At 67.0% G+C, this 114,776-nt stretch carries 94 protein-coding genes, 1 tRNA gene, 6 rRNA genes and 2 riboswitches (2 of these 103 running past the window's edge); of the genes, 42 read left to right on the plus strand and 59 right to left on the minus strand.

All coding sequences use genetic code 11. The features are described 5' to 3' along the window. A protein-coding gene (locus tag AC1MBE_RS08375; protein WP_479782353.1) for an aminodeoxychorismate lyase crosses the window boundary here: on the plus strand, window positions 1-808 show its 3' portion. Its footprint begins 155 nt before the window's first position; the window shows 808 of its 963 coding nt (coding positions 156-963); the start codon falls outside the window, past its left edge; it ends in the stop codon at window positions 806-808. A 21-nt stretch (window positions 809-829) separates the two neighbouring features. On the opposite strand, the gene AC1MBE_RS08380 is transcribed toward AC1MBE_RS08375, so the two are convergent. Both AC1MBE_RS08380 and AC1MBE_RS08385 read right to left on the minus strand, forming a co-directional pair. After that, window positions 830-1,564, minus strand: coding sequence for a glycosyltransferase family 2 protein (locus AC1MBE_RS08380; protein ID WP_479782355.1), 735 nt, complete (start codon window positions 1,562-1,564; stop codon window positions 830-832). Beyond that, window positions 1,551-2,495: an ATP-grasp domain-containing protein gene (locus tag AC1MBE_RS08385; protein WP_479782357.1), complete on the minus strand. Its 945-nt coding sequence runs from the start codon at window positions 2,493-2,495 to the stop codon at window positions 1,551-1,553. Before AC1MBE_RS08385 ends, AC1MBE_RS08380 begins: the two co-directional genes overlap by 14 nt. A gap of 401 nt (window positions 2,496-2,896) precedes the next feature. Next, a riboswitch (SAM riboswitch) is annotated at window positions 2,897-3,011 on the plus strand. Between the two features lie 38 nt (window positions 3,012-3,049). On the opposite strand from AC1MBE_RS08385, the gene AC1MBE_RS08390 reads away from it, so the two are divergent. Genes AC1MBE_RS08390 through AC1MBE_RS08400 form a run of 3 tightly spaced genes read left to right on the plus strand, consistent with a single transcriptional unit; the run spans window position 3,050 to window position 4,968 of the window. Continuing rightward, window positions 3,050-3,346, plus strand: coding sequence for a DUF1737 domain-containing protein (locus AC1MBE_RS08390; RefSeq protein WP_479782539.1), 297 nt, complete (start codon window positions 3,050-3,052; stop codon window positions 3,344-3,346). Then, on the plus strand, window positions 3,343-3,759 hold the full coding sequence (locus AC1MBE_RS08395; protein ID WP_479782359.1) for a rhodanese-like domain-containing protein: 417 nt from the start codon (window positions 3,343-3,345) through the stop codon (window positions 3,757-3,759). Before AC1MBE_RS08390 ends, AC1MBE_RS08395 begins: the two co-directional genes overlap by 4 nt. After that, window positions 3,760-4,968, plus strand: coding sequence for an O-succinylhomoserine sulfhydrylase (locus tag AC1MBE_RS08400; RefSeq protein ID WP_479782361.1), 1,209 nt, complete (start codon window positions 3,760-3,762; stop codon window positions 4,966-4,968). It abuts the gene before it with no gap. Between the two features lie 11 nt (window positions 4,969-4,979). On the opposite strand, the gene AC1MBE_RS08405 is transcribed toward AC1MBE_RS08400, so the two are convergent. The 5 genes from AC1MBE_RS08405 to AC1MBE_RS08425 all read right to left on the minus strand — a co-directional run bounded on the left by AC1MBE_RS08405 (window position 4,980) and on the right by AC1MBE_RS08425 (window position 10,970). After that, on the minus strand, window positions 4,980-6,173 hold the full coding sequence (locus AC1MBE_RS08405) for a glutamate--cysteine ligase 2 (RefSeq protein ID WP_479782363.1): 1,194 nt from the start codon (window positions 6,171-6,173) through the stop codon (window positions 4,980-4,982). A gap of 60 nt (window positions 6,174-6,233) precedes the next feature. Continuing rightward, the gene (locus AC1MBE_RS08410) at window positions 6,234-7,757 is read right to left on the minus strand and encodes a UDP-N-acetylglucosamine 1-carboxyvinyltransferase (RefSeq protein WP_479782365.1); all 1,524 of its coding nucleotides are present in this window, start codon (window positions 7,755-7,757) and stop codon (window positions 6,234-6,236) included. Window positions 7,758-7,880: 123 nt separating this feature from the next. Next, window positions 7,881-8,684, minus strand: coding sequence for an energy-coupling factor transporter transmembrane component T family protein (locus AC1MBE_RS08415; protein ID WP_479782367.1), 804 nt, complete (start codon window positions 8,682-8,684; stop codon window positions 7,881-7,883). Then, entirely contained in the window at window positions 8,681-10,324 is a 1,644-nt protein-coding gene (locus tag AC1MBE_RS08420; RefSeq protein ID WP_479782369.1) for an ABC transporter ATP-binding protein, read from the minus strand. Before AC1MBE_RS08420 ends, AC1MBE_RS08415 begins: the two co-directional genes overlap by 4 nt. Window positions 10,325-10,337: 13 nt before the next feature. Continuing rightward, window positions 10,338-10,970: an ECF transporter S component gene (locus tag AC1MBE_RS08425; protein WP_479782371.1), complete on the minus strand. Its 633-nt coding sequence runs from the start codon at window positions 10,968-10,970 to the stop codon at window positions 10,338-10,340. Between the two features lie 69 nt (window positions 10,971-11,039). Beyond that, window positions 11,040-11,182: riboswitch (TPP riboswitch) on the minus strand. Between the two features lie 136 nt (window positions 11,183-11,318). Between AC1MBE_RS08425 and AC1MBE_RS08430 the strand changes: the two genes are divergently transcribed. Continuing rightward, window positions 11,319-11,867, plus strand: a complete 549-nt coding sequence (locus AC1MBE_RS08430) for a heme-degrading domain-containing protein (RefSeq protein ID WP_479782373.1) — start codon at window positions 11,319-11,321, stop codon at window positions 11,865-11,867. A 41-nt stretch (window positions 11,868-11,908) separates the two neighbouring features. Then, entirely contained in the window at window positions 11,909-12,172 is a 264-nt protein-coding gene (locus AC1MBE_RS08435; protein ID WP_175322316.1) for a DUF4235 domain-containing protein, read from the plus strand. Window positions 12,173-12,221: 49 nt separating this feature from the next. Here the strand turns inward: AC1MBE_RS08435 and AC1MBE_RS08440 are convergent, their stop codons facing one another. From AC1MBE_RS08440 to AC1MBE_RS08470, 7 genes are all read right to left on the minus strand, one after another. Further along, window positions 12,222-12,968, minus strand: coding sequence for a nucleotidyltransferase domain-containing protein (locus tag AC1MBE_RS08440; RefSeq protein ID WP_479782375.1), 747 nt, complete (start codon window positions 12,966-12,968; stop codon window positions 12,222-12,224). 81 nt (window positions 12,969-13,049) lie between these two features. Continuing rightward, window positions 13,050-13,445, minus strand: a complete 396-nt coding sequence (mnhG, locus tag AC1MBE_RS08445; RefSeq protein WP_479782377.1) for a monovalent cation/H(+) antiporter subunit G — start codon at window positions 13,443-13,445, stop codon at window positions 13,050-13,052. Next, a complete protein-coding gene (locus AC1MBE_RS08450; RefSeq protein WP_479782541.1) occupies window positions 13,435-13,710 on the minus strand; it encodes an MrpF/PhaF family protein in 276 nt (91 codons plus the stop codon). Before AC1MBE_RS08450 ends, mnhG begins: the two co-directional genes overlap by 11 nt. Beyond that, complete coding sequence (locus tag AC1MBE_RS08455; RefSeq protein ID WP_479782379.1) at window positions 13,710-14,255, minus strand: Na+/H+ antiporter subunit E; 546 nt, start codon at window positions 14,253-14,255, stop codon at window positions 13,710-13,712. The genes AC1MBE_RS08450 and AC1MBE_RS08455 overlap by 1 nt, the downstream gene beginning before the upstream one ends. After that, window positions 14,252-15,865 carry a Na+/H+ antiporter subunit D gene (locus tag AC1MBE_RS08460; protein ID WP_479782381.1) on the minus strand — a complete coding sequence of 538 codons (1,614 nt, stop codon included), beginning with the start codon at window positions 15,863-15,865 and terminating at the stop codon, window positions 14,252-14,254. Before AC1MBE_RS08460 ends, AC1MBE_RS08455 begins: the two co-directional genes overlap by 4 nt. Further along, entirely contained in the window at window positions 15,862-16,428 is a 567-nt protein-coding gene (locus tag AC1MBE_RS08465) for a Na(+)/H(+) antiporter subunit C (protein ID WP_479782382.1), read from the minus strand. Before AC1MBE_RS08465 ends, AC1MBE_RS08460 begins: the two co-directional genes overlap by 4 nt. After that, a complete protein-coding gene (locus tag AC1MBE_RS08470) occupies window positions 16,425-19,460 on the minus strand; it encodes a Na+/H+ antiporter subunit A (protein ID WP_479782384.1) in 3,036 nt (1,011 codons plus the stop codon). Before AC1MBE_RS08470 ends, AC1MBE_RS08465 begins: the two co-directional genes overlap by 4 nt. A 157-nt stretch (window positions 19,461-19,617) precedes the next feature. Between AC1MBE_RS08470 and AC1MBE_RS08475 the strand changes: the two genes are divergently transcribed. Genes AC1MBE_RS08475 through AC1MBE_RS08485 form a run of 3 tightly spaced genes read left to right on the plus strand, consistent with a single transcriptional unit; the run spans window position 19,618 to window position 22,743 of the window. Beyond that, entirely contained in the window at window positions 19,618-21,018 is a 1,401-nt protein-coding gene (locus AC1MBE_RS08475; RefSeq protein ID WP_479782386.1) for an MFS transporter, read from the plus strand. 40 nt (window positions 21,019-21,058) lie between these two features. Further along, window positions 21,059-21,541 (plus strand): cation:proton antiporter regulatory subunit, encoded by a 483-nt coding sequence (locus AC1MBE_RS08480; protein WP_175322308.1) that lies wholly within the window; start codon window positions 21,059-21,061, stop codon window positions 21,539-21,541. Window positions 21,542-21,546: 5 nt separating this feature from the next. After that, window positions 21,547-22,743, plus strand: a complete 1,197-nt coding sequence (locus tag AC1MBE_RS08485; RefSeq protein ID WP_479782388.1) for a cation:proton antiporter — start codon at window positions 21,547-21,549, stop codon at window positions 22,741-22,743. A gap of 19 nt (window positions 22,744-22,762) precedes the next feature. Here the strand turns inward: AC1MBE_RS08485 and dcd are convergent, their stop codons facing one another. The 3 genes from dcd to AC1MBE_RS08500 form a co-directional block, all read right to left on the minus strand. After that, entirely contained in the window at window positions 22,763-23,338 is a 576-nt protein-coding gene (gene dcd / locus AC1MBE_RS08490; RefSeq protein ID WP_479782390.1) for a dCTP deaminase, read from the minus strand. Between the two features lie 66 nt (window positions 23,339-23,404). Next, window positions 23,405-23,851 (minus strand): SRPBCC family protein, encoded by a 447-nt coding sequence (locus AC1MBE_RS08495; protein ID WP_479782392.1) that lies wholly within the window; start codon window positions 23,849-23,851, stop codon window positions 23,405-23,407. Between the two features lie 235 nt (window positions 23,852-24,086). Next, window positions 24,087-25,664: a sugar transferase gene (locus AC1MBE_RS08500; RefSeq protein WP_479782394.1), complete on the minus strand. Its 1,578-nt coding sequence runs from the start codon at window positions 25,662-25,664 to the stop codon at window positions 24,087-24,089. 453 nt (window positions 25,665-26,117) lie between these two features. Here AC1MBE_RS08500 and AC1MBE_RS08505 point away from each other — a divergent pair. The 3 genes from AC1MBE_RS08505 to AC1MBE_RS08515 all read left to right on the plus strand — a co-directional run bounded on the left by AC1MBE_RS08505 (window position 26,118) and on the right by AC1MBE_RS08515 (window position 27,606). Next, window positions 26,118-26,191 (plus strand) — tRNA-Gly (locus AC1MBE_RS08505). A gap of 108 nt (window positions 26,192-26,299) precedes the next feature. After that, window positions 26,300-26,449, plus strand: a complete 150-nt coding sequence (locus AC1MBE_RS08510; protein WP_186372181.1) for a hypothetical protein — start codon at window positions 26,300-26,302, stop codon at window positions 26,447-26,449. Then, complete coding sequence (locus tag AC1MBE_RS08515) at window positions 26,446-27,606, plus strand: N(5)-(carboxyethyl)ornithine synthase (RefSeq protein WP_479782396.1); 1,161 nt, start codon at window positions 26,446-26,448, stop codon at window positions 27,604-27,606. The genes AC1MBE_RS08510 and AC1MBE_RS08515 overlap by 4 nt, the downstream gene beginning before the upstream one ends. A gap of 108 nt (window positions 27,607-27,714) precedes the next feature. Here AC1MBE_RS08515 and AC1MBE_RS08520 read toward each other — a convergent pair whose 3' ends face one another. Further along, window positions 27,715-29,079 (minus strand): MFS transporter, encoded by a 1,365-nt coding sequence (locus AC1MBE_RS08520; protein WP_479782398.1) that lies wholly within the window; start codon window positions 29,077-29,079, stop codon window positions 27,715-27,717. A gap of 155 nt (window positions 29,080-29,234) precedes the next feature. On the opposite strand from AC1MBE_RS08520, the gene AC1MBE_RS08525 reads away from it, so the two are divergent. Together AC1MBE_RS08525 and AC1MBE_RS08530 are read left to right on the plus strand one after the other, a co-directional pair. After that, window positions 29,235-30,089: a LysR substrate-binding domain-containing protein gene (locus tag AC1MBE_RS08525; protein WP_479782400.1), complete on the plus strand. Its 855-nt coding sequence runs from the start codon at window positions 29,235-29,237 to the stop codon at window positions 30,087-30,089. A 218-nt stretch (window positions 30,090-30,307) separates the two neighbouring features. After that, window positions 30,308-30,664, plus strand: a complete 357-nt coding sequence (locus AC1MBE_RS08530; protein ID WP_479782402.1) for a hypothetical protein — start codon at window positions 30,308-30,310, stop codon at window positions 30,662-30,664. Between the two features lie 116 nt (window positions 30,665-30,780). On the opposite strand, the gene AC1MBE_RS08535 is transcribed toward AC1MBE_RS08530, so the two are convergent. After that, the gene (locus tag AC1MBE_RS08535; RefSeq protein WP_479782404.1) at window positions 30,781-34,338 is read right to left on the minus strand and encodes a bifunctional proline dehydrogenase/L-glutamate gamma-semialdehyde dehydrogenase; all 3,558 of its coding nucleotides are present in this window, start codon (window positions 34,336-34,338) and stop codon (window positions 30,781-30,783) included. A gap of 281 nt (window positions 34,339-34,619) precedes the next feature. Then, on the minus strand, window positions 34,620-36,083 hold the full coding sequence (locus AC1MBE_RS08540) for an amino acid permease (RefSeq protein ID WP_479782406.1): 1,464 nt from the start codon (window positions 36,081-36,083) through the stop codon (window positions 34,620-34,622). A 142-nt stretch (window positions 36,084-36,225) separates the two neighbouring features. Here AC1MBE_RS08540 and AC1MBE_RS08545 point away from each other — a divergent pair, with 142 nt between their 5' ends. The 3 genes from AC1MBE_RS08545 to AC1MBE_RS08555 all read left to right on the plus strand — a co-directional run bounded on the left by AC1MBE_RS08545 (window position 36,226) and on the right by AC1MBE_RS08555 (window position 38,758). Continuing rightward, a complete protein-coding gene (locus tag AC1MBE_RS08545; RefSeq protein WP_479782408.1) occupies window positions 36,226-37,134 on the plus strand; it encodes a LysR substrate-binding domain-containing protein in 909 nt (302 codons plus the stop codon). Window positions 37,135-37,260: 126 nt separating this feature from the next. Beyond that, complete coding sequence (gene panD, locus AC1MBE_RS08550; RefSeq protein ID WP_479782410.1) at window positions 37,261-37,689, plus strand: aspartate 1-decarboxylase; 429 nt, start codon at window positions 37,261-37,263, stop codon at window positions 37,687-37,689. 142 nt (window positions 37,690-37,831) lie between these two features. Next, a complete protein-coding gene (locus AC1MBE_RS08555) occupies window positions 37,832-38,758 on the plus strand; it encodes an AEC family transporter (protein WP_479782412.1) in 927 nt (308 codons plus the stop codon). 56 nt (window positions 38,759-38,814) lie between these two features. On the opposite strand, the gene AC1MBE_RS08560 is transcribed toward AC1MBE_RS08555, so the two are convergent. Then, window positions 38,815-41,028 (minus strand): discoidin domain-containing protein, encoded by a 2,214-nt coding sequence (locus tag AC1MBE_RS08560; RefSeq protein ID WP_479782414.1) that lies wholly within the window; start codon window positions 41,026-41,028, stop codon window positions 38,815-38,817. Window positions 41,029-41,348: 320 nt separating this feature from the next. Here AC1MBE_RS08560 and AC1MBE_RS08565 point away from each other — a divergent pair, with 320 nt between their 5' ends. Further along, a complete protein-coding gene (locus tag AC1MBE_RS08565; protein WP_479782416.1) occupies window positions 41,349-42,389 on the plus strand; it encodes a GmrSD restriction endonuclease domain-containing protein in 1,041 nt (346 codons plus the stop codon). Between the two features lie 95 nt (window positions 42,390-42,484). Here the strand turns inward: AC1MBE_RS08565 and AC1MBE_RS08570 are convergent, their stop codons facing one another. Next, window positions 42,485-43,474 (minus strand): LLM class flavin-dependent oxidoreductase, encoded by a 990-nt coding sequence (locus AC1MBE_RS08570; protein WP_479782418.1) that lies wholly within the window; start codon window positions 43,472-43,474, stop codon window positions 42,485-42,487. Window positions 43,475-43,655: 181 nt separating this feature from the next. On the opposite strand from AC1MBE_RS08570, the gene AC1MBE_RS08575 reads away from it, so the two are divergent. From AC1MBE_RS08575 to AC1MBE_RS08590, 4 genes are all read left to right on the plus strand, one after another. Beyond that, window positions 43,656-44,525: an aldo/keto reductase gene (locus tag AC1MBE_RS08575; RefSeq protein WP_479782420.1), complete on the plus strand. Its 870-nt coding sequence runs from the start codon at window positions 43,656-43,658 to the stop codon at window positions 44,523-44,525. A gap of 59 nt (window positions 44,526-44,584) precedes the next feature. Then, entirely contained in the window at window positions 44,585-45,286 is a 702-nt protein-coding gene (locus AC1MBE_RS08580) for a type 1 glutamine amidotransferase domain-containing protein (protein ID WP_479782422.1), read from the plus strand. An 86-nt stretch (window positions 45,287-45,372) separates the two neighbouring features. Then, complete coding sequence (locus AC1MBE_RS08585; protein WP_479782424.1) at window positions 45,373-47,067, plus strand: helicase HerA-like domain-containing protein; 1,695 nt, start codon at window positions 45,373-45,375, stop codon at window positions 47,065-47,067. Between the two features lie 114 nt (window positions 47,068-47,181). Next, window positions 47,182-48,174, plus strand: a complete 993-nt coding sequence (locus tag AC1MBE_RS08590; protein WP_479782426.1) for a hypothetical protein — start codon at window positions 47,182-47,184, stop codon at window positions 48,172-48,174. Between the two features lie 177 nt (window positions 48,175-48,351). Here AC1MBE_RS08590 and AC1MBE_RS08595 read toward each other — a convergent pair whose 3' ends face one another. The 6 genes from AC1MBE_RS08595 to AC1MBE_RS08620 form a co-directional block, all read right to left on the minus strand. Next, on the minus strand, window positions 48,352-50,334 hold the full coding sequence (locus tag AC1MBE_RS08595) for an NHL domain-containing thioredoxin family protein (RefSeq protein ID WP_479782427.1): 1,983 nt from the start codon (window positions 50,332-50,334) through the stop codon (window positions 48,352-48,354). Next, window positions 50,334-52,487 carry a bifunctional copper resistance protein CopD/cytochrome c oxidase assembly protein gene (locus AC1MBE_RS08600; protein ID WP_479782429.1) on the minus strand — a complete coding sequence of 718 codons (2,154 nt, stop codon included), beginning with the start codon at window positions 52,485-52,487 and terminating at the stop codon, window positions 50,334-50,336. Before AC1MBE_RS08600 ends, AC1MBE_RS08595 begins: the two co-directional genes overlap by 1 nt. 110 nt (window positions 52,488-52,597) lie before the next feature. After that, complete coding sequence (locus tag AC1MBE_RS08605; RefSeq protein WP_011776355.1) at window positions 52,598-52,885, minus strand: HU family DNA-binding protein; 288 nt, start codon at window positions 52,883-52,885, stop codon at window positions 52,598-52,600. 307 nt (window positions 52,886-53,192) lie between these two features. Beyond that, window positions 53,193-53,309 (minus strand): 5S ribosomal RNA (gene rrf / locus AC1MBE_RS08610). A gap of 236 nt (window positions 53,310-53,545) precedes the next feature. Further along, window positions 53,546-56,679: ribosomal RNA gene (locus tag AC1MBE_RS08615) — 23S ribosomal RNA — on the minus strand. Between the two features lie 565 nt (window positions 56,680-57,244). Beyond that, window positions 57,245-58,769, minus strand: a 16S ribosomal RNA gene (locus tag AC1MBE_RS08620). The 16S, 23S and 5S rRNA genes sit together here, the layout of an rRNA operon. 686 nt (window positions 58,770-59,455) lie before the next feature. Between AC1MBE_RS08620 and AC1MBE_RS08625 the strand changes: the two genes are divergently transcribed. Then, complete coding sequence (locus AC1MBE_RS08625) at window positions 59,456-61,900, plus strand: HAD-IC family P-type ATPase (protein WP_479777337.1); 2,445 nt, start codon at window positions 59,456-59,458, stop codon at window positions 61,898-61,900. A gap of 522 nt (window positions 61,901-62,422) precedes the next feature. On the opposite strand, the gene rrf (AC1MBE_RS08630) is transcribed toward AC1MBE_RS08625, so the two are convergent. The 6 genes from rrf (AC1MBE_RS08630) to rpmB form a co-directional block, all read right to left on the minus strand. Then, window positions 62,423-62,539: ribosomal RNA gene (gene rrf, locus AC1MBE_RS08630) — 5S ribosomal RNA — on the minus strand. Between the two features lie 217 nt (window positions 62,540-62,756). Beyond that, window positions 62,757-65,890: ribosomal RNA gene (locus AC1MBE_RS08635) — 23S ribosomal RNA — on the minus strand. A 565-nt stretch (window positions 65,891-66,455) separates the two neighbouring features. Continuing rightward, window positions 66,456-67,980: ribosomal RNA gene (locus AC1MBE_RS08640) — 16S ribosomal RNA — on the minus strand. A gap of 702 nt (window positions 67,981-68,682) precedes the next feature. Beyond that, on the minus strand, window positions 68,683-68,988 hold the full coding sequence (gene rpsN, locus AC1MBE_RS08645) for a 30S ribosomal protein S14 (RefSeq protein WP_043485315.1): 306 nt from the start codon (window positions 68,986-68,988) through the stop codon (window positions 68,683-68,685). Between the two features lie 4 nt (window positions 68,989-68,992). After that, window positions 68,993-69,160: a 50S ribosomal protein L33 gene (gene rpmG, locus AC1MBE_RS08650; RefSeq protein ID WP_056737121.1), complete on the minus strand. Its 168-nt coding sequence runs from the start codon at window positions 69,158-69,160 to the stop codon at window positions 68,993-68,995. After that, window positions 69,160-69,396 carry a 50S ribosomal protein L28 gene (gene rpmB, locus AC1MBE_RS08655; protein WP_011693744.1) on the minus strand — a complete coding sequence of 79 codons (237 nt, stop codon included), beginning with the start codon at window positions 69,394-69,396 and terminating at the stop codon, window positions 69,160-69,162. The genes rpmG and rpmB overlap by 1 nt, the downstream gene beginning before the upstream one ends. Window positions 69,397-69,872: 476 nt before the next feature. Here rpmB and AC1MBE_RS08660 point away from each other — a divergent pair, with 476 nt between their 5' ends. From AC1MBE_RS08660 to AC1MBE_RS08670, 3 genes are read left to right on the plus strand one after another with little or no spacing between them, the layout of a single operon-like run. Further along, window positions 69,873-71,315, plus strand: coding sequence for a ferredoxin reductase family protein (locus AC1MBE_RS08660; protein ID WP_479777341.1), 1,443 nt, complete (start codon window positions 69,873-69,875; stop codon window positions 71,313-71,315). Further along, complete coding sequence (locus AC1MBE_RS08665) at window positions 71,312-71,833, plus strand: FMN-binding protein (RefSeq protein ID WP_479777343.1); 522 nt, start codon at window positions 71,312-71,314, stop codon at window positions 71,831-71,833. The genes AC1MBE_RS08660 and AC1MBE_RS08665 overlap by 4 nt, the downstream gene beginning before the upstream one ends. Next, window positions 71,817-72,623, plus strand: a complete 807-nt coding sequence (locus AC1MBE_RS08670; protein WP_479777345.1) for an FAD:protein FMN transferase — start codon at window positions 71,817-71,819, stop codon at window positions 72,621-72,623. The genes AC1MBE_RS08665 and AC1MBE_RS08670 overlap by 17 nt, the downstream gene beginning before the upstream one ends. A 65-nt stretch (window positions 72,624-72,688) precedes the next feature. Here AC1MBE_RS08670 and AC1MBE_RS08675 read toward each other — a convergent pair whose 3' ends face one another. From AC1MBE_RS08675 to AC1MBE_RS08685, 3 genes are read right to left on the minus strand one after another with little or no spacing between them, the layout of a single operon-like run. Continuing rightward, entirely contained in the window at window positions 72,689-74,116 is a 1,428-nt protein-coding gene (locus tag AC1MBE_RS08675) for a GH1 family beta-glucosidase (RefSeq protein WP_479777347.1), read from the minus strand. Window positions 74,117-74,155: 39 nt separating this feature from the next. Next, complete coding sequence (locus tag AC1MBE_RS08680; RefSeq protein ID WP_479777349.1) at window positions 74,156-74,917, minus strand: SGNH/GDSL hydrolase family protein; 762 nt, start codon at window positions 74,915-74,917, stop codon at window positions 74,156-74,158. A 52-nt stretch (window positions 74,918-74,969) separates the two neighbouring features. Next, a complete protein-coding gene (locus tag AC1MBE_RS08685) occupies window positions 74,970-75,449 on the minus strand; it encodes a MarR family winged helix-turn-helix transcriptional regulator (protein ID WP_479777351.1) in 480 nt (159 codons plus the stop codon). 92 nt (window positions 75,450-75,541) lie between these two features. On the opposite strand from AC1MBE_RS08685, the gene AC1MBE_RS08690 reads away from it, so the two are divergent. Continuing rightward, window positions 75,542-75,829: a YciI family protein gene (locus AC1MBE_RS08690; protein ID WP_346958911.1), complete on the plus strand. Its 288-nt coding sequence runs from the start codon at window positions 75,542-75,544 to the stop codon at window positions 75,827-75,829. Between the two features lies 1 nt (window position 75,830). Here the strand turns inward: AC1MBE_RS08690 and AC1MBE_RS08695 are convergent, their stop codons facing one another. The 6 genes from AC1MBE_RS08695 to AC1MBE_RS08720 all read right to left on the minus strand — a co-directional run bounded on the left by AC1MBE_RS08695 (window position 75,831) and on the right by AC1MBE_RS08720 (window position 82,018). Continuing rightward, window positions 75,831-76,655, minus strand: coding sequence for an SGNH/GDSL hydrolase family protein (locus AC1MBE_RS08695; RefSeq protein ID WP_479777353.1), 825 nt, complete (start codon window positions 76,653-76,655; stop codon window positions 75,831-75,833). A gap of 94 nt (window positions 76,656-76,749) precedes the next feature. After that, complete coding sequence (locus AC1MBE_RS08700) at window positions 76,750-77,820, minus strand: siderophore-interacting protein (RefSeq protein WP_479777355.1); 1,071 nt, start codon at window positions 77,818-77,820, stop codon at window positions 76,750-76,752. A gap of 4 nt (window positions 77,821-77,824) precedes the next feature. Continuing rightward, window positions 77,825-78,700, minus strand: a complete 876-nt coding sequence (locus tag AC1MBE_RS08705; protein ID WP_479777357.1) for an ABC transporter ATP-binding protein — start codon at window positions 78,698-78,700, stop codon at window positions 77,825-77,827. Continuing rightward, window positions 78,701-79,723, minus strand: a complete 1,023-nt coding sequence (locus AC1MBE_RS08710) for a FecCD family ABC transporter permease (RefSeq protein WP_479777359.1) — start codon at window positions 79,721-79,723, stop codon at window positions 78,701-78,703. Between the two features lie 104 nt (window positions 79,724-79,827). Beyond that, window positions 79,828-80,895, minus strand: coding sequence for a FecCD family ABC transporter permease (locus tag AC1MBE_RS08715; RefSeq protein WP_479777361.1), 1,068 nt, complete (start codon window positions 80,893-80,895; stop codon window positions 79,828-79,830). Window positions 80,896-80,905: 10 nt separating this feature from the next. Further along, window positions 80,906-82,018: an iron-siderophore ABC transporter substrate-binding protein gene (locus AC1MBE_RS08720; RefSeq protein ID WP_479777363.1), complete on the minus strand. Its 1,113-nt coding sequence runs from the start codon at window positions 82,016-82,018 to the stop codon at window positions 80,906-80,908. 455 nt (window positions 82,019-82,473) lie between these two features. On the opposite strand from AC1MBE_RS08720, the gene AC1MBE_RS08725 reads away from it, so the two are divergent. After that, window positions 82,474-82,968 (plus strand): FBP domain-containing protein, encoded by a 495-nt coding sequence (locus AC1MBE_RS08725; RefSeq protein WP_479777365.1) that lies wholly within the window; start codon window positions 82,474-82,476, stop codon window positions 82,966-82,968. Window positions 82,969-83,061: 93 nt separating this feature from the next. Here the strand turns inward: AC1MBE_RS08725 and AC1MBE_RS08730 are convergent, their stop codons facing one another. Genes AC1MBE_RS08730 through AC1MBE_RS08740 form a run of 3 tightly spaced genes read right to left on the minus strand, consistent with a single transcriptional unit; the run spans window position 83,062 to window position 88,981 of the window. Further along, entirely contained in the window at window positions 83,062-86,556 is a 3,495-nt protein-coding gene (locus AC1MBE_RS08730) for an ATP-binding protein (protein ID WP_479777367.1), read from the minus strand. Continuing rightward, window positions 86,553-87,530 carry a DUF4194 domain-containing protein gene (locus tag AC1MBE_RS08735; protein ID WP_479777369.1) on the minus strand — a complete coding sequence of 326 codons (978 nt, stop codon included), beginning with the start codon at window positions 87,528-87,530 and terminating at the stop codon, window positions 86,553-86,555. Before AC1MBE_RS08735 ends, AC1MBE_RS08730 begins: the two co-directional genes overlap by 4 nt. Window positions 87,531-87,532: 2 nt before the next feature. Then, complete coding sequence (locus AC1MBE_RS08740) at window positions 87,533-88,981, minus strand: DUF3375 family protein (RefSeq protein ID WP_479777371.1); 1,449 nt, start codon at window positions 88,979-88,981, stop codon at window positions 87,533-87,535. A 261-nt stretch (window positions 88,982-89,242) separates the two neighbouring features. On the opposite strand from AC1MBE_RS08740, the gene AC1MBE_RS08745 reads away from it, so the two are divergent. From AC1MBE_RS08745 to AC1MBE_RS08755, 3 genes are all read left to right on the plus strand, one after another. After that, entirely contained in the window at window positions 89,243-89,557 is a 315-nt protein-coding gene (locus AC1MBE_RS08745; RefSeq protein ID WP_479777373.1) for a hypothetical protein, read from the plus strand. Between the two features lie 64 nt (window positions 89,558-89,621). Beyond that, window positions 89,622-91,637 carry an acyl-CoA dehydrogenase family protein gene (locus AC1MBE_RS08750; RefSeq protein ID WP_479777375.1) on the plus strand — a complete coding sequence of 672 codons (2,016 nt, stop codon included), beginning with the start codon at window positions 89,622-89,624 and terminating at the stop codon, window positions 91,635-91,637. A gap of 168 nt (window positions 91,638-91,805) precedes the next feature. Continuing rightward, window positions 91,806-92,651 carry a YrzE family protein gene (locus tag AC1MBE_RS08755; RefSeq protein ID WP_479777377.1) on the plus strand — a complete coding sequence of 282 codons (846 nt, stop codon included), beginning with the start codon at window positions 91,806-91,808 and terminating at the stop codon, window positions 92,649-92,651. On the opposite strand, the gene AC1MBE_RS08760 is transcribed toward AC1MBE_RS08755, so the two are convergent. Continuing rightward, window positions 92,648-93,076, minus strand: coding sequence for a YchJ family protein (locus AC1MBE_RS08760; protein WP_479777379.1), 429 nt, complete (start codon window positions 93,074-93,076; stop codon window positions 92,648-92,650). The two genes, AC1MBE_RS08755 and AC1MBE_RS08760, sit on opposite strands and share 4 nt — an antisense overlap. A gap of 276 nt (window positions 93,077-93,352) precedes the next feature. Here AC1MBE_RS08760 and AC1MBE_RS08765 point away from each other — a divergent pair, with 276 nt between their 5' ends. The 4 genes from AC1MBE_RS08765 (at window position 93,353) to AC1MBE_RS08780 (ending at window position 97,139) form a co-directional block, all read left to right on the plus strand. Then, entirely contained in the window at window positions 93,353-94,009 is a 657-nt protein-coding gene (locus tag AC1MBE_RS08765) for a hypothetical protein (protein ID WP_479777381.1), read from the plus strand. A gap of 40 nt (window positions 94,010-94,049) precedes the next feature. Beyond that, window positions 94,050-95,054: an aldo/keto reductase family protein gene (locus tag AC1MBE_RS08770; protein WP_479777383.1), complete on the plus strand. Its 1,005-nt coding sequence runs from the start codon at window positions 94,050-94,052 to the stop codon at window positions 95,052-95,054. A gap of 3 nt (window positions 95,055-95,057) precedes the next feature. Beyond that, on the plus strand, window positions 95,058-95,912 hold the full coding sequence (locus AC1MBE_RS08775; RefSeq protein WP_479777385.1) for an SDR family oxidoreductase: 855 nt from the start codon (window positions 95,058-95,060) through the stop codon (window positions 95,910-95,912). A 129-nt stretch (window positions 95,913-96,041) separates the two neighbouring features. Next, complete coding sequence (locus AC1MBE_RS08780) at window positions 96,042-97,139, plus strand: sulfite oxidase (protein ID WP_479782543.1); 1,098 nt, start codon at window positions 96,042-96,044, stop codon at window positions 97,137-97,139. A gap of 15 nt (window positions 97,140-97,154) precedes the next feature. Here AC1MBE_RS08780 and AC1MBE_RS08785 read toward each other — a convergent pair whose 3' ends face one another. The 9 genes from AC1MBE_RS08785 to AC1MBE_RS08825 all read right to left on the minus strand — a co-directional run bounded on the left by AC1MBE_RS08785 (window position 97,155) and on the right by AC1MBE_RS08825 (window position 104,923). Beyond that, a complete protein-coding gene (locus AC1MBE_RS08785) occupies window positions 97,155-97,934 on the minus strand; it encodes an SDR family NAD(P)-dependent oxidoreductase (protein WP_479777387.1) in 780 nt (259 codons plus the stop codon). A 79-nt stretch (window positions 97,935-98,013) separates the two neighbouring features. After that, window positions 98,014-98,844 carry an anti-sigma factor gene (locus AC1MBE_RS08790; RefSeq protein WP_479777389.1) on the minus strand — a complete coding sequence of 277 codons (831 nt, stop codon included), beginning with the start codon at window positions 98,842-98,844 and terminating at the stop codon, window positions 98,014-98,016. After that, window positions 98,831-99,406, minus strand: coding sequence for an RNA polymerase sigma factor (locus AC1MBE_RS08795; RefSeq protein ID WP_479777391.1), 576 nt, complete (start codon window positions 99,404-99,406; stop codon window positions 98,831-98,833). Before AC1MBE_RS08795 ends, AC1MBE_RS08790 begins: the two co-directional genes overlap by 14 nt. 50 nt (window positions 99,407-99,456) lie before the next feature. Beyond that, on the minus strand, window positions 99,457-100,230 hold the full coding sequence (locus tag AC1MBE_RS08800) for a class F sortase (RefSeq protein ID WP_479777393.1): 774 nt from the start codon (window positions 100,228-100,230) through the stop codon (window positions 99,457-99,459). Between the two features lie 78 nt (window positions 100,231-100,308). Continuing rightward, window positions 100,309-101,145: a DUF4397 domain-containing protein gene (locus tag AC1MBE_RS08805; RefSeq protein WP_479777395.1), complete on the minus strand. Its 837-nt coding sequence runs from the start codon at window positions 101,143-101,145 to the stop codon at window positions 100,309-100,311. Window positions 101,146-101,281: 136 nt separating this feature from the next. Further along, complete coding sequence (locus AC1MBE_RS08810) at window positions 101,282-103,048, minus strand: DUF4389 domain-containing protein (protein WP_479777397.1); 1,767 nt, start codon at window positions 103,046-103,048, stop codon at window positions 101,282-101,284. Then, a complete protein-coding gene (locus tag AC1MBE_RS08815) occupies window positions 103,045-103,494 on the minus strand; it encodes a flavodoxin family protein (protein WP_479777399.1) in 450 nt (149 codons plus the stop codon). Before AC1MBE_RS08815 ends, AC1MBE_RS08810 begins: the two co-directional genes overlap by 4 nt. Continuing rightward, the gene (locus AC1MBE_RS08820) at window positions 103,491-104,546 is read right to left on the minus strand and encodes a zinc-dependent alcohol dehydrogenase family protein (RefSeq protein ID WP_479777401.1); all 1,056 of its coding nucleotides are present in this window, start codon (window positions 104,544-104,546) and stop codon (window positions 103,491-103,493) included. The genes AC1MBE_RS08815 and AC1MBE_RS08820 overlap by 4 nt, the downstream gene beginning before the upstream one ends. Next, window positions 104,543-104,923 carry a hypothetical protein gene (locus AC1MBE_RS08825; RefSeq protein WP_479777403.1) on the minus strand — a complete coding sequence of 127 codons (381 nt, stop codon included), beginning with the start codon at window positions 104,921-104,923 and terminating at the stop codon, window positions 104,543-104,545. Before AC1MBE_RS08825 ends, AC1MBE_RS08820 begins: the two co-directional genes overlap by 4 nt. A gap of 359 nt (window positions 104,924-105,282) precedes the next feature. On the opposite strand from AC1MBE_RS08825, the gene AC1MBE_RS08830 reads away from it, so the two are divergent. Further along, complete coding sequence (locus AC1MBE_RS08830; RefSeq protein ID WP_479777405.1) at window positions 105,283-106,857, plus strand: amidohydrolase; 1,575 nt, start codon at window positions 105,283-105,285, stop codon at window positions 106,855-106,857. 171 nt (window positions 106,858-107,028) lie between these two features. Continuing rightward, window positions 107,029-107,565, plus strand: coding sequence for a hypothetical protein (locus tag AC1MBE_RS08835; protein WP_479777407.1), 537 nt, complete (start codon window positions 107,029-107,031; stop codon window positions 107,563-107,565). A 26-nt stretch (window positions 107,566-107,591) separates the two neighbouring features. Here AC1MBE_RS08835 and AC1MBE_RS08840 read toward each other — a convergent pair whose 3' ends face one another. Next, window positions 107,592-108,116 (minus strand): hypothetical protein, encoded by a 525-nt coding sequence (locus tag AC1MBE_RS08840; RefSeq protein ID WP_479777409.1) that lies wholly within the window; start codon window positions 108,114-108,116, stop codon window positions 107,592-107,594. Window positions 108,117-108,282: 166 nt separating this feature from the next. Here AC1MBE_RS08840 and AC1MBE_RS08845 point away from each other — a divergent pair, with 166 nt between their 5' ends. From AC1MBE_RS08845 to AC1MBE_RS08860, 4 genes are all read left to right on the plus strand, one after another. Further along, a complete protein-coding gene (locus AC1MBE_RS08845) occupies window positions 108,283-109,701 on the plus strand; it encodes an HNH endonuclease (protein WP_479782545.1) in 1,419 nt (472 codons plus the stop codon). Between the two features lie 533 nt (window positions 109,702-110,234). Continuing rightward, the gene (locus AC1MBE_RS08850) at window positions 110,235-110,852 is read left to right on the plus strand and encodes a uracil-DNA glycosylase family protein (RefSeq protein WP_479777411.1); all 618 of its coding nucleotides are present in this window, start codon (window positions 110,235-110,237) and stop codon (window positions 110,850-110,852) included. Window positions 110,853-111,019: 167 nt separating this feature from the next. Beyond that, the gene (locus AC1MBE_RS08855) at window positions 111,020-111,763 is read left to right on the plus strand and encodes a glucose 1-dehydrogenase (RefSeq protein ID WP_479777413.1); all 744 of its coding nucleotides are present in this window, start codon (window positions 111,020-111,022) and stop codon (window positions 111,761-111,763) included. Window positions 111,764-111,785: 22 nt separating this feature from the next. Next, window positions 111,786-112,742 (plus strand): L-lactate dehydrogenase, encoded by a 957-nt coding sequence (locus AC1MBE_RS08860; RefSeq protein WP_346958882.1) that lies wholly within the window; start codon window positions 111,786-111,788, stop codon window positions 112,740-112,742. Here AC1MBE_RS08860 and AC1MBE_RS08865 read toward each other — a convergent pair. Next, entirely contained in the window at window positions 112,728-113,852 is a 1,125-nt protein-coding gene (locus AC1MBE_RS08865) for a cation diffusion facilitator family transporter (RefSeq protein WP_479777416.1), read from the minus strand. The genes AC1MBE_RS08860 and AC1MBE_RS08865 overlap by 15 nt on opposite strands. Further along, window positions 113,849-114,184 carry an ArsR/SmtB family transcription factor gene (locus tag AC1MBE_RS08870; protein WP_479777418.1) on the minus strand — a complete coding sequence of 112 codons (336 nt, stop codon included), beginning with the start codon at window positions 114,182-114,184 and terminating at the stop codon, window positions 113,849-113,851. The genes AC1MBE_RS08865 and AC1MBE_RS08870 overlap by 4 nt, the downstream gene beginning before the upstream one ends. A 134-nt stretch (window positions 114,185-114,318) precedes the next feature. Between AC1MBE_RS08870 and AC1MBE_RS08875 the strand changes: the two genes are divergently transcribed. Then, window positions 114,319-114,776 carry the 5' portion of a hypothetical protein gene (locus tag AC1MBE_RS08875; protein WP_479777420.1) on the plus strand. The gene runs 40 nt beyond the window's last position, so the window shows 458 of its 498 coding nt (coding positions 1-458); its start codon is at window positions 114,319-114,321; its stop codon lies beyond the right edge, outside the window.

Genomic DNA, 114,776 nt, shown 5'->3' on the forward strand with positions numbered 1-114,776 from the left:
GGTGGTGGGGGGACGGCCGCGCAAGCTGCAGGCCCACCTGAGCCGGTTGGCCGGCTCCGCCCGCGCCCTGGAACTGGCCATCCCGAACGAGGACGCCTGGCGCCGCGCGATCGGGACGGCCATCAGCGAGTTTCGCGGCCCGGACGGGACCTCGGACGAGGCGGGCGCGACTGACGAGGTGGTGGTGAAACTGCTCGCCACCCGTGGCGTCGAGGGCGACTCCGCACCGACGTGCTGGGTGCAGGCCTCGCCTCCCCCGGCCGCCGGCCGAGTGCAGCGCGAGACCGGAATCGACGTCATCCTGCTGGACCGCGGCTATGACAGCGAGGTGGGCGAACGCGCCCCGTGGCTGCTGCTCGGCGCCAAGACGCTGTCCTACGCGGTGAACATGGCGGCGCTCCGGTATGCCCACCACCAGGGCGCGGACGATGTCATCTTCGCTTCCGCGGACGGCCGGGTCCTGGAAGGTCCGACGTCGACCGTGCTGCTGGCGCACCTGGAATCCACCGACGACGGCGCCGGCGGCGTCCGCACCGTGCGCCGGCTGATCACCCCGCAGTTGGACAGTGGAATCCTCCCCGGAACCTCGCAGGGCGCGCTGTTCACGGCAGCCAAGGCCGCGGGCTGGGAGCTCGGCTACGGTCCGCTGGTTCCCGAGGACCTGTACGACGCCGACGCTGTCTGGCTCATCTCAAGCATCCGGCTCCTCGCACCGGTCAACCACATCGACGGCAAGGAGATCGGCACACCGGAACTGCGGCGCCAGCTCACGGCGGAGCTCAACGCGCTCTTCGCAACTATCGAGTAGGACCGCGGACCATTTCGCGGCTCAGCTCCGGGCCCTTGGGCGATGGAACCGGTCCCCCGTGGTGGTCGCTGAAGTATCGGCGTAGGCAAGGGCACGCGGGGCGAAGGCCACCCGGTAGCCGGCGCGTCGCACCCGCCTGGTCAGTTCAAGGTCTCCGCCCAGCACGTCTTCCCGGAGAGGGCCGATTTCCTCAAGCACGGCCCGGGATACCGCTCTGATGTTGCCGGGGCGGCCTGGCAGGCAGCCGCTCATGGCGAGGGCGTTCCGGAGCAGCCCGGCACCGCGGTTCAAGGAGGATGGTATCCGGCGCCACTCCGGGTGCAACGTGGACGGCCGGGCGCCGCCGCAGACCGCGCCGGTACGCTCGTCCGCGAAGCCTTGGAGCACCCGTTTGACGGTGTTCCGTGAGAGGACCAGGTCCGCATCCATGAACACCACGACCTCGCCGGATGCGTGCCGTAAGCCCAGATTCAGGGCGGCACCCTTGCCCGCGTTGGCCTGGCTGAGCACTTTGATTCGGAGATCGGCCGCGGCCACGCCCTTCATCAGTTCGAACGTGTTGTCGGTCGAGCCGTCGTCGACCAGCACCACTTCGTAACGGTCGTAGCTGGTGAGCTGGATGGAGCGTACACAGCTCTCTATGCGGGCCGCCTCGTTGAAGGCCGGCACAATGATCGACACGGTCGGCCACATGTCCAGCAGGGTGGGCACCCCGCGGCGACGCCGCATGGCCGCGCCGACCTCAGACCAGGGCATTGCTGTGCACCCGTGGGAACTGCCGGAAGGATGCCGGGTTGAACGATGGCAGTGTCAAAGCCCCTAGAACGGCGTCGAGCATTTCCGGGGCGAGCCCGCTGTTCCTGCCGAACCGGGCGGTCACACCGAGCACCACCGGCGTCCCGTCGGCACGCCGCCGGACATCGACGTCAACGGGGCCGGTCAGCCCAAGCGCGCGGACAGCCGCCATGGCCACATTCCCCACGTCCATGGCCTCGCCGGGTTGGACCCGACGGGCGGCCGCCGCGTTTCCTGCTTTCCCCCCGGCCGGTGCAATTTTTTCGATCACGACGACGAACGGGGCGGCCGCGTTCTGCACCGGGGTGCCGAAGACCATCGGGCCGTAAGCGGTTCCCGGGATGAATTCCTGCACGATCCGGCCTTCCGGCAGCCTGTGCCAGTCCACGTCGCTGCCTCCGTCGATGACGGTCACGCCGCTGCCGGCGCAGGAGACCCGGGGCCGGACGACCACCGGTCCGCCCAGCGCTTCCATGGCGGCCTCAGCGCCGGAGAAATCCCGTGGGACCCCGAACCGCGGGACGGCCACACCGGCCGATTGAAGCCGCCACGCGGTAAAGAGCCTGTCGTGGGCGAGCGCCACGGGTCCCGGCTCGCCAATGATGACACGGACGTCCGGGCCGAAGGCGGGCCGGAAGGCCGCCAGCTGCGGCAGCTCCTCACTCACGGTAGGAATGAGAACGTTCACGTCTTCGGCCGCCACCAGCCGGCGGAGCGCCGAGACCAGTTCCGGATCCGAGGCCAGCGGGACGCGGACGGCGGTGATCCCCGACCCCGCCGGCAGTTCGCGGACGTCGGTACCCAGGACGGGTACGCCCCGCGCTCTGAGCTGGGCCGCGACGGCCCGTCCGGCAGATCCGCCCGCGCCGGTGACGAGCACCCGGGGCTTCACAGGCGGTCCGTACCAGTGCCACAGCGAAACGCCGCGGCCGGAAGGGGGACCAGGGAGGCAAAGCGTAAGCCGTGAATCGAGACCATAAAAATCCAGTTCCTTCGTAGACGTGCCGGGTGCCCCAGTGCCGCGCCGGGCAAATTGCTGGTTAATCCATCGGAAATCTGCTGGCACGTCGGTCGTGCCCGTCCCAGTCAAGGCGAGGGTGCCAGGGATATCCCGAGTAGGAACTACCCGAATCTGCCCGGCAGGCACTGCGCCGGATGCTCACGAGTACTGGGGTTGCTGCCAGCGCTACCCGCGCCCATGCCGTGGCTGGAAGCGCCCGCCACGGCGGCCGCGTGACTTAACATGACGACCGCGCCGGTCCCGACGGCACCGGAAGTGCTACGTTTTCGTGGAGTAATGAGACCCGGCGCCAAGCCCTGACTGGCCGGTCGGCAACCCTCCCTTTCGCGGCGGGGTGCCTCAGGTGAATACTCGGCATATCGAGAATTCGAGCTGCAAGCGTGAAAGTAAGGAGATCCGTCGTGCCCGACGCGTCCGCACCCGCTGTGCCCGCCACAGCCCCCGCCCCGTCCTCCGCCGCCCCCGGCCCGGCCGCCGAACAGAGGCTGGCCTACCGCCTGTTCACCGGCCCCGATGACCGCAGCTTCTGCGAACGGGTCTCCGCCGCACTGGCCGAGGGCTATGTCCTGCATGGCAGCCCCTCCGCGACGTTCAACGGCAGCACCGTGATTGTGGCGCAGGCCGTCGTGCTGCCGGCCGCCATCGCGAGCGCGGACGCTGCCGTCGCCAATGCGGTGGATGAGCTGGACGTCGTCGAGTTCGACGGCGAGGGCCACGCATGAGCTACGCCGGAGACCTGAGCCCGGAGGAAGCATGGGCCAGGCTTGAGGCGGGCGCCGTCCTGGTGGACGTCCGCACCGAGGGCGAGTGGGCCCGGATCGGCACCCCGGCCACCCCTTCCGCCGCCGGAAAACGGCAGGAACCCCTGTTCGTCCAGTGGACTCTGGCCGGCGGAGCGCCCAACCCGCAGTTCCTGGAACAGCTGCAGCAGCAGGCGCCGGAGCCGGCCGCAGAGCTCATCTTCCTGTGCCGTTCCGGCGCCCGCTCGGTCGCCGCAGCGAATGCCGCCACGGCCGCGGGCTTCACCGCCTACAACGTTCTCGAGGGCTTCGAAGGCGAACCCGGCCCGGCCGGACATCGGACCGTCAACGGCTGGAAAAACCGCGGCCTGCCCACCAACCCCGGAAAGCACTAAGTGAGCTTTAATCCCGACGCCCAGGGCTGGAGCCCGGACACCCAGGCCGTCCGCGGCGGACTCGACCGCACCGGGTTCCAGGAGACCACCGAACCGATCTTCCTGAACTCAGGCTTCGTCTATGAATCCGCCGCCGCGGCGGAGCGCGCCTTCACCGGCGAGGACGAACGCTTTGTCTATTCCCGCTACGGCAACCCCTCGGTGGCCACCTTCCAGGAGCGGCTCCGGCTGCTGGAGGGAACCGAAGCATGCTTCGCGACGGCGTCGGGCATGTCCGCGGTGTTCACCGCCCTGGGGGCGCTGCTGGGGGCCGGTGACCGGGTGGTCGCCGCCCGCTCGCTCTTCGGATCCTGCTTCGTCATCCTCAACGAGATCCTGCCGCGCTGGGGCGTGGAGACGGTGTTCGTGGACGGCCCCGACCTTGAGCAGTGGCGCTCGGCGCTGGCCGTGCCGACGACGGCCGTGTTCTTCGAGTCGCCGTCGAACCCGATGCAGGAAATCGTGGACATCGCCGCCGTGAGCGGACTGGCGCACGCCGCCGGCGCGACCGTCGTCGTCGACAACGTTTTCGCCACTCCGCTGCTGCAGCGCTGCGGGGAACTCGGCGCGGACGTGATCGTGTATTCCGGCACCAAACACATCGACGGCCAGGGCAGGGTGCTCGGCGGCGCGATCCTGGGCACCAAGGAGTTCATCGAGGGCCCGGTCAAGCAGCTCATGCGCCACACCGGCCCCGCCCTGTCCGCCTTCAACGCCTGGGTGCTGAGCAAGGGCCTGGAGACGATGGCCCTGCGGGTGAACCACTCCTCCGCCTCGGCGCTGCGGCTGGCCGAATGGCTCGAGGCCCAGCCCGCGGTCAGCTGGGTCAAGTACCCGCTGCTGCCGTCCCACCCGCAGCACGAGCTCGCCGCCAGGCAGATGAAGGCCGGCGGCACCGTGCTGACGTTCGAACTTTCACCCTCGCCCGGCCGCTCCGCCAAGGAGGCAGCCTTTGCGCTGCTGGACGCACTGCGGATCATCGATATCTCCAACAACCTCGGTGATTCAAAGTCCCTGATCACCCATCCGGCCACCACGACGCACCGCGCCATGGGACCCGACGGCCGGGCCGCGATCGGGCTAAGCGACGGCGTCGTCCGGCTGTCGGTGGGCCTGGAAGACGCCGAGGACCTGATCCGCGACCTCGGGCAGGCACTCAAGCAGGTTTAGCGCCGGCGCAGCTAGTCCCGGCGCACCGGCGACAGCACGGGGGCCGGGTCCGACGCCGGCCCGGCGTCCGCGCCGTGCGTCGTGACCCGCACGGCGTGGGCGACGACGGCGGCCAGGCCGGCGCCGTCGGCGGGCGTGTCCATCCCGGGCGCGCAGAGCGCCTGGCGCTGCAGCTGCGACCCGGTGCCGTTCGCCAGGACCCTGTCCACGCCGCGGCGCGCCAGTTCCAGCTCGCCCTGCTCCGCCAGGACGGGGGCCACGAAGTCCACCAGCGCATGCACCACCTCGGCGGCAGGAGCGGGCCGGAAGCTGCCGAAGTCCAGCAGCTCGCCGCGCAGCCCGCAGTTGCTGGCCTGCCAGGCGGCCATCTTCAGCAGCACGGTCGGTACCGGGGCCGGGTCGACGCCGTCGCGCCACTCCCGGCTGGCGGACTCCACCAGCGCGCGCACCAGCACCGCGATCAGCGCCGCGTCCTCCGCGCGCAGGCAGACGTCCGCGACCCGGACCTCCACGGTGGGGTGGTACCGGGCCAGCCGCGCATCGAAGTAGACCATGCCTTCGTCAAACAGCACCCCGCTCTCCAGCAGCCGCGTGACCACCCGCCGGTAGACCGGAAGGCTCCCGAAGATCATGGCGGGACCGGCCGCCGGCCAGCGGTTCCAGGCCTGGGTCCGGTAGCTCTCGAAGCCGGTCTCCGCCCCGTTCCAGAACGGCGAGTTGGCGCTGAGCGCGATCAACACCGCCAGTTTGTCCCGGATCCGGTCCAGGACGGCCACGCCCTCCTCCGGGGATTCGATGAAGGTGTGGACGTGGAACCCGCAGGTCAGCTGCTCCTGCACGGTGAGTCCAAACCGCTGCTGCATGGTGGCATACCGCGGGTTGGGGGTGGTGTGCGTAGCGGACGCCAGCGGCGAGGTAGCCAGGGCCGCCACCCGGGCGCCGTGCGTCCGGGCGGCACGGTCCGTGAACGCCCGGGACTGCCGGATCTGCTGCAGCAGCCCGCTGTGCTCCAGGCAGGGCACGGTTCGCGTCTCGATCTGCTCGAGCTTCAGCTCGAAACTGAAGCCGGAATCGTCGTGGTACGGATCGTGACCGGCACCGGGGACCGGCTTCAGGCCGCGCAACAGTGCGTCGGCCAGCGCCAGCGGGACCCCGGTGACGGGATCCACGATCAGCAGTTCCTCCTCAACGCCGAAGGTGCGCATGCAACCATTGTGCGCCAGCACCTCCCCCGGCGCGCTACCCCAACGCGGGGGTCAGAGGATTCAGTCCTGGAAGTACTCGATCCGGGCGCCGATGGTGTTCAGCCGCTCGGCCAGGTCCTCGTAACCGCGCTCGATCACGTAGATGTTGCGCAGCTCGGAGACGCCCCGTGCGGCGAGCATAGCCAGCAGCAGGCAGGCTGCCGGGCGCAGGGCCGGCGGGCAGCCGACTTCCGCGGCCCGCCACTTGGTGGGCCCGTTGACATAGATCCGGTGCGGATCCAGCAGCTGGACCTGGGCGCCGAGCTTGTTCAACTCGGTGAGGTAGATTGCCCGGTTCTCGTACACCCAGTCGTGGATCATCGTCTGGCCCTGCGCGTTGGCGGCGATGACGGCGAAGAACGGCAGGTTGTCGATGTTCAGGCCGGGGAAAGGCATCGGGTGGATCTTGTCCGCGGGCGCCCGCAGCTCGGAGGGCTTCGTGGTGACGTCCACCAGCCGGGTGCGTCCATTGCGCGCAAGGTACTCCGCGGACACCTCCAGCCGCTGGCCCATCTGCTCCAGCGTCGCCAGCTCGATCTCCATGAACTCGATCGGGACCCGGCGGATCGTGACTTCCGAGTTGGTCACGATGCCGGCGGTGATCAGGCTCATCGCCTCGATCGGGTCCTCGGACGGGAAATACTCGACGTCGGCCTCGATCGACGGACGGCCGACGATCGTCAGCGTTGTGGTGCCCACGCCGTCGATCTCCACGCCCAGCATCTGGAGGTAGAAGCAGAGGTCCTGGACCATGTAGTTCGGGCTGGCGTTGCGGATGATGGTGGTGCCACGGCGGTGGGCGGCCGCCATGATGGCGTTTTCGGTCACGGTGTCGCCGCGCTCACTCAGGACGAAGGAACGGTCGTGGCCGTCCGCGGGCGGCGCCTGCACGCTGTAGAAGCCGGACTTCGCCTCGACGCTGAGGCCGAACTGGCGCAGGGCCTGCATATGCGGTTCCACGGTGCGGGTGCCGAGGTCGCAGCCGCCCGCGTAGGGCAGCCGGTATTCGGCGGATTCATCGAGCAGCGGGCCCAGGAGCATAATGACGCTCCGGGTCCGGCGCGCGGCCTCGACGTCCATTGATTCAAGGTCCAGCACGGCCGGGCGGCGGATCTGCAAGTCGTTCGCGTCCAGCCAGGTGCATTCGACACCGATGCTGGTCAGGACCTCAACGATCCGGTTGACTTCCTCGATCCGGGCGAGCCGGCGCAGGACGGTGGTGCCGCGGTTGATCAGGCTCGCGCACAGCAGCGCGACGCCGGCGTTCTTGCTGCTGTTGACGTCCACCGCTCCGGAGAGCGTGCGGCCGCCCTCCACCCTGAGGTGGGTCATCTGCGGCCGGCCGACCTTGACGATGGCCCGGCCGAAAATGGCTTCAAGCCGCTGGATCATTTTCAGGCTCAGGTTCTGCTTGCCCTGTTCCATCCGGGCAATGGCGCTCTGGCTGGTACCCAGTTCGGCCGCGAGCTGTCCCTGAGTCCAGCCCTTCTGGCCGCGGGCGTCCCGGAGCACGGCGCCGACGTATTCAGCAGTCTGTTGAGTCATATGCAATAAATATCACGGATGAGCTATTTGATCCGAAAAACACCCGCCAACTGCAATTAAGCTCACATAATATCCATCTCGTGCGATATGGCAGGCGCCCCGGGAGCAGCCTACGCCAGTCCGCTACTGCTGGCCGAGAAACACCATGTTCCAGGTCCCGGCACCGATGGCCGCCGCCACCGACGCGCCGGCGATCAGCACACCGCCCAAGACCACCCACGCGTCCAGCCGGCTGAACGTCGCGGTCCGCGCCCAGGTCCGCTGCGCGCCGCCGAAGCCGCGGGCTTCCATGGTCACCGCCAGCCGGGACGCGCGGCGGAGTGCCTGAACCAGCAGCCCGAAGCTTTGCCCCAGCGTGGCCTTCAGCCGCTGCACCGGGTTGCCGTGTGAGCCGACGCCGCGGGCCCGCCGGGCCATGCCGATGGTCTGCCATTCCTCGGCCATGAGCCCCACTAGGCGCATCGCGGCGAGGGTGCCGAGCACAAACCGGTGCGGCAGCTTTGCCTGCTGCGCCAGGGCGTCGGCCAGATCCGTCGGGTCCGTACAGCTCATCAGCAGCACCGCCGGCAGGGCGATCGCGAGGCCGCGCAAAAGGAAACCCAGCCCGAGCTGCAGCGAACCCTCGCTGATGGACCAGACGCCGACGTCGAGCAGGATCCTGCCGTGGTCCGGCGCCAGGATCGCGGTGCTCCAGCCGCCCACGGCCGCCGCTAGGATCAGCGGCCAGCCGCGCTGCCAGAGCAGGGCCAGGGTCAGGCCGGCAAGCGGGAACAGCAGGAGTTCGAAGCCGAGCGCCACGGACGCGGACACCCAGTCGATGGACAGCGCCAGGACGACCGTGATGAGCACGACGCCGGCGAACTTGGCCAGCGGGTTGGCCCGGGCCAGCAGGGCGTGGTTCCCGGGCAGGGTCAGGGCGTCCCTCATGGCGCCGCCACCCCCGGGTTCGTCGTCCGGCCGGGCACGCCGGGCGGCGGGGCGCCGAGTTTTAACTCGGCGCCCCCCAGGACCTCGCTGAATTCCGCGTCGTGGGTCACCGAGACCACGGCCGTGCCGGCGTCGAGGAGCTCGGAGAGGAAGGAGGCCAGTTCCGCCCAGGTGTTGGCGTCCTGGCCGAAGGTGGGCTCGTCCAGCACCAGCACCTGCGGGTGCGCGGCCAGCACGGTGGCGACCGAGAGCCGCCGCTTTTCGCCGCCGGAGAGGGTGTAGGGGTTGGCGTCCACCAGGTCGCGCAGCCGCAGGCGTTCCAGCAGCTCGTCCACTCGTTCTTCGCCGCGGCCCAGCTGGCGGGGGCCGAACATCAGTTCGTCCAGCACCCGGCCGGTGACGAACTGGTGCTCGGGTTCCTGGAACACCGTGCCGATCCTGGCAATCAACTGCTGGGCCCTCCACTTGTAGGGGTCGATGCCCGCACCGGCGCTCAGCTCGGTCGTGGCGGACACCGCGCCGGCCACCGGGGCCAACAGTCCCGCCAGGGTCAGGGCGAAGGTCGACTTCCCGGAACCGTTGGGGCCGGTGATGGTCAGCGCCTGCCCGGCCCGGACCTGCGCCGTGATGCCGGACTGCACCGGCGCGGGCGGGACCGTGCGGAACCCGCGCAACAGACCGGTGCGGCGGGGATGTTCGCGGGACACGGCCAGCCCCTCGGCCGCCAGCAGCAGCTGGCCGGCCGCGGCGCCGCCGGTCTCGACTCCGCCCGGCCCCGTTCCGCCGCGGCGCGCCCGGGTGGCAGGCACATGGCCGGGCACCCAGACGCCGGCGGCGATGAGCATGTCCCGCGCCTGCTCCAGGACCAGGTCCGGGGGCCCGTCCAGCAGCACGGCGGAGTCGGTGGCGGTTCCGGGCTGCAGCACAACGATCCGGTCCACGAGGTCTTTCCAGACGGCGACCCGGTGCTCCACCACCACGAGGGTGGCGCCGGTCTTGTCCAGGCACCGCCCCACGGCGTCGCGGACCTCCAGAACACCGGCCGGGTCGAGGTTGGCGGTGGGCTCGTCGAGCAGCAGCAGGCCCGGCCGCATCGCGAGGATCCCGGCGAGCGCCAGCCGCTGCTTCTGCCCGCCGGAGAGCGACGACGTCGGGTGCTGCAGCGGCAGTCCGCCCAGCCCGACGTCGTCGAGCGCCTCCGCCACCCGGGGCCAGATCTCCGCCGGGGGCACGGACAGGTTTTCGGCCCCGAAGGCGACGTCGTCGCCGAGCCGCGACAGCACCACCTGGGTCTCCGGGTCCTGCTGCATCAGCCCCGCCCTGCCGCGCCGGGACCGGGGTGGGGCGCCGTCGATCAGCAGGCTGCCGGTCTCGTCCGAGTCCTCGGCGTCCGCGGCGCCCGCCGCGGACGCGGCCGAAGCGGCCGATGCGGCGGCGGAAGTGCTGTCCCCGAGCACCCCGGCCAGGGCGTGCAGCAGTGTGGACTTGCCCGCGCCGGACGGCCCCAGCAGCAGCACGCGCTCACCCGGGCGGATGTCCAGATCCAGGCCGCTCACGGCGGGCCGGGGCCGGCCGGCGTGCCGCCAGCCCCAGCCGCGGGCGGTGACCGCGGCCGGCCGGACGGCGTCGGAAGTTCTCATGCGGGTGCGGGCCTCAGGAGAAGACGGGTTCCGACGCCGCCTTGCGGGAGGCGAACGACCCCAGCACCCCGGTCTTGGCCAGGCCGCGGGTGGCCAGCCAGGACAGCCCGCCGGCAATGACGGCTCCGGAGATGGCGCAGAAGACGATGTAGGCGAGCTTGTCGCCGGATTCGTACGCGATGTTCCAGCCCCAGGGCAGGAAGGAGTCGTTCAGTCCGCAGAACAGGCCCGCGCCGGCGCCGGCGAGCAGGGACGCCGGCAGGTTGAACCGCTTGTACAGGAACGCGGCGAAGATGAGTTCGGCGCCGAGGCCCTGGACGAAGCCGGAGAACAGCACGGACGCGCCGTACTGGGAGCCCATGATCAGCTCGCCCGTGGCGGCCACAGTTTCGCAGAACAATGCCGCTCCGGGCTTGCGGATAATGAGCATGCCCAGCACAGCGGGGATCATCCAGCCGCCGGCATAGAGCCCGGTCAGCGGCGGGTAAACGGCGTTGAGCGGAACGGAAACAAGGTTGGAACCCTGGGACCAGGCCCAGAAAATCACACCGCCGGCAACAGCGATCAACGCCGCCACCACAATGTCGACCACGCGCCAGCTGTACTTGCCGGTGGTGAGTGTCTGCTTCGCAGAAATATCAGTCATGTCGTCCTCCTGAGGTACAGGAGGGGAGGGTGTTCCGGCGGCGCCGCGGCTTCCGCCACGGGCGCCGGGCACCCTGAGAACTCGACTCCCTTGCGCCGGTACTAACCGGATCAGGTTCGAGGGTCTGCGGCTGTCCGCACTCTCAGCGCCCACCTACGGTTCCCTGGACTGTTCCAGTGATGCCCGACGGCGGCGCTCCCCTGTCGTATCAAAATCGCCCTTGTGGGCTGGGCCAGTTTACACCCGGCGGACCTCCCACGTGACTCACAATCGTTGCCGTTTCGAGGGCCCCAGCTGCCCGTCCGTTGGGCTTGCGCAGCGGCGGCCACCTAACGGAAGCTGAGTCCCATGAGCGACGCACCAGTTCCTTCCCCCGAGTACGACCCGGACTCCGCGGAACCGCAGCCGGACGGGTCCCTGGCGGCGCTGATCGGCCGCATCCTGACGGAAATCGACGAACTGCAGTTCGAGTCCTTCAGCAAAGACGACGCCCTTGACCTGGGGCTCCGGCTAGTGGAGCTCGGCCGGCAACGCTCCCACCCGATCGCCGTCGACATCACCAAAGGCGAGCAGGTCCTCTTCCACGCCGCTCTGGAGGGCGCCACCCCGGACAATGAGCGTTGGATCAAGGCCAAACAGCGCACCGCCGTGCGGTATGAAGTCCCGTCGCTGCTGGTGGGCCTGCGGGCGCGTGCTGCCGGGCGCAGGATCGAGGACAACGCCTGGTTCGACCAGCAGGAGTTTGCGGCCCACGGCGGCTCCTTTCCCATTTACCTGCGCGGCACCGGGGTGGTCGGCACCGTCACCGTCTCGGGGCTGCCACAGAAAGCGGACCATGAGCTGGTGGTCGAGGCCCTGACGGAGATCCTTGGCCGCCCGGCGTCGCCGGGACGCTAGGCTAGGGGAAGCCCTGTTTCCTCCCGCAAGGAGTACGACGTATGAACATCTTCATCAAACTGCTCGGCACCGGCATCAGCCTCCTCGCCGGCTTCGTCGGCACCAAGGTGGTCGACACCGTTTGGGAAAAGACGACCGGCAACAAGCCGCCCAAGGGCCACGACGACGACGTTCCCACCACGCTGCGTCAGGCGCTGACGTTCGCCCTGATCTCTGCGTCGGTCAGCGCCATCATCCAGGTTCTCGCCAACCGCGGCACGCAGCGGGCGATCACTCGCTTCGCCAAGACCCAGGACCTGGTCTAGGGCCTATCGCCTGCCCGGTGCGCCCGGCCGCCGGCGGAGTCATCGGTCGTCAGGCGGTAATTTCCGCCTCGCCGCGCAGATGGCCCTCCTGGACATACCCACCCGACCCCTCGAGGACCTCCCTGGCGAGGGCGGCGAGGGATTCCGGGTTTCGGTGAGGGTCGGCGGCCCAGCCCGCCAGGCGGCCGGCGAGGTCGTTGCCGTTGCGCGTGAGGCGGCGAATGACCCATTTGCCTCCGCCAAGCCAACTCCCGGCCTCGAGCAGCAAAAGGTCGGCAGCTTCGCGGAAGACATCCGCCGTCAGGATGAAGGTTTCGGCGTCGTCGCGGCTTCCTGTCAGGTCGTCCATTAGGGCGCTCAGTCCGTAGCAGCGGGAACCCCGCTCGGCGTCGGTCAGGGGCTTCGGCCCGTGTGCCATCTGTTCCCGGGCGCGGGACTGCCATGCGCGGCCGGCACCGTTGTCCGTAAGGAGAATTCCGCTGGCGCAAAGCTCTGCGATCACGGGTCGCCGTTCCTCCGCCTCCCTGCGGTACCAGAAGTCCAGGCTCGCCGGCGTATGCACGAACGCCTCAACCAGCCATCCCTGGAAACGGCTGGTCAGCGCATAATTCGGGTGTCCGTCCGGGTAGAGAACAGCGATGTCGAGGTCAGAGGTGGATGTTGCCGTCCCGGCGGCCGCGCTTCCCCCGAGGATGGACGCAGCTGAGTCGGGATGGTTCTTTTCAACGTAAGCTCTCGCGATTTCGGCGATCTGGTCTTGGTCGAGGTCCCGCGGGGCATCTTCCGGCATTTCCATCCGGCCAGTCTGACATGTCCGGCCACCGCCCAGGCGGCGGACCATGCGCCATGTCCCGCCAACCGGCCGGGCGACGGCGGGTCAGTCGTCGTCGTCGGTGAAACCGCGCTTGCCGGCCGCCTGCTGCACCACGGCTTCGAGCTCGTCGGCGCTGAGCAGTTCCGGGTGCAGGTGCTTGGTGCGGTAGCCGGCACGTCCCACCATGTGGGCCGAGACCGGCACCGTGAGCAGCTGGAAGATCCACGCCACGCCCAGCACCGGCCACACCCACCAGGTGCGCAGCTGCAGGCCCACCGCGCAAAGCAGCAGGAACAGGCCCAGCACCTGCGGCTTGGTGGCGGCGTGCATACGGCTCATGAGGTCGGGGAAGCGCAGCAGGCCGATTGCCGCGCCGAGGGACATCAGCGCCCCGACCACCATAAAAACGGCGGAGACGGCGTCGGTCACGGCGTCGGCGGAGCTTGTCTCAGGACTCATTGGGCTGCTTCCTCCGGTCTGCCACGAAACGGGCCACGGTCACCGAGCCGACAAAGCCGATGATGGAAATGGACACCAGCAGCATCAAGTTGTTCAGGTGCCGGTTTACGGCCATATCGATGCACAGCGCCGCGCCCAGGATGGCCAGCAGCACGTCGGCGGCCAGCACCCGGTCAAGCAGCGAGGGGCCCCGGGCGATGCGGATGATCGCGCCGCCCGCTGCGAGGGAGAGCACGACGGCGGTAATGGTCAGGACCAGCGGCATCACGAGCCCACCTCCTGCTTCAGCGCGGACAGTTCGGACCGGGTGCCCATGATCCGGATCAGCCCGGCCTCGGTGTCGCGGACCTCCTTCCGGAGCTTGTCCGCATCCTTCGCATCGCGGACGTTGATGCCGTGGATGTAGAGCGTGGACGTGGACCGGTCCACTTCCACCACCACGGACCCCGGAATCAGCGAGATGACGTGCCCGGTGGCGGTCACCAGCAGGTCGGAATGGCTCCGGAGTTGGACGGCCACGACGGCGCTGATCACCTCCGGGCCCCGGACGACGGCGAGGTACAGGACCTGGAGGCTGGCCGCCACGACCTTGCCCAGGAAGATTACGGCGAAGGGTACGGCGCGCAGCACGTTGAAGCGGCCGCCCAATTCCACCGGCGGCAGGTAGAACAACCGCGCCACCACCACTGCGATCAAGGCACCGAAAAGCAGGTTCCCGGCGCTGAAGTCCTGCCAGAGCGCGCCCCAGACGATGACCAGCCAGACCAGCAGCGGCAGTTCCTGGCGCAGCGAGATTCTCTTCCGCGTCATTTCCCGCCCTCCTGCCGCGGCGGCTCGGCGATCGCCGGGACCGGCGCCTCGTCCCCCAGCACGGCCTGGATGTAGGCTGACCGATCCAGCATCGACTCGGCCGACTGGCCGGCCACCCGGAACAGCGGCCCGGCGAACACGGTCAGCGCCACTCCGAACAGCACCAGGCCCAAGGTGGAGCCCACCATGGTCCGCGGCAGCAGGGTCACGTTCTGCTGGCCCGCGCGGTGGCCGGTGGCCGCGTCGGCCGGGGCGGCCAACAGCACGGGGTCGGGGTGTTCGGCGTCCTCGGGTTTGCGCCAGAAGGCACGGTTCCAGACCCGGGCGACGGCCAGCAGAGTCAACAGGCTAGTCAGGACACCGCCGGCCACGAGGGCGTAGGCGAGCGGGGTGCCGAGGGCGACGCCGGCCTGCAGCAGGCCCAGCTTGCCCAGGAACCCGGAGAACGGCGGGATGCCGGCCAGGTTCATGGCCGGCACGAAGAACAGCACGGCCAGCAGCGGCGAAAGCTTGGCGAGCCCGGCGATCCGGTCCACCGAGGAGCTCCCGGCGCGGCGCTCGATCAGGCCGGTCACCAGGAACAGGCTGGTCTGGATGGTGATGTGGTGCGCCACGTAGAACACCGCGGCCCCCAGCCCCGCAACTGAGGACATCGCCAGGCCGAACACCATGTAGCCGATATGGCTGACCAGGGTAAAGGAGAGCAGTCGCTTGATGTCGCTCTGCGCCAGGGCGCCCAGGATCCCCACCACCATGGTCAGCAGGGCCGCGACCATCAGCGGGGTGTTGAACGTGTCGCCGGGAAAGAGCAGGGTCTCGGTGCGGACCATCGCGTAGACGCCCACCTTGGTGAGCAGCCCGGCGAACACGGCGGTGACCGGGGCAGGCGCCGTCGGATACGAGTCCGGGAGCCAGAAACTCAACGGGAAGACGGCGGCCTTGATCCCGAATGCCACCAGCAGCAGCACGTGCAGCAGGTTGCGGGTACCCTGGTCCAGTTCGACCAGCTTGACGGCCAGGTCGGCCATGTTGATGGTCCCGGTGGCGCCGTAGATCATGGCGATCGCGATCAGGAAGAGCACCGAGGAGACCACGGAGACCACCACGTAGGTCACGCCGGCGCGGATCCGCGGACCCGTCCCGCCGAGGGTCATCAGCACGTAGCTGGCGGTCAGCAGGATCTCGAAGCCCACATAAAGGTTGAACAGATCGCCGGAAAGGAAGGCGTTGGACACGCCGGCCACGAGGATCAGGTAGGTGGGGTGGAAGATCGACACGGGGGCGTCGCGGTCGCCGTCGGCCATGCCCTGGCCGGTGGCGTAGACCAGCACGGCGAGGCTGACGGTAGAGGAAACCACCAGCATGAGCGAGGAGAACTGGTCCACCACCAGCACGATGCCCCAGGGCGGCAGCCAGCCGCCGATGTTGACCGCGGACGTGCCGCCCTGCCAGACGGAGGCCAGCAGGAAGCATTCCAGCAGCAGGGTCAGCGAGAGCAGCGCGATGCTGACGGTCCGCTGCGCCCGTGGTTGCCGGATCAGCAGGAAGGTCAGGGCGGCCCCCAGGATGGGGAGGACGACGGCGAGCGGGGCAAGGCTTGCGATGTTCACTTGGTCCCTCCTTCCGGGCCGGAACCGACGTTGCGGGAACCAGGTTGTTCTTCGGCGGCGGCGTCCGTTGCAGGCATCCGGCGGGCGCCGGCCTGCACGGTCTCCGCCGATTCCGGCCCCTCGGTGCCGGCTGGTCCCGGGGCCGCGACCAGCGGGAACTCCGAGGTCTCCACCGGAATGACGGCGTCGTCCTCGGCGTCGAAGCTGGGGGTCTCGGCCACGCGGCGGTCCTCGGCGTCGTCCTGGATTTCGTCCTGCCGGGCCAGCACCCAGGTGCGGTAGATGATGCCCAGCATGAACGCCGTGACGGCGAACGAGATCACGATCGAGGTGAGGATCAGCGCCTGCGGGAGCGGGTCGTTGTAGTCGTTGGCGGCGGTGTCCTTTTTATACAGCGGGGCGAGGCCCGCGTAGCCGCCGGTGGCCAGGATCAGCAGGTTGGTGGCGTTGGCCAGCAGCATCAGGCCCAGCAGGACCCGGGTCAGGCTGCGTTCCAGGATCAGGTAGATGCCGCAGGCGTACAGGGCTCCCATGACCGTCAGCAGGGTCAGATTGACGCTCATGCGTTTCCCTTCGCGGTGGCTTCGGCCGGGACGCCGTCGGCCTTTGGCCCGTCGGCCTTTCCCTCGGACGGGTCTGCGGGCTCTTCCTCGGCGCGCTCGGCGGGCTGGTCCTCGAAGTGCTCGTCGATTTCCGCGCCGAGGCTTCGCAGCACGTCCAGGGCCAGGCCGACGACGACGATGTAGACGCCGATGTCGAAGATGGTGGAGGTGACGAACTTGATGTCGCCGAACACCGGAAGCCAAAGTTCGATTACCGCGCTCTGGAAGACCTGGCCGCCCAACAGCAGCGGCGCCACGCCCGACGCCGCGGCCGTTGCGAGGCCGATCCCCAGCAGGGCGCCGGCGCTGACCGGGGTGGCTTCGCGCAGTTCGAAGCGCCCCCCGGCGAGGTAGCGGATGGTGAGGGCGAGCCCGGCCGTGAGGCCGCCGGCGAAACCTCCGCCGGGAAGGTTGTGGCCGGCCAGCAACAGGTAGAGGGAGAAGACGATCATGGAGTGGAAGATCAGCCGGGTGACGACTTCGAAAATGATCGAGCGGCGCTCCGGGGCCATGGTGCGCCCGGCGACCAGCCATGCGTCGCGCGTCGAGGCGGCGAACCGGCGGCTCATGGCCAGCGCCGCGTTGTCCCTGGTGTGAGCGGGCAGGCCGGTCCGGCGTCCCACGGTCCCCTCCGCCACGGACGCGGACGGGCCGATCCGGTCGCCGCGGCCGCGGACGAAGATCAGGCTGGCGACGCCGGTCGCGGCGAGCGCCAGGACGGAGATTTCCCCGAAGGTGTCCCAGGCCCTGATATCCACGAGGGTGACGTTGACGACGTTCAGTCCTCCGCCGCCCTCGTAGGCCAGGCGGGGGAATTCCAGCGAAACGGGTTTGGCGACGCGGGCCCCCAGGGCGTAGATCGCCACGAAGACCATGGTGAGGCCGAAGGCCGCGCCGATGATCACCCGGATCACCCGGTATTTGCCGCCGGTGCGGTCCCGCAGTTCCGGCGGCAGGCTGCGCATGGCGAGGACAAAGGCCACCAAGATGATGGTTTCCACCAGCATCTGGGTCAGGGCCAGGTCGGGGGCGCCCTGGAGGGCGAACATGAGCGCGATGCCGTAGCCGGTCACCGAGACCATCAGCACGGCCAGGAAACGTTTGTTGGCCCGGACCGCGGCGAGGGCGCCGATCACGATTCCGGCGCCGGCTACCAGCTGCAGCGGCGAGCCGGGGTCCACGAAGTACAGGCCGCCCGGCAGCGGCTTGTTGGCCAGCACCAGTGCGGTGAGCGGCAGGACGAAGGCAACCGTCAGGATGACGGCCAGGTAGAAGAACAGCGAGCCTCGCTGGGTGCGGCCGGTGACCCACACCGCGATGTCGTCGAGGGCGCCGATGGTGTGCTGGTAGCTGCGGTCGCCGTCGATCCAGCCGGGCACCAGGCCCTGGGCGCGGGCGACGGCGTTCCGTCCGTAAAACATCGCCAGGCCGAGGGCGAAGGTGACCGCGGTGAGGCCCAGCGCCGGGGTGAACCCGTGCCACAGCGCCAGGTGGCCGGCGGCGTCGGCTTCCGAGGCACCGTCATGGCCGGCAAAGAGTGCGGCGTACGGCTGGATCCAGGCGTCCACCGGCACCGGCCACACTCCGTAAGCGAGAGTCAGCAGGCTCAGCAGGGCGGGGGCGGCCAGGAACGCCGGTTTGATGGCCTTGAACGGGGTGGCCGGCACGCCCTGCTTGACCGCGAAGGCGCCCCACATGAAGCGGGCGCTGTAGGCGAAGGTCAGGATGGAGCCGAGGACCACTCCCAGCAGGATCACCGGGCCCCAGGGGCCGGTTCCGGCGTGGTGCACGAAGGCTTCAAAGACTGATTCCTTCGCCACGAAGCCTGCCAGCGGAGGGACCCCGGCCATCGACGCCGCCCCGATGGCCGCCACCACCGCGAGGGCCCGGGAGGACCGGTACACGCCGGAGAGCTTGCGGATGTCGCGGGTCCCCGCCTGGTGGTCGATGATGCCGACCACCAGGAACAGCGTGGCTTTGAAAAGGCCGTGGGCCAGCAGCAGGGCGAGGCCGGCGAGCGCGGCGTCCGGTTTACCGAGCCCCACCACCATGGTCAGGAAGCCCAGCTGGCTGACCGTTCCGTAGGCGAGGATGAGCTTGATGTCGGTCTGGCGCAGGGCCCTGTACCCGCCCACCAGCATGGTGGCCAGACCCAGGCCCAGCACCACCGGGAGCCAGAACGCGGTCTCGGCGAAGCCGGGGGCGAGCCGCGCCACGAGGTAGATGCCGGCCTTCACCATGGCGGCGGCGTGCAGGTAGGCGCTCACCGGCGTCGGGGCGGCCATCGCCCCGGGGAGCCAGAAATGGAACGGGACCAGGGCTGACTTGGTGATCGCGCCCACCAGGACCAGCACGACGGCGGCCGCCACCGCGTCTGCGGCCGGCCCGGTCACGAGCTCCGGCGCCCGCTGCAGAAGGGACGAGATCCGGTAGGTTCCCGCCGTGGAGCCGAGCATGATCAGCCCCACCAGCATGGCGAGGCCGCCGGCTGTGGTGACAATAAGCGCCTGCAGCGCCGAGCGCCGGGCGGACAAGCGCGTGCGGGCGTAGCCGATCAGCAGGTAGGACAGCACCGTGGTCAGTTCCCAGAAAATGAACATCAGGAGCAGGTCATCGGCGGTGACCAGGCCGAACATGGCCCCGGCGAAGGCCAGCAGCTGCGCGCCGAAGCCGCCCAGGTAGCTGTCCTTGTTCTTGAAGTAGCGGGCGCAGTAGACCAGGACCAGCGCTCCGACCCCCAGGACCAGCAGCGACATGACCCAGGCCAGGGCATCCATCCGGAACGCCAGCTCAAGGCCAAGGTCCGGGATCCACGGCAGGGCCACCGCGGTGGAACCGGAGCCGGAATAGACCGCGCCGTGCTGCAGGAGCAGCCAGATGAACGATCCTGCCGGCACCGCGGCCAGCGCGAAGAACGCGTTCCTGCCCAGCCTGCGGAAGAGGAACGGCGCCACAGCAGCCACCGCGAAGTGCACGGCAAGGACTGTGATCACTGAAATCTCCGCAACGTTAGGAATTCGATTATCAAGAGTTGGAGCAGGCGGGGCATTGGTTAGGTTCGGTCCGGACAGTTTACCAAGCGTGCACAAATTGTTTTTGGCGGAACCGTTTCTCCGTTGGCTGCGCGCCGGGGACGGATAACATCAGGCTATGAATTCCGCCACCGCCCCGGAGGCCATGCGCCCGGGCTCCGAACTTGAGTCCGGCAACCATGCCACCGGAAAGGGCCGCATCCTGGCCTGGGCCGCCTGGGACTGGGGTTCTGCGGCCTTCAACGCGGTCATGACCACGTTCGTCTTTACCGTGTACCTGACCTCCCAGGCCTTTGGCGGAGAAGATGCAGCCTCCGCTGTCCTCGGCTCCGCGCTGGCCATCGCCGGGGCCGCCATCGCGTTGCTGGCGCCGGTCACGGGCCAGCGCTCGGACACGGGAGGCCGGCGCAAACTCTGGCTGGGGGTCAACACCGCCGCCGTCGCCCTCCTGACCGGCCTGTGCTTCTTTGTCTTCCCCCGGCCGGAGTTCCTGCTCCTCGGGGTGACGCTGATTGCGCTTGGCAACGTGTTCTTCGAATTCGCCGGCGTCAACTACAACGCCATGCTGGCCCAGATCTCCACCCCCGCGAACATCGGCAAAATCAGCGGGTTCGGCTGGGCCGCGGGCTACCTCGGCGGCATCGTGGCGCTGCTGGTCGTGCTGCAGCTCTTCGTCCAGCCCAGCATCGACTGGTTCGGGGCCTCCACCGAGGACAGCCTGAACATCCGCCTCGTGGCTGTCTTCTCCGCGCTCTGGTTCCTGGTGTTCGCGCTTCCGGTGATGTTCGCCGTCCCGGAAGTGCCCAAGGCCCGGCAGTCCAGCCTGGGCTTCTTCGCGTCCTACGGCCTGCTGGTCCGCCGCATCCGCGCGATCTACCGGACCAGCCCGCACACCATTTACTTCCTGCTGGCCAGTGCCATCTTCCGCGACGGGCTCGCCGCGGTGTTCACCTTCGGCGGGATCATCGCCGCCGGAACCTTCGGCTTCGAACTCAAGCAGGTGATCTTCTTCGCCATCTTCGGCAACGTCGTCGCCGCCGTCGGTGCCCTGCTCGGCGGTTTCCTGGACGACAGGATCGGGCCGAAGGCGGTCATCATCGGCTCGCTGATCGGTCTGCTGGGCGCCGGAACCGTTCTCCTGGTCCTGGGAAACGGTAACTATTCCTTCTTCGGCATGCAGTGGGCGGGCAGCACGACGTTCTGGGTGTTCGGCCTGTTCCTGTGCCTCTTTGTGGGTCCGGCCCAGTCCTCGTCCCGCGCCTACCTGGCCCGGCTGGCACCGCACGGCGAATCGGGCGAGCTTTTCGGCCTGTACGCCACCACGGGACGGGCCGTCAGTTTCCTGGCACCGGCGCTCTTCACCTTGTGCATCACGGTCGCGACACCCCTTGTGGCTGCCGGCGAAGCGCAGCGCTGGGGCATCCTGGGCATCATGGTTGTCCTGCTGGCCGGACTGCTGGTGATGCTGCCCGTCAAGCCGCCGGGAAAGACGGAAATCGCCGTGGTGCCCGAGGCCTGAACCTGCCCCCAAAAGCAGGCCAGCCCACTAGGCTGGAAACATGAACGTGGATGAGACAGACCTTCCCGGCCTGGGCCGGCGCAAGGACTTCATGACCGCCTCGGGACGCCGGATCGGCGTCGTCGAGTACCGCGAAGGCCAGACCGAGCTGATCGTCTCGACCTGGGACGATCCGGACACCTGCCAGGCCTCCATCCCGCTGACCGCCGACGAGGCGGCCGCCCTGGGTAACCTGCTGGGCGGGCAGCGCCTGGCAATGCAGCTCTCCGAAGCGCACCGGGAGGTGCCCGGGATCGTCACCCGGCAGTTCTCCATCGCCGCGGATTCGCCCTTCCAGAACCAGCCCATGGGAAAGGCCTGCATCCGGACCCGCAGTGGCGCCTCGATCGTGGCCATTATGCGGGAGGGTGAGGTGCTTCCCTCCCCGGGGCCCGACGTCGTCCTGCACCCGGGGGACCTCCTCGTTGCGGTGGGCACGCAAGAAGGCCTGGACACGGCAGCCAGCATCCTGCGCAACGGATAAGCGGCATGGATCCGCTCGCCCTGACCCTCATCGAACTGGGGGCCGTCGTGTTCTGCCTTGGCCTGCTGGCCAGGCTGGCCGGGCGGATCGGCATGTCCCCCATCCCGCTTTACCTCATCGGGGGCCTGTTCTTCGGCGCCGGCGGGCTGGTCAAGCTGGAGGGGATGCACGAATTCGCACACCTCTCCAGCGAGATCGGCGTCATCCTCCTCCTACTTATGCTCGGACTGGAATATACCGCGGCCGAACTCGTCACAGGGCTGCGCCGCTCCTGGCAGGCCGGCGTGCTGGACCTCGTGCTGAACTTCCTGCCGGGCGCGGGCCTGGCGCTGATGCTGGGCTGGGGGCTGGTCGGCGCGATGGTGATGGGCGGGGTCACTTACATCTCTTCGTCCGGGATCGCGGCGAAGGTCATCACCGACCTGGGCCGGATCGGCAACCGGGAGACTCCGGTGATCCTGTCCATCCTGGTGTTTGAGGACCTGGCCATGGCGGTGTACCTGCCGATCCTGACGGCGACACTCGCCGGCGTCAGCTTCCTGGTGGGCCTGCAGACGGTGGGGATTTCGCTGGCCGTCGTGACGCTTGTGCTGGTGGTGGCGCTGCGCCACGGCCACCACGTGTCCAAGGCCGTGCACAGTGAAAATTCAGAGGTGTTCCTGCTGAACCTGCTGGGCGCGGCGTTGCTGGTCGCGGGACTGGCGGCCGCCATGCAGGTCTCCGCGGCCGTCGGCGCGTTCATGCTCGGGATCGCGATCTCCGGCGCCACCGCCCACAGCGCGACGCGGATCCTTGAGCCCCTGCGCGACCTTTTCGCCGCCATCTTCTTCGTGGTCTTCGGCCTCAACACCGATCCATCGTCCATCCCGCCGGTACTTGGCTGGGCCCTGGTCCTGGCCGTACTGACAGCCGCCACCAAGATGATCACCGGAATCTGGGCCGCCAAGCGTGCCGGGATCGCACTGCCCGGACGCTTCCGCGCCGGCGCGGCGCTGATCGCCCGCGGCGAATTCTCCATCGTGATCGCCGGGCTCGCGGTGGCCTCCGGCGTGGTGCCCCGCGATCTCGCCGCGCTGGCCACCGCCTATGTGCTGATCATGGCTGTGATGGGTCCGCTGGCTGCCCGCTTTGTGGAGCCGATCGTGCGCATGCTCCGCCGCCCGGCCCGGCCGACCCCGGTCCCGGTCCGGCCGGCCGGCTAGGACCCCGGCACCTGCAGGGCTAAATCTCGGTGCGGTGGAAGTTCAGGTGGCTGCGGCTCGCCGTCGGGCCGCGCTGGCCCTGGTAGCGGTTGCCGTACTCGCCGGAACCGTACGGGTGCTCGGCCGCCGACGTCAGGCGGAAAAAGCACAACTGCCCGATCTTCATGCCCGGCCACAGCTTGATCGGCAGGGTGGCCATGTTGGAAAGTTCCAGCGTGACGTGGCCGGAGAATCCCGGATCGATGAAACCCGCCGTCGAATGCGTCAGCAGGCCCAGCCGTCCCAGCGAAGACTTGCCCTCCAGGCGCGCCGCGATGTCGTCCGGCAGCGTCACGGTTTCGTAGGTGGAGCCCAGCACGAACTCGCCCGGGTGCAGGATGAACGGCTCGCCGGCGTCGACCTCCACCAGGCGGGTCAGCTCGGGCTGGTCCTCGGACGGGTCGATGTGGGCGTACTTGTGGTTGTCGAAAAGCCGGAAGAACCGGTCAATCCGCACGTCCACCGACGACGGCTGAACCATGTCGGGGTCGAACGGCTCCAGCACAATGCGCCGGGAATCGATTTCGGTACGAATGTCGCGGTCAGAGATCAGCACAGCATCAAAAATACCCCAGTAATGGCCGGCCGGTACGCGCGGGGCCAGTGTTACTGCCGCAACGCCCTAGGCTGCCGCCAGCCGGTGCTCCAGCACGGACTTGAGCCGTTCCAGCTGGGCGACCTGCGCCTTCATCGCCCGGCGCACCTTCGGATAGGCCAGCAGCGCGGCACCTGCAGGCCGGTACCGGAGGGCAAAACGGACGCGGGTGCTGCAGCCCTCCGTGCTGAGGTAGTAACCGCCGTGCGGGCGCGCCGGTCCGGTAACGACCTGGAATTGGATCTCGGCTCCGGGCCGGGCCGCGGTAAGTTCGAAGTCCGCGTTCGCCGGCCGCTGCCCCGCCCCGGCAAACAGCGGGCGGTAGACGGCCCCCATGGAGCAGGCCGCCCCGGAGACCAGTTCAACGCCGCGGATTCCGTCCCGCCAGGACGGCAGGTTTCCCGGGTCCAGCAGGAAATTGTAGACGCTCAACGCGTCGCGTTGAATCACGACTTCGTACTCTGCAAAGGCCACGGAAATCCTCGCTTGGCGGACGGCTGATGAACGTAGCCCGTTCCCCGGAGACTGCAGCTAACCACTTCAGGGTAGCCAGCAAGGCCCGCCACACGTCCTTGTGTGGCGGGCCTTTACCGAAGAGTTACCGACGCCGGCCGTGGCGGCCGCGCCCGCACCTCAACGCGCTGCTGCGCGAGTGCATCGGTCAGGGGGCTTTGCAGAGCCCCCTGCCAGGAGACCGGAGGGTCTCCCCTCAGTATGCGCCGACCGGGCTGCGCATGGCTCGGAACGTTCTCCAGAGGATGACCAGATCACCGGTCAGCGACCAGTTCTCCACGTAATACAAGTCCAACCGGATGCTTTCCTCCCACGCGAGGGTGGAGCGGCCATTGATCTGCCACAACCCGGTGATGCCGGGCTTGATAAGCAGGCGGCGGTTGGTGAACCTCTCGTAGCGTTCAACTTCGGCGGGCAGCGGTGGCCGGGGGCCGACCAGACTCATTTCACCGGTCAGCACGTTCCAGAACTGTGGGAGTTCGTCCAAGGAGTACTTCCGCATCCACCGCCCGCATTTGGTGACCCGCGGATCGTCCCGGATTTTGAACAAGGGCCCTGAGCCTTCATTGAGTTCGCGCAAGGAATCCAGGTCCGATTCGGCAGTCTGAACCATAGAACGGAACTTCAGCATGTGGAAGGGCGCGCCGTTTCTGCCTGCCCTCAGCTGACGGAAGAAAACAGGGCCGGAGCTGTCCCGTTTGACGATGACGGCGAGAACCAGCATGAGCGGCACCAGCGCCAGCAACGCCAGGGATGCGACGGCGATATCCATGACTCTCTTGAGCACGTGCTTGGCGCCCGCGTACTGCGGAAGCTCCACGTGCACGAGTGGTAACCCATCGACCGGGCGCCAGTGGATCCGGGGCCCGGCAACGTTGGTGAGGCCTGAGGCGAGGACGAGCTCCGTTCCGGAGGCCTCGAGCTTCCACCCGAGCTCCCGAATGTAGGTGCTGCCCCCGGGGACCCGGCCCGCGACAATGACGGCATCTGCACCAGCAACTTCCACCATGCGGGACACATCGGCCAGAGTCGACACCACCGGCACCCGGTACCACGGAGGACGCAACTCCATTGACTTTTCCAGTGTCGGCAGGCCCACTCCGGACACCTGGTAGCCGGCAGTCGGGTTCTTTTCGATCTGGTTGACAACGTACTCGACGTCCGCCGCATCTCCGATCACAATCACCTTGGACAGGTACCCGCCCTCGGCCCGCCGGCGGTTCAGCCACCGGCGCCACAGCCAGCGGCTCCCGGTCAGCAGGAGCAGTCCCAGCGGCAACGCGATGGCAAAGTAGCCTCGCACCACATCGAAGCGAACAAAGACCATTGCGATGGCGAGTGCGCCGAATAACTTCAGGGTTGCCTGAATTACGCGCTTGTACTCGGCAGCGCCGACGCCAAACGTCCGGCAATCACGGGTGGGGTAAATTTCCAGCACAGCGATCCATGCCGCAATGAGCAGGATGGAGACCGCCAAATATCGAGCCTCAAATTCCGCCCCCGCCGGAGTCATCGCGTCTACGCCAAACCTGGCCACATATGCCACCACCACGGACACGGCGATCGCTGCCGCATCGGTCACTCGAAGGCGGTTGGCGAAGTTCCGCCACCGCCGGGTGACCGCCCTCCTTGAAGCGGCGATGTCATTGCGGGATTCGTCATCCCACACCGAATGCCGCGGCCTCGCGGAGGCATGCGGGCGTTCATGGATGGTGATTGGTGGTGTCAGCGGCGCCACGGTATGGAATGGACGGCGGTGCTTGAGTTCACTCATGACTGCCACCCCGTGGCCGTGGCAGGATCCGCAGGGTGGGAACCGGCGCCGCCGGCGGGCCTGGCGAAGGAATTCGGGTAACGGGTTTGACTCATTAGCCGGGATACATGAACACCAATCAACGTCCGACGAAACATTGTGAGACCTTCTAGCGAATAGGTTGGCTGCGGTCTCCCCAAGTAAAATAGATGACTTTTGGCCGCACACGAGTGCGGGCTACCCTTTTATGGCTTGTGGTCCACTCGGCGCGTCCGGCAGGTACTACGGGGTTCCGAGACGGGACTACCTGTTCAGCCGTCCATTCCGCGCCATTTGGCGCTGTTTCCATCGCCGGACGGCAGACCTGCAACGTCCCAACCAGCCGGTGTCGCTGTTCTGCGAAGTCGCCCGGCTGGGGTAAGGTGAATCTCGTTGTTCCGCGGGACGGGTTCCAGGATTCTGGCCGGTCCCTCTGCGGCTGTAGCTCAATGGTAGAGCGCTAGCTTCCCAAGCTTGATACGCGGGTTCGATTCCCGTCAGCCGCTCCAGTTCGTCGCACGTTCCGGCCCCGCAGCCCTGCCGCGCCGGAGCCGGTTAGGTGGCTACCTGTATCGTCAGGAGTCAGGAACCTTTCCGGTTCCGCTACAGGAGCAATCATGGCTGACAAATCCCCCCGTCAAGCAGCATCCAAAAAATCCGCCAAGTCCATCAAGGAAAAGCGCGCTGATAAAAGGGCCGCCGCCGCGCCGCCCAGCTCCCTGGACAAAGTGACCGCCGCCAAGACGGCGAGCCCCAAAAAGAAGTGACCGGTTCCCCGAACCATCTCACCCTCGGCGTCCTCGCAGCCACACGCAAGCCGGACGAGCGCCGCCTGCCCATCCATCCCCGCCACTTCGAACGCATCGCCCCGGAGCTCAGGAAGCAACTGATCCTGGAAGAGGGCTACGGGCAGCGCTTTGGCGTCCCGGACACCCAACTCGCCGGCCTGGTGGGCCGGATCGCGCCGCGGGCGCAGCTCCTGGCCGAGGCCGACGTCGTGCTGTTGCCCAAGCCGCAGCCGGCGGACCTCGCGGAACTGCGCGACGGGCAGGTCCTCTGGGGCTGGCCGCACTGCGTCCAGGACGAGGCGATCACGCAGCTGGCGATCGACAAGAAACTCACGCTCATCGCGTTCGAAGCGATGAACCACTGGGCCAGCGACGGCGGCTTCGGCCTGCACGTTTTCCACAAGAACAATGAGCTGGCCGGATACTGCTCGGTGCTGCACGCCCTGGCCCTGACGGGCACCACCGGGGATTATGGCCGCCGGCTGAGCGCTGTCGTCATCGGCTTCGGAGCCACCGCCCGCGGCGCCGTAACCGCGTTGAACGCCCACGGCGTCCACGACGTGCAGGTACTGACCAACCGCGGGGTCGCGGCGGTGGGTTCCCCCATCCACTCGGTGCGGATCGCGCAGTTCGACCACGACAACGAGGCGCCGTTCCTGAGCGAAGTCATCACGGAACGCGGCCGGGTGCCGCTGGCGCCCTTCCTCGCGGAGAGCGACATCGTGGTCAACTGCACCCTGCAGGACCCGAACGCGCCGCTGACATACCTGCGCACCGACGACCTGGGTGCCTTCCGGCCCGGCAGCCTGATCGTGGACGTGTCCTGCGACGAGGGCATGGGGTTCAGCTGGGCGAAGACCACCACCTTCGCCGAGCCCATGTTCACGGTGGGCGACCACATCGACTATTACGCGGTGGACCACAGCCCCTCGTACCTATGGAACTCCGCCAGCTCGGAGATCAGCGAGGCACTGCTGCCGTTCCTGGAGACGGTGATTTCCGGTCCCGCGGCCTGGGACGGCAATGACACCATCCGCCGCGCCATTGAAATCCGCGACGGCGTGGTGCTCAATCCGGATGTCCTGGAGTTCCAGCAGCGGCAGCCGGGCTACCCGCACCTGCCCCTGACCGTCTGACGGTTTCGCACCTCGTCCGGTTTTCCGCGACGGTTCCGGACAGCCGCTACGCCGATCCGCGTAGCGGCTGTCCGGAATCGGCGCGAAAAGCTGTACCCGGCGCGCAAGCTAGGCCCGGACGATCCGCAGCAGCCGCCGCCGGTCCCTGAGGTCCACCTTGAGCGTCAGCTCGCCACGCCTGGCCAGTACGACGGCGACCACCGCCGCTGCGAGCGCCGGCACCCCGCCGGAGACGAGGATCGCCGTGTGGGGATCAAGGTGCTCTGCCAGCGCCCCCATCAGCGGCCCGCCGATCGCCTGCCCGCCGATGAGCACCATGATGTACAGGCTCATGACCCGGCCGCGGATCCCCATGTTGGCGCTGACCTGGACCAGCTGGTTGGCTGCGGTGAGGAACATCAGGCACCAGAAACCGGCCAGCACCATGGCCGCGCCGAACCAGGCCATCGAGGGCGCCCCCGCCGCCAGGCAGAGCATCAGCCCGTACATTCCGGCGCCCAGCACGACCGAGCGCAGCCGTAGCTGCCGCCGCCGCGCGGAGGTGATGGCCCCGGCGAGCGCGCCGAGTGCCACCAGGGAGTTGAGCAGTCCGTAGCCGCCCGCTCCGGCGTCGTAGACGTGGTCGGCGAAGGCCGCCAGCAGCACCGGCAGGCTCATCGCGAACACCGCGACGAAGCCGGCCATCAGCCAGGGCCAGTAAATCGTGGGTTTGGCCAGGGCGTACCGCAGCCCCTCCCTGAGCATGCCCTTGCGTTTGGCGGCCGGCGCCGTGAGGTGCAGTTCGTCCTTGCGCAGGACCAGGAGCATCGTCAGGGTGGAACAGCAGGCGAGCGCGTTGGCGGCGAACGCCCAGCCCGCCCCCACCGCGCTGAGCAGGATGCCCGCAACCGCCGGGCCGATCAGGCCGCCGAGCTGGAAGATCGTGGAGTTCACGCTGATGGCATTGCGCAGGTAGGACGGCCCCACGAGTTCATTTACAAAAACCTGCCTGGCCGGCTGGTCCAGCACCGTGACCAGGCCCAGGGTCAGGGCAAGCGCGTACACGTGCCAGACCTCGATTCGCTGCGAGAGTGTCAGGGCAGCAAGGCTTGCGGCCAGGACCGCAGCCACCCCTTGGCACAGCATCAGGATTTTCCGTTTGGCGAAGCGGTCCGCCATCATGCCGCCCCACGGTCCAAGAAGCAGCGAGGGCAGGAACTGCAGCGCCACCGTGACGCCGACGGCGGTGACGGAGCCGGAGAGCTGGAGCACCAGCCAGTCCTGGGCAATGCGCTGCATCCACAGCGCCACCACCGCGACGAAGTGTCCGGCCGCGAAGATCCGGAAGTTGCGGACCCTGAGCGAGATAAAGGTATGCCGCCACGGCAGCCGCTCACTGACGACGCCGATCGGCTCGGTAACGGGTTGCCGGCAGACCGGCCGGAGGGGCTCCTGCTGCGCGTCGGCAACCTGGAGTGGCGAAGGGGGTGGCACGGCGAGTCCTCAGGACGGGGTTTACGGGGCTGCCTTAACGCTAAGCTGGCGCCAATCGATAATGGAAGGTTATTCTGCGCATAACTAGCATCACGAAATGCAATGGATGGGAGCCGGAGTGAATCGAATGCGGGACGTGCTGACCGGGGGCGGGCATGTTTGAACCTGCCCAGCTCCGCTCTTTCCTGGCGGTGGCCGAGACGCTCAGCTTCACGCGGGCCGCGGAACGCCTCGGATTGGCGCAGCCGACGGTCAGCCAGCACGTCAGGAAGCTGGAAGCCGCGGCCAGGCGCACCCTGGTCACCCGTGACACCCGCGATGTGCGCCTGACGGACAACGGCGACGCCATGGCAGGCTTCGCCCGAAGCATCCTCGCCGCCCACGATTCCGCCGCCCGCTATTTTTCCGGCTCGGCCATGCGCGGCCGGCTGCGCTTCGGCACAGCGGACGACCTTGCCATCACCGGCCTCCCCCGGATCCTGCGCGAGTTCCGGCAGATCTACCCGCAGATCAACCTCGAGCTCACGGTGGGCCAAAGCGACCAGCTCTACAAGCGGCTCAACGCCGGCCAGCTGGACCTCGTTTTCGTCAAATGGGTGGCCGGGGCCAAGGAGGGCACCGTGGTGCAGCAGGATTCCTTTTCCTGGGTGGGCCTCGAGCAGACTGTGCTGGACCCGGGCGACCCGGTGCCGCTGATCGCCTACCCCGCGCCCAGCCTCAGCCGGAAACTGGCCATCGACGCCCTCGAAGCCAGCGGCCGGACCTGGCGCATCACCTGCACCACAAGGCAGATCAGCGGGGTGCTGGCCGCCGTCCGGGCCGGAATCGGCGTCGCCGTGATGCCGTCGTCATTGGTCCCGGAGGACCTGAAAGTCATCACCCGGCGTTTCGAGCTGCCGGCCGTCGGCGACGTCGACTTCACCCTGATCCGCAATCCGCTGGCCAACACCGAGGTGATTGAGGCCCTCACCCAGACCATCGTCGGCCGCGCCCTGAACCGGTCATCCTGACCACCGTACCCGTGTACCTACTCGGCCGGGCCCGGTACCTACCTGCAAAACACCCGACCGGACGGGGTCAGTACGCACCCATTGAACACGCGTGGTACTTGCCCTATCCTGACCTTGTTGAAGGTCAAGCAGAGGCCCGCCACCACTATTCGACAAACGAACGCCAGTACTTGTTGCTGCCCCGCGGCAACGGCACCAGTGTTCGGGATAGGCCAGCAATGACGCCAGCCATAAACCGCCCCCACCCGACGGTCAGGTCCGCCCGCACGTTCAAGGCCGCCCGGCCGCTTGCGGGATCGGCCCGGCTCGAGGGCGTGCCGCACCCCGGCCTCGGCCGGCTCGACCCGCACCCCGCCCCCGCCCGGACTGACGACGACTTCGTCGGCATCCCGTACTGCGAGCGCTGCGGGACGGACGAGTTCGTCTACCTGGAGACGTTCGTTCCCGCCAAACACCGCCGGGATGGGACCGTGAGCCGGCTGGGCGAGGTCACCTACTTCTGCTCGGGCTGCGAAGACTTCTCCGCCCACGCCGTTCCGGCGTCCTGGGCTCCGCCGGGCTGGTATCTCGGCTAAGAGCCGCGGCCCCACCGCGCTTGTTCCAACGGCAATCGCCGCCGTGCCCGCTCCTTAGCGCGGTCACGGCGGCGATGCTGCTTACCCGGGAACTGCCACAGACCGGTCCGTAGCAGCTAGATCAGGCCGTCCGAGAGGTGGTTGGCGGTGCCGAACCGGTGTGCCGTGATGCTGACGGCCTGCTCGTGCAGGAACGGCAGCAGTTCCACGCGCCCGGCCTCCGTGACCGGGTGGGCGTAGACGGCCAGGTCGGGCCGGCCGCCGGTGGCCTCTGCCAGTGCCTTCGCGTCCCCGCCGATCAGGCGGATCCGCGTCACAGACAGCTTCGCGGCCCCGGCGAGCCGGGCTGCGGACGCCAGCCAGTCGGCGTCGTCCTCCACGGTGACCCCGATCCCCAAGCCGGACAGCACGGCGCGCAGCTGGGCGGGCAGTTCGACGGCACTGGACACCGCAAGCTCCGATCCCGCCTGGACGCCGGCGGCAACGACCCGGACCAGTTCGCCGAGCGGCTTCCCGGCGGCGAGCCGCACCGTGACCGGCAGCGGACGGTAGCGGAAGAGATTGCGTTCGGCGCTCAGCCCGGAGACGTCCTTGGCGGTGCCGAACTCCTCGGCCCAGGCCTGGGCGTCGGAGGCCAGCGAGCGCTGCAGCGGGGCCAGTTCTTCGGCGGTCAGGAATCCCTTAGCCGAGTCCTCAATCCGGCGGACACCGGGGTGCAGCGGCGCCGGGGCCTGCCCGGCTTCGGCGGCGGTGCTGGGCCTGCTGACCCAGTCGCCGAGTCCCGCGAGGTAGTTGGGGCCGCCGGCCTTGGTACCGGCACCCACGGCGGACTTCTTCCAGCCGCCGAAGGGCTGGCGCTGCACGATCGCGCCGGTGATGCCGCGGTTGACGTAAAGGTTGCCGGCCTGGACGGTGTCCAGCCAGAGTGCCAGTTCATCCGAGTCGAGCGAGTGCAGCCCGGAGGTCAGGCCGTACTCGATCTGGTTCTGGATCGCAATGGCCTCTTCGAGAGTGGCGGCCGTCATGACGCCGAGGACCGGGCCGAAGAACTCGGTGAGGTGGAAGTAGGACCCGCGCCGGACACCGTGGCGCACGCCGGGGCTCCAGAGCCTGCCGGATTCGTCCAGCTGCTTCGGTTCCACGGCCCAGGCCTCGCCCTCGCCGAGGGCGGTCAGCGCATTGAGGAGCTTGCCGCCGGCCGGCTCGATGATCGGGCCCATCTGGCTGGCCGGATCCTCCGGGTAGCCGACCTTGAGCGAGGTCACGGCGTCGATCAGCTGGTTGTGGAAGCGCTTGGACGTCGCGACGGACCCCACCAGGATGACCAGCGACGCCGCGGAGCACTTCTGGCCGGCGTGGCCGAAGGCGGAGTACGCCACGTCCTTCGCGGCCAGGTCCAGGTCGGCGCTGGGGGTGACAATGATGGCGTTTTTGCCGCTGGTTTCGGCCAGCAGGGGCAGGTCCTTGCGGAAGGAGCGGAACAGTTCGGCCGTCTCGTAGCCGCCGGTGAGGATGACGCGGTCCACGGCGGGGTGCGAGATCAGCTGCCGCCCCAGCTCGCGCTCGCCCAGCTGCACCATGGTGAGCACGTCGCGCGGTACCCCGGCTTCCCAGAGCGCCTCGATCATGACGGCGCCGCTGCGCCTGGCCTGCTTGGCGGGTTTGATCACGACGGCGGAGCCGGCGGCGAGGGCCGCGAGGGTGGAGCCGGCCGGGATGGCCACCGGGAAATTCCACGGCGGAGTCACCACGGTGAGCCTGGCCGGCACGAAGGTGGCGCCGTCGACGTCGTCGAGCTTGCGGGCCGATTCGGCGTAGTAGTGCGCGAAGTCGACAGCCTCGCTGACCTCGGGATCGCCCTGGTCGATGGTCTTGCCGGTTTCGCTGGCCATGACCTCGAGAAGGTCGGCTCGGCGGGCTTCGAGGACGTCGCCGGCGCGGTGCAGGACCGCGGCACGCTCGGCTCCGGAGAGCGCGCCCCAGGCCTTGCCCTTCTCCACGGCGGTGTCGATTACGGCGTTGAGCGTGGCCTCGTCGTCGATGGTGGCGGCCTCGACCGCGGCACTGCCCAGCGTGGACGCCGCCACGCGGCCCAGGATGGCACGGCCCCAGTCGCGGTTGGCCGGCAGCGACGGATCGGTGTCCGGGGTGTTCTCGAACGAGTCGTGCGGCATCGGCGCGGCCGGGAGAGCGCGGTTCTGCCGGCGGTTGGGGGCCGGGACCTCGTCGTCGAGCTTGGCGAGGGAGGCGAGGAAGCGCTGCTTCTCGCGCTCGAAGAGGGTTTCGTTTTCGCTGAGTTCGAAGACGGCGGACATGAAGTTGTCCTGGCTGGCGCCCTCTTCGAGCCGGCGGATCAGGTAGGCGATCGCGACGTCGAACTCGGCCGGGTGGACCACCGGGGTGTAGAGCAGGAGCGAGCCGACGTCCTGCTTGACCGCTTCCGCCTGGCCCTGGGCCATGCCGAGCAACATCTCGAACTCGATACTCTGCTGTGCGGTATCCGCGATGCCGCGCTGCTTGGCCAACAGCCAGGCGAAGGCGATGTCGAAGAGGTTGTGGCCCGCGACGCCGATCCGGATGTTGCGGATCCGGTCCGGGTGCAGGGCGTAGTTGATGACGCGCTTGTAGTTGGTGTCCGAGTCCTGCTTGGTGCCCCAGGTGGCGAGCGGCCAGTCGTGCAGGGAGGCTTCGACCTGTTCCATCGGCAGGTTGGCACCCTTGACCACGCGGACCTTAATGGCGGCACCGCCATCGGCGCGGCGGGCCGCGGCCCAGTCCTGCAGGCGGATCATCGCGGCCAGGGCATCCGGGAGGTAGGCCTGCAGCACGATGCCGGCCTCGAGGTCCTTGAACTCGGGCTTGTCCAGGATCCGGGTGAAGACCGCGATAGTCAGGTCCAGGTCCTTGTACTCCTCCATGTCCAGGTTGATGAACTTGGCCTTCTGTCCGCCGGCGGCAAAGGACGCGGCGCGGGCGAAGAGCGGGGTGAGCTTGTCGACGACGTGCTCCACCGCCTCGTCGAAGGCCCAGGCGGAGTGCGGGGCCACGGTGGAGGAAACCTTGATCGAGACGTAGTCCACGTCGGGCCGGGCGAGCAGGGTGTGCGTGCCCTCGAGCCGGCGGGAGGCCTCGTGTTCGCCCAGCACGGCCTCGCCGAGGAGGTTGACGTTCAGCTTGATGCCGTCCTTGCGGATCTTCGCAATTGCGGGACCCAGCTTGGCGTCAGTGGCGTCGACGATGAGGTGGCCGACCATTTCGCGCAGCACGCGGCGGGCAATCGGGATGACCACCTGCGGCAGTGCCGGGGCCACGGCGCCGCCAACGCGGACGGCGCTGCGCATGTACCAAGGCAGGAAGGCCGGGACCTTGGGCGCCAGGGCGGCGAGGTTGCGGGCGGCCACCCGCAGATCCTCGGGGCGCACGACGCCGTCGACGAAGCCGACGGTGAAGTCCAGGCCGTTGGGGTCCTTCAACACACCGGCGAGCTGCGCGGCGGAGGCGTCAACGGGGACCTGGGCTGCCGCGGTGAGCCAGCGGCGGACCAGCGCGATGGTCTCCTCGGCGAGGGCTGCGGCCTCAAGCACCGGCGAGCCTTCAGAGACGGCGGCGTGGGCGGCGTCGTTGCCGGCGGCGTCGCCGGTCTTGAGGCCGGATTCCGTTGAGGTGTTGGTCATGGTGGCACTCGTTCTTTCTCAAGGTATGGGCGTTCTTGAAATCAGTATGCGACCGGATTTCCATAAGATAAAGCGATGTTTTCTAAGCGATACTCGTTAGAAAATTCGTACGTTCCGGCGTCCCTCCCTCACCTCCGGCACCTACCGGGATGTCCCTCCCTCAGGTCCTGCCCCGAAACGGCGAACCCTCCCCCACGAGGTGAGGGAGGGTTCGCCGAAATAGGGCCGGATCTGAGGGAGCGTCCGGATAATGGCTGCCCAAAGGGAGGGAGCGTGGGCTGTTAGCCGACGTGGCGGTGCAGCTCCACGGCCTCTTCGTGCCGTGGGCTATCCGGGTTCATCAGCGAGTGCTTGCGGCCGTAGCCGAAGTAGATGGCCAGCCCCACGACCAGCCAGACGCCGAAGCGGACCCAGGTCTCCCAGTGCAGCTGGAACATCAGGAACGCGGACGCGAACATGCCGAAGAGCGGAACCACCGGCATGAACGGCAGCCGGAAGGTGCGCGGCGCGTCGGGCTTCTTGTAGCGGAAGATGATCACGGAGAGGCAGACGACGACGAACGCGGCCAGGATGCCGATGTTCGTCAGGTCGGCGACGGCCTTGATCGGGAAGATGCCGGCCAGTACCGCCGAGGCCACGCCCGCGATCCAGGTGACGCGCTGCGGGGTGCCGTGGCGGTCCGTCTTGGCGAACCAGCCCGGCAGCAGCCCGTCGCGGCTCATTGAGAACCAGACCCGGGTGACACCCAGCAGGAAGGTCAGCATGACCGTCAGGATGGACAGCACGGCGAAGACGGAGATGATTGTGGCGATCACCGGCAGGCCCACCCCGTTGAAGGCGGACGCGAAGCCGGCCTTGGGATCGATGTCCTGGTAGTTCTGCATGCCGGTCAGCACCAGGGTCGCGGCGACGTACAGGAGCATGGCCACGATCAGGGACAGGATGATCGCCTTCGGCATGTGCTTCTTGCCATCCGTGGCCTCCTCCGCCGCGGTACTCATCGCGTCATAGCCGAACACGGCGAAGAACACGGTCGCGGAGCCGGCCAGCACCGGGCCGAAGCCGCTGGGCATAAACGGGTTGTAGTTGTTGGTGTTGATGTAGAAGATGCCCAGCCCGATGATGAACAGGATCAGGACGACCTTGATGGCGACAGCCACGAGTTCGAAGCGCCCGAACGTCTTGGTGCCGCGGGAGAGGATCCAGGTCACGAGCAGGCAGACGGCAATGGCGGGGATGTTGACGATACCGCCCTTGCCTTCATCGAACGTCGAGGTCATCCAGGCGGGCATGTGGACGCCGATGCCGGAAAGGAACGCGTCGAAGTACCCGGAAATGCCGATGGCCACCACGGCAACAATGGCGATGTATTCCAGCAGCAGGTCCCAGCCGATGAACCAGCCAATCACCTCCCCCAGCGCCACGTACCCGTAGGTGTAGGCCGAGCCGGCCCGGGGAATCATGCCCGCGAACTCTGCGTAGGACAGGGCGGCCGCCGCGGAGGCAAGACCGGCGATCAGGAAGGAGAACAGCACGGCGGGGCCGACGCCGGGCTCGCTCTCGCTTCCGTGGGCCACCAGCCCGGCCAGCGAAAAGATGCCGACGCCGATAATGCCGCCGACGCCGATGGCGGTCAGCTGCCAGAGGCCGAGGCTCTTGAACAGGCCGCTGTGCTTATTTTCTTCTTCGATGTCGTCGATGGGCTTCCGCCGCATGATCGACTGGGTCAGGTCTTTCGAACTCATCAGGGTCTCCTGCATCGGGGTGGTGCCCATCAATCCGCCCTGTGATGGGGGTTACTTAACGACAACAGTATGCAAGCCGGATTGCATTAGATAAAGTGAATTCTCCTAATCAATAACCATTAGAATTCACAAAGGAACAGCGATGCTCGACGTCCGGCGGTTGCGGCTGTTGCGCGAACTCAAAATCCGGGGCACGCTCGCCGAGGTCGCCGAGGCACTGCAGTACAGCCCTTCATCTGTTTCCCAGCAGCTGGCCCTGCTGGAAAAGGAGGCCGGCGTCGAACTCCTGCGGAAAACGGGCCGCCGGGTGCAGCTCACACCGCAGGCCGAAGTGTTGGTGGCCCATACCGCCCAGCTGCTGGAAACCCTGGAGCAGGCGGAAGCCGACCTCGCGGCCTCGATGACCACCGTGACCGGAACGGTACGGATCGCGGTTTTCCAGTCCGCGGCGCTGGCCCTGATGCCCGACGCCCTGACCAGGATGTCCTCCAGCTACCCGGAGGTCCGGATCGAGATGATCCAGCGGGAGCCTGAAACGGCCCTCCATGAGACCTGGGCGCGGGACTTCGACCTGGTCATTGCGGAGCAGTATCCCGGCCACGCGGCACCACGCTACGCCGAGCTGGACCGGGTCCGCCTCACCGGCGATGCGATCCGCCTGGCTGTCCCGCCCGCGTCCCCGGACCGTCCTGCCGTCACGTCCCTCGCCGACACCGCAGGGCTGGCCTGGGTGATGGAGCCCCGAGGCGCAGCCTCCCGGCACTGGGCAGAGCAGGCCTGCCGCAGCGCCGGCTTCGAGCCGGATGTGCGCTTTGAGACCGCCGACCTGCAGGCGCAGATCCGGCTGATCGAATCGGGCAACGCGGTGGCGCTGATGCCGGACCTGGTCTGGACCGGCCGGGGCACCACGGCGCAACTGGTCGACCTCCCGGGCAACCCCCACCGCACGGTCTTCACGTCCGCGCGCCGTTCCAGCGCGAAGCGCCCGGCCATCGTCGCGGCCCGCGAAATCCTCGCCGAGACCGCCGCGTCCATTGCGCCCGCGGCCTGAAGTCCGGCGCCCCCTCCCCGCGGGTCACCCGCGCCGCTCACTGCGGAACGGGCGGTGCCGGCCGCCGTCGCCGCTGTTTCCTAGCTCACAGCGCGGGTCCGTTGCCGGCGCTAGACTGTTGACGTTATGAATCGCACAATGTTCAAGTCCAAAATCCACCGCGCCACGGTCACCCACGCGGACCTTCACTATGTCGGCTCGGTCACCGTGGACCTGGACCTGCTCGAGGCCGCCGACATCCTGCCCGGTGAATTGGTAGCGATCGTCGACGTCACGAACGGCGCCCGGCTTGAGACGTACACCATCGCCGGCGAGCGCGGATCCGGCGTCATTGGCATCAACGGCGCCGCCGCCCACCTGATGCACGAAAACGACATCGTCATCCTGATTACCTACGCCCAGATGACCACGGAAGAGGCCAAGTCCTACACCCCCAAGGTGGTCCATGTGGACAAGGACAACAAGGTAATCCAGATCGGGAGCGACCCCGCAGAGGGCCACACGGCCGGCCTGCTCCGGCCGCCGCACGCGCTGAACAACGCCACCCTGAACTAACACCTCCCGGCCGCGCCGTCCCCGGCGTGCCTGCGCAATCATGTCGTCCCGTTGCCAGCCCTGACGGAGTAGCGGAAAAATCTGATTATTGTGGGACGGTGTCCGTCATCCTTCCCCCGTCCGCGCTGCCCCGGACAGCCGCATGCTAGGCGTCCTGGCCGGCTTTTTCGTTGTCTGGTGCATCATCCTGGTCGGCATGTTCGTCGGCCGGCGAAACATCCTGGGCGACAACGCCCGCTCCGTCCTCAGCGCGCTGACGTTCTTCGTGGCGAGTCCGGCCCTGCTGTTCGAGACCCTCAGCAAGGCCAGGCTAGGTGACGTCTTCGCCGCACCGTTGCTGGTGACCGCGGTGGGTGCCATCGCCACCGCTTCCATCTACTTCGGGGTGGTGCGCCTCCTGCTCAAGCGCCCGCTGCCGGAAGCCCTGGTGTCCGCCATGAGCGCGTCGCTGGCCAACTCCGCGAACCTGGGCATTCCGATCGCCGTGTTTGTCCTGGGCGACGCCAGCTATGTGGCTCCCCTGCTGATCTTCCAGCTGGCCTTCTTCACCCCGTTGTTCCTCATGGTCCTGGACGCCACCACCACCGCCCACCGGACAACACCGCTCAGTTTCGCCCTGATGATCCTTCGGAATCCCATGATTGTGGGTTCCGGGCTGGGCCTGCTGGTGGCCGGGACGGGCTGGCAGGTTCCCGAATTGGTGCTCCAGCCCATCCACCTGATCGGCGGCGCAGCGATCCCGGCCATGCTGCTGTCCTTTGGCATGAGCCTGAACGGCTCCCGCCCGTTGCACGCCTCGGCCCAGCGCCGGACCGACACCCTGCTGGCCTGCGCCTTTAAGCTCATCGTCCACCCGGCGCTGGCGTACCTCTTTGCCCGGATCGCGCTCGGCCTGCAGGACCAGGCACTTTTCGCCGTGGTCGTCACGGCCGCGTTGCCCACCGCGCAGAACGTCTTTGTGGTCGCCAACCGCTACCGGACCGGACTCACCGTCGCCAAGGACACCGTGTTGATCACCACGGTGGTCGCCGTGCCCGCCATGATTGGCGTGGCCCTGCTCCTCGCCTGAGACCGGGCCCCGCCTGTGAACGGCCCGGCGCGGCGGACGGCGGGTTCGGCCGGCTCTCAGCCCGGGGCCGTTGCCACGGAGATGCTGTAGGGCGGCAGGGTGATGGTCGCGTGCCGGTCCGTGCCGATGGTGGTGCTCACCGGCGGGTCGTTGGGGTCCGGGTGTCCCCCGTTGCCCCTGCCGTGGGACGGGTTCCACTTGTACTGCTCAGCGGAGTACTGGTCCAGCTCAAGCTTGCCCTCGACCGGCCGGGATTCACCGCCGCCGTCCTGCATCAGCCGGACCGTGATGGCCCGCTTAGGGTCCTTGTTGAAGAGGATCACGCTGAGCTTGCCGTCGGGGCGGCGGAGCGTATAGGCGGTCACCAGTTCCTGGCCCTTGGCGTTGCGCACATCGCTGGTGGTCTTGTACATCGTGTGGCTGCCGGTGCCGGCCTCCAGCCAGGTGTGGTTCACCAGCCGGGCTGCCTGATAGCCGGCCACGGGCCGGATTTTCCATTCGTCGTAGAACTGGAAAATCATGAGGTTGCCCCGGGTGTCGCATTTCTCGCCCACCTCGTCCTGGAAGACCCAGTTCGGCTCTATTCCGTAGAAATAGCTGCTCTCTCCGCCCATCGCCAGGAACATGGCGGCCGTTTCCGCGTTGACCATGGCGCCGGGCAATTCCAGCTCCACCTGTCCAACGAACGAGGAATAGCCGTACTCGGTGATGACTTTGGGCACCTCGGCCGGCAGGCCGGCGTCCGCCTGACGTTTGAGGAGCTGCCTCAGCAGCTCCGGGTTCTGGGGCAGGGTCCCGGCGGGATTGGCGCAGACGTCGTCAAAGGGGTACCACTCGAAGGAAAAGAAATCGAAGTCCGCCATCGCCCCGCGGTGCCGCAGGTAGGAGACGAAGCGGCCGGTCCAGGACCGGACCCCCTTGTCGTCCGGCCAGTGCACCCAGTCCGGCAGTGTGGTCTGGTAACCCGGGCCGCCGAACTCCAGCGAGGGGTTCACGGCCTTCATGGCGGCGGCCATCTGGACGTACAGGGCCCCGTAATGCTCCGGTTGGGCGAGCTGCCCGTCAGGTTCCTCGCCGATCTCTATCCGTTGGACCGGGTAGCCGCGTTTGCCGAGGTAACGGGCCAGGGCGGCGGCGTCGTCGGGCGTTCCGTACAGGGCGGGAACCGGGACCATCATGGGCTCGTCTTTGGTAATACCGCTGGCGAAAAGCCGCTCAAAGCTGGCGTGCTCATAGTCCTTGTCGATGTCATCCTTGGTGTGCCACGGATCCGTCGACGAGGTCCACATGACCGTTTGCCGGTGCGACTTCCGGTGCCGGACGTGGTCGAGGAACGCACCGGCCTGCTGCTGCCCGATGTAGAGTTCGCGCACGGCGACCCCGAGCCGGTCGCGGATGTCGCGGGATCCGGCTGGGGCGGTGTTCGAGTCCGCCGTCAAGAGGATGCGCACGTACTGGGCGTTGACCGGTTTAGCCGCGATCCGCACCGTCTGGGATCCTCCGGTCCCCTGCTGCGCGGCCTGCGGGAAATCCCGCCAGTTGCCGTTGTCGACGGGGAAGCGCGCGTCCCGGCCGCTCCAGTACTGCACCTTGAAGCGGGTGGCGTACGGCGTACCCCAGTCGAAGCGGACGGTGTCCACCGGCAGAGCCTGCGGGAACTCGGCCATGATCCACTGCGGATGGAGGCCGTCAGGTTCACCGGTGAAGTGGGAATCCAGGTAGGGGTTGCTCTTCCAGAACGACTCGACGTCGCCGTCGTTGAGGCGCGAGTGGCCGCTGTTCTTGCCTTGATCGATGGTGTTGCCGCGCCGGGGAAGGCGGTAACCGTACGACACCCCGTAGTCCTCCACGGGTTCGGAGGAGGACGTCCAGTACCCCTGTTGCTTGTCCGGCTGGCTCCAGGTCCCCCGGGGGTTCCAGTGCCACGCCTTGACACCCAGCTCGGTGCGCAGGCGGTAGCTCACCGGGCCGAAGCCAGCCGACTTCATGGCTTCAACATTCCGGGCCGACCAGACCCGGTCGATTTCGTTTTCTTCGAGGCCGTCGACGCCGACCCCCATGGCACGGTGTCCGTCGAACTTGTTCACCGGGTTGTCCGTCTCGATGCTGATGACGCCGTCAGCGTGCGGAAGCGGACCCGGCGGGGCACCGCGCAACGCGACCGTCGAACCGAGCCAGATGCCCAATGCCGCGAGACCCGCGACGGACATCAGGACGACGCGCCGGGAAGGTCGAAAGGCCGGTCTTTTCCGCTCAGCATGAGGTGTCATGGAAATCCTCGGGTCCGCAGTAGTCCGTACAGGGCATGGGGATTAAGCCGGGCGGCTCTGAGCCAGCCACCCGCAACGGCAACACCGTCGAGACGATCAAATCCCAGTGTGCCGGGCCTTGCCGTAAATTTCTACGGCCCGGAGGCCCCCAATGTGCTCCGCGAAGTTACCGCCCGACCGCCGCCCAACCGCTGCCCGGCCGCGCAGAACCGCCGCCGGCGCCGGCCCCGGCGGCGTGGCAAGACGGCCCGGGCAGCGGCCGGGCCTAAGCTGGGAAAGGCCAAAAACGGTCCGAAACCAGGCAAGCAGCGGGGGAAGAATTGCGCAAGAAGGGCTCGCGCGGCGGCGCCGTCGACTGGATTGCCTGCGGTGTTGCCGGACTGCTGCTGGCGGCTTCGACCGCTTGCGCCGTCCCGGCAGGCACCGGAATGGCGACGTCGTCCCCGGCCACTGCCGGTGCGGCCACCGCACCTCCCACTGCCGCGTCCAACGCGGCGGCAGCCAAAGCTGCGACTGCGCCCGCCCGAACTACGGCGCCGGCAACGGTACCGGCGCGCCGGCAGCCGGCCTTCGCCGGCAAGGCCCTCGAGGTGCTGTCGACCCTCCCGGTCAAGGGCAGGGCGCCCAAGACCGGTTACTCCCGTGACCAGTTCGGCCCGGCCTGGGCCGACGTCGACCGCAACGGCTGCGACACCCGCAACGACGTACTGCGCCGCGACGTGACGGCGGCTGCCCTCAAGCCCGGGACCCGGGGCTGCGTCGTGCTCTCCGGCGTCCTGAAGGAGCCCTACACCGGGAAGCTCATCAACTTCGTTCGCGGCGCGAGTACCAGCAGCGCCGTCCAGATTGACCACGTCGTGGCACTCAGTGACGCGTGGCAGAAGGGCGCACAACGGCTGAGCCCAGCCCGGCGGCTCGCCTTCGCCAACGATCCGCTCAACCTCCTGGCGGTGGACGGCCCGGCGAACCTGCGAAAGAGCGACGGCGATGCCGCCACCTGGCTGCCGCCCAACAAGGCCTACCGCTGCGCCTACGTGGCACGCCAGATCTCGGTCAAGGCCAGCTACGCACTCTGGGTCACCGCGGCTGAGCACGACGCCATGGCACGGGTCCTGGGCGACTGCCCGGATGCCGTGGTCCCCGCCAGCCATCGGCCGGCCGCACCGGCGCCGGTACCGGCGGCTCCGCCGGCGCGGAAAGCCCCGGCCACGCTCCCGGCACGGCAGGCGCCGGCACCGGCTGCGGTGTATTACGCCAACTGCACCGCGGTCCGGGCTGCCGGCGCCGCCCCCATCCGGCAGGGGCAGCCCGGTTTCAGCAGCAAATTCGACGGCGACGGCGACGGGGTCGGCTGCGAGTAGCCGCCCTCAGGCCGCCGTGGGAAGCAGGCCGCCGGGGGCAGCAGGCCGCCGGCTGGGCCCGGAGTGGCCCCGGTTCAATCCCGGGCCAGACCGGCTCAGACCCGGGCGAGCCCGGCGACCTCCGCGAGGAGCTCCACCGAACGCAGCCTGTCCTCGACGCCGGCGCTCTGGTGCGCGACGATCAGCTCGTCGGCGTCGGCGTGTGCGGTGAATTCCGCCAGGTAGTCCAGCACGGCGCCCGGGGTGCCCACGGCGGAGTACTTCATCATCTGCGCCATGTGCTGGCCCTGCGGCGAGTCCAGGATCATGTCCGCCTCGTCATCGCTGAAGACGCGACCGTTGCCGAAGAACAGCGACACCCGGGCGCGCTTGGTGGCCTGGAACATCTCCTGGGCGTCGGCGGCGGAATCCGCGGCGATCACGTTGACACCGGCGATCACGTGCGGGGCGTCCAGCTGCTCGGAGGGCCGGAATTCGCGGCGGTAGAGGGCCACCGCGTCCTGCAGGGCGTTGGGCGCGAAGTGCGAGGCGAACGCGTAGGGCAGGCCCAGCTGGGCGGCCAGCTTCGCCCCGAACAATGATGAACCCAGAATGTAAAGCGGGATATTGGTGCCCTTGCCGGGGGTTGCCTCCACGCCGGGAATTCGGGTGGGGCCGGTCAGGTAGCCCTGCAGTTCCAGGACATCCTGCGGGAAGCTGTCCGCGCTCATCGGATCCCGGCGCAGGGCCCGCATGGTGTTCTGGTCACTGCCGGGGGCGCGGCCCAGGCCCAGGTCGATCCGCCCCGGGTGCAGGGTCTCAAGCGTGCCGAACTGCTCGGCGATGGTCAGCGGCGCATGGTTGGGCAGCATCACGCCCCCGGCCCCGAGCCGGATGCTCTTGGTTTGGGCCGCGACGTGGGCGATCAGCACGCTCGTGGCGGAGGAAGCGATGGACGACATGTTGTGGTGCTCGGCGTACCAGATGCGGCGGTAGCCCAGCTCCTCGGCGCGCTGCGCCATGGCCACGCTTCCGGCGAAGCTTTCTGCCGCCGTCTGGCCCTTGCCGATGATTGCGAGGTCAAGGATGGAAAGCGGAACAGTCACGGAAAAGCCGGCCTTTCGTAGCGGAGCATGGTGTCTGGAAAATTTCGTCTGCCGCGCCGGACTCCGGCCGGCGCACACTGATGCCAACGGCGCCGGGGCCCGGCTTATTTCTGCGCGGCCGGAATCACCGGCAAGACTGCCCGGCAGGAATACTCAGCACCCTTAGTGGGTTGCCGCCCTTATGAGCCACGACAACTCGCAGCATCCGGAATCATCCGCAACGATCGATTTGAAGGACCTGGGGACAGTCCACCGGCTGGGCTTCGGCGCCATGCGCATCGTCGGCGACGGCGTCTGGGGCGAACCGGCCGACCGGGACGCGGCCGTCGCCGTCGTCCGGCGGGCCGTCGAACTGGGCGTCGACTTCATCGACACCGCAGACTCGTACGGGCCAAACATCAGCGAGGAGATCCTCGCTGAGGCCCTGCATCCCTACAAGGACGGCCTGAAAATTGCCACCAAGGTCGGATTCACCCGCACCGGCCCCGATGAATGGGTGCCGTTGGGCCGCGCCGAATACCTGCGCCAGCAGACGGAGTTGAGCCTGCGCAAGCTCAAGGTCGAGGCCCTGGACCTGCTGCAGCTGCACCGGATTGACCCCAAGGTCGACCCGGAAGAGCAGTTCAGCGTGCTCCGCGACCTGCAGAAGGAGGGCAAGGTCAAGGCCCTTGGCCTGTCCCAGGTCAGCGTGGCGGAGCTTGAGCAGGCCGGCCGGTACTTCACTGTCTCCACGGTGCAGAACCGGTACAACCTGACGGACCGCAGCTCCGAAGATGTCCTTAACTACGCTGAAGAGCACGGCATCGGCTTCATCCCGTGGGCGCCCATCTCGGCCGGCGAACTCGCCCGCCCGGGCGGCCCGCTGGACGAGGCAGCCACGAGGCTGGGCGCCACCACCTCCCAGGTGGCCCTCGCCTGGCTGCTGCGCCGCTCCCCGGTCATGATGCCGATCCCGGGCACCGGGTCGGTCAAGCACCTCGAAGAGAACCTGGCCGCCGCCGGCGTCGTCCTCGATGACGCCACCTTTGCCGAGCTCGAAGCCGCAGGCTAACAAACCAACCACCCCCACCCCCTTGGCCGGCCCTCTGGCCGGCAGAACAGGAGCACAACATGGCTAACATCCTGATGGTCGTATCCGCCGCCGATTCCCTCACCATGCGTGACGGCAGCAAGCACCCCACCGGCTACTGGGCCGAGGAGCTCGTCGTCTCGCACCAGACCCTGCAGGGCGCCGGCCACAGCGTCCGGATCGCAACTCCCGGCGGCGCCAAGCCCACCGTCGACGAGGTCAGCCTCGCCGCCGAGTCCGCCGGCGGCCAGGACCGCGCCGACGGCTTCCGCCAGTACATCGCCGGGATCGACGGCGAGCTTTCCGCGCCACTGGTGCTGGCCGACGTCGACCTTTCCGCATACGACGCGATCGTGATGCCCGGCGGCCACGGCCCGATGGCCGACCTGTTCGAGGACCCGGATCTCGGCCGGCTGCTGGTCGAGGCCAACACGGCCGGCAAGGTCATCGCGCCCTTCTGCCACGGTCCCGCAGGCCTGCTGAGCGCCGTCGACGACGCCGGAACCTTCCCCTTCGCGGGGCGCCGCCTCACCGTGTTCACCAACGAGGAGGAGCTCGGCGGCGGCACCGGCGAGAACACCCCGTGGTTCGTCGAGGACGCGCTGAAGGAGAAGGGCTCGGTCGTCGAAAACGGGGCCGCCTGGAGCTCCAACGTGGTCCGCGACGGGAACCTCATCACCGGTCAGAACCCGCAGTCCAGCGAGGACGTGGCGAAGGAAGTGCTCAAGGCCCTCGCCGAATAACGGCGCCGGTCAGGCCGCAAATTAGCCGGAAATAAAACATTGGCCGATGCCGGGTCCGCGCTGGCGGACCCGGCTAAGCTAGCGGCATGGCCATCAAATCCACTGCAGATAAAGTCGCCACCATCCAGAAGGGCTACACCCTGGAGGGGCCCACGATCGAGCTGGGGGCCGCGATCGTCGACGGCGAACTCCACAAGGACGCGCCCGTCCGGCTGCCGCTGGCAATGATGAACCGGCACGGCCTGGTGGCGGGCGCCACCGGCACCGGCAAGACCGTGACCCTGCACATGATGGCTGAGCAGCTCTCCACCGCCGGTGTCCCGGTCTTCCTCGCCGACATCAAGGGCGACCTTTCCGGCCTCGCCACGGCCGCCCCCGGCTCGGACAAACTCAAGGCCCGCACCGACAGCATCGGCCAGGCCTGGTCCGGGAAGACGTTCCCGGTGGAGTTCCTGGCCCTCGGCGGCGACGGGGCCGGAATCCCGGTCCGGTCCACAATTACCTCGTTCGGCCCCATCCTGCTGTCCCGGGTGATGGAGCTCAACGAGACCCAGGAGTCCAGCCTGCAGCTGGTATTCCACTTCGCGGACAAGAACAATCTTGAACTGATCGACCTGAAGGATCTCCGCGCGGTCATCCAGTTCCTCACCTCGGCGGAGGGCAAGGACGAACTGGAGAACCTTGGCGGCCTCTCAAAGTCGACCGCCGGAGTCATCCTCCGCGAACTCATCACGCTTGAGGCGCAGGGCATGGAGAAGTTCTTTGGCGAGCCGGAGTTCGACACCGCGGAACTGCTGCGGACCGCCCCTGACGGGCGCGGCGTCGTGACCTGCCTGGAGTTGCCCACCCTGCAGACCAAGCCCATGTTGTTCTCCACCTTCCTGATGTGGCTGCTCGCTGACCTGTTCGAGGATCTTCCCGAAGCGGGGGATCTGGACAAGCCGAAGCTCGTGTTTTTCCTCGACGAGGCGCACCTGCTGTTCAACGGTGCCTCCAAGGCCTTCCTCGACGCGATCACCACCACGGTCCGGCTGATTCGTTCCAAGGGCGTGGGGATCTTCTTCGTGACGCAGACGCCCAAGGATGTCCCCGCGGATGTCCTGGGCCAGTTGGCCAACCGGGTCCAGCATGCCCTGCGCGCTTTCACCCCCGAGGACGCCAAAGCGCTCAGGGCGACGGTGTCGACGTTCCCGGTCAGCGACTACGACCTCGAAGAGACTCTCACTTCGGCCGGAATCGGCGAGGCCGTCATCACGGTTATGAACGAGAAGGGCGCACCCACCCCGGTGGCGCTGACCCGGCTGCGGGCCCCGGAGTCCGTCATGGGTCCCAGCGATGATGCACTGATTTCCAGCACCGTGGCCGGCTCAGCCCTGCTCGGCAAGTACGGCACCGCCGTGGACAACATCTCCGCCTACGAAAAGCTTGCGGGCCGGGCGGCAGCACCGACCGGCCCGGCGGCCGGCTCCCCCACAGGTTCGGGACCCGGAACCGGCCTGGACCCCGACGCCGTCGACGCCGACGCACGCCGGATCGAGGAAGAGATCCTGGGCCGCCCGAGCAGCCGCTCAGCGCCGACGTCCGAACCGGACGGTGCCCCGCAGCGGCGCGCCCCGCAGCCGCAGGAAACCGGCGGCGGCATGGCCGGAGACCTCGCCGGCGCGCTGGGCGGGGCGCTTGGCGGCGGGCTCAAGAGCATGGCCCGTTCGCTGGGCACCCAGATCGGCCGGGAGCTGCTCCGCGGCGTCTTCGGAACGTCTTCCCGGCGGCGCAGGCGCTAGCCGCACCGCCGCCCGCACACCCGCCTGTCCGTCCGCCGGTGATGGTCCACGTCACAGCGGGCGCCCTGAAGACCGGTATTCAGCGGGCGTGCAGGTAACGTAAGGTACGTGCAGATGAGTCAGGCGTTGGTCAGGATTGCAGCCGTGTGGCTGTTGGGCCTGATGCTCGCCGTGGCCGGCGCCGTCGTCGCCATCAATCTGGTGAACAATTCGATTGCCAGCCCCCAGCAGCCCGTGCGCGAATATCTGGACGCGCTGCAGAAGGGCGAAGGCGAGAAAGCCCTCGGCCTGCTGAAAGCCTCCGTGCCGCAAGGCAACCCCGCCATGCTGGACGGGGAGGCCCTGAAGACTGCGGCCGCGGGGATTTCGGATGTGAAATTCGGTAACGCGGAGGACCGGGGCGGCAACCAGGTTATGGTTCCGATTGATTACACCCTCGGCGGGAGCCGGCTGCACACCGAGTTCCTGCTCCAGCGGTCCGGCACGCAGTGGCTCTTTTTCCACGACTGGTCTTTCGTTCCGGCCGCGCTCCCGGTGTTGGACGTCACCGTCGTGAACTCGAATCAGGCCTCCCTCAACGGCGTTGCGGTGAACATGCCCAACGGCCGCAATTCCTTTGCCGTGTTCTACCCCGGCGAGTACGAGGCGTCCCTGAACGGCAAGTACTTCGCCGCCCCCGCGACCCGGGCAACAGTTTCCAGCCGGGACATGCCCTCGGCGCCGCTGAACCTGCTCACCCAGGCCACCGACGGGCTCAAGGACGCCGTCACCGCCAAGGTCAAGGAGTTCCTGGACACCTGCGCGGCGCAGGCCGACAAACAGCAGCGGCTTCAGCCGGACTGCCCGTTCTACCACGCCACCAACAACCGGGTGGTGGACGGGACAATCGACTGGAGCATCACCGATTACCCTGCCGTCAGCATCGAGCCCTTCGGCGGCCGCTGGGTGGTCGCACCGCTGGACGGCAAGGCCAGGATCAAGGCACGGCAGGTGGACCTCTTCACCGGCGCGGTCACGGAGCTCAACACGGTCCATGATTTCAGCTTCACCACCCGGCTGGACATCGCCGGCGACTCGGTCAAGCTCACCCCGCAGCTGAGCAGCTAGGACTGCTGCGGCACCGGCCCACCACGCCGGCCGTCGGACGCCTGCCCTGACCGCCCGCCGCAGTCCGGCGTCGTCGATTCCCAGGCCGGACAGCGCGGGTGCCCCAAGAACGCCAAGAGGCTGCCGCCCGTGACACGCAGGTCGCGGACGGCAGCCTCTTGGCGCCAGGCGGGCGCTTCAGTCCATGCCGCGCAGATCCAAAACCAGCTCGGTGTCACCGTCGGCCTGCAGCACCACCGGAATTCCCCAGTCCTGCTGGTACAGGTGGCACGCCGCGTGGTCCGGGATCTCGCCGTCTTCGGTTTCGGGGCCGTCGCAGGCCGCAGCGCGGGCGGTAATGTGCAGCACGCCCTCGGGCACATCGGAGGCGAGCTCCAGGGTGCGGAGCAGGCCCACGGAGGTCCCGCCGCCCGCGACCAGCAGCTCCGGCGGCGTGGACGAGATCTTCAGCTGCGTCGGATCGCCCCAGCGGTCGTCCAGCTTCTGCCCGGTCGGGGCGGTGAACCGGACCGTCAGGGACATCAGCCCGGGGGCGACGGGGCTCTTGGGCCGGTGGGTCTGTGCCGCCCCCTCGTCCACCTGCTGGGCCTCCTTGGGGATGGGCACGTAGACGAGCTGGTGCTTGTTCGCTTCGACCACCACCAGCAGCGGCTCGGAGCCGGCCACCTGGGTGTGGTCCACGATGACGTCCGAAGGTTCGGAGAGCCCGCGCGCGAGCGTAGACACCGTGCCGGAGGCGGGGTCGTAGCGGCGGACGGCGCCGTTGTAGGTGTCCGCGATCGCAACCGAGCCGTCGGGCAGCACCGTCACGCCCAGCGGGTGCTGGAGCCGCGCCTCGGCGGCCGGGCCGTCGCGGAAGCCGAAGTCGAACAGGCCCTTGCCGACGGCGGACTCGACCGTGATGGCACCGTCGTCGCCGATAACGAGCTTGCGCAGCGCCGAGGTCTCCGAGTCCGCGACCCAGATGTTCCCGTCCGCGTCTTCGGCGAGGCCGGAGGACTGGGCGAACCAGGCTTCCGCGGCCGGGCCGTCGAGCAGCCCTTCCAGGCCGTTGCCTGCGATGATGGACACGCCGCCGGTGACCGGGTCGAAGCTGAAGATCTGGTGCACGCCGGCCATCGCCACCACGACGGCGTTGAGCTTGCTGGACCAGACAACGTCCCAGGGCGAGCTCAGCGAGACCTGCAGCGGATCCGCTTCGAGCCGGGCACCGTAGGCAGCGCCCTCTTCGTCCACGCGGGCCGGGCCGGTCTCGAGCAGCCGCTGTACCCCGTTGCCGGCCAGGGTGGTGGCGGTGCCGTCCGCGAGGGAGAGCCCGCGGAGCCGGTGGTTGACCGAATCGGCAATCACGACGTCGTAACCCGCCTTCGCGGCCACGTCCGCCGGCAGCAGCACCAGGCCCTGCGGCTCGTTGAAGCGGGCGTCCGCGGCGCCGCCGTCGGCGTAGCCCTTCTCCCCCGACCCGTAGGTGCCCAGCACCGTTTCGAAGTCGGTGGAGAGCTCCACCAGGCGGTGGTGGCCGGTGTCGGTGACCAGCCAGGAGCCGGCGGCGGAATCCGTGCCGGGGTTTCCGGCAGCGGCGGAGCCGCCGCGGCCGGCCGGAAGGTACAGGGCCTTGCCCGGGAACCGCAGCGTTCCCGACGTCGGCTCCGGGGCCACGTAGGGACCGTCGCCGCGGTGCAGGGTGCCCTTCGCCTCGTGCTCGGCGATCAGCTCGGGGATAAGCACGGCCAGGCCGTCCGCGTGGCCTTCGCCGGAGAGGTGCGCGACGATATAGCCCTCGGGGTCGATGACCACCAGGGTCGGCCACGCGCGGGCGGTGTAAGCCTTCCAGGTATCCAGTTCCGGGTCGTCCAGCACCGGGTGGTGGATCTCGTACCGTTCGACGGCGGCGGCCAGGGCGACCGGATCCGCTTCGTGTTCGAATTTGGGCGAGTGCACGCCGACCGTCACCAGGACGTCGGAGTACTGCTGCTCCAGCGGGCGCAGTTCGTCCAGGACGTGAAGGCAGTTGATGCAGCAGAAGGTCCAGAAATCCAGCAGCACGATCTTGCCGCGGAGGGATTCGAGGTCCAGGGATTTGCCGCCGGTGTTCAGCCAGCCCCGGCCTACGAGTTCGGAGGCCCGGACCCGGTGGTGGGTGCGTACGGTTTCGCTCATCAGCGTCCTTCCAGCTTTGAATTGCGTTCTGCCAGCTTCGCGTCGCGTTGTGCGAGCTGGGCAAACATATCGTTATAAGCGGTGAGATCGGCGTCGTTATTCCTGTCCGCCGCCCGGTCGGTGCGTTTGGACTCGCGCTCGTCGGAGCGGGACCACATGACGGCGACGCCGATCGCCACCAGCAGGGTGGGCACTTCGCCGATCCCCCAGGCCACCGCGCCGCCCATCTGCTGGTCCAGCAGGGCCGAGGGACCCCAGGTCCGGCCCAGATTGCCGAAGTAGTCGGCGGCCAGCAGCCCGGTGCCGCCCATGATGGCGACACCGAAGAAGGCGTGGAAGCCCATGGTGGCCAGCAGAAGCAGTAGCCGCATCGGGTACGGGGCCCGTCGGGGCAACGGGTCGGTGCCGATCATCGTCAGCACAAAGATGTAGCCGGTCAGGGCGAAGTGCAGGTTCATCAGCTCGTGTCCCACGTGGTCGCGCATGGCGTAGCCGAAGGCGTCCGAGTAGTAGAACAGCACAATGGAGCCGGCAAAGTTCGCGGCGGCAAACAGCGGGTGCGTGACGAGTTGCGAGAACTTGGAGTGCACAAAGACCAGCAGCCATTCCCGGGGCCCTCGGGAGCTGTCCTGCCGCGGGGCCAGCGCCCGCAGCGCGAGCGTGACGGGCGCGCCCAGGACCAGGAAAATGGGTGCCACCATGGTCAGCGCCATGTGGTCCACCATGTGCGCGGAGAACAGCACACGGCCGTAGACCGACGGCGGGCCGGACGTCACGTAGGTGAGGACCACCAGTCCGATCACCCAGTTGACGGTGCGGAACCAGGACCAGGAGTCACCGCGCCGACGCACCTTGCGGATGCCCAGGAAGTAGGACACCAGGCCGAAGACGGCGACGGCGACCCAGAGCCAGTCGAGCCGCCACTCCGTGAGCCAGCGCTGCGGGGTCAGTTCCGGAGGCAGTTCGTAGCCGGAGAGGATGAAGGCCGGCGACGCGTCCGGGGCGAACGTGGTGGGCTGCGGCGGCGCGGAGCGACCCAGCGCGACCGCGATTCCCGACGTCGCGCCCATGATCAGCAGCTCCACGAGTACCAGCTGCCAGAGCACCCGGCGGGCGGACAGGCCGGCCCCCTTGGCGCCCAGCTGCGGGATCACCCACCGCCGGTGCATCAGGCCGATGCCGCCGAGGATCAGTGCCGCTGCCGTCTTGGCCAGGATGAGCTGGCCGTACGCGGACCCGAAAAGGTCGGGCCAGCTGGAGACCCTGATGCTGGCGTTGATCACGCCGGAGGCGAAGACCAAGGCGAAGGCGAAGCCGGCCAGGGACGAGAACCTGCGGAGGGTGGGCTCGGTAATGTCCGGGGCGCCCTTGGCCCCGGGGGCCGGCGCTGCGGCCAGGACGCCGGAGAGGAGGGCGAGGACGACCACGCCTCCCACCCAGGCCGAGACACCCACGAGGTGTAGGCCCAGGGAGTTGATGGCGCCTTCGTGGTCGTTCGAGCTGGCCGAGTGGCCGATCAGCGCCGCCGGCACCAGTCCCACCAGGGCTAGGACCAGGGTGAGGGCCAGCGCTCCCCTCGACCGGACGCCGAACAGGGCGGTGGTGGCAACCGCGGCGATGATGACCACCGCCAGCCACGCCCGGCCGGTGTCGATGTCGGTCATGAAGTAGACCAGGGACTTGGTGAATTCCGGGTCCCCGGAAACCGCTTGCCCCGCGATATCGGAGTAGCTCAGCACCAGCACCGCAACGGCAGAAAGCGTCCAGGTGACGCCCGCGACGGCGGCGACGGCCAGTGCGCGGGTGAACGCGGGATGCTCCGGGGCGTCGTTGTCCTTGGACCGGCGGCCGGAGAGGTTCCGGGGCAGGATTCCGACGGCGAAAATGAGGCCGCCGATCACGGTGGCGAGGGAGACGTTGTGGAGGGCCTTGCTGATTGGAAGCCCCCAGCGGACCAGGGCTCCCGGGTCCGAGACTGCGCGGGCCCCTGCCGCCCCGGAGAAGAGCATCGCAGCCACCAGCCCCAGGAACAACGCAGCCAGCCCGGCCAACTGCCAGGGACGGGAGATCCCCGGCGTTCCGGTACCGGCGCCAAGCGCTCCCCCCGTTGAGGTGGGCGCTGCTGGGGTTCGGGGTTTTGCTGCTGAAGGCACAACTCCATTGTCCGCTACGGCCGCCTGCGTGCCGAATCCGCCCGGTGGCGCTTAACGCAAAGGAGCGGCAACCCAACGGGTTGCCGCTCCTTTCAAGCGTGAGAAGAAGACTACTTCTTCTTGGCGACTGCAGCCTTCAGCTTGGAGCCGGCGGTCAGCTTGACGCTGTGGCCAGCGGCAATCTGGATGGTCTCGCCGGTCTGCGGGTTGCGGCCGGTGCGGGCGGCGCGGTCGGTGCGCTCGACGGCGAGCCAGCCCGGGATGGTGATCTTTTCGCCCGCGGCGACAGAGGTCTCGAAAACCTCGAACAGTGCATCGAGCACGGAGTTGACGGCTGCCTGGCTGGTGCCGGCCTTGCCAGCTACCTCTGCAACAAGTTCACTACGGTTCTTAGCCATTTATGTCCTCCTGGACGGTTCTAATTTCTGAAGCCTGCACGCGGCATGCGTGCAAGCCACTCTTCGAAAACTTACCAGCTTGGCGGCGTTGAGGCGGCAAATTCCGCGTGTTTTCGCCGTTTTTTGGGAAAAAATCCGGGTTTCGGGGGCTTAGGAGGCCCTTTTTCAGCCGTCAGCGGAAGCCCCGATCCCGCGGGGGACTGCGCCGGCCCACAGCAGCAACGCGGCGGAACGGCGGGTGGGTGGTTTTGGGGTTAAAGGGGGAGAGCCTCCAACCTGGTGGTTGGAGGCTCTCGACCTAATGGTTGTCCGGCGGTGACCTACTCTCCCACACCCTCCCGGGTGCAGTACCATCGGCGCTGTGGGTCTTAGCTTCCGGGTTCGGAATGGGACCGGGCGTTTCCCCCACGCTATGACCGCCGTAACCCTTGCTCCACACCCCGGGCCTGTGAAGGACCCCTGGGTGGGAAATCTGTGTGGTTACAACTCCCTGCCCCTGGGGGCAGTGTGGTGTTGTTATTCAGTTTTGGTTCCCTGGATCAACGTGCCCGTGGCGGGTTTGTTGTTTGGGAACCACATAGTGGACGCAAGCAGTCTTGTTTCTTTGTACCCTCCCCATGGGTGCGAACCCCTTTTGATGTTGGTTCGCGGGGTGGGTGTGTGGTGTAAGTTATCGGCCTATTAGTACCGGTCAGCTTCACGAGTCGTTAGTCCTCGCTTCCACATCCGGCCTATCAACCCAGTGGTCTGGCTGGGGGCCTCTCACACACAAGGTGTATGGAAATCTCATCTCGAAGCGAGCTTCCCGCTTAGATGCTTTCAGCGGTTATCCCATCCGAACGTAGCTAATCAGCGGTGCACTTGGCAGTACAACTGACACACCAGAGGTTCGTCCGTCCCGGTCCTCTCGTACTAAGGACAGCCCTTCTCAAATTTCCTGCGCGCGCAGCGGATAGGGACCGAACTGTCTCACGACGTTCTAAACCCAGCTCGCGTACCGCTTTAATGGGCGAACAGCCCAACCCTTGGGACCTACTCCAGCCCCAGGATGCGACGAGCCGACATCGAGGTGCCAAACCATGCCGTCGATATGGACTCTTGGGCAAGATCAGCCTGTTATCCCCGAGGTACCTTTTATCCGTTGAGCGACGGCCATTCCACAATGTACCGCCGGATCACTAGTCCCGACTTTCGTCCCTGCTCGAGATGTCTCTCTCACAGTCAAGCTCCCTTGTGCACTTACACTCGACACCTGATTGCCAACCAGGCTGAGGGAACCTTTGGGCGCCTCCGTTACTTTTTAGGAGGCAACCGCCCCAGTTAAACTACCCATCAGGCACTGTCCCTGACCCGGATTACGGGCCGAAGTTAGATGTCCAAAGTGACCAGAGTGGTATTTCAACGATGACTCCACCCGAACTGGCGTCCGGGCTTCAACGTCTCCCACCTATCCTACACAAGCCACTCCGAACACCAATACCAAACTATAGTAAAGGTCTCGGGGTCTTTCCGTCCTGCTGCGCGTAACGAGCATCTTTACTCGTACTGCAATTTCGCCGAGTTTATGGTTGAGACAGCGGGGAAGTCGTTACTCCATTCGTGCAGGTCGGAACTTACCCGACAAGGAATTTCGCTACCTTAGGATGGTTATAGTTACCACCGCCGTTTACTGGGGCTTAAATTCTCAGCTTCGCCTTGCGGCTAACCGGTCCTCTTAACCTTCCAGCACCGGGCAGGAGTCAGTCCGTATACATCGTCTTGCGACTTCGCACGGACCTGTGTTTTTAGTAAACAGTCGCTTCCCCCTGGTCTCTGCGGCCCCTGCACGCTCCGGACAGCTTGTGTCCATCACGATGGGGGCCCCCCTTCTCCCGAAGTTACGGGGGCATTTTGCCGAGTTCCTTAACCATAATTCTCTCGATCGCCTTAGTATTCTCTACCTGATCACCTGTGTCGGTTTGGGGTACGGGCGGCTAAAACCTCGCGTCGATGCTTTTCTAGGCAGCATAGGATCACCGAATCCCCCCATACGGGGGTCCCGTCGGGTCTCAGGCATCATGAACGGCGGATTTGCCTACCGTTCGCCCTACATCCTTAGACCGGGACAACCATCGCCCGGCTCGGCTACCTTCCTGCGTCACACCTGTTAATACGCTTGCCTCCCAGGTTTCGGTCCCGCGCTCCACCAAAACCCTCACACCACAAGGGTGATCGGGCAGGTCTCGGGCGGTTAGTATCCCCTGTTCAGCATGGGCGGTTTTTCGCCGGTACGGGAATATCAACCCGTTGTCCATCGACTACGCCTGTCGGCCTCGCCTTAGGTCCCGACTTACCCAGGGCAGATTAGCTTGACCCTGGAACCCTTGATCATTCGGCGGACGGGTTTCTCACCCGTCTTTCGCTACTCATGCCTGCATTCTCACTCGTGTAGGCTCCACCGCTGGTTTACACCGCGACTTCACTGCCCACACGACGCTCCCCTACCCATCCAGACGCCTGAACCACAAGGGCTTAGCTAATATCTGAATGCCACAACTTCGGCGGTGTACTTGAGCCCCGCTACATTGTCGGCGCGGAATCACTTGACCAGTGAGCTATTACGCACTCTTTTAAGGATGGCTGCTTCTAAGCCAACCTCCTGGTTGTCTTCGCAACTCCACATCCTTTCCCACTTAGCACACGCTTAGGGGCCTTAGTTGGTGGTCTGGGCTGTTTCCCTCTCGACTATGAAGCTTATCCCCCACAGTCTCACTGCTGCGCTCTCACTTACCGGCATTCGGAGTTTGGCTGACGTCAGTAACCTTGTAGGGCCCATTAGCCATCCAGTAGCTCTACCTCCGGTAAGAAACACGCAACGCTGCACCTAAATGCATTTCGGGGAGAACCAGCTATCACGAAGTTTGATTGGCCTTTCACCCCTACCCACAGCTCATCCCCTCCATTTTCAACTGAAGTGGGTTCGGTCCTCCACGACGTCTTACCGTCGCTTCAACCTGGCCATGGGTAGATCACTTCGCTTCGGGTCTAGATCACGCCACTGCAACGCCCTGTTCAGACTCGCTTTCGCTACGGCTTCCCCACACGGGTTAACCTCGCGACGTAACACTAACTCGCAGGCTCATTCTTCAAAAGGCACGCCGTCACCCCAACACAGCAAGCTGCGGAGGCTCCGACGGATTGTAAGCACACGGTTTCAGGTACTGTTTCACTCCCCTCCCGGGGTACTTTTCACCTTTCCCTCACGGTACTGGTCCGCTATCGGTCATTAGGGAGTATTTAGGCTTATCAGGTGGTCCTGACAGATTCGCACGGGATTTCTCGGGCCCCGTGCTACTTGGGATACTTCCCAGGCGGCACACTACATTTCGGTTACGGGGCTCACACCCTCTCTGGCCGGCCTTTCAAGACCGTTCACCTATGCACATGCTCTCACCCCACTGTCCCGGCAGAGACAGAACGGAAAGTCCCACAACCCCGACCATGCAACGCCCGCCGGCTATCACACATGGAACGGTTTAGCCTGATCCGCGTTCGCTCGCCACTACTAACGGAATCACTATTGTTTTCTCTTCCTGCGGGTACTGAGATGTTTCACTTCCCCGCGTTCCCTCCACGCACCCTATGTGTTCAGATGCGGGTCACCAGGCAACTCGCGTCCCTGGCGGGGTTTCCCCATTCGGACACCCTGGGATCACAGTCCGGTTATCGACTCCCCCAGGCTTATCGCAGATTCCTACGTCCTTCTTCGGCTCCTAATGCCAAGGCATCCACCGTGTGCTCTTAAAAACTTGACCACAAAAGATCAAGGAGTAATTTCGAGAGAACCACAGAAACCAACCACACCCAACAACACCACCCCAAAAGGGTGACACCATCACGCGCAGCCAGATCCAGGTTCATATTCTTGGAAATTGCTTCTTATAAAAGATGCTCGCGTCCACTATGTAGTTCTCAAACAACAACCCCGTACCACACACCCCACACACCAGACCCCCACAAAAGGGACCGAACAGTGCATGCTCGTCGCAGCCGGGAAACCAGAAACACAAGTCCCACACCCCGCACCCCCAACCCCCCGAAAGGAGAAGAACGCGCAAGCCATGGTCCTGTTGTCTCAGGACCCAACAGTGTGCCAAACACTAAACCGCCTGCGTCCCGCCCCCGCCGTTCCAGGACACCCTGCTCCACAAGAGAGCAGCACATCCGTACTGGGCAAGGACAAAACCATGCGGCCGCTATTTGTTGATATTCCACCCGTGAGCACCCGCCGCAGAACAATCGTCTGCGCAACGGGCGTACTCCTGACAACACCACCACACAGGCATAACGCCCGGCGGGGTTGTTGTAGGTGCTCCTTAGAAAGGAGGTGATCCAGCCGCACCTTCCGGTACGGCTACCTTGTTACGACTTAGTCCCAATCGCCAGTCCCACCTTCGACAGCTCCCTCCCACAAGGGGTTAGGCCACCGGCTTCGGGTGTTACCAACTTTCGTGACTTGACGGGCGGTGTGTACAAGGCCCGGGAACGTATTCACCGCAGCGTTGCTGATCTGCGATTACTAGCGACTCCGACTTCATGGGGTCGAGTTGCAGACCCCAATCCGAACTGAGACCGGCTTTTTGGGATTAGCTCCACCTCACAGTATCGCAACCCTTTGTACCGGCCATTGTAGCATGCGTGAAGCCCAAGACATAAGGGGCATGATGATTTGACGTCGTCCCCACCTTCCTCCGAGTTGACCCCGGCAGTCTCCCATGAGTCCCCGCCATTACGCGCTGGCAACATGGAACGAGGGTTGCGCTCGTTGCGGGACTTAACCCAACATCTCACGACACGAGCTGACGACAACCATGCACCACCTGTGAACCGGCCCCAAAGGGGAAGGACTGTTTCCAGCCCGGTCCGGTCCATGTCAAGCCTTGGTAAGGTTCTTCGCGTTGCATCGAATTAATCCGCATGCTCCGCCGCTTGTGCGGGCCCCCGTCAATTCCTTTGAGTTTTAGCCTTGCGGCCGTACTCCCCAGGCGGGGCACTTAATGCGTTAGCTACGGCGCGGAAAACGTGGAATGTCCCCCACACCTAGTGCCCAACGTTTACGGCATGGACTACCAGGGTATCTAATCCTGTTCGCTCCCCATGCTTTCGCTCCTCAGCGTCAGTTAATGCCCAGAGACCTGCCTTCGCCATCGGTGTTCCTCCTGATATCTGCGCATTTCACCGCTACACCAGGAATTCCAGTCTCCCCTACATCACTCTAGTCTGCCCGTACCCACCGCAGATCCGGAGTTGAGCCCCGGACTTTCACGGCAGACGCGACAAACCGCCTACGAGCTCTTTACGCCCAATAATTCCGGATAACGCTTGCGCCCTACGTATTACCGCGGCTGCTGGCACGTAGTTAGCCGGCGCTTCTTCTGCAGGTACCGTCACTTTCGCTTCTTCCCTACTGAAAGAGGTTTACAACCCGAAGGCCGTCATCCCTCACGCGGCGTCGCTGCATCAGGCTTGCGCCCATTGTGCAATATTCCCCACTGCTGCCTCCCGTAGGAGTCTGGGCCGTGTCTCAGTCCCAGTGTGGCCGGTCACCCTCTCAGGCCGGCTACCCGTCGTCGCCTTGGTGAGCCATTACCTCACCAACAAGCTGATAGGCCGCGAGTCCATCCAAAACCACAATAAAGCTTTCCACCCCCCACCATGCGATGAGGAGTCATATCCGGTATTAGACCCAGTTTCCCAGGCTTATCCCAGAGTTAAGGGCAGGTTACTCACGTGTTACTCACCCGTTCGCCACTAATCCCCCAGCAAGCTGGGATCATCGTTCGACTTGCATGTGTTAAGCACGCCGCCAGCGTTCATCCTGAGCCAGGATCAAACTCTCCGTTGAAGAAAAACAGACACAACCAAAGAACCACGGGAAAACGCGGAACCAGGCTGCACAAAATTTGAAACCAGCTAAAAACACCAGACCCGCCACGGGGTGGCAGATCCGGCACAATCAACCAATTCAATACAATAAATTGGTATCAACAAACTTGGCACACTATTGAGTTCTCAAACAACAGACACACCCGGCACCACCCAAACCCAACGGTCCAGGATCGCTCCGGAGCAACTTTTCAAACTTACCCGGTCTCGTCTTCCGAAGCAAATCCGGCTTCCCGGACCAACATCAGCAGACGAACCAGCCCCACCAATATTCTTTAGCGATTGAAGCGCCGAAAGAACCCGGTTTTGAATTTTTTTGGGGGATTGGCCGCCTCCGGTCCTTCAGCGTTTCCGCTGTTCTCCCTCGTGGCGACTTAGAAAACAATACACCCAGTCGACCGTAACCGCAAACCCGCTTCGGAACTGCGCCAGGGGCGGGGCAGCCGACCCTGAAACTGCCGGCAAACCGGCCCTGCATGTCCCGCACCACCGCCGGGATCGCGAGGCCACCAGCGAAGCCGCCGTCGCGAGGGGCTGTATGACCCATCACTATCAGGTCGCTGCTATGGATACCATCAGGGGGTGAGGGCACACGGCCGGCGCCAGTTAGCAGTCCCGTCCCATCGGCGTGTGTCCGGGCCGGCTGTGAACGGGCTTTCGCAACACGACGTCACCGCCCGCATCGAGAGCGGGCTCGACAATCGGGTCCCCGACAAAACCAGCCGCAGCCTGTGGCAGATTTTCCGTGCCAACGTCCTGACGCTCTTCAACGCAATCGTCGGCACCAGCTTCCTCGTGTTGCTACTGCTGGGCCGCTGGCAGGATGCACTCTTCGGGCTCGCGGCCCTCGGAAACGCGGTAATCGGTGTCGTCCAAGAATTCCGCGCCAAAAGATCCTTGGACCGGCTCGCCGTCCTGGATGCCCCGCGTGCCCGGGTGCTGCGCGACGGCCAGATCCGGGACATCGCAACCGCCGACGTCGTCCGCGACGATGTCCTGGTCCTGCGAGCCGGCGACCAGGTGACCGCGGACGCTGCAGTGCTCGAAGCCGCCGGCCTCGAATCCGATGAGTCCCTTCTCACCGGAGAATCGGATCCCGTCAACAAGGACACCGGGTCGGACGTGCTGTCAGGTTCCATCATTGTGGCCGGCCACGGCAAGGCACGGGTGGTGCGCGTAGGTGCCGAGTCGTTCGCCAGCCGTCTCACGGCTGATGCGCGAAGGTTTTCGCTCGTGAATTCTGAGATCCGCAACAGCCTCAACCGGGTGCTCCGCTGGATTGCCTGGGCCATCCTGCCGGTCGCAGTCCTTGTGGTGAACGGCGAGCTGCAGGCACGTGGCGGCTGGCAGAACGCGATCGCCACCGGCAGCTGGGCGGAAGCTTTGGTAGGGGTCATCGCCAGCGTCATCGCCATGGTGCCGTTGGGCCTCGTCTTGCTGACCAGCGTCGCGTTCGCCGTCGGAGGGCTCAGGCTCGCCGGCCACAAGGTGTTGATCCAAGAGCTTGCGGCCGTCGAAGGGCTCGCTCGCGTTGACGTCCTTTGCATGGACAAAACCGGCACCCTGACCGAGGGAGGACTCAGGTTCGACGCGGTCCACCAGCTGACCGGCGCACCGGATCCGGGCTGGCAGCAGGCCCTCGGCTGGTTCGCCGCCGAACCGGAGGCGAACACGACCGCGCGGAGCCTTGGCGATGCATTTGAGGACGACGGCGGATTTCAGTCAATCTCGTACGTTCCGTTCTCCTCTTCCCGGAAGTGGAGCGGAGTGACCTTTGGGGGGAGCAACGGGTCAACCCCCACGTGGATTCTGGGCGCGCCGGAAATGATTCTTGCTCCGGGAAACCGCACTCCGCCGCTGCCAGCCTTCCGGTCGGAGGCGGATTCCCCCGGCGCCCCGTCCCGGGCCCTGGCCTCCGGACACGCCGGTGTGCTGGCGCAAGCCGGCGAGCTGGCCGGCGCCGGTCTTCGGACGCTGCTCCTGGCCGGGGCGGACGGGCTGCCGGGGTCCGGCAAGACGGCCACACTGCCGGACGGGCTCCGGCCCGTTGCCCTCCTGACGTTCCGGGAACAACCCCGCACGGACGCCCGCGAAACCCTGGACTTCTTCCGCGCCGAGGGCGTTGAGTTGAAGATCATTTCCGGGGATGATCCGCGGACTGTCGCTGCCATTGCACGCCGCGTTGGCCTCGAGGTCAGCGAGGGCTTTGACGCGCGCTCGTTGCCCGAGGACCCCGTCCTGCTCGAGCAAGTGATGGAGACCAACACGGTGTTTGGCCGAGTCAGCCCCGACCAGAAGAAGGACATGGTTGCCGCCCTGCAACGGCTCGGGCACACCGTGGCCATGACCGGCGACGGGGTCAACGACGCTCTGGCCCTTAAGACGGCCGACTTGGGCATTGCCATGGATTCCGCGGCGCCGGCCACGAAGGCGGTGGCACGACTGGTCCTCCTCGATGGCCGCTTCGACCGGCTTCCGGAAGTGCTGGCAGAGGGCCGGCGAGTGATCGCCAACATAGAACGCGTGTCCAGTCTCTTCCTCAGCAAGACGGCCTACTCGATTGCCATAGCCGTCAGCTTCGGGCTGCTGCAGTGGCAGTTTCCGTTCCTCCCCCGGCAGCTGTCCTTTACCGACGGCCTGACGATCGGAATCCCGGCGTTCTTCCTGGCGCTGATGCCGAACACCCGGCGGTACAAACCTGGATTCCTCCGGCGTTCCCTCTGGTTCTCCCTGCCGGCGGGGCTCATCGTCGCGGGCTCGCTGCTCGTGCTCAACGCAATCGCGACAGCCGCCGTGATCCGCGAGCCGGCGCCGGATGCCGTTCGTTCTGCCTCCGTCCTCACGCTTTCGATCGTGGGGCTCTGGATCCTGGCCGTAGTCTCCCGGCCGCTCAATGCCGGCCGGCTGGGGGTGTTGGGGGCGATGAGCGTCGCCCTTGTTGCCTTGTTCAACCTCCCCCTGGCGCAGGACTTCTTCATCCTCTCCTGGCCGCCATCCGAGCTCCTGCTCCCGGCACTGGTTGCCGGCGCCGTCGGAGGACTCGCCATAGAGCTCCTCGCCTGCCTGCACGGACGCAAATTTCCCCGCTGACTCTGCGGACGGCGTTGGCTCCGTTGTGGAAAACGTACACTTCCTTCCGGCTCCCCAATCGGCTGGAGACGGCCGGGCTTGCCTTCGTCAGCTGGCCGGGCCGTATTGGAACCGCCGGACCTCCTGCGAGCAGCGGCAGGCGCGGCGATGTTCGCGGCCCACTCGAATGCCGGCAACCGCAGCGGTGGCAAGTACTTCCTCACGCTCCCGCAGACGTGTCAAGTACTACCCCAACGCTCCCGCAGACGTGGCCAGCAACTCACCGACGCTCCCGCACTTTTGACCGCTTATGCCCGACTCTCCCGCAATTGCTGAGCGAAGGAGGCGCCGCCGGCAGGCCAGCGCTGAACCGCCTGGGTAGGCTTCCCTTAGGCGCCGGTCGTGCGGGAGGGTTCTCGTTTTAGCAGCCTCTTGTGCGGGAGCGTCGTTGATATACCGGGAGGATCTGCGGGAGGGTTTCGGGTTTGGGTGTTAAAGAGCTCAGGCCCCGACACGTGGTGTCGGGGCCTGGCTGTAATGGTTGTCCGGCGGTGACCTACTCTCCCACACCCTCCCGGGTGCAGTACCATCGGCGCTGTGGGTCTTAGCTTCCGGGTTCGGAATGGGACCGGGCGTTTCCCCCACGCTATGACCGCCGTAACCCTTGCTCCGCACCCCGGGCCTGTGAAGGGACCGTGGGTGGGAAATCTGTGTGGTTACAACATGTGGTGTTGTATTCAGTTTTGGTTCCCTGGATCAACGTGCCCGTGGCGGGTTTGTTGTTTGGGAACCACATAGTGGACGCAAGCAGTCTTGTTTCTTTGTACCCTTCTTCGTGGTGTGAACGTCTTTTGAATCCGTTCACGAAGAGGGGTGTGTGGTGTAAGTTATCGGCCTATTAGTACCGGTCAGCTTCACGAGTCGTTAGTCCTCGCTTCCACATCCGGCCTATCAACCCAGTGGTCTGGCTGGGGGCCTCTCACACACAAGGTGTATGGAAATCTCATCTCGAAGCGAGCTTCCCGCTTAGATGCTTTCAGCGGTTATCCCATCCGAACGTAGCTAATCAGCGGTGCACTTGGCAGTACAACTGACACACCAGAGGTTCGTCCGTCCCGGTCCTCTCGTACTAAGGACAGCCCTTCTCAAATTTCCTGCGCGCGCAGCGGATAGGGACCGAACTGTCTCACGACGTTCTAAACCCAGCTCGCGTACCGCTTTAATGGGCGAACAGCCCAACCCTTGGGACCTACTCCAGCCCCAGGATGCGACGAGCCGACATCGAGGTGCCAAACCATGCCGTCGATATGGACTCTTGGGCAAGATCAGCCTGTTATCCCCGAGGTACCTTTTATCCGTTGAGCGACGGCCATTCCACAATGTACCGCCGGATCACTAGTCCCGACTTTCGTCCCTGCTCGAGATGTCTCTCTCACAGTCAAGCTCCCTTGTGCACTTACACTCGACACCTGATTGCCAACCAGGCTGAGGGAACCTTTGGGCGCCTCCGTTACTTTTTAGGAGGCAACCGCCCCAGTTAAACTACCCATCAGGCACTGTCCCTGACCCGGATTACGGGCCGAAGTTAGATGTCCAAAGTGACCAGAGTGGTATTTCAACGATGACTCCACCCGAACTGGCGTCCGGGCTTCAACGTCTCCCACCTATCCTACACAAGCCACTCCGAACACCAATACCAAACTATAGTAAAGGTCTCGGGGTCTTTCCGTCCTGCTGCGCGTAACGAGCATCTTTACTCGTACTGCAATTTCGCCGAGTTTATGGTTGAGACAGCGGGGAAGTCGTTACTCCATTCGTGCAGGTCGGAACTTACCCGACAAGGAATTTCGCTACCTTAGGATGGTTATAGTTACCACCGCCGTTTACTGGGGCTTAAATTCTCAGCTTCGCCTTGCGGCTAACCGGTCCTCTTAACCTTCCAGCACCGGGCAGGAGTCAGTCCGTATACATCGTCTTGCGACTTCGCACGGACCTGTGTTTTTAGTAAACAGTCGCTTCCCCCTGGTCTCTGCGGCCCCTGCACGCTCCGGACAGCTTGTGTCCATCACGATGGGGGCCCCCCTTCTCCCGAAGTTACGGGGGCATTTTGCCGAGTTCCTTAACCATAATTCTCTCGATCGCCTTAGTATTCTCTACCTGATCACCTGTGTCGGTTTGGGGTACGGGCGGCTAAAACCTCGCGTCGATGCTTTTCTAGGCAGCATAGGATCACCGAATCCCCCCATACGGGGGTCCCGTCGGGTCTCAGGCATCATGAACGGCGGATTTGCCTACCGTTCGCCCTACATCCTTAGACCGGGACAACCATCGCCCGGCTCGGCTACCTTCCTGCGTCACACCTGTTAATACGCTTGCCTCCCAGGTTTCGGTCCCGCGCTCCACCAAAACCCTCACACCACAAGGGTGATCGGGCAGGTCTCGGGCGGTTAGTATCCCCTGTTCAGCATGGGCGGTTTTTCGCCGGTACGGGAATATCAACCCGTTGTCCATCGACTACGCCTGTCGGCCTCGCCTTAGGTCCCGACTTACCCAGGGCAGATTAGCTTGACCCTGGAACCCTTGATCATTCGGCGGACGGGTTTCTCACCCGTCTTTCGCTACTCATGCCTGCATTCTCACTCGTGTAGGCTCCACCGCTGGTTTACACCGCGACTTCACTGCCCACACGACGCTCCCCTACCCATCCAGACGCCTGAACCACAAGGGCTTAGCTAATATCTGAATGCCACAACTTCGGCGGTGTACTTGAGCCCCGCTACATTGTCGGCGCGGAATCACTTGACCAGTGAGCTATTACGCACTCTTTTAAGGATGGCTGCTTCTAAGCCAACCTCCTGGTTGTCTTCGCAACTCCACATCCTTTCCCACTTAGCACACGCTTAGGGGCCTTAGTTGGTGGTCTGGGCTGTTTCCCTCTCGACTATGAAGCTTATCCCCCACAGTCTCACTGCTGCGCTCTCACTTACCGGCATTCGGAGTTTGGCTGACGTCAGTAACCTTGTAGGGCCCATTAGCCATCCAGTAGCTCTACCTCCGGTAAGAAACACGCAACGCTGCACCTAAATGCATTTCGGGGAGAACCAGCTATCACGAAGTTTGATTGGCCTTTCACCCCTACCCACAGCTCATCCCCTCCATTTTCAACTGAAGTGGGTTCGGTCCTCCACGACGTCTTACCGTCGCTTCAACCTGGCCATGGGTAGATCACTTCGCTTCGGGTCTAGATCACGCCACTGCAACGCCCTGTTCAGACTCGCTTTCGCTACGGCTTCCCCACACGGGTTAACCTCGCGACGTAACACTAACTCGCAGGCTCATTCTTCAAAAGGCACGCCGTCACCCCAACACAGCAAGCTGCGGAGGCTCCGACGGATTGTAAGCACACGGTTTCAGGTACTGTTTCACTCCCCTCCCGGGGTACTTTTCACCTTTCCCTCACGGTACTGGTCCGCTATCGGTCATTAGGGAGTATTTAGGCTTATCAGGTGGTCCTGACAGATTCGCACGGGATTTCTCGGGCCCCGTGCTACTTGGGATACTTCCCAGGCGGCACACTACATTTCGGTTACGGGGCTCACACCCTCTCTGGCCGGCCTTTCAAGACCGTTCACCTATGCACATGCTCTCACCCCACTGTCCCGGCAGAGACAGAACGGAAAGTCCCACAACCCCGACCATGCAACGCCCGCCGGCTATCACACATGGAACGGTTTAGCCTGATCCGCGTTCGCTCGCCACTACTAACGGAATCACTATTGTTTTCTCTTCCTGCGGGTACTGAGATGTTTCACTTCCCCGCGTTCCCTCCACGCACCCTATGTGTTCAGATGCGGGTCACCAGGCAACTCGCGTCCCTGGCGGGGTTTCCCCATTCGGACACCCTGGGATCACAGTCCGGTTATCGACTCCCCCAGGCTTATCGCAGATTCCTACGTCCTTCTTCGGCTCCTAATGCCAAGGCATCCACCGTGTGCTCTTAAAAACTTGACCACAAAAGATCAAGGAGTAATTTCGAGAGAACCATGAAACCAACCCCACACCCAACAACACCACCCCAAAAGGGTGACACCATCACGCGCAGCCAGATCCAGGTTCATATTTCTTGGAAATTGCTTCTTATAAAAGATGCTCGCGTCCACTATGTAGTTCTCAAACAACAACCCCGTACCACACACCCCACACACCCAACCCCCGAAGGGACCAAACAGTGCATGAAACGTCGCAGCCGGGAAACCAGAAACACAAGTCCCACACCCCGCACCCCCAACCCCCCGAAAGGAGAAGAACGCGCAAGCCATGGTCCTGTTGTCTCAGGACCCAACAGTGTGCCAAACACTAAACCGCCTGCGTCCCGCCCCCGCCGTTCCAGGACACCCTGCTCCACAAGAGAGCAGCACATCCGTACTGGGCAAGGACAAAACCATGCGGCCGCTATTTGTTGATATTCCACCCGTGAGCACCCGCCGCAGAACAATCGTCTGCGCAACGGGCGTACTCCTGACAACACCACCACACAGGCATAACGCCCGGCGGGGTTGTTGTAGGTGCTCCTTAGAAAGGAGGTGATCCAGCCGCACCTTCCGGTACGGCTACCTTGTTACGACTTAGTCCCAATCGCCAGTCCCACCTTCGACAGCTCCCTCCCACAAGGGGTTAGGCCACCGGCTTCGGGTGTTACCAACTTTCGTGACTTGACGGGCGGTGTGTACAAGGCCCGGGAACGTATTCACCGCAGCGTTGCTGATCTGCGATTACTAGCGACTCCGACTTCATGGGGTCGAGTTGCAGACCCCAATCCGAACTGAGACCGGCTTTTTGGGATTAGCTCCACCTCACAGTATCGCAACCCTTTGTACCGGCCATTGTAGCATGCGTGAAGCCCAAGACATAAGGGGCATGATGATTTGACGTCGTCCCCACCTTCCTCCGAGTTGACCCCGGCAGTCTCCCATGAGTCCCCGCCATTACGCGCTGGCAACATGGAACGAGGGTTGCGCTCGTTGCGGGACTTAACCCAACATCTCACGACACGAGCTGACGACAACCATGCACCACCTGTGAACCGGCCCCAAAGGGGAAGGACTGTTTCCAGCCCGGTCCGGTCCATGTCAAGCCTTGGTAAGGTTCTTCGCGTTGCATCGAATTAATCCGCATGCTCCGCCGCTTGTGCGGGCCCCCGTCAATTCCTTTGAGTTTTAGCCTTGCGGCCGTACTCCCCAGGCGGGGCACTTAATGCGTTAGCTACGGCGCGGAAAACGTGGAATGTCCCCCACACCTAGTGCCCAACGTTTACGGCATGGACTACCAGGGTATCTAATCCTGTTCGCTCCCCATGCTTTCGCTCCTCAGCGTCAGTTAATGCCCAGAGACCTGCCTTCGCCATCGGTGTTCCTCCTGATATCTGCGCATTTCACCGCTACACCAGGAATTCCAGTCTCCCCTACATCACTCTAGTCTGCCCGTACCCACCGCAGATCCGGAGTTGAGCCCCGGACTTTCACGGCAGACGCGACAAACCGCCTACGAGCTCTTTACGCCCAATAATTCCGGATAACGCTTGCGCCCTACGTATTACCGCGGCTGCTGGCACGTAGTTAGCCGGCGCTTCTTCTGCAGGTACCGTCACTTTCGCTTCTTCCCTACTGAAAGAGGTTTACAACCCGAAGGCCGTCATCCCTCACGCGGCGTCGCTGCATCAGGCTTGCGCCCATTGTGCAATATTCCCCACTGCTGCCTCCCGTAGGAGTCTGGGCCGTGTCTCAGTCCCAGTGTGGCCGGTCACCCTCTCAGGCCGGCTACCCGTCGTCGCCTTGGTGAGCCATTACCTCACCAACAAGCTGATAGGCCGCGAGTCCATCCAAAACCACAATAAAGCTTTCCACCCCCCACCATGCGATGAGGAGTCATATCCGGTATTAGACCCAGTTTCCCAGGCTTATCCCAGAGTTAAGGGCAGGTTACTCACGTGTTACTCACCCGTTCGCCACTAATCCCCCAGCAAGCTGGGATCATCGTTCGACTTGCATGTGTTAAGCACGCCGCCAGCGTTCATCCTGAGCCAGGATCAAACTCTCCGTTGAAGAAAAACAGACACAACCAAAGAACCACGGGAAAACGCGGAACCAGGCTGCACAAAATTTGAAACCAGCTAAAAACACCAGACCCACCACGGGGTGGCAGATCCGGCACAATCAACCAATTCAATACAATAAATTGGTATCAACAAACTTGGCACACTATTGAGTTCTCAAACAACAGACACACCCGGCACCACCCAAACCCAACGGTCCAGGATCGCTCCGGAGCAACTTTTCAAACTTACCCGAGTCCGTGACGCTTTGCAAACGGGCGTTTCCGCGATTTCCAATGCCACGAACAGGATCCCCGCCCTTATTCAGCGCGCAAATATCCGCGCCATTTTCCAGGCTGTTTATCAGGGGGTCGGTCGCTATCTTTCCGCTTCAGCGGCGGCGACTCGAACTACTTTACACACGAACCCGACCCGGAACAAATCGACCCCCGCCGGCACCACCGGGCCTCATAACCCCCGGAAATCCGCGCCAAAACGGGCCGCCGCGCACGGAAGTCCCGGTCCGGCGTCGAAAGTCGCCGGTGTGTGCTCCGTCACCGCGGCAACCATGTAGCGCCGGCACCCGAAGGTGGCGGCCGGCGCGGGCCGAGGGCCGACGGCCCGGGTACGCAGCACCGGTTAAACGGAAGAAGGGCCGGCAACCATAAGGTTGCCGGCCCTTCTTCAAGCCACTGGTGTCAGGAGTACTGAGTTACCAGGAAGACTTCGTGATGCCCGGGAGCTCACCGCGGTGAGCCATGTCGCGGAAGCGAACACGGGAGATACCGAACTTCTGGAACGTACCGCGGGGGCGGCCGTCGATGATGTCGCGGTTACGCAGGCGGACCGGCGAGGCGTTGCGGGGCAGCTTCTGCAGGCCGAGGCGTGCGGCTTCGCGTGCTTCGTCGGTTGAGTTGGGGTCAACCAGAGCCTTCTTCAGTTCGAGGCGCTTTGCAGCGTAACGCTCGACGATGACTTTACGCTGTTCGTTCTTAGCGATCATTGACTTCTTAGCCATGTGTTTAGCGCTCCTCTCGGAATTCGACGTGCTGGCGGATTTTGGGATCGTACTTCCGCAGGACCATACGGTCCGGGTCGTTACGACGGTTCTTGCGCGTCACGTAGGTGTAACCCGTGCCCGCGGTCGACTTGAGCTTGATGATCGGACGTACGTCCTTGTCCTTTGCCACTAGAGCTTCACTCCTCGTGCCAGGATGGCGGCGACGACTACGTCAATGCCGCGTACGTCGATGGTCTTGATGCCACGTGCAGAGACCTGCAGGGTGACATTACGGCGCAGGGACGGAACCCAGTAGCGCTTCTTCTGGATGTTCGGATCGAACCGGCGCTTGTTGCGGCGGTGCGAGTGCGAAATGCTGTGTCCAAAGCCCGGCTCGGCTCCGGTCACCTGGCAGTGTGCTGCCATGACGACTCTCCTCATGAAAATAAAATGAAACGGCCGGCGGAGTTCCCGCATAACCGCGCGACAGGCAGCGTCCGCATCCAGTTCCCACGCGCATCCCGCAGTTCGCGGACAGCCGGTAAACCGGCGTCAGTCCTCAGCTGCGGCGAAGATTATGGGTCACGGGCACCGGGCGGTGATAACCACAAGGGAATCACTGCGAAGTGCCGGGATACTGGGCGAATACAGGAGTGCACGCAACTTGAGCCCCTAACTACCGGCCACCGGAGGTACCTGATTTCTCAGCCATATCCGCCAACCGGAGCAATTGCACACGCTCCGCGCCACCTAGCGCCTACCAAGTCTACGAGCTTGGCGAATTAAAGACCAATCCGGGCCCGGAGGGTGTATAAGCAGCGACGCCGTGGCGGCCGGCAAGTCACATCAGCGACGTAGTCCTTTCACAGCAAAATGATAGGCAATGGGCAGACTCTGGATCCATGAACACACCTACCCAGACTGCCCTGCAGCCCGTGACCCGACGGGCGCCGGTCGGCGGCAATCCCTTCAAGGGGCAGTACCGCAGGCGGCTGCTCCGAGCCGATCTCCTCACCGTGATCGCCTGGGCGTCACTGGCCGGGGCTGTGGCTCTGTGGCTCGCCGACGGGGGCGCCGCCGGCTTCTCAAGTGTGGCCGGGGCGATCACTGCGGTGGGCATCGTGGCCGGGCTCGCCGGGATGGACCTGGTGCTGCTCATGCTGCTCCTTGCTGCCCGTCTTCCCATCATCGACGGCGCCGTGGGCCATGACCGCGCCCTCGAATTCCACCGCAAACTCGGGAAGCCGTCCCTGTACCTGCTCCTGGCGCACGGCGCGCTGCTCGCCATCGGCTACGGCCTGGCCGAAGGGCTCGACCCGTTCAGTGAGGCGGTGGCCCTGTGGGTCATGGTTCCCGACATGTGGCTGGCATTCGTCTCCCTTGCGCTGTTTCTTGCGGTGGTCGTCACTTCCCTGGTGGCCGTCCGCCGCCGGTTCCCCTATGAGTTCTGGTACGCCGTCCACCTGCTGACCTATGCCGCCGTGCTGACCTCGCTGCCGCACCAGTTCAGCGTCGGAGGCCTGTTCGCCGAAGGCACCTGGCAGCGCTGGTACTGGCTGGCGGTGTGCATCGCCACGGGGGCGGCGCTGTTGCACTACCGCGTCCTTGAGCCGATTGTCGCCACCGTCCGGCACCAGCTGCGGGTCAGCCGCGTGGTGGCTGCGGGCCACGGTGTGGTCAGCGTCGAAATGAGGGGCCGGCACCTCGACGAGCTGGCCGGAAGCGGCGGACGGTTCTTCATCTGGCGCTTCCTCGCCCCGGGCCAGTGGTGGCACCCGCATCCCTTCAGCCTCTCCGCGGAGCCGCTTCAGTTTAACGCCGACGGCGGCGGCCTCCTGCGGATTACGGTCCGGAACCTCGGCAGGGGTTCCGCGAGCCTGGCCCGGTTGAAGCCCGGCACCCGGGTAGCTGTCGAAGGTCCGTACGGGCTCTTCAGTACCGCGGCCCGCAGCCGGAGGCACGTCGTGATGATTGGAGCCGGCATCGGCATCACCCCCATCCGCGCCCTGCTCGAGAACACCCCCTTCGCCCCGGGTGACGCGACCGTGATTCTCCGCGGCCACAGCCGGTCCGGCCTGTATCTCGGCGAGGAAGTCCTTGAACTTTGCCGGCGCCGCGGCGCCACCCTTTTCCACCTGACCGGCCGCCGGCCCCGCGGCGTCCAGACCTGGCAGCCGGAAGCGGAGGCGCGTGCCGGCTACCGGCTGGCGAGCTACGCGCCCAAGATCGCCGACGCCGACGTCTACGTCTGCGGGCCGGCCGGCTGGGCACAAAACGTCCTAAATGACGCACGCCGGGCCGGCGTGCGGGAAGAACAACTCCACTACGAAAGGTTCGACTGGTGAGAATTCGTGCAGCAGTTTCAGCAACCCTGGCCTCGGTCGGGATCCTCGTGGCCGGCTGGCAGTCCGGAACGCACGTGGCCGGCACTGCCAGCGCCGTGGGCACAACAACCGGCTCCGCCGGAGCAGGCTCCACCGGCTCGGGGACCAGTGGTTCCGCCGGGAGTTCGGCGCAGTCCTCCGGAACCACCGGAACCACCGGTTCGTCAGGCACCTCCGGATCCAGCGGAGCGGCGGCGAAGGCCGGCGGCAGCTATGCCGGCGACGTCGTGCAGACGCGCTTCGGCCCTGTCCAGGTGCAGATCACCGTCAGCGGCGGCACCATCTCCGATGTCACCGCCCTCCAACTCACGGATGACGGCGGACGGTCGGTGCAAATCAGCAACTACGCCGCACCCCTGCTGCGCGAGGAGGTCCTCCAGGCCCAGTCAGCCAACGTGCAGACCATCAGCGGCGCCACCGTCACCAGTGACGCTTACCTGACCTCGCTCCAGGCAGCCCTCGATGCAGCCCACCTCTGAGCTGGGGCGGCCGGACCTGGCGGCCAAAACCTTCCGGTCCATGGGGACCGTCGTCAGCCTCACCGTCCCGGCCGCGACCGGGGACCGGTCCCCCGCGGCAGAGGCCGCACTGGCGGAAGCCGCCGGCGTCGTCGAACGGCGGTTCCTGGAACTGGACGCCCGCTTCAGCCTCTATCGGCCCGAGTCCGAGGCCAGCAGGCTTGCGCGCGGGGATCTGTCGCTGCGCGCGGCCTCGCAGGAGTTCCGGGAACGGTACGCCGAAGCCGCCGAATGGCGTCTGCTCACCGAGGGTGCGTTCACGCCGGAACGGCCGGACGGTGTGCCGGACCTGTCGGGGCTGGTGAAAGGGTTCTCGATCAAGGAAGCAGGAGCCGCGCTGCATTCGCTGGGGCTTGGTGACTGGTGTCTGAACGCCGGCGGCGATGTGCTGGTGGCCGGTTCGCCCATCGCGGGCAGCCGCGCGTCCTGGCAGGCCGGGATTGTCGATCCGCAGGACCGCAGGAACCTGATTGCGGCGTTTCCGCTGGGCGGCGGCACCGGATTTGTTGCCCTGGCCACCTCCGGCTCCGCCGAACGCGGCGACCACATCTGGACCCGCGGGTCGGGGGCCAGCGAATTCCTTCAGGTCTCGGTCGCCGCCGCTGATATTGTCACCGCCGACGTGCTCGCGACGGCCGTCATGGCGGGGGGCGTCCCAATGCTCAACCGCGCAACCAGCGGCTGGGCCGTTGAGGTGCTGGCCGTCCGGACTGGCGGGGGCATCCTCGCGACGCCGGGGTTCCGCGCCTAGCCAGGCACGACGACGCCGCCCTCCGCCCGGGGCCGCTGCACTTGCCCCTCCTGCCGCTGCCGCCGCTACTGCCGGTCCTGCTCCTGCTCCACTGCGGGCACCGTGTTCGAGGCGGCGACACGGGAGTACCAGAGTCCGCTCGCCTTGGGAATCCGGCGCTGCGTTTCGTAGTCGACCCGGACCAGCCCGAAGCGCTGGTAATAACCGAACGCCCATTCGAAGTTGTCCAGCAGGGACCAGGCGAAGTATCCGCGGACGTCCACACCGTCCGCCAGCGACTCGTGCAGTGCCCGCAGGTGCGCATCGAAAAACTCCAGCCGCGCCCGGTCATCCACGAACCCCTCGGCGTCGGGAACGTCCTCGAAGGCAGCACCGTTTTCCGTAATGTAAATCGGGATCCCGGCCGGCCCGGTGTAGTCGCGCTGCAGCCGGTTCAGCAACCGGCGCAGACCCTCGGGCTGGACCTCCCATCCCATCCCGGTGACGGGGAGGCCGCGGGGGACCTGCCGGACGCCGTCGGCCGCTACCAAGGGTGAGGCCGGATCTCCGGCCGGCCTGGCCGGTCCCTGCTCCGGATCCGTGGTGAAAGCATCCCCGTGGTAGTAGTTGACTCCCAGCAGGTCGACGGGCTCGGAAATGATGTCCAGGTCCCCCGGCCGGACGACGTCGGCCATGCCGAGGTGGGCCACGTCGGCGAGCACGTCGGCCGGATACTCGCCGCGAAAAAGCGGGTCCAGGAAGAGCCGGTTGGACTGGCCGTCAACCCGGCGGGCCGCGTCTACGTCCCCTTCCCGGGCCGGGTCCGCCGGATCGGCCACCGTGAGGTTCAATGTGATGCCCAGGGTCGCGCCGGGATCTCGCCGGCGGAGCTCGCGGACGGCCAGGCCGTGGCCCAGCAGCAGGTGGTGGACCCCGGCGAGCGCCGCTGCCGGGTCGCGCCTTCCCGGGGCATGGATCCCGGCGGCGTAGCCGAGGAACGCAGAGACCCAGGGCTCGTTGAGTGTGGTCCAGATTCGGACCCGGTCGCCGAGCGCCTCGTGCATCACCGCGGCATAGTCCGCGAAACGCTCGGCAGTTTCCCGCGCGGCCCAGCCGCCCTTGTCCTCCAGGGCCTGCGGCAGGTCCCAGTGGTAGAGCGTGACCCAGGGGGTGATGCCCGCGGCGAGCAGCTGGTCGACCAGCCGCGAGTAGAACGCGATGCCTTCCGGATTCGGCGTCACGCCATCGGGCATGCAGCGGGCCCAGGAGATGGAGAAGCGGTAGGCCGCGAGGTTCAGGTCCTGCATCAGCCGGACGTCCTGGGCCGAGCGGTGGTAGTGGTCGCAGGCGACGTCGCCGTTGTGGGCATCTGCGACCGCCCCGGGCACTCGGCAAAAGACATCCCAGATGGACTCCCCGCGGCCTCCCTCGCGGGCGGCGCCTTCGATCTGGTACGCCGCGGTGGCAGCCCCCCACAGGAAGCCGGCTGGGAAGGCGAGGGGGCTGCTGTTCATCCTGGTGCTGCTCCTTGCATCGGGCTGGAAGGCGTAGTGCTAGAGGCGGGTGAGCTGAGGATACCGCGGCGAGAGGCCGTCGCCGGAGGACTTGCCGGTGACCCGGCGCATCACCCAGGGACCGGCGAACTCGCGGACCCAGCGGGCGTTCGCGCGGAGCGCCTCGGAGCGGCTGAGTTCCGGAACCGGCGTCATCGGCGGGATGTCGATCGAGTGGTTATGCTCCAGCACGGTCAGGACGCGCTTGGCCATGTTGGCGTGGCCGGCGGCGGACATGTGCATGCGGTCGGTGGCCCACATGCCCCAGTCGTAGTACTCGCTGAACCGCCAGTAGTCCACCAGCAGCGCATCGTGGTCTCCGGCAATGCCGCGAACCAGCTCGTTGTAGATGGCGGTGCGGCCGCGCATGGTGCCGAAGACCTTGGAGCCTCGGGCGTCGAAGCCGGTGAACATTACGACGGTAGCGCCGGTGGCCTTCAGTTTGCGGATGCCGGCGTCGTACTCCACCAGCAGGTCATCGATGTCGATCTTGGGACGGAGGATGTCATTGGCGCCGGCGTAGATGGTCACCAGGGTGGGTTTAAGCGCGACGGCGGCGTCCACCTGTTCGGTCATGATCTGGCGGAGCTTCCGTCCGCGGATGGCGAGGTTGGCGTAGCCGAAGCCGGGGTCGGCCGCGGCCAGCTGCTCGGCGACGCGGTCCGCCCAGCCCCGCACGCCGTTCGGGCGGGCCGGGTCGTCGTCGCCGACGCCTTCTGTGAAGGAGTCTCCGAGGGCAACGTAGCGGGCTGTGAAATCCATGGATTCAGTCTGCCATCTGTTGCTGAGAGCAACCAAGAGGCCCAACCGGAAGCTAGTTTTCGCGCAGGATCCAGTGGCCGGCGTCGAGCCGGGACACGATCTTTTCGCCGATGCGGGCGAGGTCGGCGACGTCGTCCGCATCGAGGGCGTCCAGGAACAGCGAGCGGACCGCTTCGACATGACCCGGGGCGAGCCCCTCGATGGTGGCCATCCCGGCGTCGGTGAGGTGCGCCGTCGTGACCCGGGCGTCGCCGGGGTGCGGCCGACGTTCCAGCCAGCCACGGTTTTGGAGCTTGGTGACCACGTGTGAGAGCCGGGACAGCGAGGCGCTGGTGCGCGCCGCGAGTTCGCTCATGGGCAGGTACCGGCCCTCGGCTTCGGAGAGCATGGCCAGGACGTTGTAATCGAACAGCGAGAGTTTCCCGGCCGCATGCAGTTGCGTGTCCAGCGCGGCGGGCAGCAGGGTGTTGATGCTCAGCTGGGCCAGCCAGGCCCGGCGTTCGTCGGCATTGAGCCAGCGCGGTTCGGTCATGGCTCCATTCTAGGAGCCTCGATGCTTGACGATTCAACTTCGGGCCGGTTTTGGTTCCGGCCTTCTGCCCGGCCCGGCGGTAGGCTGGCGCTATGTACGTAGTCTCCTTGACCTACAAAGTGCCTGACGAGATCGTCGACTTCCACCTCCCGGCACACGTCGCCTGGCTGCAGGATGCCTTCGACCGCGGCGTCTTTATGGTGGCCGGCCGCAAGATTCCCCGCACCGGCGGCCTCCTGCTCTCCAACGCGGACCGCGCCGATTTGGACGCCGCACTGGCCAAGGACCCCTTCTACGTCAACGGCGTCGCCGACTTCGACGTCGAGGAGTTCCACGCCAGCCGCGTCGCCCCTGGGTACGAGAACCTGCTGGACAGCTAGCTCAACCCGCCAGCAGCTTTTTCAGCCCGCCCTTCCGGGGCACTTTCACCGGTTCGGGCCAGCGCGGGCCGAGCTCATCCCCCAGCGTGACGCCGCGCAGCTTGCGGCCAAAGAGGGGAAGCACCCAGTCGTGCACCCAGCGCCGCTGCCGCCGTTCCCAGTCCCGAAGACCCAGCCGGGCCGGCGGCTCCCATTCTTTGGGGCTGATGTTGTGCGGCACGCCGAGCTGGTCCAGGACCTGGGCGGCGAGGTACTTGTGGCCGGCCTTGGACATGTGGAGCCGGTCCGTACCCCACATCCGGGGGTCCTGGAAGGCGTCAAAGCACCAGTAGTCCACCAGCACCGCGCCGTACCAGGCGGCCAGCTCCCGGACCCGCCGGTTGTACAGGGTGTTGCGCCTTTTCAGCGGCTCCAGCAGCACCGAGACCTTGACGTCGAACCCGGTGAAGAGCACCACCGTGGCGCCGGTGGCCGCCAGCTTGGCCACCAGGTATTCGTAGTCATCCATGAGGTCCTGGATGTCCGTGCCGAAGTCCAGGATGTCGTTGCCGCCGGCATACAAGGTCACCAGGGTCGGCTTCATGGCCAGAGCCGGTTCCAGTTGCTCGGCAATGATGTGCCGCAGCCGCTTGCTCCTGATGGCGAGGTTGGCGTACTCCCAGCCCGGCTGGGCCTTCGCCAGCTTTTCCGCAACCCGGTCCGCCCAGCCGCGGACCCCGTTGGGCAGCCGCTTGCTGCGGTCCCCCACGCCCTCGGTGAACGAATCCCCCAGGGCAACGTAGACCCGCCGCCCGTCCGGGCCCGGAAGCAAAGGTATTGACGCCACCCCAGCACGCTAGCCACTGCACAAAACCGGCAGGCAACGGCCGGATTAACCCAAGGTGATCGGCTCGGCGGCCCGCAGCCGCCGCGCCGCAGGCCTAGTGCTCAGCCTTCCCCTGCCGCCAGTAACCCATAAACGCCACCTGCTTCCGGTCGATCCCCACGTCCCGCACCAGATAGCGGCGCAGCTCCTTGACCGTGCCCGCTTCGCCGGCGATCCAGGCGTAAAAAGGGCGGGCGCCGGCGGGCCGGCCCGGGTTCCGGCCGGCTCCGACCGCGCGGGCATCCATCCTGGCCGGGGTTTCCCACAGAATGTCCCGGTCCACGTTGACGTCCTCGGGTTCCGGGCCGGCGGCTGGATGCGCGACGGTGGCGCCCACCCAGCCGGGCTCCGGTATGACCGCCCGGACCGCGGCCCGGAGCAGTTCCCCGTGCGGGCGGGGCCCGCTGGCCGCCCCGCGGGCCAGCCAGGTGATCCCGACGTCGGCCGCCGAGCTGAGGTCCTGGAAGTCCGCGGCCGACGGAACCTCGAGGATGGCGTGGCCGCTCAGATACGCCGGGAGGCTTTCGAGGATGGCGGCAATGGCCGGAACCGCTGTTTCGTCCCCGGCCAGCAGCACGCGCTGGGCCAGGCCCGGCCGCCATTCAATGCCGGCGTAGCTTTCCGCTGTGACGCAGTGGGCGGCCCGGTTGTTGGGCCCGATGAGGATCAGCGTGTCGCCCGGCCTGGCGTTCAGGGCCCAGTTGGCGGCGGGCCCGCCGTGTCCGGAAGCATCCAGATGCAGCACGAAGTCGACGTCGATCTCCGGGTAGACGGCGTCCAGGCGCGCCTGCCGCACGGTGTAGGTCCGCATGGAGCCCCGCACGGCCGGGTCCAGGGCGAGCCATTCGGTGTACCAGCCGGCGCGTTCGGTCCTGAGTTCGGGCAGCGGGACTGGGCCGCCGTCGGGGGTCCGGGAGGGGATCATCAGCTTGATCCGCAGGTCCAGCGTGCTGCCGTGCACACCGAACTGCCGCAGGGAGTAACCGTCGAAGGTGATTCGCCGGAAGTTGGGGCTGAGCTGTTCAACGGCCGTGACCCGGACCTCAAAGGCCCGGGTCATGGGTTCTGCAGCGGGCGGAGCGGGCGCCGCCGCGGTCGCCAGGGGCGGGGGAAGCGTTGCGGTCATGGGATCAGCTCCAGCTGGGGTCGGTGTTTTCGGCGGACAGTGTTGTATTGGTCGGTGCTGTGGCGGACGGTGTTGGGGCCGCACCGTGATGGCGTCCGAGCGGCACGATCAGGGGCGTGCCGGCGACGGGGTCGGTGATCACCCGGGATTCCAGGCCGAACGCCTCGCGGACCAGCGCCTCGGTGATCACCGTCCGTGCGTCCCCTTCGGCCACGATCCGCCCGTCCCTCATGGCGATGACGTGGTCCGCGTAGCGCGCTGCGAGGTTAAGGTCGTGCAGCACGATCGCCACGGTGGTGCCGTGCCGGCGGTTCAGGTCCGTCAGCAGGTCCAGGACTTCAACCTGGTGCGCGAGGTCCAGGTAGGTGGTCGGTTCATCGAGCAGCAGCACCTCCGTTTCCTGGGCCAGGGCCATCGCGATCCACACGCGCTGGCGCTGCCCGCCGGAGAGTTGATCCACCGTCCGGTCCGCAAGTTCCAGCGTGTCAGTGGCGGACATGGCGTGCTGCACGGCCCGCTCGTCCTGCGCGGACCCTGCGCCCGCCCAGCCGCGAAAGGGGCCCTGGTACGGGTAGCGGCCACGGCCCACCAGGTCCCGGACGGTGATGCCGTCGGGCGCCGTCGGGTGCTGCGGAAGCAGGCCCAGGGTGCGGGCAACCTCCCGGGCCGGCCGCGCATGGATGTCCCTGCCGTCGAGGACCACCGTCCCGGCTGCGGGCTTCAGCAGCCGTGACAGAGCCCGGAGCAGCGTGGATTTCCCGCAGGCGTTGGCCCCGACGATCATGGTCAGCTTGCCCTCCGGGATGCCGGTGGACAGCCCCTCGATGACGGTGCGCTGGTCGTATTTGAGGCTCAGGCCGCAGGCTTGCAGGGTAGCCACTCAGGCATCCTTTCGGTTGGCCGTGACCAGGAGCCACAGCAGGAACGGCGCCCCCAGGGCGCCGGTGACGACGCCGACGGGCAGGACCGTCCCGTCCAGCAGGAGCGGGGCCAGGTTCGCCGCCAGGAAGTCAGCGGCCAGGACGATCAGCACTCCGGCCAGGGCCGAGGCCGGCAGGCTCGCCTTGCGGACAAAGCGGCGGGAAACCGGGCCGGCCAGGAAGGCGACGAACGCGACCGGCCCGGCCGCCGCCGTCGCCACGGCGGAGAGGGCCACGGCGGTCACGACGACGGCGAGCCGGGTGGCGCCGACGCGGACACCCAGGCCCGAGGCGGTGTCGTCGCCGAGTTCGAGGATGCGCAACGGGCCGGCGATGACGGCGACGGCCGGCAGCAGCACGAGCAGTGCCACGCTGAGGACGCCCGCCCGCTCCCAGTTGGCGGCGTTGAGCGAGCCGTTGAGCCAGACGAGGGCGTCGGCGGCTGTGCGGATGTCCGCCCGGGTCATCAGGAAGCTGACCACGGCCTGCAGGGCGGCGGCGATTCCCACGCCGGCCAGGATCAGCCGGTTCCCGGCCGCGCCCCGGCCGGCCGGGGAGACGGTGGACCCGCGGCTGGAAATGGCATAGATGAGGGCCGCGACGCCGAGCGCTCCGGCAAGGGCCGCCCCCGACACGGCGGTCCCGGCGGCGCCGAACACCACGATCGCGGTGACGGCTGCGGCGCTGGCGCCGTAGCTGATGCCGATCACGTCCGGGCTGGCCAACGGGTTGCGCAGCATCGTCTGGAACAGGGCGCCGGACAAGCCGAACGCCGCGCCGACCAACCCGCCCACGACAGCCCGCGGCAGTTTGTGTTCCATCACGATGAAGCTCGCACCGGGGATCTTCGAGCCGCCGGTGAGGTGCGCCGCCAGGATGGTGACGAAGTCCGGAATGGTGACGGTGTAGCTGCCCAGCAGGATGCCCGCCGCAAACACGGCCGCCGCCGCGAGGGCCAGGGCCGCAGTCCGGGTGGGGACCATCCCCCGAGGCGGCAGACGGTGCCAATGTTTGCGCGGAACATTGCCGCGACCTGCCACTTCGGCGGGAAATTTCGGGGCCGGAGGTACTGTCTTGGGGCCGGCGCTCACAGTCCGGCCCCGCTGCTCCGGCGGACCAGCCAGACGAAGACGGGCGCACCCACCAGCGCGGTCATGATCCCGGCCGGGACCTCGCCGGGAGGCAGGATAACCCGGCCGGCCACGTCGGCCGCGAGCAGCAGCGCCGGTGCCAGCACCATCGAGAACGGCAGGATCCAGCGGTAGTCGGGGCCGGCCAGGAAGCGGACGGCGTGCGGAACCACCAGGCCCACGAAGCCGATCGGTCCCGCCAGCGCCGTGGCCGAACCGCAGAGCAGGACGACGCCGAGGGCCGTGATACCCCGGGTCAAGCCCACGCGCTGGCCGAGGCCGCGGGCCAGGTCATCGCCCAGCGCCAGTGCGTTGAGGTTCCGGCCGGTCCCAAGCACAATGGCGGCACCCAGCAGCAGGAAAGGCATCCCGGCGTGGAGCGCGGCCCAGTCACGGCCCGCGATCCCGCCAACCTGCCAAAACCGGAAGCGGTCCAGGGTGTCCTGGCTGGAGACGAGGATGACGTTCATGAGCGAATACAGCCCCGCGCTCAGGGCGGCCCCCGCCAGCGCCAGCTTGACCGGCGTCGCGCCGTCCCTGCCCAGCGACGCGATCAGGTACACCAGCACGGCGGCCGCGGCGGCCCCGGCAAAGGCACACCAGATATAGCCGGACAGCGAGGAGATCCCAAACACGTAGATCCCGGTAACGACTGCCAGCGCCGCCCCGGCGTTGACGCCGATAATTCCGGGGTCGGCCAGCGGGTTGCGGGCCACACCCTGCATTGCCGCCCCGGCCAGACCCAGCGCGCCGCCAGCCAGCAAGCCAAGGACGGCGCGCGGGACGCGGGCGTGGACCACGGCGTGGTCGCCGTCGGCCGGACTGAAAGCGGTGAGCGCCTGCCATACGGTCCCCAGGCCGAGGCCCCGGGCTCCGACGGCGAGGGACGCAGCGGTCACCAGCGCCAGCACGACGGCGGCTGCCAGCAGCCAAGCGGTCCGGCGGACACCGGAACCAGCGGCCGGTGCCGGTGCTTTCGGCAATGCGGTGGCTGCAGGGCACCCCGTCGTCGTCAGCGGGCTCATGGAACGGCTCCTACTTCACCGCGGCGGCGGCTTTGTCCGCCGCGCCCGCCAGCTGCGGCAGGAACCTGTCCAGCGCCCAGGGCAGGCTCAGCGGTGAGGACGCCGAGATGGACAGCGTGAGGGTGTTGTCCGAATCGGCGACGAGCGCGCCGCTCTTGAGGGCCGGAATCTGACCAAGCAGGGGGTCGTTCTTGATGGAATCGGCGGTTTTCGCATCGGGTACCCACGTCACAAAGACGTCGGAGCTGAGTTCGTTCGCCTTCTCGGCCGACCACGGGATGAAGAATTCCTTGGAGTTCCTGGAGTTCTCCTCCACCACGGGGGCCAGCTTCATGCCAATCTCGCTGAGGAACCGCGGGCGGTTGTCATTGGCGATGTAGACGTTGATTCCGTCGCTCTTGGCCGGCTCGAGGTTGCCGTAAATGAAGGTCTTACCGGCGAGCTGGGGGTACTGGGCGACCTTGTCCTTGATGGCTCCCTCGGTGTCGGCGATGAGCATAGAAGCCTCCGCCTCCTTGCCGAGCGCCTTGCCGATGATGGCCGTGGAATCCTGCCACGACGTTCCGTAGGCGACCTTGGGCTGGGCCACGACGGGGGCGATCTCACTGAGCTTCTTGTAGTCCTCCTCCGTCAAGCCGGAGTAAGCGCCGAGGATGACGTCCGGGTTGAGCTTGGCAATCTCGGTGAAGTTGATGCCGTCGGCCTCGGAGTACTGGGCCGGGGCCTTTGCCGAGCCGAACGCGGCGCCTGACTTGGCCAGCGCGGCATCCTTCCAGGGGGTGGACCCCTGGGCATTGCCGCCCCACTCGTTCTTCGGGACACCCACCGGGACCACGCCGAGGGCCAGGGCGACGTCGTCGTTGACCCAGGAAACCGTGACGACGCGCTGCGGCTGTTCCTTGATGGTTGTCTCGCCAAAGACGTTTTTGATGGTCACCGGGAACGCGGAGCCGGGACGCGGCGCAGCGGCGTCCGCCGCCGTCGAGGCTACCGGTCCGGTGGAACAGGCGCCCAGGCCCAGGCCGACGGCGGCCAGGAGAGCCGCCGCCCGGACGGCGCTCCTGCGGCTGGGGCGGCGGCCTCTGGACCGGCCGGCGGGAGGGGGAAAGACGGGGGAAGCCACGGAACTCCTTAGGTAAATGAAGCGAACCTAAGTAAGGGTAGCCTACCCTTTGTATAATTACGCAAGCTTTCAGTAACGTATTTATCTCGATGGTCGCACCACGAACCGGAGCAGGTAACTGGACAGGACTGCGCGGCTTTGCAAGGATGGGCCCGGCCGGAGGTTCGGAACCGGCCCGGAAATCAAAGCACGGTTAGTGGCACGGATTGATGGGGAAGTGAGCATGGGCATCACGATGATGACTGCTGCCGCGGTTAGCGGGGTGGCCGCTCTGGCCTGCTACGCGCCCGCACAGTCGCCAGCCCTTCCCGCAGGATCCACTCCCGCCGCGGACTGAGTCCACGGGAACGCCCGGTTTACACCGGAGTCGCGCAGGCTGGCACTCCCCTGCCCACCTCCCGCCCTGGCGCTATCTCGCCGCCGGCGGGAATCACTCGATTCCGAAAGACTCCGACATGCAAAAAATCACCGGACAGCAAGTCCGCTCATCGTTCATCAACGCGAGCCGGTCAGAAGCCGCGAAGCTCAACCTGCCCAAAAACTTCGACACCCTGGACTGGGAGGGCCTCGACTTCCTTGGCTGGCGCGATGCGAAGATGCCCCTGCGCGGCTACCTGCTGCTGCCCGGCCCGATGGAACCCACCGGAATCATGCTCCGGGCCCCTGAAGGCGGCGCCAAGAAGAACCGGTCCGTCCTGTGCGAGCTGTGCCGCGACATCCACTCCAGGGATGACGTCCTGCTGTGGGTGGCCAAGCGGGCCGGGCAGTCGGGCCGCAACGGCAACACCGTGGGCACTTTGATCTGCGCCGAATTCGGGTGCTGCCGCAACGTCCGGGTGGAACCCCCGGCCAACGAGATCAACCCGGACCCGGCCGCCGTCGTCCGCCGCCAGATCGACGGGCTGGTGGGCCGGACCGCCCAGTTCCTGGACCGCGTCCGCGGAACCTAGCCCCGGCAACAGCAACGCGGGGTCACTTACCGCCCATCCCGGAGAGATTTATGGACCGTAAGTGACCCCGCGTTGCTTGGAAAGGGTGCTGACTCAGCGCAGAACGATGTCCACCGGGTTCGCCTCGGAACGCCAGGCGCCCTCGGCGCCCGGGCCCGGGGCGATCACCGGCGCCGTCAGAACGCCGGAGCGGTTGGTCCGCTTGTCCCGCAGGATCTCGGTGACGGATCCGAGGTGCCGGGACAGGTCGATCACGTTTTCCGGCGCGGCCAGGAGCAGCTGGAAGCCGAATTCGTGCAACGCCTTGATGCCGGCACCGGCAAATTCCTCCGAGGCAAGCACAAAGGCCTCGTCCATCATGACGGTCCCGTAGGTGGTGAAGCCCTGCTCGGCGATGCCCAGCTGGTAGCTCAGCGCCGCGGCCATGATGAACGCGGTGAAGCGCTGCCGCTCACCGCCGGACATCGAGCCGGTGTCCGCGTGCATAAAGACCTCGGTCTTCGCTGCACGGTTCTTGCCGCCGCCCTTCGCTGCCGCCTTGGAACCGGAACCCTGCACCTCACGGTGCTCCTTGCACTGGATGAAGAGGTGGCCGCGAACGTCCAGTACCTCGGCGCGCCAGCGCCGGTCCTCGGGGGTCTGCGAGCCCAACCGCTTCACCAGCGTTTCGAGGGACTTGTAGCGGGTGGTGAGCTCGGCGTCGTCGTCGGAGTCCATCCCGGAGGCGCCGGCGGCCGCGGCAGCCCTCCCCGGCCGGGTGTGCCGGACCTTCAGCGCGTTCTGGATGGCGTCCTTGAACTGCTTCGCCGTGGCGGGCAGGGTCTGCTTGATGTCGAGTTCCAGGAAGCTGCCTTCATGGAAGTTCACCTGGGAGAGAATGCCGTTCAACGGCAGGATCCGGCTGGTGATGGAGCGGCGTTCCTCGTCCAGCAGGTGCAGGAGCGTGCTGAAGGATTCGTGGGTGCGCTGGTTGAAAAACTGCCGGAACTCGGCCTCCTGCGCGGGCAGCCCGTCACTGACGATCGCGTGGTAGCGGGCTTCGAACTCGCCCGCGGCGCCAATCGAGGTGCCGTGGTCGGCGGAGATGGCCGTGCCCCATTCGCGCACGAAGCCTTCGAAGATCCGGGTGAGCCGCTCCGAGGTGGCCTGCCCGCGGGATTCGGCCGTGTGCAGCTCGGCCAGCAGCCGGGTCCGGACCTGGTTGGCCAGGTTGTCCAGCTCGTGCATCTCCAGCACGTCGCCGAAGTCCGTGAAGTACGGCGCCAGCGCCTCAACCGTGGCGTCCGACGGCGGCTGCTGGGCCAGCCGCCGCCGCGACGCGTCCAGCAGCGAGTCCGCCGTCGTGAGCTGCGAGTCGAGGGCCTTGTATTCGCTCTGCAGCACGGCGGCGGCTTCAGTGCTGGACTGATGCCTCTGCCGGGCAGCCTCGATGTTGGCGCGCAGCGGTTCGAGATCGGCCTGCGCGGCGAGGGCGTCCCTGAGCCGCTGCTCGATCCGCGCGAGCTCGTCGGCGGCGACCGCCGCGGACACCTGCTGCCAGCTCCGGTGGTCCTCGGCCACGCGGCGCAGGGCGTCAAGCTGGCGGCTCATGCCCTGATGGGATTCTTCCCGGCTTTGCGCCAGTTCGGCGGCCTTGGCGAGTTCCTGCTGCAGGTCCTGCACCTGCGCGGCGACGAGTTCGAGCTTGGCGGCGTTGTCGAAGCCGAGGACGTAGTCCTGCCGGGAGGTGAACCGGTCGTCCTTTTCCACAGTGTGGCGGTTGCGCTTGACCACCCCGCCCAGGCTCAGACCCTTGTCCAGCCGGGCCAGCTCGTCCGGGTCCTCGACGCAGGGGTAGGCGAAATCGAGGGCGATCCGCTCCCGGATCCACTCGCCCGGCTCGGCGGCCGGCCCGGCGGTGAGGATGTCCAGCTTGCTCAGCAGGTCGCCGTCGGCCGCGTCCTGCACGGCCAGCGCGCCGCCCGCCAGGGGTTTGGAGACGTCCACGGCGCGCAGCGCCCCGCGGACCGGGTGGTCGTTGAGGTAGCGGGTGACGGCGGCAAAATGCTCGCCCGGGACGAGCAGGGTGGTGGCGAGGCTGCGCAACGCCCGCTCGGCCGCCGGACGCCACTGTTCGTGGCCCTCGGCGAGGTCAATCAGCTCGCCGCCGAAGGGCATCTGCTCCTCGGGGACGCCGGTGGCGGCCGCAATAGCGCTGCGGTTTTCAATGCTCGACGGCGGCAGCAGGGACTTGCGCGTCTTGAGCGAGACGAGTTCCTGCTGGGCCGCCGCGAGCTCCCGCTTCCTGGTCGCGTGGGAGTCAAACGCCTCGAACCGCAGCTCCTTGAGCGCCTCCGAGTCGTCCTTGAGCTCGGCCGAGCGTGCGGCGGCCTGCTCGTGCGCCTGCTCCCAGCCGGCGGCGCTCCATTCGAGCTCCAGGCCGGCATCGGTGAGGGCCTTGCGGGCGGATTCCTCGACCTGCTCGCGGAGTTTGAGGCCCACCCGGGCGTTCTCCAGCGACTGTTCGATCGCGGAGATGGCGTTGCCGCCCTGGTTGTTGTAATCCGTTTCGAGTTGGCGCAGCTCCTTGGCGAGGCCGTCACGGACGCTCCGTTCGGCGCCGAGTTCCTTGGCTTTCGCCTGCGCCAGGGCCTTGAAGCGCTCCAGGGTCTCCTCGTGCACGGTGACGGCCAGCTGCTGCTTGTAGGCCTCGAATTCCTCGCCCGCGAGGTCCCGCAGCCGGTTGGCGTCGAGCAGGGACTGCGCATACTCCTTGTTCAGCCCGGGGACCGGAGCCAGCTGGTCGCGCTGCTGCCGGACGTCCTCCAGCCGCTGCCGGATGGACATCAGGTTGCTGAATTCCTCGACCACGTCGTCCGCGGCGGCCAGCGTGGCGGGCGCATCCAGCACCTGGTCGCGGAAGAAGGTGTTGACGCTGCCGCCGAGGCCCTTGCCGGCCTGGATGACGCGCAGCAGCGGCAGGGCCTGGTCCGAATTGATCCCCAGCAGGCGCCGGAAACGCTCGGCGAAGGCCTTGTGCACGTCGAAAATCTGCGCCTCGGGGAAAATCGCCTCCAGCGCCGACTTGGTGAACCGCTTCTCCGCGATGCCCTCGACCGCGGCCAGGTCCAACGGCTTGTTGTCGATCACGTAGTACCGGCCCACGCTGGACTCGGTGCCGTTCTTGGGCAGGTCGAACAGCGCGGAGACCGTCACCCGGGTGCCCGCGGCGTTGTCGAACGTCAGGGCGACGGCGGACCAGGTGGCGCCGGGACGCTGGAAGGCACTGGCCGAGCCCTCGCCGACGGCCTTGTCCCCCACCTTGCCGCGCATGTACGTGAACGTGGTCCGCTTGTCCTCGACTGCCCCGCCGGCGCGCTGGGCGGCGGCCTCGTTGGAGCGCGGCCGGGCGTCGAAAACCCGCAGCATCGCGTCGAACAGCGTGGACTTGCCGACGCCGGAATTGCCGGTCAGCAGGGTGCCGTTGCGGTCCACGTGCATCGTGTGGGCGCCATGGAAGGTGCCCCAGTTGACCACCTGGACGAGGGCGAGGCGCATCTGGCCGGGGTTCGTGAGCTCACCCAGTGGCAGCATGGTCGCGATACTCACTTGGTTGCCTCCGTGTCGTTGGCGGGGCTGGGTGACGACGACGGCGATGCCGCCCCCGCCCCTTCGCCGGACGGCCCTGCTGCAAGCAGCAGGCCGTCCGGCTCCGACAGGCCCGATGCCACTCCCGGGGCGGCATCGCCGTCGTCGTCGTTGTTCAGCTCACCTTGGGCGTCGGGGGCGGCATCGCCGTCGTCGTCCGAGTCGTCCTCTGCGGGGTTGCCGCCGTCGAGGTCCAGGAGGGGTTCTGTGCCGGCGGGGTCGGTGGAGGCGGCGATGAGGGCTTCTATTTGGGCCGGGATGTCGCCGATGTTTTCGAAGGGGAGCGCCAGCGGGAGGGCGTTGGAGATGGTGTAGACCTCGTCCAGGCCGGTGGGGAGGAGGAGCTGGCGGGCCAGGAGCTTGGTGATGGCGCGGTTGACGACGTCGGAATCGCGCAGCGCATCCTGCTGGCCGGCGGGCTGGTAGTGGGCCACCAGGTCGGCGATTTCCTCGCGCGTGATCGTGGGATCGGTCTGGGCGGTGACGTGGCGGTCCAGGAGCAGGCGCAGGCGCAGCAGCACGATGGTTTCGACCCGGCTCAGGGTCCGCTGCTGGCGCAGGATGCTGGAGCGGGTGCTGCCGCCGATCGCCTCGGGATCCACCGGGCGCAGCACCGCCACCTTGCGCTCGTGGTCCAGCTGGAGGGTCAGGAACAGCTCGGAGAGCCGGCTGCGCAGGATCAGCTGGTTGTCCAGCAGGGTGGTCCACAGCTTTTCGTCCCGGCCGCCGTCGATGTACGGGCCCTTCAGGAGTTTCACCAGGGCCTGGCGCACCTTCATCGGCAGCACGCCGGTATCCCCCGGGAAGAGGGCGGCGCCGTCGACGAAGGTATCCCGCGGGGTGACGGTGAAGGGATCAGCGGGCACGTGTGCCGGCGCCTGCTGGGGCTCCTGATCCGGTTCCGCGCCGGGCGCTTCCGGGGAAAGTTCGGTCATCTTCAATCCTTCTTGAGCGTGACGACGGGCAGGTAGGCGGTGCGGGTGGAGCCGTCGATTTGTTCGAAGTCCAGCGGCTCCCAGGCCTCGCGGTCGAAGCCGGCGCCCTGGTGCAGTGCGTGCGAGAGCAGGGCACGGATGGAGTTGATGTGGCGCTCCTCCTCCGGCAGCTGTTGCCAGGCTTCGGTGAGGGTGGATGCGCCGGCGACGGCGGTGCGGATCGCCTCGGGGCGGGCCTTGCCGGTCCGCGGCGAGCGCACCCGGTCCGAGTCACTGAACGCGATCGGGTCGGCCAGCTTCGGCGGCGCGGCGAACTCGTCCGGGTCAAACAGCTTGACCATGGCCAGCGATTCGAAGCCGGCGTTGAAGAGCACCGGGCCGCGGACCAGGCCGGGGCGCTCGCGCTCGTAGGGTAGCGAGCGGATCGCCTGTTCGGCTTCGCGCAGCACTTTTCGGAGCCGGACGGACTGGCGGTAGTCGTCGCTCTGGACGTAGGTGTTGAGGCTCTCGCTGAGCTTGCCGTAGATCCGCTGGATCTGGCTGTGCTGGCTGCGCAGTTCGGCCACCAGGTTCTTCAGTGTCTCCCGCTCGTCCTGGCTGAGCTCGTCCGCGAACTGCCGGCTGAGCACTTCCCCGATCGCCGACCGGAAGCGCAGCTGCTGCTGCGGGTCCTCCAGGAACGCGGTGAAGGACCGGAACGTCCTGCCCTCCGGGCTCTGCCGGAGCCGCTTGTCCGCCTCCAGCACCTGCGCCATGGTGGCGCCCTTGCTGAGGGATTCCTCGATGATCTGGTTCCGGAGCTCGCCCACCAGCTCCTCGATCCGGTCACGCATCTTCTTGTAGTCCGCGGGCAGGCTCGCGGCGAGGTCTAGGATGTTGCCGGCCGCCTCCACGGCTTCCTCGTCGTCAAGCAGCCCGTCGAACTCCCCCGAGCTGATCTCCTCAATCAGCTGGCGGCGTTCGCCGATCTCTTCTTCCAGGGACTCCAGCCGGGCGCTCTGGTCCGGGTTGGTCTCGTTGGCGAGCTTTTCGACGTCGCCCAGCAGCGTGCCGAGCCGCGATCCGTTGAGCGTGGAGCGTTCGCTGGAGAGGCTGTCCAGGAAGGCGAGGACACGGGCCGCGGGCTCGGTGACCTCGTACACGATCTGGCCGGACTGGTTGCGCCGGGTCAGGAAGTTCTTGCGGGTCCATTCGTCGCCGAAACTCTTGCCGTTGGCGGAGCCGCCCAGCCCGGGGTCCTGGCGGCGGAGCTGCTCAAGGAAAGCGTCGACGTCGGCGTGGAACTGTTCCAGCGGCAGCTGCGGCCGCGTGCGGGTGAAGGAGGCCTGCAACACGGCAATCACCCACGGCGCCGAACGGGTCAGGGCCCACGCCGGCCCTTTGGTGAGGAGTTCGAGGTCCCTGAGCCGGGCGCTGATGGCGTCGGCGGAGGACACAGCGGAACGGGACACGCAGATCTCCAATCGCTGCCGGGGTGGGGGTCGGGCAGCGGGTCAAAGAAAAACTGCCAACTACAAGGTTAACGCAGGGCCTTCCGGATCCCGGCTGTCGCTGCCGGTGACGTTGCCGCGACCTCTCCGTGACCTACGCCCGGGTAGCATTTCGATCCCGTATCAAGGGCTCCCGACGCGCCCCGCGACTCTGGCAGCGTCCGCTCCGGCACCCTACGCTCGGCCTACTGGTTCAGCCGAAGCGACGGTGCAGGAGGAAGAATGCAGTTCGATCTAAGCGCGGTGGAAACGGGCACCCTGGTGTTTTTCGGAACGCTGGTTTTCGCCCTCGTGATAGCCCTCTTCATCATGGTCGCGGCCTTCGCGGCGCTGGTGCTGGTGGGGGTGGGGCGGCTGGCCTGGTTCCTCGCGGCGGGCGCGCTGCTCGGCCTGGTCCATGGCATCAACACCGGCTGGGACCGGCTGCTGCACCACGCCTCCACCGTGGAGCTCCCGGGTGAGTTCCCCGGCGAGCTAATAGGGCAGTCCTCCCCTAGTACGGGCACCTACCCGCGGGTAGTATTGCGGGACAGCTGAAGGGTCCTCCACCCGCGGCGGATCCAGGGCTCGAGCCGGACAACCCGGTTAGAGGAGATGCCCAATGAGCTCCGCCGTCGACAATCCAGCCACCGACGATCCGGCCACCGACAGCCCCGCCGCCGAAGTCCCGGTGGACGCGCAGAAGATCGGTCCCGACGCCACCGCCGCCGATGCCCGGGCCATCGCCGAGGCCGCCCGCGAAACCAGCTGGGACCGGCCCAGTTTCGCCAAGGGCCTCTACCTCGGCAGCTTCGACCTCAGCCTCATCCACCCCTGGCCGCAGGCGCCGGCGGACGACGTCGAACGCGGCGAGGCGTTCATGGAGCGGCTCACCGCCTACTGCCGGACCATGTCCGGGCGCACCATTGAGCGCGACGCCAAGATCCCCGACGAATACCTGTCGGGGCTGGCCGGCCTCGGCGTCTTCGGGATGAAGATTCCCCGCGAATACGGCGGCCTGGGCCTGTCCCTGGTGTACTACGGCCGGGCGCTGGCGCTGCTGGGCTCGGTGCACCCCAGCCTCGGCGCGCTGCTCTCCGCGCACCTGTCCATCGGCGTTCCCGAGCCGGTGAAGGTCTTCGGCACGCCGGCGCAGAAGCAGGAATACCTGCCGCGCTGCGCCGCCGGGGCCATTACCGCGTTCCTGCTGACCGAGCCCGACGTCGGCAGCGACCCCGCCCGGATGGGAGCGACCGCTGTTCCCTCCGAAGACGGGGAATCCTACGTGATTGACGGCGTGAAACTTTGGACCACCAACGGGGTTATCGCCGAACTGGTGGTGATCATGGCAGTGGTCCCCGCCCGCACTGACGCGGACGGCACCGTTCACAAAGGCGGCATCAGCACCTTCGTCGTGGAGATGGACTCCCCCGGCATCACGGTAGAAAACCGCAATGCCTTCATGGGCCTGCGCGGCATCGAAAACGGCGTCACCCGCTTCCACAAGGTCAGGGTGCCCGCGGCGAACCGGCTGGGCCGCGAAGGCCAGGGCCTGAAGATCGCGCTCACCACGCTTAACACCGGCAGGATCTCCATTCCCGGGCTCTGTGTTGGCTCCGGGCGGTGGAGCCTGAAAATCGCCCGCGAATGGTCCAACGCCCGCATCCAGTGGGGCCGTCCGGTGGGCAGGCACGAGGCGGTGGGCAAGAAGATCGCCTTCATCGCGGCGAGCGCCTTCGCACTCGAAGCGGTCTTCGAACTGTCCGCCGAACTGGCCGACGCGGGGCAGAAGGACGTCCGGATCGAGGCCGCCCTGGCCAAGCTCTGGTCCACCGAGATCAGCTGCCGGATCGCCGACGAACTGGTGCAGATCCGCGGCGGCCGGGGTTTTGAGACGGCCGATTCACTGGAGGCCCGGGGTGAGCGCGCCGTCCCGGCCGAGCAGCAACTGCGGGACCTGCGGATCAACAGGATCTTTGAGGGATCCTCGGAAATCATGCGGCTGCTGATCGCACGCGAAGCCGTGGACGCGCACCTGGCCGCTGCGGGCGCTCTCGCCTCGGAAGACGCCAGCCTGTCCGAGAAGGCGCGGGCCGCCGTCGGCGCCTCGGGCTTCTATGCCCGCTGGCTGCCCAAGCTGGTGGCCGGCACCGGCATGGATCCGCGTTCCTACGGCGATTTCGGCCGGCTCGCCAGGCACCTGCGGTTTGTGGAACGGGCGTCGCGGCGGCTGGCGCGGCAGACCTTTTACGGCATGGGCCGCTGGCAGGCGAAGCTGGAGCACAAGCAGGCGTTCCTGGGCCGGATCGTGGATATCGGGGCCGAGTTGTTCGCGATGGCCTCCTGCTGCTCGCGGGCCGAAATGCTGCTGCGGACCTCCCCGGAACGCGGCGCCTCCGCCTACCAACTCGCCGACGCGTATTGCGAGCAGGCGCGGGTGCGGGTCGAGGAATATTTCGACCAGCTCTGGCGCAACACCGACGACGGCGACCGCTCCCTGACCCGCCAGGTTCTGGCCGGGGACTTCGAGTGGCTGGAGGCGGGGGTGCTGGACCAGTCCGAGGGGACCGGCCCCTGGATCGCGGACGCCAGCCCGCGCGCCTCGGTGAAGGAAAACCTGCACCGAAAGTATCGCTGACGTGCGGCGATGCCCTGCTCCCTCGGGTCCCGCAGTAAATAGTAAGTATCCTTGCTATTTGGGACGCTGCCGTGGTTAGGTGATGGCAAGACCTGATGACGGTCGAAGCATTGCAGTGCCCGGGCCAAACACCGAGTCCGGGTCAATCAATGAAAGCGAGCAGCCATCATGAGCAGCACAGCAGGCCCCGAAGACCTCCCCCGCCGCGCCCGCGACGACGACGGAACGGTTGAGAGGGACGGCCGGATCCACGATGCCCGCCAGAACGGCCCCGACGATCGCGCAGAACTCCGCGCCGAGCGCGCCGCCGACACCCGCGCCTTCCCCGCCGCCCCGGTGGCCGGCGCGGGCACGGCCGGCCGCGACGACCGGCCGATCCACGGCACCCGCGACGACAGCTATGTCAATGACAACGTCGTGGACGAGATCCCAACCCGCGAGACAGTGGTGGCCAGGGAGAAAGAGCAGTTCGGCGGCATCAAGATCGGCTCCGCGTTCTTCGGCTGGCTCGCAGCCACCGGCATGGCCGTGCTGTTGACCGCGCTGGTCGCCGCCGCCGGCACCGCCGTCGGCCTCGCCACCAACACCAACGTCAATGAGGCCGTCAACCAGGCCTCACAGAACCAGAGCGTGGGAATCGCCGGCATCATCGCCCTGCTCGTGGTCCTCTTCGTGTCCTACTACTGCGGCGGCTACGTGGCCGGCCGGATGGCCCGTTTCAACGGCGCCCGCCAGGGCCTGATGGTGTGGATCTGGGCGCTGATCGCGGCCATCGTCGTCGCCATCCTTGCCATGACCGCCGGACAGCAGTTCAACGTCCTCGCAAATCTGAACAGCTTCCCGCGCATCCCCGTCAACGAGGGCGACCTCACCGCCACGAGCATGATCGCCGCGGTCGTCGTTGCTGTGGTGGCCCTCATCGGCGCCATGCTCGGCGGCCTGGCTGGTATGCGCTTCCACCGCAAAGTGGACCGCGCCGGCTTCACCCCGGTGGAAACCGTCGAAGAACGCTAGGCGAGTCTGAGGGCGTCGACGTAGTACCAGCGTCGGTCCTCGCGGACGAACCGGCTTGTTTCGTGGTGCACGCCCCGCTCACCGTCGTGCCGGTAATACGCCTTGAACTCGACGGTGCCCTCGGTGTCCAAAGGGCCGCCCCGGTGCGTGGAGACAACGTCCAGCCGCCGCCACTGCATCGCCGGATCAAGCTCCAGCTGCGCCGGCCGGGTGTCCGGATTCCAGGTCCGCAGCAGATACCCGGCGTCGAGCACCACGAACGCGCTGTAGCGGGAGCGCATCAGCTGCTCCGCGGTGGGCGCTTCGGCGTCCCCGCGGTGGAATCGGCCGCAGCAGTGGTCGTACTGCTCGCCGGACAGGCACGGGCAGTTGCCCCGGTAGGTGGCTCCATGAGGCTCGGAGTTGTCGGCCTGGGCGTACGTCACGAGGGTCCTTCCGGCGGGGCCGGGCTACCCCGGCGTGGGCTCCCTTCCGACTATAGACGGCCGCGCGGGAGGGCCCAGCCGTGGGGACGGACCAGACCAATAAGGGCCGCGAGCCTCGTGTGCGCGGAGGCCGAAGGTATCAGCTTGGACACATAGTGACGCGCAGGGCTATTCCCCGCGTGTCCGTTTGAAATAGTCCGTATGGTTAAGGAGGGCTGTTGCCCGGCGAAACGATTGCGGCACGGACCTCACTGCAGGCTGGAACGGAGAGGCGAAGTGGAAGACCCAACAACGATCGCCATGAACCTGACCTTCTTCGGCACCCTTGGTGTTGGCCTCGTGATGTTCGTCGGCGTCTTCCTCGCCTTTGTCATCACCTTGCTGATTGCCGGCCTCGGCCGGCTGCTGGCCACGGTCGCCATGGGCCTGTTCCATGGGGTGAAGCACCTGCGTGCACCGGCCGACCGGACCGCAAGCTCCGCCGCCGGCGGCACGGAAGCCCCCGGCACCGCCGGAGCCCCGGCGCCCGAACCCGCGTCCCCGCTGACCCCCGCGAAGACGGCCAAGCCCGCCAAGCCGGCGCGCAGCGAGCCCCAGCTGTCCCGGGACTGGGTTGCCGCCGTCGAGAGTGCCAATGCCCGCGCCGCCGCCCGGGCCAAGGCCGACGCCGCGCCCGAGGTCAAGGTTTCGGTCCGCGAGTTGCCCAGCCCGAAGGCCCCGGCACAACAGATCCGGCAGGTAGGGCCCCTGGTCGAGTCCGCGACGGATCGGAACGGCGCCCCCACGCCCGCGCCGCGCGCCTTTACGAAACCACCGGTTCCGGCCAAAAGCCCCGTTCTGGACACCGGATCGCTGGCCATGCTCAAGAACCAGCCGGCGCAAAAGGGCCAGCGGCAGAGCCCGCGGCAAAACACGGACCGCAAGGCCAGCTGATCCCTTACCCCGACCCGGCATCTGGGCTACGTTGGAACCCATGGAATTCAGATACCTCGGGCACAGCGGCTTCAAGATCTCGGAAATCACCTTCGGCAACTGGCTCACCCACGGCTCGCAAGTCGAAAACGACGTCGCCACCCAGTGCGTGCGGGCGGCCCTCGACGCCGGGATCAGCACCTTCGACACTGCGGACGTCTACGCCAATACCGCCGCGGAATCGGTCCTGGGCGAGGCCCTGAAAGACGAGCGCCGCGAATCGCTGGAAATTTTCACCAAGGTCTTCGGGCCGACCGGACCCAAGGGCCACAACGACCTTGGACTTTCCCGCAAGCACATCATGGAATCCATCAACGGCTCCCTGTCCCGGCTGCAAACGGACTACGTGGACCTCTACCAGGCCCACCGCTACGACTATGAGACGCCGCTGGAAGAGACCATGCAGGCGTTCGCCGACATCGTCCGGCAGGGCAAGGCGCTGTACATCGGCGTCAGTGAGTGGACGGCCAACCAGATCCGCGACGGCCACGCCCTCGCCAAGGACCTCGGCTTCCAGCTGATCTCCAACCAGCCGCAGTACTCCATGCTGTGGCGGGTCATCGAGGCGGAAGTGGTCCCGACGTCGGAGGAGCTGGGCCTGTCCCAGATCGTCTGGTCCCCCATGGCCCAGGGCGTGCTCAGCGGCAAGTACCACCCCGGCAAACCCGCCCCGGAAGGCAGCCGTGCCACCGACGCCAAGGGCGGCGCCCGGATGATCGAGCGCTGGATGTCCGACGAGGTCCTGACCGGCGTGCAGCAGCTCAAGCCGATCGCGGAGGAGGCCGGGCTGACCATGGCCCAGCTGAGCATCGCGTGGGTGCTGCAGAACAAGAACGTCGCCTCGGCGATCATGGGCGCGTCCCGGCCGGAGCAGATTGCCGGCAACGTGGCAGCGGCGGGGGTGAAGCTGGACCCGGCCATCATGGACAAGATCGACGCCGCGATCGGGTCCCTTGCCGAACGGGATCCGGCCCAGACCAAGTCCCCGGCTTCCCGCGAGGCCTAGTCCATGCAGACGCTGCCTGAACTCGCCGTCACCGGGTCCACCGGCCAGCTCGGCGGCCAGGTGGCCCGGTTGCTGGCCGGCGCGGGCAGCGCGCAGCGCCTTCTGGTGCGCGACGCCGGCCGCGCGCCGGCGCTCGACGGCGGCGTTCCCGCCGTCGCCAGCTACGCGGACGCCGCCCAGGCGCGGGCCGCCCTTGCCGGGGTAAAGACGCTGTTTATGGTCTCCGCCGCGGAGGCCGAGGACCGGCTGCAGCAGCACTATGCCTTCGTCGACGCGGCGGCGGACGCGGGCGTGCAGCACATCGTGTACACCTCGTTCTTCGGCGCAGCCCGGGATTGCACCTTTACTTTGGGACGGGACCACTACGCCACCGAGCAGCGGATCAAGGCCTCCGGCATGGACTACACGATCCTTCGGGACAACTTCTACCTGGACTTCCTGCCGCTGCTGGCCGGTGAGGACGGGGTGATCCGCGGCCCCGCCGGCAACGGCGTCATGGCAGCGGTGGCCCGCGCGGACATCGCCCGCTCCGCCGCGGCGGTGCTGCGCGATCCGGCGCTGCACGTGGGCCGGAGCTACGACCTGACCGGCCCGGAGGACATCTCGCTGGCCGCGGCCGCCGGGCAGCTGACCGCCGGCACGGGACGCACCATCAGGTTCCACAACGAAACCCTCGAGGAGGCCTACGCCTCCCGGGAACCCTACGGCGCGCCGCGGTGGCAGGTGGACGCCTGGGTCAGCACCTATACCGCCATAGCCGCCGGCGAGCTCGCGGGGCCGACGTCGGCCGTGCACGAACTGACCGGTCGGGAACCGCTGGGACTCGCGGACTTCCTGGCCGAGGCCCGCTCACTCTAGGGCGGCAGGCCGGGGTCCGTGGCCCGGTATTGACGCTTTCCGGACAGCGGCGTAGACCTGAAGGCAGGCGAACCCGCACAGAATCGCAGTCCGATGCACAAACAATTGTCCAAGCACACCTCACCTGTTATGGCACGGCGCCGGCAAACGCAGCAGCTCGCAGCGCATCCCGGCGAACCCAGCCACGGACCGCTGACAGCCGAAGAGCTGCAGCTTGCGGTGCGGAACCATTCAATGCCGCTCGAGGCCCTCCGGAACGACATAACACCGCCCGGACTGCACTACCTGCTGGACCACTTCGACATCCCGGCCATCGACGGGGACCGCTGGCACCTGCGGATCGGCGGCGCCGTGCAACGGTCGCTGGAACTCAACCTCCGCGCCCTCCGCCGCGCGCCGAGCATCAGCGTCCCGGTCACGCTGGAATGCGCCGGAAACGGCCGGTCCCTGCTCAAGCCGCGGCCGCTGAGCCAGCCCTGGATGCTGGAGGGCGTCGGCACCGCCGTCTGGACCGGTGTGCCCCTGGCCTACCTGCTGAGCCAGGCCGGCGTGGACGAGGACGCAGTCGAGGTGGTCTTCACCGGGGCCGACGCCGGGATCCAGGGCGGCGTGCGCCAGCAGTTCGCGCGGAGCCTGCCGGTCAGCGAGGCGCTGCGCCCCGACGTCGTGCTGGCCTACCGGATGAACGGCGCCGAGCTACCAGCGCAGCACGGCTACCCGCTGCGGCTGGTGGTTCCGGGCTGGTACGGCATGGCGAGCGTCAAGTGGCTGTCCTCGATCAAGGTGCTGCCCGGGCCGTTCGATGGTTTCCAGCAGTCCGTCGCGTACCGCTACCAGCAGGATGCGGACGACGCCGGCACGCCGGTCACGTGGATCAAGGTCCGCGCACTGATGGTTCCGCCGGGCATCCCGGACTTCTTCACCCGGCACCGGGTCCTCCCCGCGGGCCCGGTGATGCTGACCGGACGGGCCTGGTCCGGCCACGGCGCGGTGCAGCGGGTCGAGGTGGGGATCGACGGCAAATGGGCCTCCGCGCAGCTGGAGCACCCCGCCGCGCCCTTCGCCTGGTCCGCCTGGTCCATGCCGTGGGTGGCGGACCCCGGGCAGCACGAACTGTCCTGCCGCGCCACGGACGCCAGCGGCGCCACCCAGCCACTGGAGCCGGTCTGGAACTACCAGGGCATGGGCAACAACGCGGTTCAGCGGATCAAGGTCACGGTGGAATAAGCGGGCTCCGGTGCGCTAGTAGTCCACGATCGCGCCGCTGGAGATGTTGATGGTGGCATCGGTGATGGCGCCGGCCTTGTCCGAGGCAATGAAGCAGGCCACGTTGCCGACGTCCGCCAGGGTGGCCGTGCGGTTCAGGTGGGCCGCCCTGGCGATTTCCACCACGATCTCCTCCCGTCCCTCCACCTGCCAGGGGATGGTTTCGATGATGCCGCCGCTGACCATGGTCACAACGCGCACGCCGGACTTGCCCAGTTCCAGCGCCCACTGCCGCCGCAGCCCCTCCATTGCGTCGAGGGCCACCTTGAAGCCGCCCAGCCCGGCCAGCGTCTGCGGGCCCGAGCCGCCGAACATCAGCACAACGCCGGACTTCTGCTTGATCATGTAGCCCGCCGCGGCCCGGGTGGTCAGGAAGTGCGTGCGGGTGGCCAAAGAGATCGGCTGGGTGAAGTCGTTGACATCGATCTCCATGAGCGGCTGCTGGATGTCCCCGAAAGAGATGACGTTGAAGGATATGTCGATCCGCTTGGTCTTCTTGGCCACGGCCTCCACGAAGCCGTCCACCTGCTCCTCGTCCAGGGCGTCGACGACGGCGGTCTCCGCGGTTCCGCCTTCCTCCCTGATGTCCCGGGCGACTTTCTCCAACGGGGATTCGGTGCGCCCGGCGAGATAGACCGTGGCGCCCTCGGCCGCGAAGGCCCGCGACACCGCTCCGCCGATCGCGCCGCCGGCGCCGTAGACCAGCGCCGTCTTGCCCTGCAACAGGCCGCCAGCCGGCACCTGGTTCGTCAGCATGTCCCTGCCTCCCGCCGCGGAGTGGTGAATTCCCTCAACTATGTTCCCGCCGGGGTCCGGTGGCAAGGGGACGAACGGCTCAGGACACGAGGGTTCCGCGCACAATGCTCACGCTGGAGTGCGCGGGATTGCCGTCCACCGGTTCATCGGACACGTCCACGATCGGATAATCGCTCAGGTCCAGGCCCGCCGGCACCGGGAAGGTGCCGGAATCGGAGGTCATGACGCCCAGGCTCACCAGCTTGGACAGGTCCGGCGCGATCAGCCACACCTCCTGGTAACCCCTGGCCTCGTTCTTGTTGACCTGGACTTCCAGGGTGCGCTGTCCGTCCTTCGCCTCCACGACGCGGGCCGACCCGGTGGCGGAGTGCTGATCGACCGGGGCGAGCTCGGCGCGGGCCAGTGGGGTCACCTGCGCCTGGTTCTGCTGCATGGACCAGAAAACTCCCGCCGCCAGCAGTGCTGTGGCCGCGGCGGCCGCCAGCCACACCCCCGGCCGGCGGAACCAGCCACGCCCTGCGCCGGGTCCCCGCTTCCCGCCGCCACTTTCGCCCCGGGGCGGAAGCGGCGTGACCGAACCCGACGGCGTCGGGCGCTCATCGGTCGGCGACCCCGGGCGCTCATCGGTCGGCGATGCCGGGCGCAATTCCGACGGCGCCGGGGACCCGAGCGGATCGGCGGCGACGGCGGCGGAAAGGCCCAGCGCGCTGTGGATTCCCGCCCACACCTGTGGTCCCGGCGCTTCGAGCGCACTGGTGTCCGGTCCGGGCCTGGCCGCGACTACGGCGCGCCGGAGCCCTGCGTAGTCTGCTGCGCAGCTGGCGCAGGAGCGGAGGTGGTCCGCGGCGTCGTCTCCGAGCTCCTCGCCAAGGGCCAGCAGGCTCAGGGACTCCGGATCAAGATGTTGCACGGTCTACCTCCAATCGGCTTCTGAGCTGGGACAGGCTGCGGCGGATGTGGCTCTTGACGGTACCAAGCGGCAGGTCCAGTTTCTGTGAGATCTGCGAGTGCGTCAGGTCGTCGTAGAAGGCCAGCTTAAGAATGGACCCTTGCGGTTCGCCCAGCCGCTCCAGTTCCCCGTCCAGCAGCAGCCGGTCGGCCAGCAGCTCCGCCGCTGCGTGCCCGGCGGACTGTTCCGGGTCCGGTGATAGCTCGACGGCGGCCAGGACCTTCCGGGTTTCCCGCGTCGAGGCTGCCTGGGCGTCCGTGATGACATTCCGGGTGATGCCCACGATCCACGCCGGCAGCCGCGCCTTCGAGGGGTCGAACGCGGACCGCGAGCGCCAGACACGGATAAAGACTTCCTGGGTGGCGTCGTCGGCTGCGGCGTTATCGCGCAGCGAGCGCAGCGCCAGGGTATGGACCATGGGCGAGAATTGCCGGTACGCCTCTGCCAGCGCGGCTTCGTCACCGGCGGCGAACGCTTCGTTCAGCCGCGCGTCCCAGGCGGAGGGGGACTCGAAAGGTGCCAAGCCCGGCTCCTTCCCCCTGCTGGTGGCGACGATGAGCGCTGCGTCCTGGATCACGCCGGCACCGCCGTGACAATCACATTGTCGCCGTAGTCCTGTTGTTCGTCCAGCCATCTGCCGCCGCAGGTCACGAGCTTCAGCTGGGGCGGTCCGTCGCGGCGGAACACCGACGCGCCGTCGAACGCCTCCTTGGCCATGAGTTCCACCCGGGTCACCCGGAAGGTCAGCGGCGGCGCTCCTTGCCGCTGGACCGTCACGAGGGTGCCGGCCGGGAGCGACTTGAGTTGGGAGAACGGCGCCGAATCGGAGGTGGTGTCAACGTGCGCCGCCACCACGGCGGTGCCGGCGGCGGCTCCGGGAGCCGGTCCGAAGCGGTACCACCCTGCCTGGTCGAAGGGCTCCGGGATCTCCATGGCCCCGTTCGGGCTCACGCCCACTTCGACGACCGCCATGTTGGTGATACTGGTGCCCGCCACACTGAGGAAGCGCGGGGCCGGGTTCTTGGCCGCCTGTGCCCGCGGGGCGGCCGGGCGGACAGCGATGCCGGACTTCGGGACGGAGCGGGCAGCGGGCCGCGCCGGCGGCTTACTTGGCTGCTGGGCGGTTCGCTCCGGCGGCTGGGCTGGGGCCGCGGCGCTTCGCTCCGCCACCGGAGCTGGCGGGGCGTCGGCCCCCGGGGGCGCAGCGCAACCTGCGATCAACAGCACCACCATGATGGCGGCGGCCGCAATCCGCGCAGCGGGCCGCCTTGCAGCAGTCCGCCTTGCTTCAATCCGCAAAGCGGGAGCGGAGCGGCGTCCGGTGGCCTCCGTCGTCGTGCGCATCATGTCCGTCCTCCTGGCGTGGTGGACCTCAAGGGGCCGGCCGCCCGGCGGTTCGCCGGGCGGCCGGTTAGCTGGTGCGGGCTAGCGGATGCGGCGTGGTGCCAGCTGCTTGCGGGTCGCGACGATCCCGCCGGCAAGCAGCAGGAGGGCCGCGGCGCCGATGCCTACCGTGGCGGCTGTCTGGTCGGCAGCTCCCGTCCCGGAGTCAGCGGCTCCCGAACGTCCGCCGGGGACGCCGGCGGGGGCGGAGTGCAGCCCGTCAATGGTCTGCAGCGCGAGCTGCAGGTTCTTGTCGGCGAGGCTGCCCCACGCGTACACCACCGTGTGGGTGCCTTCCGTGACCGTCACATCGGCCGGTCCGATTACCGGCGCCGTGGTGCCGGTAGCGGCCACCGCAACGGACAAGGTGCCGGGATCCAGGGTCAGCGTCTTGTCTTTGGGATTGGCCAGGCCGGAAACGACGGCGTTGCCGCCGGCCAGGATGTCCACCGCCGGCGCCGCGGCTGTGTGCCGGACGGTGAGTTTGCCCTTGCCTGCACCGATCTGTGCAACGTCGTTGGTGAAGAAGTTCGCCGTCGGCTTGCCGTCTGCGCCGAGGTTGGCCACCGCCGTGTAGTTGCCGCTCGCGGCGAGGGTGACCTTCACGGGGCCGATTACGGGGTCGGAAGCGTCAGCGGCATCCGCGGCGGTAATGGCAAGGTCGTAGTCCCCGGCGGGCAAGGCCAGGGGTCCTGCCAGGGTGCCGGGGGCGAAGTCGTCAAGGGTTCGTTCGCCGTTGACCCAGACGTCAACGGTCAGCCCCGGCACTCCGTGGAGGACGGAAAGCTGGGCGTCGGGCTCTGCCGCCTGGGCGGGGCCGGCAAGGGTGAGAGCTGCCGCGATTGCCACGGCGCCTGCAGTGAAAAGGCTGGTACGCATTTACATCTCCTTCAACGGCCCGGCTAGCGGGCGATTCTTTGCTTACACACCTACTACCGGCGCGCGGGCCCGTTTGGATGCACATGCATGTAGAAATGTTTTTGAAGGAGGGCAGATGTCGGGGGGGACGGGTGTCTTATGAGCGCGGCGGGCTCTCCGGGCCGTCCCTCCCCTCGTGTACTTCCGGAGGAACCGACGCGGGCGGTCCGCCCATCCCGTAGAAGCCCGGCGGCCGGGACTGCTGGCCGGGCGTTCCGGCGTGGGGCGCAGGCTGCCCTTCGCCGGGGGCCGGCTGGCCGTATCCGGGGGCAGGCGGTGGTCCCGCGAGCCCCACGGGCTGCAAGTCTCCCGGGTCGGTCGGTCCCATGTCCAGATGGAACGGGGGGTATTCGTCACGCATGAGGGCAACATAGGTGATCACCCGGTAGATCCAGCGGTTCAGGCCCATCAGCAGATCGAACAGGCCGCGCCAGTATTGCCCGGTGAACAGCAGGATGACACCCGCGATCAGCACCAGCAGCCCGATCAGCGAGATGCCGGCGTTCTGCTGGACCCACTGCCCGTCGGCCCAGTAACGGTCTCGGTCGCCCCAGCTGCGCGCGGTCCCCGTGAGCACAGCGACGATGAGCAGGTGCGGGATGGCCAACAGCCAGGACTTCACCAGCACCAGCCCGTGCGAGAGCTTCTCGGGGTAGTCGACGTCGAAATCCGCGGGGTAGCCGGTGCGGGCCAGCGTAAATGGCGGGTACTGGTCCGTGCCGATCGCGGCGTACGAGTAGAACGCCACCCGCCAGCTCCAACGGATCACGCCCACGTTGAAGTTGAACAGCGAGCGCGGATAACGGCCGGTGAAAAGGATGGCGAACCCGGCAACGATCGTGGTCACGACGAACGCGAACCACAGGAAGAACAGCACGATGTAATGCGGGATGGCCAGGAACCACTTGACCAGCCACAGCCAGCGGGACAGCTGCGGGTCCAGATAGCCGCTAAGCCGCGCCGGGTAAACGTATCCGCCCGGCGGGGCGCCCCCTGGCGGCGCCGCCGGCGGCGGCCCCGCCGCGTACGGAGACCCTGCAGGCGGAGCGCCGGGGTAAGCGCCGACGTAGGGTGAACCGGCGGAGGGTGCGCCGACGTAGGGTGAACCGGCGGAGGGTGCGCCGACGTAGGGTGAACCGGCGTAGGGGGTTCCCGGATGCGGCCGCTGGCCGGGGCCCTGCGGCGGTCCCCCGCGGCCCAGACCGGCGGCGCCGGCCACAATCAGCGGGACGCCCACTGCCAGCAGCACGATGCCTCCGATCAGAAGGCCGATGAAGACCGGCCAGAGGAGGTCCGAGCGTGCGCCGCCGCGCAGATCAACGGAAACCGGGCTGCTTGCATCGGCGTTCATGATCACCACAGCCCAGTCCCCGGAGCGCAGGTCCCACCTGAGCTCCTGGGTGCCGGGTCCGGTGGCGGACGCCGTCCAGAAGGTCTGCTCCGCCGGCCGGGCCGGCGGTTTGGTCCCGGACACGTCCCGGTACTGCGCCCGGAAGGGCGAGAAGCGGACCTCGGTCAGCTCGGAATGCCTAACGCCGCTAAGGTAGGCGGCCACCTCCGCCTGGGGCGCGATGCCGATGAAGATCTGCTGCGCTGAGTCGGCAGCGGATCCTCGGAGCATGACGCTGCCGGCCATCGCGGCGGGGTCGACGCCGGAGGGCCCGGGGTCGGTCATAACATTCAGCCGCGGCGACGTGAGGGCGTATGAGTCCACCGTGTAGCGCTCCGACGGGGTAGTGAAGTATCCGCCGTCGCGCTGCTGATAGTTGGCCCAGCCGGTGAAACCGGCCCCGGCCAGGAGTCCCAGGCCCAGCAGCGCTGCAAGCGTGCCGAGCACCAGCATGACAATCCGGCCCGGTTTCATGGCCGCTCCAACGCCTCCAACAATGACTTGCCCCATCGTGCTGCCTTCTCAATTTCGCCGGGGCGCAACGGCCCCTCGCTGCCCTGCACGTAGAACGGCATGGGCTCGGAGATGATGTCGGCGCCGCTGCTACGGAGGGTGTGCGCCATTTTCTTCGCCGCGTCGCCGTGGACGAACATCCGGACGCGGGTATCGAAGGCGGCGGCCTTGACCCCCTTGAGATGGCCGCCCCCGAGCATCGAGAGAAGCTGGGTGATCTTCGGCGTCGGACGCCAGCCATTAATGGGGCTGCCGAGGACGAGCAGGTCACCGGCGGCCAGGTCGTCGGGCCGGAAGTCGCCGACCGGAACGGGACTGGCGCCGAGTTCGCCGAGCGAACCGGCGACGGCCTCCGCTACGGACTTGGTGTTGCCAAAGGCCGAGTCGTAGACAATGTGGGCTTTCATGCGGTGATCACCACTTTGAGCGCCTTCGTTTCCGCGGCCCGGGAAAAGGTGTCATAGGCGTCCATGAACTGGTCGAAAGTGAAGTGGTGGGTGGCGAACTTCTCTGCCGGCACCTTGTTTTGGGCCACGAGTTTCAGCAGCATCGGAGTGGTGTTGGCGTTGACCAGGCCCATGCTGATGTTGATGTTCTGGATCCAGAGGTCCTCCACGTGGAGCTCCACCGACTTACCATGCACCCCCACATTGGCCACGTTGCCGCCCGGCCGGACGATGGCGGTGCACATGCTGAAGGTGGCCGGGATGCCGACGGCCTCGATCGCCACATCCACACCCTGCCCGTCTGTGAGTGCGAGGACCTGGTCCTTCCAGTCGGCGTCGCCGGAGAGCACAACGTCGGTGGCGCCGAATTCGCGGGATTTTTCCAACCGGTTCGCATCCAGGTCCACGGCGATGATGGTGGCGGCGCCGTAGAGGCCCGCGGTGGCGATCGCGGCGAGGCCGACCGGGCCGGCTCCGATCACGGCCACCGTGTCGCCGGGCTTGACCCGGCCGTACTGCACGCCGATCTCAAACCCGGTGGGCAGGATGTCGGACAGCATGACGGCCTGCTCATCGCTGACGCCCGCAGGCAACAGGTGCAACGAATTTTCGGCGTAGGGGACGCGGACGTACTCGGCCTGCGTGCCGTCAATCAGGTGGCCGAAGACCCAGCCGATGCCCGACTGCCCCTCCTCGCCCATGCAGTGCGAATAGAGGCCGGTCTTGCAGTTTGCACAGTGACCGCAGGACTTGATGCAGGAGATGATGACCCGGTCCCCCACCTTGAGGCCGGTCACGGACGATCCGGTCTCGGTGATGGTTCCCACGCCCTCATGGCCGAGGATCCGGCCCTTGCTGACGGCGGGCACGTCGCCCTTGAGGATATGAAGGTCCGTCCCGCAGATGGTGGTGGTGTCCACCTTGACGATCACGTCGGTGGGATTCTGGATCTTCGGATCCGGGACCTCTGTCCAGGACTTCTGGCCCGGACCGCCGTAGACGAGTGCTTTCATGCGAGCTCCTTGGTTCTGAGGATGACGTGCGGATCGACGATCCGCAGGCGGCATGGGGTGACCGAGGAGTCAATGCCGGACGAGACTATGGACTGGCGGGCATGCTCGCGGAGCTCGTCGAACGCCGCCGCGGTGACCCGGGCATGAGCGAGGTCCACGATGAGCTCATAGCCGGCGAGTTTGGAGGTGACCCGGCGGCAGACAACATAGAGCGCCCTGATATTGGCGGAGGTCACGACGCCGCGGACCTCCACCCGTGCGGACTCCTCCGCGGGATCGATCCGGATAACGACTTTGAGCCGTGGATCTCCGTGGGATGGGTGCGCGTGGAAGGACCGGGCGCGGCTGGCATGGTTCAGGTGGCGCAGCGGGCTCATGCGTCCTCAGAGCTCCCCCGCAGCGAAGCTGCTGCGGTCGCCCGCGCGTCCGTAGCTGCTGCCGGTGAATGAATAGCCATGATGGATGGTCTCCTGCCTTTCCTGCCCAAGCTGGAAAGTGCAAATGCCATTTCCTCACCCCAGGGTCATAGCGAGACCGATAGTTCCTAAAGGCGGTTCATCCCCCAAAGAACCGTGCAGGAACCGCCCAACTCCAGAATGACCTCACCGTGGTTCCCGGGCAAGGGGGCGAAGGTCCCTTGCCCGGCCGGGCTTCCCCGGGCTTGGGAACGGTGTGTCGGCAGTGGCCAAAGTGGCGTGAATTGCTGCAGCCGCAGTGCGCCCCTAGCCTTGTTCCCATGCCGAAAAACGCCATTCCTGCCGCCAACTCCGGCCTCGTTCTCGCCTCGGTCCGGCAACCGGGTGAAATGACGCTGTGTGACATTTTCATAACTGATGGGGTGGTTGCACAGATCGTGCCTGCGGGTTCGCTGGCAGGGTTGCCGGCCGGTTCGCTGGAAGGCGGTCCACGGGTGGTGGACCTGGACGGACGCTTCGTGGTTCCGGGGCTCTGGGATGAGCATGTCCACATGACCCAGTGGGCCCTGGCCACCGGCCGCATCGACCTGTCCGGCGCCGCCTCCGCGCAGGAGGCGGCCGACGTCGTGCGTTCCCGGCTGGAAGAAAGGCGCGCGACCGCGGCCGGACACCAAGGTTTCGCGGGGCCAAGTGGCGGGACGGCCGGCGAAGACAGCGCGGGCGGCCCGACGGTGGTCGGCGTCGGATTCCGCGATGCCGTGTGGGGCGACATGCCCAGTCTTGACCTGCTCGATGGCGCGACAGGGGGCGTCCCCACGGCGCTGATCAGCCATGATCTGCACTGCGTGTGGCTTAACACTGCGGCGGCGGCACGCTACCGAGTGGCGGTAGGCGCTGACGGGTTGCTCCGCGAGGACCCGGCCTTTGAACTGACCCGGGAGCTCGGGCGCCTGCCGGACGAGGCAGTCGACGCCATGGTCCGCGACGCCGGGAAGGCCGCCGCGGCGCGCGGCGTCGTGGGGATTGTCGACTTCGAGATGGTCTGGAACCGGGATCCCTGGCTCAGGAGGATCGCCGCGGGCTTCGATTCCTTGCGGGTGGACGCCGGGGTCTACCCGCAGAATCTGGACCGTGCCGTCGGTGAGGGAATGCGGACCGGACAGCTGGTTCCGGGGGGCGGCGGGCTCCTGCGGGTAGGGCCGTTGAAAGTGCTGATTGACGGCTCGCTGAACACGCGCACGGCCTACTGCGTGGACCCGTATCCGCACGGCGGCCGTGGCCTGCTCACGGTCAGCGAGGCGGAACTGCTGGAGTTGCTGGTCAAGGCCGGTGGGGCGGGGTTTGTCCCGGCAGTGCACGCGATTGGCGACGGCGCCAACGAGGTGGCCCTGAACGCTTTCGCAGCGGCCGGCATCCTGGGCCGGGTTGAGCATGCCCAGTTTGTCCGGCGGGAGGACTTCGCGCGGTTCGGCAACCTGGGCCTCACCGCCAGCGTGCAGCCCGCCCACGCCCTTGATGACCGCGACGCCGCCGACTCCAACTGGGCGGGCCGGACGGAGCGGGCATTCCCGCTGCGCTCACTGCTCGATGCCGGGGCGGTGCTGGCGCTCGGCTCCGACGCGCCGGTGGCGCCGCTGGAACCCTGGACCGCGATGTCGGCGGCCACCACCCGGGCGCGGCAGGACGGCCGCGGTCCGTGGCACCCGGAGCAGGCCCTCACCCGGCAGGAGGCGATGGCTGCGTCGGCGCGCGGGCGGCGCCGGATCAACGTCGGCGATCCCGCCGACGTCGTCGTGCTCGACGCCGACCCGCTGGCCGTTTCCGACGCCGAATTTGCCGCGATGCCGGTGGCCGCGACGCTGGTGGCGGGGCGTTTCACGCATGGAGGATTTTAAGAACAAGGTTTCGCGGGGCAACCCCGTTAGGCGCCTTAGGCCCAGGCCTGGTCGACCGCCGTCGACTGTTAGGACAATCACTTTCGTCAGCGACAACGAAACCTTCCCTTGTGAAGTACCTTCGGTGACGGAAATTCGTCTATTTCCCAAGTTCCTACTCTTGGAAGCACGATGAAGAAGATCTCCCTCTTGATTTGCCTGTCCTTTTTGTTGGCTTCTTGTTCAGCGCCCGCAACCGGCCCGGCCGCAGCGCCGACCGTGACGGTCACCCAGACAGTTACCCCCGCTCCGGTTGCGGCGGTTCCAGCCAAGGCCCCCCTTGCGCCGGGAACCACAGTAACGGTGCGGGCATCAGGGACAACGGCCACTTTTTACGCTTTCAAGCAAATCAAGGACGAGTACAACAAGGACATCGCCGCGTTCGAGGTGCAGGTCTGTGTCGGCGAGGATCCTAAGGACGGACAGTCCACGCCGGGCGTGTCATCGCAGCGTTGGAGCCTCCGGGATTCCAACAACGGCGTGTACCAAGGGTCGACTGGATACACGGGGAACCCGGTCTCGCCCTTGTACCCCAACGGCGACGGCGCGTTGAATTGGGGCGAATGCGCCCGTGGCTGGATCATCATGCCAGTCGTCGAAGGAACGAACATTACCGAGGCGCGCTATACGAGTTCAGACAACAAAGTCTTCTCTTGGAGGGCCGCCTAGAGTTCCCAGCGAGGCGTCTTTGATGCCTAGGCGCCGTTGACCCGGGCCTGGACCAAGTTGGCGTATGGCAGGCGGCCGTGTTCCTCGACGAACGCGGCGTGGTAGCCGGCTTCGGCCGCGGCGAGCTGCTCAACGGGCAGCTCCTTCCAGGCGATGACCAGCTTGTTGGCGGCGGCTAGCTGCCAGATCAACCGCCCGTCCCAGTGACCGGGCGGCTTGCCCTTGCCGAAGTCGACGAATTCCTGGATCTGCCGGCGCAGCCCGCGGTTGCCCTTGCTCCCGGGACCGGCCCTGCCGACGTAGAGGACGTCGGCGCCGTCGACCCATTCGGCGTCCAGCGCCTCGGCCTTCAGGGTTGGGTCCTTTTTCTTGAAGATGCCCGCCGTGCTCTTGGCGAGGAACTGTGGCCGGGCGTTGCCCGTCCCGGGGCTCTCGGGCAACAGCACCGCGAAGATGCCGGGTTTTTGCGGGATCCGGTTGATGTCCAGCTCCGCGAGCGGCCGGAACCCGGTGAACCCGTCCTGCTTCAATGACTTTTTGTTGGTCGGCATGGGTTCCTTGGTTCGGGGCGCTGCGGTCCTTTTGAAGCCTACGGAAGCGCTGGTTCCGCGGCCGCTTTAATTGTCACAGGTGCCTGATTGACTGGGTTCCATGGACGGCAAGCAAGGGCCCGACGTGGCTCTGACGGACAGCGTAACGGTCGCGGACCTCGCGCGGATGCTGGCCGGGATCCCGGCGCCGGCCAGCGCCGCGGCCCTGATCGACGAAACACGCGAGCTGGAGGACCTCAAGTCCGCCCTTGCCGCGCGGCAGGCCCGGGACGCCGTCGCCTTCGACCTGTCCCAGCGCCGCGAACAAGCCGACGCCGGGGCTCCCGCGGACCAGCTCGGCACCGGCGTCGCTGCGCAGATCGCCCTCGCACGGCGCGAATCCCCCGCCAAGGGCGGACGGCTCCTGGGCCTCGCCAAAGCCCTCGTCACCGAAATGCCGCACACCCTCGCCGCCCTGGAAACCGGCCAGGTCAACGAATGGCGCGCCACCCTGCTGGTCCGCGAAACCGCCTCCCTGTCCGCCGCGGACCGGGCCGCCGTGGACGAAGAACTCGCCCCCGACGCCGGAACCTTCGACGGCGCCGGGGACCGCGCCATCATCGCCGCGGCCCGCGCCGCCGCCTACCGGCGCGACCCGCGCTCCATTACCCAGCGCGCCGCCCACGCCGAAGCCGAACGCCACGTCACCCTCCGCCCGGCCCCCGACACCATGTGCTACCTGACCGCGTTATTGCCGGTCAGCCAGGGCGTTGCCGTTCACGCCGCCCTCACCCGGCACGCGGACGCTGCCCGCGCCGGCGGGGACACCCGCACCCGGGACCAACTGAAGGCCGACAGACTGGTCGAACGCACCACCGGGAAAGCCGGCGGGATCAGCGGCATCGAAATCCAGCTCGTCATGGCAGACCGCACCCTCTTCCAGGCCGACAGCGAACCCGTCCGCCTCCCCGGCTACGGCATCGTCCCCGCCGGGTGGGCCAGAAGTTTGCTCAAAGACTTCGGTGGCGCAGCCCCGGACACCGGCGCCGCTGGTGCCGCAGGCGGCCCGGGCGGTGAGCCGACTTCGGGCACCGGCTGCCCGGGCGGCCCGGCCGACGAACGCGCCTTCACGACCTGGCTCCGCCGGCTCTACACCGCTCCCGGCACCGGCGAACTCATCGCCATGGACTCCCGCGCCCGGCTCTTCCCCGCAGGGCTCCGCCGGTTCATCCAGGCCCGCGACGACACCTGCCGGACACCCTACTGCGACGCCCCCATCCGCCACCTGGACCACATAGTCCCCTGGCACGACGGTGGGACCACCAGTCTCAGCAATGGCGCCGGACTCTGCGAAGCCTGCAACCACACCAAAGAAACCCCCGGCTGGAGCGCCCAACCCCGGCCCGGCCCCGGGCGGCACACCCTCCAACTCACGACGCCCACCGGACACAGCTACTACTCGACCGCCCCGCCCCTGCCTGGAAGCGCCCCCTCCGGCAACCGTGTACCCCACCGCGGACTCGCGCGGGAAGCGGGAATTTCGGCACCGCGCGAAACTGCGCAAGCGCCCCATGCCGAACGGAACGGAAGTGGCTGCCGCTTCTGAGGCCAGACTCCTATCGAGCCTCCAGCGCGGGCACGCCTCTGACGTGCTGGTTCAATGAATCCGACACCCAAGTGAATCTGCGAGACCAACGCCCTCGTCCGAGGCGCCCCGTATGCTCGTCCTGTTCGAACGAGGCCGCGGTGGGTGCCGCTGAGCGGCTGTTCTTAAATGCGGCCGGGTGTATGGCGGAAGCTGACCCCACGTCAGAGGGCCTAGTGGTGCTTGCCCGCGCCCGCTTTAGGAATTCTGGGAGCGCCAGCCGCCGGGAGCTAGGGACCGCCTTAAGCCCTTAAACACAGGACCTGCAGGTACCTTCGCGATCTCGCTATGAGACGGCTCGGACATTTTCATGTCCAGAACGACCCGGCTTAATCAAGTGGTTACCTGCAGGCGCTTTAAGCGTACGCCTGGCCCCGGAGCCGTGACTAGGGGTCCAGCGCCTCTTCCGCGACGCCCGGGAACGCGCTCCGGCGCAGAAGCGTAGAGTGGAACAAGACGCCTGATTCTGGACGCCGAGTGCTGAGGGAGAAATCGTGACGATTGACTGGGACGAAAAGAAGACCCTGCTGCAGGAACCGAACATCGCGGCCGTGACACAACTTTGCGACGAACTGATGGAGAAGAAGCCGGGGTCCGTAGTCCCCTACATCGACCCCGTCCATGACGAGGACGAATGCCGGATCGTCAGTCTCCATATTGCGCCCGGCAAGGGCTGCGAATCAGGGTTCGTCTCGCATTTCAACGAGGATGAGGCAGCACGCCGCGCCACCTCCATCTACGAAGCAGTCGAGCTTGACCCGCGGTACGTGATGCCGTGGAACGCGTACCCCTGGGTTCGCGACCCGGAGCTCCCCTCGGCCCTTAACGTCCAGGAAAAGACCGACGGCCTGCGCCCCTTCCGCCAGTTCATGAAGATCAACAAGCGCACCTCCGCGATCATCGCGCACGGTGCCGACGCCCACGCCTTCCTGACGCTGTTCGAAAAGACCTACCACTCTTCACTGAAGAACCGCGGCGTCAAGATCTACAAGGCCACCGCCCTAGGCGGCCGCGCCTTCGCCGTCTCGGCGGCCAAGCAGGAAGAACTCCTGGCCAAAAACGTCGCGGTCTACAAGGACGCCATGCAGCGGGCCGGAATCCAGCACCTCTAAGCGGACTCCCGACGTCGGCCTCCCCGCCGCCCGCTGGCCGCAGGGCTGGGCCCAACGGCCCTGCCCAATCCCGTCCCCCACGGCCAAGCTGGGATAGCTGACCGGATCACGGCCGGCCCGTCGCAGACGGTACAGCGCTGACGGTTGCGCCTTGGAAGGGAACCAGCATGGGACGGTTGGACGGCAAAGTTGCCCTGGTCAGCGGCGGCGCCCGCGGCATCGGCGCCGCGATCGCGCGGCAATTCCTTGACGAGGGGGCAAGAACCGTCGTCGGCGACGTCCTGGACGACGACGGCGCCCGACTGCTCGCCCAACTCGGCGACGGCGCCCGCTACGTGCACCTGGACGTTACCCGCCCAGCGGACTGGGACGCCGCAGTCAACGAGGCAGTCACCGCGTTCGGCGGCCTGAGCATCCTGGTCAACAACGCGGGCATCGTGAACTTTGGCCGGATTAATGACTACCCGCACGAGCAGTGGGCCCGGATCATCGAGGTGAACCTCACGGGCGTCTTCAACGGCATCAAGGCCGCCACCCCCGCACTGGCCAGAGCCGGCTCCGCCTCCATCATCAACGTCTCCTCCATCGCCGGACTGCGCGGCTACGAAAACCTCGCCGGCTACACCGCGTCGAAATTCGGTGTCCGGGGACTGACCAAGGCCGCCGCGCTGGACCTCGGGCGGGACGGGATCCGGGTCAACTCGGTGCACCCCGGCGTCATCCAGACCCCCATGACCGAGGGCATGACCTTTGACACGGGCCATGTGCCGCTGCACCGGATCGGCCAGCCCACGGAGGTCGCAAACCTCGCCGTCTACCTGGCCGGCGAGGAATCCTCCTTCGTGACCGGCGCCGAATTCGTCATCGACGGCGGCGAAACAGCCGGCACCGTCGGAACGCCCGCCGGCTGACCGGCAGAAGATGGAGAGCCTCATGAGCGCACATTCCGGCACCAAACTGGCCGTCATCGGCGCCGGCAGCGTCGGCACGTCCCTGGCCTACGCCGCCCTGATCCGCGGTTCGGCCAGCCACGTGGCGCTCTTCGACGTCAACGCGGCCAAGGCCGAGGCCGAGGTGCTGGACCTGGCCCACGGCACCCAGTTCACCGCGGCGGCGGCGACCGTCAACGGCGGCGCGGACATCAGCGTTACCGACGGCGCCGACGTCGTGGTCATCACCGCCGGGGCCAAACAGGCGCCCGGCCAGACCCGGCTGGACCTGGCCGGAACGAACGTCCGCATCCTCGAGCAGCTCATGCCGCAACTGCTGGAACACGCCCCGGACGCTGTCTACGTCCTGGTCACCAACCCCTGCGACGTCCTGACCGTCGCCGCGCAGAAGATCACCGGCCTGCCGGCCTCCCGGATTTTCTCCTCCGGCACCGTGCTGGACACCTCGCGGCTGCGCTGGCTGCTGGCCCACCGCGCCGGGGTATCCGTGAGCAGCGTGCATGCCAGCATGGTCGGTGAACACGGCGACACCGAGTTCCCGGTGTGGTCCGGCGCGACCATCGGCCCGGTACCAATCCGCGACTGGAAAGTCGACGGCGAGCGCATCTTCACACCCGGTTACCTCACCGAAACCGCCCGCGAAGTCACCCAGGCCGCGTACAAAGTCATCGCGGGCAAGGGCGCCACGAACTACGCGATCGGGCTTTCCGGCGCCCGGATCGTGGAGGCGTTGCTGCGCTCGGAAAACGCGGTGCTGCCGGTGTCCACCGTGCTGGGCGGGCAATACGGGATCGACGGCGTCGCCCTGTCGCTGCCCAGCATCGTGGGCCAGGGCGGCGTGCGCGCGGTCCTTGAGACGCCTATGGACGAAGGCGAACTCGCCTCGCTCCACCACTCGGCCGAGACGCTCCGGCAGAGCCTCGCCTCACTGGGGATCTGATCCCAGAGGCCGAGTTGCCGAAGGCACCACCGTCACCGAGCCAAGGTGCGGCAGCGCGGCCCTGGCGCCCTCCTCCAGGCGTGCGGCCACCGAGGCGAGATCGGCCAGCCGGGCGTCAGGATCGAGGGGGACGGTGATCTCCGCGTGCAGTCGGTGGCCGGACCAGCGCAGCCGGGAGGTCCCGCCCGGTTGAGTGCGCTCCCGGACGACGGCGGCCAACGCGTCGCTCAGTTGCGGGTCGACGCCGTCCATCAGCCGCCGTCCGACGTCGCGCACGGTACCCCACAGGAGCACCATGATCGCCACCGAAATCAACAGTCCCACGATCGGGTCGGCCAGCGGGAACCCGAGCCAGACGCCGATCACCCCGGCCACCACGGCGAGCGAGGTGAAGCCGTCGGTCCGGGCGTGGACGCCGTCGGCGATCAGCGCGGCCGAACCGATCCGCCGGCCAACCCGGATCCGATAAATCGCGACCAGCTCATTGCCGGCGAAGCCCACGAGGCCGGCGGCGAGCACCCAGCCGAGGTTCTGTACCGGCTGGGGTTCGAAGAAGCGGCGGATGGACTCGACGGCGGCCACCACCGCGGAGAGGGCGATCATGGCGACGATAAAGAGTCCCGCAAGGTCCTCGGCGCGGCCGAAGCCATACGGGTAGGTGCGGGTGGGTTTTCGCATGCCGAGCAGGAACGCGATCCACAGCGGCACGGCGGTCAGCGCGTCGGAGAAGTTGTGGACCGTGTCAGCCAGCAGCGCCACCGAGCCGCTGATCAGCACAATCGCCAGTTGGAAGAGCGAGGTGGCACCCAGGCCCAGGAGTGAGACCTTGACGGCGCGGATTCCCTGGGCGCTGGATTCCAGCGCCTCGTCAATGGAGTCCGCGGCGTCGTGGGAATGCGGGACGAAAAGCGCGTGCAGCCAGCCCTTCAGCCCGGCGGGGTGGTCATGATCGTGCGCGTGGTCATGGTCATGCGGATGCTCATGGTCATGCGCGTGGTCATGGTCATGCGGATGATCATGGTCATGCGCGTGGTCATGGTCATGCGGATGCTCATGGTCGTCGTGTTCGCCGTGGCCGTGCTGGCCCAGGGCGCTACCCGGCCCGCTCACGCGCCGTGTCCCGGGGCAGTGCCGAGCGCGTGCTCGGCCTGGTGGATTGCATCCATCACCAGCTGGCGGGCGTGCTCATTCTGCAGCCGGTAGAAGACTTTTGTGCCCTCCTGCCGGGTGGCGACCATACCGCCCAGCCGCATCTTGGCCAGGTGCTGCGAGACGGCGGAGGCCGGTTTCGCCACGCGCTCGGCCAGCGCATTGACCGGCAGCTCGCCGTCCCCCAAAGCGAGGATCAAACGGACCCGCGTAGCGTCGGCCAGCATGGAAAACACCTCGACCGCAAGCTCCACATGGGGGCTGTCGACCTCAACCTGCATATCTGCATTCATACGCAGATACTGTCATATCTCCAGCGGTGTACCAACTGATGACACCGCCGGACGTGGAACACAATGACTGGGGCCATCGTTGAACACAGGTAGCCTGAAGTGCGGGACATCAGCCGTGAGGAGGGGAGGCAGGAATGGTCACAGTACCCATGCGCAAACCGGCAGCCGCACTCACGCGCGCCGCCCTGCTGAGCGCCATTCTCGCCCTAGTCGCCGGGCTGCTCGGCATGCATGTTTTTGCCGGCGCGCACGCCTCGCACGCCTCGATCTGGCCCTCGGCTTCCGGGACCGACGCGGCATCCACCGCATCCGACCACCCCGCATCCGCCCACCCCGCATCCGCCCACCCTGTGTCCGGCCACCCCGACTCCGGCCACTCCGGCCCGGCGGCCCTCCACCAAACTCCGGAGCCGACGTCGTCGTGCGTCTGCGCTGGAGACCGCGGCGATCAGCACGCTGCGCACGCGACCTGCACCCCGGCGCCCTCCGGCGCCTCCCTCAGCGCTCCCCCGCCGGGAACCGCAGTGCTCGCGGACCAGCCGCGCAGCACGCCTGCAACAGATCAGGTCCGCCCCTATTCGTACCTTCCGGC

This window comes from Arthrobacter sp. BG5, from assembly GCF_056680155.1.

Bases quoted from the DNA above. Each gene is read 5' to 3' on its own strand.
- AC1MBE_RS08380 (WP_479782355.1), bottom strand. From the start codon at position 1,564: ATGCCCTGGTCTGAGGTCGGCGCGGCCATGCGGCGTCGCCGCGGGGTG.
- AC1MBE_RS08395 (WP_479782359.1), top strand. From the start codon at position 3,343: ATGAGCTACGCCGGAGACCTGAGCCCGGAGGAAGCATGGGCCAGGCTT.
- AC1MBE_RS08405 (WP_479782363.1), bottom strand. From the start codon at position 6,173: ATGCGCACCTTCGGCGTTGAGGAGGAACTGCTGATCGTGGATCCCGTC.
- AC1MBE_RS08410 (WP_479782365.1), bottom strand. From the start codon at position 7,757: ATGACTCAACAGACTGCTGAATACGTCGGCGCCGTGCTCCGGGACGCC.
- AC1MBE_RS08415 (WP_479782367.1), bottom strand. From the start codon at position 8,684: ATGAGGGACGCCCTGACCCTGCCCGGGAACCACGCCCTGCTGGCCCGG.
- AC1MBE_RS08420 (WP_479782369.1), bottom strand. From the start codon at position 10,324: ATGAGAACTTCCGACGCCGTCCGGCCGGCCGCGGTCACCGCCCGCGGC.
- AC1MBE_RS08425 (WP_479782371.1), bottom strand. From the start codon at position 10,970: ATGACTGATATTTCTGCGAAGCAGACACTCACCACCGGCAAGTACAGC.
- AC1MBE_RS08430 (WP_479782373.1), top strand. From the start codon at position 11,319: ATGAGCGACGCACCAGTTCCTTCCCCCGAGTACGACCCGGACTCCGCG.
- AC1MBE_RS08435 (WP_175322316.1), top strand. From the start codon at position 11,909: ATGAACATCTTCATCAAACTGCTCGGCACCGGCATCAGCCTCCTCGCC.
- AC1MBE_RS08440 (WP_479782375.1), bottom strand. From the start codon at position 12,968: ATGGAAATGCCGGAAGATGCCCCGCGGGACCTCGACCAAGACCAGATC.
- mnhG (WP_479782377.1), bottom strand. From the start codon at position 13,445: ATGAGTCCTGAGACAAGCTCCGCCGACGCCGTGACCGACGCCGTCTCC.
- AC1MBE_RS08450 (WP_479782541.1), bottom strand. From the start codon at position 13,710: ATGCCGCTGGTCCTGACCATTACCGCCGTCGTGCTCTCCCTCGCAGCG.
- AC1MBE_RS08455 (WP_479782379.1), bottom strand. From the start codon at position 14,255: ATGACGCGGAAGAGAATCTCGCTGCGCCAGGAACTGCCGCTGCTGGTC.
- AC1MBE_RS08465 (WP_479782382.1), bottom strand. From the start codon at position 16,428: ATGAGCGTCAATCTGACCCTGCTGACGGTCATGGGAGCCCTGTACGCC.
- AC1MBE_RS08475 (WP_479782386.1), top strand. From the start codon at position 19,618: ATGAATTCCGCCACCGCCCCGGAGGCCATGCGCCCGGGCTCCGAACTT.
- AC1MBE_RS08480 (WP_175322308.1), top strand. From the start codon at position 21,059: ATGAACGTGGATGAGACAGACCTTCCCGGCCTGGGCCGGCGCAAGGAC.
- AC1MBE_RS08485 (WP_479782388.1), top strand. From the start codon at position 21,547: ATGGATCCGCTCGCCCTGACCCTCATCGAACTGGGGGCCGTCGTGTTC.
- AC1MBE_RS08500 (WP_479782394.1), bottom strand. From the start codon at position 25,664: ATGAGTGAACTCAAGCACCGCCGTCCATTCCATACCGTGGCGCCGCTG.
- AC1MBE_RS08510 (WP_186372181.1), top strand. From the start codon at position 26,300: ATGGCTGACAAATCCCCCCGTCAAGCAGCATCCAAAAAATCCGCCAAG.
- AC1MBE_RS08525 (WP_479782400.1), top strand. From the start codon at position 29,235: ATGTTTGAACCTGCCCAGCTCCGCTCTTTCCTGGCGGTGGCCGAGACG.
- AC1MBE_RS08530 (WP_479782402.1), top strand. From the start codon at position 30,308: ATGACGCCAGCCATAAACCGCCCCCACCCGACGGTCAGGTCCGCCCGC.
- AC1MBE_RS08535 (WP_479782404.1), bottom strand. From the start codon at position 34,338: ATGACCAACACCTCAACGGAATCCGGCCTCAAGACCGGCGACGCCGCC.
- AC1MBE_RS08540 (WP_479782406.1), bottom strand. From the start codon at position 36,083: ATGAGTTCGAAAGACCTGACCCAGTCGATCATGCGGCGGAAGCCCATC.
- AC1MBE_RS08545 (WP_479782408.1), top strand. From the start codon at position 36,226: ATGCTCGACGTCCGGCGGTTGCGGCTGTTGCGCGAACTCAAAATCCGG.
- panD (WP_479782410.1), top strand. From the start codon at position 37,261: ATGAATCGCACAATGTTCAAGTCCAAAATCCACCGCGCCACGGTCACC.
- AC1MBE_RS08555 (WP_479782412.1), top strand. From the start codon at position 37,832: ATGCTAGGCGTCCTGGCCGGCTTTTTCGTTGTCTGGTGCATCATCCTG.
- AC1MBE_RS08560 (WP_479782414.1), bottom strand. From the start codon at position 41,028: ATGACACCTCATGCTGAGCGGAAAAGACCGGCCTTTCGACCTTCCCGG.
- AC1MBE_RS08575 (WP_479782420.1), top strand. From the start codon at position 43,656: ATGAGCCACGACAACTCGCAGCATCCGGAATCATCCGCAACGATCGAT.
- AC1MBE_RS08580 (WP_479782422.1), top strand. From the start codon at position 44,585: ATGGCTAACATCCTGATGGTCGTATCCGCCGCCGATTCCCTCACCATG.
- AC1MBE_RS08585 (WP_479782424.1), top strand. From the start codon at position 45,373: ATGGCCATCAAATCCACTGCAGATAAAGTCGCCACCATCCAGAAGGGC.
- AC1MBE_RS08590 (WP_479782426.1), top strand. From the start codon at position 47,182: ATGAGTCAGGCGTTGGTCAGGATTGCAGCCGTGTGGCTGTTGGGCCTG.
- AC1MBE_RS08595 (WP_479782427.1), bottom strand. From the start codon at position 50,334: ATGAGCGAAACCGTACGCACCCACCACCGGGTCCGGGCCTCCGAACTC.
- AC1MBE_RS08605 (WP_011776355.1), bottom strand. From the start codon at position 52,885: ATGGCTAAGAACCGTAGTGAACTTGTTGCAGAGGTAGCTGGCAAGGCC.
- rpsN (WP_043485315.1), bottom strand. From the start codon at position 68,988: ATGGCTAAGAAGTCAATGATCGCTAAGAACGAACAGCGTAAAGTCATC.
- rpmB (WP_011693744.1), bottom strand. From the start codon at position 69,396: ATGGCAGCACACTGCCAGGTGACCGGAGCCGAGCCGGGCTTTGGACAC.
- AC1MBE_RS08660 (WP_479777341.1), top strand. From the start codon at position 69,873: ATGAACACACCTACCCAGACTGCCCTGCAGCCCGTGACCCGACGGGCG.
- AC1MBE_RS08670 (WP_479777345.1), top strand. From the start codon at position 71,817: ATGCAGCCCACCTCTGAGCTGGGGCGGCCGGACCTGGCGGCCAAAACC.
- AC1MBE_RS08675 (WP_479777347.1), bottom strand. From the start codon at position 74,116: ATGAACAGCAGCCCCCTCGCCTTCCCAGCCGGCTTCCTGTGGGGGGCT.
- AC1MBE_RS08680 (WP_479777349.1), bottom strand. From the start codon at position 74,917: ATGGATTTCACAGCCCGCTACGTTGCCCTCGGAGACTCCTTCACAGAA.
- AC1MBE_RS08685 (WP_479777351.1), bottom strand. From the start codon at position 75,449: ATGACCGAACCGCGCTGGCTCAATGCCGACGAACGCCGGGCCTGGCTG.
- AC1MBE_RS08690 (WP_346958911.1), top strand. From the start codon at position 75,542: ATGTACGTAGTCTCCTTGACCTACAAAGTGCCTGACGAGATCGTCGAC.
- AC1MBE_RS08700 (WP_479777355.1), bottom strand. From the start codon at position 77,820: ATGACCGCAACGCTTCCCCCGCCCCTGGCGACCGCGGCGGCGCCCGCT.
- AC1MBE_RS08710 (WP_479777359.1), bottom strand. From the start codon at position 79,723: ATGGTCCCCACCCGGACTGCGGCCCTGGCCCTCGCGGCGGCGGCCGTG.
- AC1MBE_RS08715 (WP_479777361.1), bottom strand. From the start codon at position 80,895: ATGAGCCCGCTGACGACGACGGGGTGCCCTGCAGCCACCGCATTGCCG.
- AC1MBE_RS08725 (WP_479777365.1), top strand. From the start codon at position 82,474: ATGCAAAAAATCACCGGACAGCAAGTCCGCTCATCGTTCATCAACGCG.
- AC1MBE_RS08735 (WP_479777369.1), bottom strand. From the start codon at position 87,530: ATGACCGAACTTTCCCCGGAAGCGCCCGGCGCGGAACCGGATCAGGAG.
- AC1MBE_RS08745 (WP_479777373.1), top strand. From the start codon at position 89,243: ATGCAGTTCGATCTAAGCGCGGTGGAAACGGGCACCCTGGTGTTTTTC.
- AC1MBE_RS08750 (WP_479777375.1), top strand. From the start codon at position 89,622: ATGAGCTCCGCCGTCGACAATCCAGCCACCGACGATCCGGCCACCGAC.
- AC1MBE_RS08755 (WP_479777377.1), top strand. From the start codon at position 91,806: ATGAGCAGCACAGCAGGCCCCGAAGACCTCCCCCGCCGCGCCCGCGAC.
- AC1MBE_RS08770 (WP_479777383.1), top strand. From the start codon at position 94,050: ATGGAATTCAGATACCTCGGGCACAGCGGCTTCAAGATCTCGGAAATC.
- AC1MBE_RS08775 (WP_479777385.1), top strand. From the start codon at position 95,058: ATGCAGACGCTGCCTGAACTCGCCGTCACCGGGTCCACCGGCCAGCTC.
- AC1MBE_RS08780 (WP_479782543.1), top strand. From the start codon at position 96,042: ATGGCACGGCGCCGGCAAACGCAGCAGCTCGCAGCGCATCCCGGCGAA.
- AC1MBE_RS08785 (WP_479777387.1), bottom strand. From the start codon at position 97,934: ATGCTGACGAACCAGGTGCCGGCTGGCGGCCTGTTGCAGGGCAAGACG.
- AC1MBE_RS08800 (WP_479777393.1), bottom strand. From the start codon at position 100,230: ATGATGCGCACGACGACGGAGGCCACCGGACGCCGCTCCGCTCCCGCT.
- AC1MBE_RS08805 (WP_479777395.1), bottom strand. From the start codon at position 101,145: ATGCGTACCAGCCTTTTCACTGCAGGCGCCGTGGCAATCGCGGCAGCT.
- AC1MBE_RS08810 (WP_479777397.1), bottom strand. From the start codon at position 103,048: ATGAAACCGGGCCGGATTGTCATGCTGGTGCTCGGCACGCTTGCAGCG.
- AC1MBE_RS08815 (WP_479777399.1), bottom strand. From the start codon at position 103,494: ATGAAAGCCCACATTGTCTACGACTCGGCCTTTGGCAACACCAAGTCC.
- AC1MBE_RS08820 (WP_479777401.1), bottom strand. From the start codon at position 104,546: ATGAAAGCACTCGTCTACGGCGGTCCGGGCCAGAAGTCCTGGACAGAG.
- AC1MBE_RS08825 (WP_479777403.1), bottom strand. From the start codon at position 104,923: ATGAGCCCGCTGCGCCACCTGAACCATGCCAGCCGCGCCCGGTCCTTC.
- AC1MBE_RS08830 (WP_479777405.1), top strand. From the start codon at position 105,283: ATGCCGAAAAACGCCATTCCTGCCGCCAACTCCGGCCTCGTTCTCGCC.
- AC1MBE_RS08835 (WP_479777407.1), top strand. From the start codon at position 107,029: ATGAAGAAGATCTCCCTCTTGATTTGCCTGTCCTTTTTGTTGGCTTCT.
- AC1MBE_RS08840 (WP_479777409.1), bottom strand. From the start codon at position 108,116: ATGCCGACCAACAAAAAGTCATTGAAGCAGGACGGGTTCACCGGGTTC.
- AC1MBE_RS08845 (WP_479782545.1), top strand. From the start codon at position 108,283: ATGCTGGCCGGGATCCCGGCGCCGGCCAGCGCCGCGGCCCTGATCGAC.
- AC1MBE_RS08855 (WP_479777413.1), top strand. From the start codon at position 111,020: ATGGGACGGTTGGACGGCAAAGTTGCCCTGGTCAGCGGCGGCGCCCGC.
- AC1MBE_RS08860 (WP_346958882.1), top strand. From the start codon at position 111,786: ATGAGCGCACATTCCGGCACCAAACTGGCCGTCATCGGCGCCGGCAGC.
- AC1MBE_RS08870 (WP_479777418.1), bottom strand. From the start codon at position 114,184: ATGAATGCAGATATGCAGGTTGAGGTCGACAGCCCCCATGTGGAGCTT.